Annotated in this window: 75 protein-coding genes and 1 pseudogene (2 of these 76 cut by a window edge); 53 read left to right on the forward strand and 23 right to left on the reverse strand. The window is 71.9% G+C overall.

Annotated elements, in window-relative coordinates:
* Positions 1-878 carry the 3' portion of an AraC family transcriptional regulator gene (locus BUE43_RS17020; RefSeq protein WP_073484268.1) on the forward strand. Its footprint begins 73 nt before the window's first position, so only the last 878 of its 951 coding nucleotides appear in the window; the start codon falls outside the window, past its left edge; the stop codon is at positions 876-878.
* On the opposite strand, the gene BUE43_RS17025 is transcribed toward BUE43_RS17020, so the two are convergent.
* Positions 865-1749, reverse strand: a complete 885-nt coding sequence (locus BUE43_RS17025) for an erythromycin esterase family protein (protein ID WP_073484271.1) — start codon at positions 1747-1749, stop codon at positions 865-867. The genes BUE43_RS17020 and BUE43_RS17025 overlap by 14 nt on opposite strands.
* 13 nt (positions 1750-1762) lie before the next feature.
* Positions 1763-2356: an NADPH-dependent FMN reductase gene (locus BUE43_RS17030; protein WP_073484273.1), complete on the reverse strand. Its 594-nt coding sequence runs from the start codon at positions 2354-2356 to the stop codon at positions 1763-1765.
* 97 nt (positions 2357-2453) lie between these two features.
* Here BUE43_RS17030 and soxR point away from each other — a divergent pair, with 97 nt between their 5' ends.
* Together soxR and BUE43_RS17040 are read left to right on the forward strand one after the other, a co-directional pair.
* The gene (soxR, locus tag BUE43_RS17035) at positions 2454-2903 is read left to right on the forward strand and encodes a redox-sensitive transcriptional activator SoxR (RefSeq protein ID WP_073484275.1); all 450 of its coding nucleotides are present in this window, start codon (positions 2454-2456) and stop codon (positions 2901-2903) included.
* Positions 2904-3074: 171 nt separating this feature from the next.
* Positions 3075-3725, forward strand: coding sequence for a formylglycine-generating enzyme family protein (locus BUE43_RS17040; protein ID WP_073484939.1), 651 nt, complete (start codon positions 3075-3077; stop codon positions 3723-3725).
* Here the strand turns inward: BUE43_RS17040 and BUE43_RS17045 are convergent.
* Entirely contained in the window at positions 3717-4601 is an 885-nt protein-coding gene (locus BUE43_RS17045; protein WP_073484277.1) for a helix-turn-helix domain-containing protein, read from the reverse strand. The two genes, BUE43_RS17040 and BUE43_RS17045, sit on opposite strands and share 9 nt — an antisense overlap.
* Before the next feature lie 15 nt (positions 4602-4616).
* Positions 4617-4979, reverse strand: a complete 363-nt coding sequence (locus tag BUE43_RS35975; RefSeq protein ID WP_407697126.1) for a DUF6879 family protein — start codon at positions 4977-4979, stop codon at positions 4617-4619.
* Here BUE43_RS35975 and BUE43_RS17050 point away from each other — a divergent pair.
* On the forward strand, positions 4942-5178 hold the full coding sequence (locus BUE43_RS17050; RefSeq protein ID WP_073484279.1) for a hypothetical protein: 237 nt from the start codon (positions 4942-4944) through the stop codon (positions 5176-5178). The genes BUE43_RS35975 and BUE43_RS17050 overlap by 38 nt on opposite strands.
* Positions 5179-5201: 23 nt before the next feature.
* Positions 5202-5789, forward strand: coding sequence for a hypothetical protein (locus BUE43_RS17055; RefSeq protein ID WP_083959759.1), 588 nt, complete (start codon positions 5202-5204; stop codon positions 5787-5789).
* 153 nt (positions 5790-5942) lie between these two features.
* Here BUE43_RS17055 and BUE43_RS17060 read toward each other — a convergent pair whose 3' ends face one another.
* Both BUE43_RS17060 and BUE43_RS17065 read right to left on the reverse strand, forming a co-directional pair.
* A complete protein-coding gene (locus tag BUE43_RS17060; RefSeq protein ID WP_073484281.1) occupies positions 5943-6662 on the reverse strand; it encodes a PP2C family protein-serine/threonine phosphatase in 720 nt (239 codons plus the stop codon).
* A gap of 311 nt (positions 6663-6973) precedes the next feature.
* Positions 6974-7339 (reverse strand): hypothetical protein, encoded by a 366-nt coding sequence (locus BUE43_RS17065; RefSeq protein ID WP_073484283.1) that lies wholly within the window; start codon positions 7337-7339, stop codon positions 6974-6976.
* 585 nt (positions 7340-7924) lie between these two features.
* Here BUE43_RS17065 and BUE43_RS17070 point away from each other — a divergent pair.
* Both BUE43_RS17070 and BUE43_RS17075 read left to right on the forward strand, forming a co-directional pair.
* Complete coding sequence (locus BUE43_RS17070; protein WP_234995767.1) at positions 7925-8794, forward strand: helix-turn-helix domain-containing protein; 870 nt, start codon at positions 7925-7927, stop codon at positions 8792-8794.
* A 129-nt stretch (positions 8795-8923) separates the two neighbouring features.
* Complete coding sequence (locus tag BUE43_RS17075) at positions 8924-9709, forward strand: phosphotransferase enzyme family protein (protein ID WP_083959761.1); 786 nt, start codon at positions 8924-8926, stop codon at positions 9707-9709.
* 131 nt (positions 9710-9840) lie between these two features.
* Here the strand turns inward: BUE43_RS17075 and BUE43_RS17080 are convergent, their stop codons facing one another.
* The 3 genes from BUE43_RS17080 to BUE43_RS17090 all read right to left on the reverse strand — a co-directional run bounded on the left by BUE43_RS17080 (position 9841) and on the right by BUE43_RS17090 (position 13817).
* Positions 9841-10872 carry a 2Fe-2S iron-sulfur cluster-binding protein gene (locus BUE43_RS17080; RefSeq protein ID WP_073484286.1) on the reverse strand — a complete coding sequence of 344 codons (1032 nt, stop codon included), beginning with the start codon at positions 10870-10872 and terminating at the stop codon, positions 9841-9843.
* Between the two features lie 2 nt (positions 10873-10874).
* Positions 10875-12533 (reverse strand): hydroxylamine reductase, encoded by a 1659-nt coding sequence (hcp, locus tag BUE43_RS17085; protein ID WP_073484288.1) that lies wholly within the window; start codon positions 12531-12533, stop codon positions 10875-10877.
* A gap of 75 nt (positions 12534-12608) precedes the next feature.
* A complete protein-coding gene (locus tag BUE43_RS17090) occupies positions 12609-13817 on the reverse strand; it encodes an MFS transporter (RefSeq protein WP_234995769.1) in 1209 nt (402 codons plus the stop codon).
* 199 nt (positions 13818-14016) lie between these two features.
* Here BUE43_RS17090 and BUE43_RS17095 point away from each other — a divergent pair, with 199 nt between their 5' ends.
* The 10 genes from BUE43_RS17095 to BUE43_RS17140 all read left to right on the forward strand — a co-directional run bounded on the left by BUE43_RS17095 (position 14017) and on the right by BUE43_RS17140 (position 29471).
* Entirely contained in the window at positions 14017-17709 is a 3693-nt protein-coding gene (locus BUE43_RS17095) for a nitrate reductase subunit alpha (protein WP_073484292.1), read from the forward strand.
* Entirely contained in the window at positions 17709-19277 is a 1569-nt protein-coding gene (gene narH / locus BUE43_RS17100) for a nitrate reductase subunit beta (protein ID WP_073484294.1), read from the forward strand. The genes BUE43_RS17095 and narH (BUE43_RS17100) overlap by 1 nt, the downstream gene beginning before the upstream one ends.
* Complete coding sequence (narJ, locus tag BUE43_RS17105; protein ID WP_200797561.1) at positions 19274-19942, forward strand: nitrate reductase molybdenum cofactor assembly chaperone; 669 nt, start codon at positions 19274-19276, stop codon at positions 19940-19942. The genes narH (BUE43_RS17100) and narJ (BUE43_RS17105) overlap by 4 nt, the downstream gene beginning before the upstream one ends.
* Positions 19939-20676 (forward strand): respiratory nitrate reductase subunit gamma, encoded by a 738-nt coding sequence (narI, locus tag BUE43_RS17110; protein ID WP_073484298.1) that lies wholly within the window; start codon positions 19939-19941, stop codon positions 20674-20676. Before narJ (BUE43_RS17105) ends, narI (BUE43_RS17110) begins: the two co-directional genes overlap by 4 nt.
* Before the next feature lie 409 nt (positions 20677-21085).
* Entirely contained in the window at positions 21086-24790 is a 3705-nt protein-coding gene (locus tag BUE43_RS17115) for a nitrate reductase subunit alpha (RefSeq protein ID WP_073484300.1), read from the forward strand.
* A complete protein-coding gene (gene narH, locus BUE43_RS17120; protein WP_073484302.1) occupies positions 24790-26361 on the forward strand; it encodes a nitrate reductase subunit beta in 1572 nt (523 codons plus the stop codon). Before BUE43_RS17115 ends, narH (BUE43_RS17120) begins: the two co-directional genes overlap by 1 nt.
* Complete coding sequence (gene narJ, locus BUE43_RS17125; protein WP_073484304.1) at positions 26358-27023, forward strand: nitrate reductase molybdenum cofactor assembly chaperone; 666 nt, start codon at positions 26358-26360, stop codon at positions 27021-27023. Before narH (BUE43_RS17120) ends, narJ (BUE43_RS17125) begins: the two co-directional genes overlap by 4 nt.
* Entirely contained in the window at positions 27020-27763 is a 744-nt protein-coding gene (narI, locus tag BUE43_RS17130; RefSeq protein WP_073484306.1) for a respiratory nitrate reductase subunit gamma, read from the forward strand. The genes narJ (BUE43_RS17125) and narI (BUE43_RS17130) overlap by 4 nt, the downstream gene beginning before the upstream one ends.
* Entirely contained in the window at positions 27760-28317 is a 558-nt protein-coding gene (locus BUE43_RS17135) for an HPP family protein (RefSeq protein WP_234995770.1), read from the forward strand. Before narI (BUE43_RS17130) ends, BUE43_RS17135 begins: the two co-directional genes overlap by 4 nt.
* A gap of 98 nt (positions 28318-28415) precedes the next feature.
* The gene (locus tag BUE43_RS17140) at positions 28416-29471 is read left to right on the forward strand and encodes a glucose 1-dehydrogenase (RefSeq protein WP_073484308.1); all 1056 of its coding nucleotides are present in this window, start codon (positions 28416-28418) and stop codon (positions 29469-29471) included.
* A 19-nt stretch (positions 29472-29490) separates the two neighbouring features.
* On the opposite strand, the gene BUE43_RS17145 is transcribed toward BUE43_RS17140, so the two are convergent.
* The gene (locus tag BUE43_RS17145; protein ID WP_073484310.1) at positions 29491-30852 is read right to left on the reverse strand and encodes an FAD-binding protein; all 1362 of its coding nucleotides are present in this window, start codon (positions 30850-30852) and stop codon (positions 29491-29493) included.
* 59 nt (positions 30853-30911) lie between these two features.
* Positions 30912-31754 (reverse strand): SAM-dependent methyltransferase, encoded by an 843-nt coding sequence (locus tag BUE43_RS17150; protein ID WP_234995771.1) that lies wholly within the window; start codon positions 31752-31754, stop codon positions 30912-30914.
* Positions 31755-32203: 449 nt separating this feature from the next.
* Between BUE43_RS17150 and BUE43_RS17155 the strand changes: the two genes are divergently transcribed.
* From BUE43_RS17155 to tlmB, 28 genes and pseudogenes are all read left to right on the forward strand, one after another.
* Entirely contained in the window at positions 32204-34003 is a 1800-nt protein-coding gene (locus BUE43_RS17155; protein WP_073484311.1) for an ABC transporter ATP-binding protein, read from the forward strand.
* Between the two features lie 1978 nt (positions 34004-35981).
* The gene (locus BUE43_RS17160) at positions 35982-42383 is read left to right on the forward strand and encodes a non-ribosomal peptide synthetase (RefSeq protein ID WP_073484313.1); all 6402 of its coding nucleotides are present in this window, start codon (positions 35982-35984) and stop codon (positions 42381-42383) included.
* Positions 42380-45658, forward strand: a complete 3279-nt coding sequence (locus BUE43_RS17165; RefSeq protein WP_073484315.1) for a non-ribosomal peptide synthetase — start codon at positions 42380-42382, stop codon at positions 45656-45658. Before BUE43_RS17160 ends, BUE43_RS17165 begins: the two co-directional genes overlap by 4 nt.
* On the forward strand, positions 45655-50256 hold the full coding sequence (locus BUE43_RS17170) for a type I polyketide synthase (protein ID WP_073484316.1): 4602 nt from the start codon (positions 45655-45657) through the stop codon (positions 50254-50256). Before BUE43_RS17165 ends, BUE43_RS17170 begins: the two co-directional genes overlap by 4 nt.
* A complete protein-coding gene (locus tag BUE43_RS17175) occupies positions 50253-53678 on the forward strand; it encodes a non-ribosomal peptide synthetase (protein ID WP_073484318.1) in 3426 nt (1141 codons plus the stop codon). Before BUE43_RS17170 ends, BUE43_RS17175 begins: the two co-directional genes overlap by 4 nt.
* Positions 53675-61903: a non-ribosomal peptide synthetase gene (locus BUE43_RS17180; protein WP_073484320.1), complete on the forward strand. Its 8229-nt coding sequence runs from the start codon at positions 53675-53677 to the stop codon at positions 61901-61903. The genes BUE43_RS17175 and BUE43_RS17180 overlap by 4 nt, the downstream gene beginning before the upstream one ends.
* On the forward strand, positions 61896-63716 hold the full coding sequence (locus BUE43_RS17185) for a condensation domain-containing protein (protein ID WP_073484322.1): 1821 nt from the start codon (positions 61896-61898) through the stop codon (positions 63714-63716). The genes BUE43_RS17180 and BUE43_RS17185 overlap by 8 nt, the downstream gene beginning before the upstream one ends.
* Positions 63716-64708: an NAD-dependent epimerase/dehydratase family protein gene (locus BUE43_RS17190; RefSeq protein ID WP_073484324.1), complete on the forward strand. Its 993-nt coding sequence runs from the start codon at positions 63716-63718 to the stop codon at positions 64706-64708. Before BUE43_RS17185 ends, BUE43_RS17190 begins: the two co-directional genes overlap by 1 nt.
* On the forward strand, positions 64701-66602 hold the full coding sequence (locus BUE43_RS17195; protein WP_073484326.1) for an aspartyl/asparaginyl beta-hydroxylase domain-containing protein: 1902 nt from the start codon (positions 64701-64703) through the stop codon (positions 66600-66602). Before BUE43_RS17190 ends, BUE43_RS17195 begins: the two co-directional genes overlap by 8 nt.
* Positions 66603-66605: 3 nt before the next feature.
* Positions 66606-68492 carry an asparagine synthase (glutamine-hydrolyzing) gene (gene asnB / locus BUE43_RS17200; RefSeq protein ID WP_073484328.1) on the forward strand — a complete coding sequence of 629 codons (1887 nt, stop codon included), beginning with the start codon at positions 66606-66608 and terminating at the stop codon, positions 68490-68492.
* On the forward strand, positions 68489-76351 hold the full coding sequence (locus BUE43_RS17205) for a non-ribosomal peptide synthetase (protein ID WP_073484330.1): 7863 nt from the start codon (positions 68489-68491) through the stop codon (positions 76349-76351). The genes asnB and BUE43_RS17205 overlap by 4 nt, the downstream gene beginning before the upstream one ends.
* On the forward strand, positions 76348-79002 hold the full coding sequence (locus tag BUE43_RS17210; protein ID WP_073484332.1) for an AMP-binding protein: 2655 nt from the start codon (positions 76348-76350) through the stop codon (positions 79000-79002). The genes BUE43_RS17205 and BUE43_RS17210 overlap by 4 nt, the downstream gene beginning before the upstream one ends.
* Positions 78999-80045 (forward strand): TauD/TfdA family dioxygenase, encoded by a 1047-nt coding sequence (locus BUE43_RS17215; protein ID WP_073484334.1) that lies wholly within the window; start codon positions 78999-79001, stop codon positions 80043-80045. The genes BUE43_RS17210 and BUE43_RS17215 overlap by 4 nt, the downstream gene beginning before the upstream one ends.
* Complete coding sequence (locus BUE43_RS17220) at positions 80042-81532, forward strand: condensation domain-containing protein (RefSeq protein WP_073484336.1); 1491 nt, start codon at positions 80042-80044, stop codon at positions 81530-81532. Before BUE43_RS17215 ends, BUE43_RS17220 begins: the two co-directional genes overlap by 4 nt.
* Before the next feature lie 3 nt (positions 81533-81535).
* Positions 81536-81742, forward strand: a pseudogene (locus BUE43_RS35195) (MbtH family protein); the annotation flags it as partial.
* A 398-nt stretch (positions 81743-82140) separates the two neighbouring features.
* Entirely contained in the window at positions 82141-83289 is a 1149-nt protein-coding gene (locus tag BUE43_RS17230) for a glycosyltransferase family 9 protein (RefSeq protein ID WP_073484339.1), read from the forward strand.
* The gene (locus BUE43_RS17235; protein WP_073484948.1) at positions 83286-84902 is read left to right on the forward strand and encodes a carbamoyltransferase C-terminal domain-containing protein; all 1617 of its coding nucleotides are present in this window, start codon (positions 83286-83288) and stop codon (positions 84900-84902) included. Before BUE43_RS17230 ends, BUE43_RS17235 begins: the two co-directional genes overlap by 4 nt.
* Positions 84902-85171 (forward strand): phosphopantetheine-binding protein, encoded by a 270-nt coding sequence (locus BUE43_RS17240; protein WP_143174214.1) that lies wholly within the window; start codon positions 84902-84904, stop codon positions 85169-85171. The genes BUE43_RS17235 and BUE43_RS17240 overlap by 1 nt, the downstream gene beginning before the upstream one ends.
* Complete coding sequence (gene rfaE2 / locus BUE43_RS17245) at positions 85168-86664, forward strand: D-glycero-beta-D-manno-heptose 1-phosphate adenylyltransferase (RefSeq protein ID WP_073484343.1); 1497 nt, start codon at positions 85168-85170, stop codon at positions 86662-86664. The genes BUE43_RS17240 and rfaE2 overlap by 4 nt, the downstream gene beginning before the upstream one ends.
* Positions 86661-87935, forward strand: a complete 1275-nt coding sequence (locus BUE43_RS17250) for a coproporphyrinogen-III oxidase family protein (protein ID WP_073484345.1) — start codon at positions 86661-86663, stop codon at positions 87933-87935. Before rfaE2 ends, BUE43_RS17250 begins: the two co-directional genes overlap by 4 nt.
* Before the next feature lie 59 nt (positions 87936-87994).
* On the forward strand, positions 87995-88885 hold the full coding sequence (locus BUE43_RS17255; protein ID WP_234995772.1) for an aspartyl/asparaginyl beta-hydroxylase domain-containing protein: 891 nt from the start codon (positions 87995-87997) through the stop codon (positions 88883-88885).
* 60 nt (positions 88886-88945) lie between these two features.
* Complete coding sequence (ble-Sh, locus tag BUE43_RS17260) at positions 88946-89320, forward strand: phleomycin/bleomycin binding protein Ble-Sh (protein WP_063842998.1); 375 nt, start codon at positions 88946-88948, stop codon at positions 89318-89320.
* Between the two features lie 101 nt (positions 89321-89421).
* Positions 89422-89982, forward strand: a complete 561-nt coding sequence (locus BUE43_RS17265; RefSeq protein WP_073484349.1) for an ankyrin repeat domain-containing protein — start codon at positions 89422-89424, stop codon at positions 89980-89982.
* A complete protein-coding gene (locus BUE43_RS17270; protein ID WP_073484351.1) occupies positions 89979-90368 on the forward strand; it encodes a DUF5990 family protein in 390 nt (129 codons plus the stop codon). The genes BUE43_RS17265 and BUE43_RS17270 overlap by 4 nt, the downstream gene beginning before the upstream one ends.
* Before the next feature lie 454 nt (positions 90369-90822).
* A complete protein-coding gene (locus BUE43_RS17275; RefSeq protein ID WP_143174215.1) occupies positions 90823-91797 on the forward strand; it encodes an aspartyl/asparaginyl beta-hydroxylase domain-containing protein in 975 nt (324 codons plus the stop codon).
* A 27-nt stretch (positions 91798-91824) separates the two neighbouring features.
* Entirely contained in the window at positions 91825-93024 is a 1200-nt protein-coding gene (locus BUE43_RS17280) for a DegT/DnrJ/EryC1/StrS family aminotransferase (RefSeq protein WP_073484352.1), read from the forward strand.
* Between the two features lie 31 nt (positions 93025-93055).
* Complete coding sequence (locus BUE43_RS17285; protein ID WP_073484354.1) at positions 93056-94618, forward strand: VOC family protein; 1563 nt, start codon at positions 93056-93058, stop codon at positions 94616-94618.
* A gap of 49 nt (positions 94619-94667) precedes the next feature.
* Positions 94668-95546 carry a bleomycin family antibiotic N-acetyltransferase TlmB gene (gene tlmB / locus BUE43_RS17290; RefSeq protein WP_063856490.1) on the forward strand — a complete coding sequence of 293 codons (879 nt, stop codon included), beginning with the start codon at positions 94668-94670 and terminating at the stop codon, positions 95544-95546.
* 105 nt (positions 95547-95651) lie between these two features.
* Here tlmB and BUE43_RS17295 read toward each other — a convergent pair whose 3' ends face one another.
* A complete protein-coding gene (locus BUE43_RS17295) occupies positions 95652-96890 on the reverse strand; it encodes a helix-turn-helix domain-containing protein (RefSeq protein WP_234995773.1) in 1239 nt (412 codons plus the stop codon).
* Between the two features lie 1120 nt (positions 96891-98010).
* Between BUE43_RS17295 and aspS the strand changes: the two genes are divergently transcribed.
* A complete protein-coding gene (gene aspS / locus BUE43_RS17300) occupies positions 98011-99312 on the forward strand; it encodes an aspartate--tRNA(Asn) ligase (protein ID WP_073484355.1) in 1302 nt (433 codons plus the stop codon).
* A gap of 136 nt (positions 99313-99448) precedes the next feature.
* Here the strand turns inward: aspS and BUE43_RS17305 are convergent, their stop codons facing one another.
* On the reverse strand, positions 99449-99799 hold the full coding sequence (locus BUE43_RS17305; RefSeq protein ID WP_073484357.1) for a ferrous iron transport protein A: 351 nt from the start codon (positions 99797-99799) through the stop codon (positions 99449-99451).
* An 88-nt stretch (positions 99800-99887) separates the two neighbouring features.
* On the opposite strand from BUE43_RS17305, the gene BUE43_RS17310 reads away from it, so the two are divergent.
* Positions 99888-100511 carry a hypothetical protein gene (locus BUE43_RS17310; protein WP_073484359.1) on the forward strand — a complete coding sequence of 208 codons (624 nt, stop codon included), beginning with the start codon at positions 99888-99890 and terminating at the stop codon, positions 100509-100511.
* A gap of 46 nt (positions 100512-100557) precedes the next feature.
* Here the strand turns inward: BUE43_RS17310 and BUE43_RS17315 are convergent, their stop codons facing one another.
* Entirely contained in the window at positions 100558-100908 is a 351-nt protein-coding gene (locus tag BUE43_RS17315; protein ID WP_073484361.1) for a DoxX family protein, read from the reverse strand.
* Positions 100909-101018: 110 nt separating this feature from the next.
* Here BUE43_RS17315 and BUE43_RS17320 point away from each other — a divergent pair, with 110 nt between their 5' ends.
* The gene (locus tag BUE43_RS17320; RefSeq protein ID WP_073484363.1) at positions 101019-101963 is read left to right on the forward strand and encodes a LysR family transcriptional regulator; all 945 of its coding nucleotides are present in this window, start codon (positions 101019-101021) and stop codon (positions 101961-101963) included.
* Entirely contained in the window at positions 101956-102480 is a 525-nt protein-coding gene (locus BUE43_RS17325) for a hypothetical protein (RefSeq protein WP_073484365.1), read from the forward strand. Before BUE43_RS17320 ends, BUE43_RS17325 begins: the two co-directional genes overlap by 8 nt.
* A 70-nt stretch (positions 102481-102550) precedes the next feature.
* On the opposite strand, the gene BUE43_RS17330 is transcribed toward BUE43_RS17325, so the two are convergent.
* Positions 102551-103465, reverse strand: coding sequence for an SDR family oxidoreductase (locus BUE43_RS17330; protein WP_073484367.1), 915 nt, complete (start codon positions 103463-103465; stop codon positions 102551-102553).
* A gap of 673 nt (positions 103466-104138) precedes the next feature.
* Positions 104139-104534: a MerR family transcriptional regulator gene (locus tag BUE43_RS17340; protein WP_073484370.1), complete on the reverse strand. Its 396-nt coding sequence runs from the start codon at positions 104532-104534 to the stop codon at positions 104139-104141.
* 59 nt (positions 104535-104593) lie between these two features.
* Between BUE43_RS17340 and BUE43_RS17345 the strand changes: the two genes are divergently transcribed.
* The gene (locus BUE43_RS17345; protein WP_073484372.1) at positions 104594-105502 is read left to right on the forward strand and encodes an NAD(P)-dependent oxidoreductase; all 909 of its coding nucleotides are present in this window, start codon (positions 104594-104596) and stop codon (positions 105500-105502) included.
* Positions 105503-105756: 254 nt separating this feature from the next.
* Here the strand turns inward: BUE43_RS17345 and BUE43_RS17350 are convergent, their stop codons facing one another.
* The 4 genes from BUE43_RS17350 to BUE43_RS17365 form a co-directional block, all read right to left on the reverse strand.
* Entirely contained in the window at positions 105757-106173 is a 417-nt protein-coding gene (locus BUE43_RS17350; RefSeq protein WP_268844433.1) for a winged helix-turn-helix transcriptional regulator, read from the reverse strand.
* A 90-nt stretch (positions 106174-106263) separates the two neighbouring features.
* Complete coding sequence (locus tag BUE43_RS17355) at positions 106264-107829, reverse strand: FAD-dependent monooxygenase (protein ID WP_143174217.1); 1566 nt, start codon at positions 107827-107829, stop codon at positions 106264-106266.
* A gap of 90 nt (positions 107830-107919) precedes the next feature.
* Complete coding sequence (locus BUE43_RS17360; RefSeq protein ID WP_073484374.1) at positions 107920-108546, reverse strand: TetR/AcrR family transcriptional regulator; 627 nt, start codon at positions 108544-108546, stop codon at positions 107920-107922.
* 97 nt (positions 108547-108643) lie between these two features.
* Positions 108644-109402: a class I SAM-dependent methyltransferase gene (locus BUE43_RS17365; RefSeq protein ID WP_073484376.1), complete on the reverse strand. Its 759-nt coding sequence runs from the start codon at positions 109400-109402 to the stop codon at positions 108644-108646.
* 295 nt (positions 109403-109697) lie between these two features.
* Here BUE43_RS17365 and argS point away from each other — a divergent pair, with 295 nt between their 5' ends.
* The 3 genes from argS (at position 109698) to BUE43_RS17380 (ending at position 113645) form a co-directional block, all read left to right on the forward strand.
* Positions 109698-111473, forward strand: coding sequence for an arginine--tRNA ligase (gene argS / locus BUE43_RS17370; protein ID WP_073484378.1), 1776 nt, complete (start codon positions 109698-109700; stop codon positions 111471-111473).
* 122 nt (positions 111474-111595) lie between these two features.
* Positions 111596-112483 carry an RNA polymerase sigma factor SigJ gene (gene sigJ / locus BUE43_RS17375; RefSeq protein WP_073484958.1) on the forward strand — a complete coding sequence of 296 codons (888 nt, stop codon included), beginning with the start codon at positions 111596-111598 and terminating at the stop codon, positions 112481-112483.
* A 121-nt stretch (positions 112484-112604) separates the two neighbouring features.
* Positions 112605-113645, forward strand: coding sequence for a phosphotransferase enzyme family protein (locus BUE43_RS17380; protein WP_234995774.1), 1041 nt, complete (start codon positions 112605-112607; stop codon positions 113643-113645).
* Between the two features lie 15 nt (positions 113646-113660).
* On the opposite strand, the gene BUE43_RS17385 is transcribed toward BUE43_RS17380, so the two are convergent.
* From BUE43_RS17385 to BUE43_RS17395, 3 genes are all read right to left on the reverse strand, one after another.
* Positions 113661-114035, reverse strand: a complete 375-nt coding sequence (locus tag BUE43_RS17385; RefSeq protein WP_073484380.1) for a hypothetical protein — start codon at positions 114033-114035, stop codon at positions 113661-113663.
* A gap of 94 nt (positions 114036-114129) precedes the next feature.
* Positions 114130-115161 (reverse strand): LuxR C-terminal-related transcriptional regulator, encoded by a 1032-nt coding sequence (locus BUE43_RS17390; protein ID WP_073484382.1) that lies wholly within the window; start codon positions 115159-115161, stop codon positions 114130-114132.
* 165 nt (positions 115162-115326) lie between these two features.
* Positions 115327-115343, reverse strand: the 3' end of a protein-coding gene (locus BUE43_RS17395) for a hypothetical protein (RefSeq protein ID WP_143174218.1). The gene runs 511 nt beyond the window's last position; only the last 17 of its 528 coding nucleotides appear in the window; the start codon falls outside the window, past its right edge; the stop codon is at positions 115327-115329.

Consider the following 115343-nt stretch of genomic DNA (forward strand, 5'->3'; position numbering starts at 1 on the left):
CGCCGTGGTCGCTCCGCGTCCGGGACGAAGCGCCGCTGACGCTCATGGCGATGACCGAGGGCGAGGCGTGGGTGACGTTCGACGGCGGCGAGCCGGCGCACGTGGCCGCCGGCGATGTCGCGATCATGCGCGGCCCCGGGCACTACACCGTCGCCGACGACCCGGCGACACCGCCGCAGGTGATCATCCACCCCGGACAGATCTGCACCACAGTGGACGGTGATCCCCTGGCGGAGGCGATGAGCCTCGGCGTCCGGACCTGGGGCAACAACCTCCGGGGATCAGCGGTGATGGTCACCGGGACCTACGGGATGCGGGGGGCGATGAGCCAACGGATGTTGGGCGCGCTCCCGGAGTTGGTGGTGTTGCCCGGCAGCGCGTGGGACTCCCCGCTGCTGGACCTGCTCGCCGCCGAGGTCGTCAAGGACGAACCCGGTCAGGAGGTCGTGCTCGACCGGCTGCTGGACCTGCTCCTCATCGCCGCGCTCCGGGCCTGGTTCGCCCGGCCGGAGGCCGACGCCCCGGCCTGGTACCGGGCCAGCGGCGACCCCGTGGTCGGCCCGGCGTTGCGGCTCCTGCAGAACAACCCGGCGCACCCGTGGACGGTGGCCGCGCTGGCGGCCGAGGTCGGGGTCTCCCGTGCCCTGCTGGCTCGGCGGTTCACCGAACTGGTCGGTGAACCGCCGATGACCTTCCTGACCGGATGGCGCATCGCCGTGGCCGCCGACCTGCTGCGCGAACCCGACGCGACCATCGGCGCCGTCGCCCGCCAGGTGGGGTACGGCAGCTCGTTCGCACTGAGCGCCGCGTTCAAGCGAGAACGCGGCGTCAGTCCGCAGCGACACCGGGCCAACAACGCCCGCCTCAACCGGCGATGAGGTGAGCGGGGGTCACGTGCCGGTGGTGTCCGACGACGTCGAACCAGTCGCCGAACGCACCGTCGGACAGGTGCTCCAGCGGGTCCTGGGTCGGCCCGATCATCCGGGTCTTGGTCGGGGCCTCCAGCCAGGCCCGGACCGCTTCGGGGCGCGCGACGCGCAGGTCCAGCAGGAACGTGTCGAGATCCGTGGCGCTCAGCGGGGTTTCGGCGAAGTCGGCGGGCGGGGCGGTGATCGGCCAGGGCAGCGCACCGTCCTCAAAGGTCAGTCCGACGGACAGGTACCCGCTTCCGAAGCGCTCACGCAGGTGTCCGCCGAGGCTGCCGGGAGCCACCGCCGTGTGGGCGATGCCACCCCAGTAGACGATCTTGTCGCCGGTGTGCTCGTGCCACCAGAGCACGTCGTCCGCGAGCTGCCTCTCCAGCTCGCGGCGGGTCGTGGGCTCCAGCCTGGCCCCCTCGGGCAGTCGGGCGAAGCGGACCTGGTCGTGCGGGTGGCGCTCGTTGTGCTCCCGCATCCACGTGACGACGTCGAGGATCTCCCCGGTCCGGAGGAACGGTCGTGCCTCGGCGAGCATCGCGAGGGGGTCGCCGTCACCGGTGCGCACGTACTCGTCGAGCCCGAGCCGCTCCGGGTCGTCGCCTTCGAGGGCGAGAGTGCGAAATCCCTTCTCCTCGACCAGGAAGCGGAGAGCCCGGTGGGCGGTGGTCGACAGCTCGTGGGTCTGCCGCGTGGAGCACCCCAGGGCCACGAGAGGGGCGTCGCCCACGATGTCGCCCCACGGGGACTGGTCATCGAGCGGAGCCCAGGCGTCCTGTGTGGACAGAGGGTGCGCGTGCCGTTTGATCCACTCGGTGACGGTGTCGGTCATGGCGATCCCCCTCTCAGACGGTGTACGGCCGGGCTGTGCGGCCGTCGCGCAGCGTCCGCGCCCACCAGGCGAGCTGGTCGAGCATGGTCTTGGCGGCGGCCGCGCAGGCCGTCGGATCGGTCGGTTGTCCGTCGGCCGTGAACCGGTCCCATACCTGGTGGAAGCTGACGGTGTCGCGGATCGTGACGGCGTGGAGCTCGGCGAAGACCAGCCGGAGCTGCTCGACCGCGCGCAGGCCACCCGAGATGGCGCCGTAGCTGACGAAGGCGACCGGCTTGGCGTGCCACTGCCGGTTGTGCCAGTCGATGGCGTTCTTCAGCGAGGCGGGAAAACTGTGGTTGTACTCCGGGGTGACCACGACGAACGCGTCGGCGCGGTCCAGGCCGGGCGTCAACACCGAGAGGGCGCGGGCCGCCTCGGGCGTCAGCTCGGAGCCGTGCGGCCGCAGCGACATCGGCAGGTCGATCTCGGCCAGGTCGATGACCTCGACCTCCCAGTCGGCACGACCGCGAGCCTGGTCGGTGATCCAGTTCGCGACGGTCGGGCCGAACCGGCCCTCCCGCACGCTGCCGACGATGACGGCGAGTCGGAGTGGATTCGTTGCCATGGAAGACCCTTCGCTGCACACAGGGCGGCGACGTCCGGCGCCCTCGGGAACCAGGCTCATAGGTCAACCAAGGTTCAGGTCAAGCTAGGTTGGTCCCGTGTCACATTCCGAGACGCTCGCTCCCGAGCTGACGATCGGCGAACTGTCCGCGCGCAGCGGTGTGCCCACCTCCGCCCTGCGCTTCTACGAGCGCAAGGGGTTGATCAGCAGCCGCCGCACCAGCGGCAACCAACGCCGCTACCACCGCAGCGTGCTGCGCAGGCTCGCCTTCGTCCGCGCCTCGCAGAGCGTGGGCATCCCGCTCTCGGTGATCGAGGGCGTGTTGCAGTTCGTGCCGCAGGACGCCGCGCCCAGCCGGGAGGTGTGGCTCAGGGCCTCCGAGTGCTGGAGCACGGCGATCAACGAGCGCATCGCCAAGCTGGAGCGCATGCGCGACCGGTTCACGGAGTGCATCGGGTGCGGGTGCCTGTCGTTCGACCAGTGCCACCTGGTCAACCCCGGGGACAAGCTCGCAGCCGAGGGAACCCACCCGCTCCTCGAACCCTGACCTCCTGTCCGCTGCGCTCACCGCCCCCTCCCTATTATTCCTCATTCGGTCTATCATGGGGACAGATAGGGTGCGAAGCATGCGTGCGTGTGCCCGCTCCCGGTGCCGCACCCAGGGGAGGACTTCGCGGTGAACCAGGAAAGGCCCCTGTTCCAGGCGGTCGCCGAACACATGGTCACGCTGCCGGCCGGTGATATCACCCTCCGCGACGAGGGCAAGAAGACGAACTGGATGGTGGAGGTCGCGGCCTTCCAACTGGCGCGGTATCCGGTGACCCGCGAACTGTTCCGCGCTGTCCGCGGCGAGGAGCTGGAAAGCCTGGCTGGACCGCGTGTTCCGGTCACAGGGGTTTCCTGGAAGGACGCCGTCCAGTTCTGCGACCTGCTCTCGCGGTCGGCGGGACTCAAACCCTGCTACACCACGGGCGACGACCCGGACGCACTGGACGTCACCTGCGACTGGACCGCCGACGGCTACCGCCTTCCGTCGGAGGCGGAGTGGGAGTACGCCTGCCGCGCGGGCACTTCTGACGTCCGCTACGGAGAGCTGGACGAGATCGCCTGGCACCGGGCCAACTCCGGCGGCGAGGCGCACGACGTCGCGACCAGGACGCCGAACCCCTGGGGCCTCCACGACATGATCGGCAACGTCTGGGAGTGGTGCTGGGATCTCTACGACCCCCGGGTCTACGGCCCGTACCGGGTGTTCCGAGGCGGCGGCTGGAACGACGTCCCCCGCAGCTGCCGGGCCTCGTGCCGCCGCAAGAGCCACCCGACCTTCCACATCGACGACCTCGGCTTCCGCCTCGCCCGCTCACTCTGAGGTCTGCTCCCCGTGCCCGCGGGGACGGGCGCTGTGTGCTTCTGCGATGGACGCCGCGCATTTGACCAAAATGCGTCGCGCGTCATCACCTTCGGCTGCAACTGACCACAGCATGTCGGCAAGCTTGTGGTACGTTGCCAGACTGGCGGGAGAGTCTGTGTTGATTTCGGTATCCGCGGTTTCGATGAGAACCCGGTTTCCCACGATCCAGAAGCCAGTGGTGGGAACTGCGGGCAGCCTCGTGTCGAGCGGGATGATCCCGAACCTGACCGTGGGCAGGCTGAGCAGCGCCAGAATCCGGTCGATCTGTGCGACCATGACCTCTGGCGGGCAGACGAAGTAGCGGAGAGCCGACTCGCACATCAACAGCTCGATTCGCTTCTCGCTGTCGTACAGTGCTCGTTGTCGTTCCAGTCGGACGCGCACCGCTTCGTCTGTGTCGTGCGGTGTTTCCTGAAACTCTGCCGAAGAGGTGAAGACGTGACGTGCGTACTCGGCTATCTGAACCAACCCGGGAACGACTACGAGCTCGAACGCCCGGATGGTCGAGGCTGAGTTTTCGATTTTGCCGCTGTAGCGCTGTCGTTTGCCGTGGCCGGATCGGAGTTGCACTTTCCACGAGTTCGCCGCGATTCGGATCTGACGCAGTTCGTCGCGCATGCGCGCGATCACGGCCTCCGGCGCCCCGACAGCTCCGAGCCATGCCGAGACGTCGGAGTCCGTAGGGTTCTGGCTGCCGTTCTCGATCTTCGACACCTTGGACGGGTGCCAGTGGGCCTTGCCCGCGAGCTGCTTGCCGGACAGGCCGGCTTCGAGGCGGAGGCGTCGAAGCTCGTCGGCGAATTCGAGCCGACGGTTGTCGGGGCTGGTGCTCACGGGCTCCTCTTGGTGCTATGGCTGCATGTAGTCGTTGAACGCGACTGCGTGTCGCCACGCCGTGTCGCGCCACGATCGGTATGGCGCCACGGTAGCTGGGTCCGTGAGCAACTCGGCTCCGTTCAGGGGCGACCTCGCCCCGCGGAGCGTGGTCAACGAAGCCACGTTACTGGGCTTCGCCTGCCGGTCCCCGCAGTTCCTCGACGCCGGGCTCTGGCCTGTCTCACCGTTATGCTCGCCGCGGCTGATCCGGTTCGGAGAGCAGCTCCCGATCGAGTGGCGACGGAACAAGCGGATCTGCCGGGACCGACTTGCCCGTCTCGGCTTCTCCTGAGACGTCGTGCATCCACCGCTGCGGGAGAACTTCCGGCACATCATGGAGTACGGCCTGCGTGAGTACGGAGTGCCTTTGCTCGGTCGGCTGATCAAGGACTCGGTTCTGGTTGACCTTGGCTATGTTGCTGGCGAACAACTGCGGGCCGCACACGAGCGGTACACGATGGGGACGAGTCCAGTTGACCTTCTGCTGTTCCCGTTCCTGGCGACCGAGTTGGGGCTGCGGGCGCTCACGCAGTGACAGTCGGAGGTGGGGGAGAACCCATGTACTACGCGATGCGCCCTGCGGTCCCCGCCGACCGTGACGATGTGGTCGCCATGGTGCGGGCGCGCGCCGAGTGGATGCGCGTTCACGGGCACGGCCGTTGGGTGAGCTGGCACGGCATGGCTGACGTGCTCGGCGGCCAGATCGGCAACGGGTGGCCGGTGTGGGTCCTCACCGCCGGGCGGTCGGTGCTCGGTTGCACCACGGCGACCGAGGAAACCCCGGAGTTGGGGTGGACCGAGCAGGAGCGAACCGAGCCGGCGCTGTGGTTGCAGTCGACGGCGACCTTTCCCAACCACGACGGCCGTCATCCGGTCGGGACGCTGATCGCGTTCTGGGCGCTGGACCGGGCCGCCCGCCTCGGGGCCGCGTGGGTGCGACGTGGGGTGCTGACCAACGGTGCGGGCGACAACGTCGGCTTGGTCCGGTACTACCGGTGGCAGGGGTGGCGGGTCGTGCGTGCGTGCCGTCACCCCCGCAAGGAGGGGGTGATGGTGTGGTCACTGGCTCGCCCCGCCGAGCCGCAACCCGAACTGTCCGGCATTCTCCGGGAGGTCGGCGCCATGCTCCCCAACCACGCGCGGTGAGGCGCGAAACCGGGTCTGGGTGTCCACAATGGACGGAGGTCCCGGCGTCGGGGCCTCCGTTGTGATCACTTCTTGACGGGCGTGATCGGCTGCGTCTTCTCGTTGTCACCCCCGTAGTCGTTGGTGTTACCGTCGTTGCCGCCGCTCATGTGGTCACCCCCTCTCGGTTTTCGGATGCGGGTGTGGCACCACCAGGACGGTGATGTCGTCTCGGCTCTTCTCCCGTCCGGCCTTCACGATCTGCTGAGCGCACATTTCCGGATCGCCGGAGTGTTCCCGCACGATGTCGGTCAGCTCGGAGTCGGTGAGCCGGTGGATTCCGTCCGACGCGAGAATGAGCAGGGGCCTGTGGGTCACGAAGCTTTCCACTCCGTGGTACGACGCGCGAGCCAGGCTGTTGGTGATGACGTTGTCGTACTTCCGGGCCTCCTCGTCGGAAAGCCCCTCCTCTCGGAGCATCTGCCCCTGAGTGTGCGGCGTCGTCAGCCGCGTGACCTCCTGTTTCTCCGGGTCGTAGCCGTAGGCCGCCGCGTCCCCCGCCCACGCGACGAGGGATTCGCCGTTGGGGAGCATGGTGGCGACGACGATGGTTCCGCTCGGCGCCGGGTGTTCCACTGCCGGGTCCTCGCAGAGCTCCGCCGCGATCATCACGCCCCGCACTGGCGTGCGGCGCGCGGCGATCCTCACCGCGGTGGCGGCGGCGAGCTGCGCGAACTCCGCGACCTCCGGAGTGGAACCGGTGCCGTCGACGATCGCGACGGCGAGCCGGTCGTGGAACTGGTGATGGGCGTGGGCGTCGGCGTTGAGCGGGCGCTTCGGGCCCTTCTCCGTCGCGACGCCGATGACAGGGCCAGAGGTGTTCGTTTCGGCCATGGCTGCACTTTCTACGGGATGTGGTGGCCTGGTCAGAATCCTGTGTCGCCGGCAGTCAAACAATCCTTCTTTCGGGTGGGGGCTGAGTAAATGGGCGAAAACTCATGCCGTTACCCGCCAGGCGTGGCGACCCTGGCGGGTAACGGTGGGTACGGTAATCGGGTGCGGTCGTAGAGCGTTCGATAAACCTCCCTGTGGTCGTTGTTGAATGCAGGCGGTACCCCTGGTGGTGTTCGCCCTCGTACTCGGTGGACTCGCGGTCTCGTTCGAAACCAGGCCGTCGTGGCCTTTTCCGGGAAGGCGGCGGGGTGTCAGACGAGTGGGCGCGGTGGTGTCCACAGCGCCGGCGCGGTAGCTCTGGTCAGGTTGGGCGTGAGTCGATCTCCCGGTGGTGGCAGGGTCAACAGCCACTGGACCACCTCGATCAGGCTGCTGGTCTTCTCCCAGACCAGGCTCGGCGGGTCGTCGCCGGTCATCCGCAGCCCGAGCACCTCGCTGGAAAAGCGCACGCCGATCACGTCCCGGTGGCCGTCCGGCCACTCCCAGAACCCGTCCACCTCCACCGGCTGCCCGTTCCGCACCAGCGGAGGAAGGAACCGCCACCCCAGGTTCCGCAACGCGATCAGGTGCCCCAACTCCGGAAACGCCTCCACCGCCCGCTGGTCCGCGACGTTCACCGGCCACCCCGCAGAGCCCTCATACGAAGCTCGTACGCCAGGATGACGAGAGGGTCAGCGGGCAGCCTGACCCGCACCCGCCGCCGCACAACCGCTCGCCTCGGTGCCACGTACCTCATCAGCTTGCTCGCGAACTCAAGCAACAGCGCCTCCCGACAGTCCACTGTGGTCACTTGCTGTGAAGTTGGCCGGCGACGGGGACGCGGGCCCGTCAGTGTCGCGCCCCCGTCGCCGAGGCCCCGCCGCCCTGTGGCGGGACCCGACCGTCCACCGATCCGCGCGGAGCCTGGGGAAGCCCCGGTTCGGACCGGTGGACGGTGGCTATCTGAGGCCGGGCAGCAGCATCACGGCGACCAGGCCGAGGAGAGCCTGTAGGGGTAGCGATGACAGAGTTGTCATCTGTTCGCCTCCCAACGTCGTGGGGCCGGTGTGCTCCCGTTCGCTTCCGGAGGGAATTCTTTCGATCACGAGCGGCGGCAGGAACTGGTCGGCCGTCTGCGGGAGTCTGCAAAACTGGTGCGTATGGCCGACATGGGCTCGGTTCTCAGAGCTGCACGCACTACGGCCGGTGTCAGCCTGGCTGGCATGGCGGAACGGACGAACTACAGCAAGCCCTACCTGGGGCAGCTCGAAACAGGGAAGCGCGCGGTCCTGCCCCAGCACGTGGCGGCCTACGAACGAGCCCTGGGGGTGGACCTCGATCGCATCGCGTTCGCGGCGTCCGCCCCTCGCAGGGTCGACGGTGCCAGTCTCGCCAGCTTGGCCACCATCCTCAGCTCGACACGACGGCTGGAAGACGTCGTGGGTGTTGGGGGAGTGCTCGACACAGTGCGCGGAGTGCACCAACTCAGCCAGGTGCTCGCGCGAGAAGCGCGAGCTGCTCTCGAAGCGCCAGCCGTGCGCCTGGCCAGCGAGATCAGCCAGTACCGGGGGTGGCTCGAACTCGCCGCTGGCGACCAGTCCAGGGCAGCGCGCTGCCTGGGCACTGCGGTCGAACTGGCGCGACAGGCCGACGACCCCGACCGGTTGGCGCACGGGCTCAGCTTCACGGCGTACTCGGCGTTGGAGGCGGGGCGGGTCAAGGATGCCGCCGCACTGATCGACGAGGCGCTGCGGGATGGCCGTGTCCACCCGCTCATCCGCATGTACGACCGCTACCAACTCGCACGGGTGCATGCAGCGGCTGGGGAGTCCTACGCCGCTCAACGCGCCCTCATCGTGGCGGACAAGGCCGCCGAGGAGGCGGTGGCCGAGGAGCCGCCCGATGCGGGCTACTGGTACACGGATGGACTCTGGGGGTTGTATCGGGGCAGGGTGCTCTGGCTCCTCGGGCAACAGAACAGCGCAAGACAAGAAGTTCAGGCCGGGCTCGCGGCCATGCCGCGGGAGCACCGTGAAGCGGGGTGGGCCGCGAAATGGGTGAGAGCCGTACAGGGCGGCGACGTCCCGCACTGAGCGTGTCCTGGGAAAGTCATGCCGTGGTACGCGACGACCAGGGCGAGGCCGTGGTTCTTGGTCGCCGCGGGAGGTGGTGGAGCTGGATCGTGAGTTGACTGCCCTTCTGCGCGAGGGCTGACACTATCGATGCATGGCTTCCGTGGCGTCGGCCCTTCCACCGACCTGGTGTTGCACGCCGGGCTGGTGGCTGGTGTTGAAGTTCGTGACGTTGAGCTGATCCGGAACGGATCAAACGCCCTGTACCGCGTTGCGGGTGGTGCCGTGGCCCGGGTGGGGCGGCCTGGCCGTCTGGACCAGGCCGCCAAGGAGGTCGAGGTTTCGCGGTGGCTGCGCACACAGGGCGTCTCGGCAGTCGAAGCTGTCGCGGGTATCCATCAGCTTGTGATGGTGGATCGGCGGCCAGTGACCTTCTGGGTCGAGCTGCCCCAACATCGGGCGGCTACCCCGGCTGAGCTGGGGGCCGTTCTGCGGGCGTTGCACGCTGCTCCTCGCCCGTCGGGCGAGGGCCTGCCCGAGCTCGACCCGCTCGCTCGATGTGCCGAGACCGTCGAGACGGCCCGCTTTCTCACCCTTGCGGAGCGGAGGTTTCTGCGCGAGCGCTTGGCAGACCTGTCCCAGCGATGGCAGGAGCTGCCGCCGGAGCTTCCTCCGAGCGTTGTTCACGGCGATGCCTGGCAGGGTAACGCGGCTGTCTCTGGGAGCCGTGCACCTGTACTGCTCGACCTCGAAGCGGTCTCGGTCGGTCCGCCGGAGTGGGATCTGGTGCCGCTCGCTGCGGACGCGGTGCGGTTCAAGGGGATCGAGCGCCAGGACTACCGAACCTTCGTCGCGGCCTACGGGCACGACGTGACGGACTGGGCGGGCTTCGACACGTTCGCTGATCTGTGTGAGCTGCGTGGACTCTCTTCGTGACGCGTATGGGAGACGAAAATCCGGCGGCGTTGCGGGAGGCTCGGTACCGGCTCTCGTGTCTGAGGGGAGAGGTGGCACGCCCCAGGCACTGGTCGGCGTTCTGACGAGGGGGTTTCCGTGTGGGTGGGGTGTCAGTTGGGGAGGTAGCGCTCGAAGAAGATGTGGTTCTCGGCGATGCCGCATGCGGTTGCCGTTTCGATGATGGAGTCGACCAGGGGCGGTGGTCCGCAGACGTAGATGTCCGGTGGGGCTGGGGTCGTGCGCAGGTCGTTTCGCACGATCTCGGCGGGGGTGCCGTGTCGGCCGGCCCAGGTTGGGGTTGGGTGCCAGACGCAGATGTCGTATGCGAAATCGGGGAGCTGGTCGCGGATGGCGTCGAGGTCGGCCGTGCCGAAGACGTCGGACTCCTCGTTCACACCCAGCAGTAGCCGGGCCGGTTGGGGGTCCTGCCACTCGGCCATGCGGCGGGCCATCGACAGCAGTGGGCCCAGGCCTGTGCCGCCGGCGATGAACCAGCGGGGGTTCAGTCCGGTTTCGTGGAGGCCGAAGGCGCCCTGGGGGCCGTGGACGACCAGCGGGTGACCTGCGCGTGCCTCGTCGCGCAGGTAGGAGGAGAACGCGCCGCCGGGGCGGAGTCGGATGAGGAACTCCAGGCGGCCGTCCCAGTTGCCGGTGTTGCACATCGAGTAGGAGCGCTTCACGTCGCGGTTGGGGATCTCCAGCTGGACGAACTGGCCGGCGTCGAACTGGCTTCCGGGGGTGCCCTCTGCGCTGGGATCGAGGTGGAGGACCAGTCGGACGACGTCGCGCGTGACCGGGCTCAGCTCCGTGATCTTTCCACTGTGGACGCGGATACCGTCGAGCAGGATTCGATCGTGGCTGTAGGGCAGATCGATCGTGATGGGTCCACGTGGGACAGTTCGGCACAGGAGGACGTCACGGTTGTTGCCCGGTGGGAGCGCGTCGGGATTGTGCGTTCCCAGTTCGTACTCGCCCGACTTCACCGTGCCACGACACGATCCGCAGGTTCCCTGACGGCACAGCGACGGCAGCCAGAGCCCGGAGTCCGCCGCGGCGTCCACCACCGTCTGGTCGTTCCCGCACGTGATGTCCAGGGTTTCTCCGTCAGCGGTGGTCAGGGACACCGGCCAGGTTTCCTCCATGGCTACTGCCGCTCCAGTGCCCGTGCGACGTCCGTGGTGGCCTCACCGGTGGTGCGGAGCCCGAACTGGTCGACGATTCGCGCGGCGAGGCTCGGCGTGAGGAACCCTGGCAGCTCGGGCCCCAGGTGGATGTTGCGGATTCCCAGTGCCAGCAAGGTGAGGAGCACCGCGATCGCCTTCTGCTCCATCCAGGACAACACGAGCGTCATCGGCAGCTCGTTGACGCCGCAGCCGAACTCCTCCGCCAGGCGCAGTGCGATGGTGATCGCGGAGTAGGTGTCGTTGCACTGGCCGAGGTCGAGGAGGCGGGGAATACCGCCGATGTCCCCGAAGTCCTTGTGGTTGAAGCGGTACTTGGCGCACCCCAGGGTCAGGACGAGTGAGTCCTGTGGCACGTTCTCGGCGAACTCGCCGTAGTAGTCCCGACCTGGCGTCGGCCCGTCGCATCCGCCGACGAGGAAGAAGTGGCGGACGGCGCCAGAGCGCACCGCCTCGACGATGCGGTCGACCACGGACAGCACGGCGTCCCGGGCGAATCCGACGGTGACGACCTTCTCCGGCTCGGTCGTGGTGAAGCCGGGCATCGCCTTGGCTGCCTGGATCACCGGCTCGAAGTCCTCGGTGAGGTGCCGGACGCCGGCCCAGCCCACCGGTCCGGTGGTGAAGATCCGGTGCCGGTAGCTGAGATGCGGTTCGATGATGCAGTTGGAGGTCATCAGGATCGGCCCCGGGAAGCGGGCGAACTCGTGTTGCTGCTCGTGCCATGCGCCGCCGTAGTTGCCGACCAGGTGCGGGTGCGCCCGGAGCGCGGGGTAGGCGTGCGCGGGCAGCATCTCGCCGTGGGTGTAGACGTTGATCCCGGTTCCGGCCGTCTGCTCCAGCAGGACGGCCAGATCCTTCAGGTCGTGTCCGCTGACCAGAATCGCCTTGCCCACCACGGGGGTCGTGCGGACGGCGGTGGGCTCGGGGCTGCCGTAGGAGCCGGTGTTGGCCGCGTCGAGCAGTCGCATGACGTCGAGGTTGAGCATGCCGACGCGCGTCGCCCGGCTCAGCAACTCGTCGGGATCGGTCGGGTCGTCGGCGAGGAACGAGAGGATGTCCTCGACTTCCGCGTAGACCTTCTGATCGCGCAACCCGAGCACCGTGGCGTGGTGCGCGTAGGCGCACACCCCCTTCATCCCGTACAGGCACAGTGCCCGGAGGCCGACGACGTCCGCGCCCACCACGTCCAGTCCAGATCGGACACCCACCTCGGCGGCCTGCCGGAGCAGACCGTCCAGGTCTGGCTGCGCCTTCCACGTGGCAGGTCCGGTCAGCGTCTCCGGCTGCTGCCCCCGGGCGCGGGCGGCCTCCTCGTAGCGGTCCCGCACACGGTCGCGGACGGCCTTCGCCTCGCGCAGCAGGGCGACGAACCGGGTGGGGGTGAAGTTGACGTTGGTCAGGGTGGTGAACATCGCGAAGAGGACGAACCGGGCGGCGTCGTCGTCGGCCGCGCCGAGGGCCCGCGCCCTGCTCGCGTACTGGGCGATGCCCTTCACGGCGTGCACCAGGAGGTCCTGGAGATCCGCCGTGGGCTGGGTCTTGCCGCAGTTCCCCCGGGTGCCCGAACACCCGGGAGACGATCCGGTCCGATCGGTTTGCTCGCACTGGAAGCAGAACACGGTTGATCCTCCTCAAAGGACAGTCGACAGGAACTTCCCCGGCGCTCCGGCGAGATCTACCCGGCCGCGTGGGGTTCAGGCGGTGGCGGTGGCGCGGTGGGAGAAGAAGGTGGTGAACAGGGTGGCCACGCCGGCGGACACCGCGAGCAGCGCCAGGCCGGGGCCGTAGTCCTGGAGCGAGCCGTAGAACGCGCCCATGAGCAGCGGGGGCAGGAAACCGCCGAGGCCGCCCGCCGCGCCGACCACGCCCGTCACCGCTCCGACCTGCTCGATCGGCGTGACCAGGGCGACGAGGGCGAACACGGCGCCGCTGGCCGCGCCCAGCGCCGTCGCCATGGTGAGGAAGGCGATCGTCCCGACCGGCACCAGGTCCGGGGTGAAGGCCTGCACGGCGGCGGCGACCACGACGACGGCCAACGTGCCGCCGAGCACCCGGGTGGGGTGCAGCCGGTCGGACAGCCAGCCGCCCAGCGGGCGGGCGAGGACGGCGAGGACCACGAACCCGGCCATCCGGTTCGCCGCGTCGGCCTGCGAGAGGGTGTAGGCGGTGCGGAGATAGGTCGGCAGGTAGACGGAGAAGGCGACGTAGCCGCCGAACGCGAGCGCGTAGAGCGCGGACGCCTGCCAGGTGATCGGCAGCCGCAGCGCGCCCGTCAACCGGCGCAGGACGGACGTGGTGATGCGCGGCCGTCCCGGTGCGTCCCGCAACAGCACCGCGGCGAGCACCGCGTAGGCGGCCAGTACCGCGGCGGTGATCAGGAACGGCGCGGTCAGGTCGACCGCCTTCACCAGGGGAACCGTGGTGAGCGCGCTGATCGCGGTGCCGCCCATGCCCACGCCGAACACGCCGAGCGCGAGCCCGCGTTGGCGGGGCGGAAACCACGCGTTGACCACGGGCACACCGACGGCGAAGGCGGTGCCGCCGATGCCCAGGAAGAACCCGCCGCACAGCAGGGCGGCGAGCGAGCCGTGCCCGAACAACCCGACGAACAGCACCGGGACGATCGTGGCCGCCGACACCAGCGGGAACATCACCCGCCCGCCGAACCGGTCGGTGAGCGCGCCGACCGGGATCCGGCCCAGCGACCCGACGATGACCGGCACGGCGAGCAGCAGCGCCTGCTGGAGGGAACTGAGCCGCAGCTCGTCCTGGAACAGCGGGCCCAGCGGGCTGAGCAGGGCCCACGCCCAGAAGTTCACGGCGAATCCGAGGGTGGCCAGCACGAGGACGAGCCACCTCTGGCCCGCCCCCGCCGGCGGTGGTTGCGCGGTCTCTCCTGTCACACCACACACACTCATCCACCGCGGTCTCGGCCAGAAGAGTGGTTGGTCATCGGCCCGACGGTCGGATGTCCGCGTCCGAAGAGGACTTTCGACCCTGCGCGGACTGGGCCGATCCGGTGACGCTGGGGACGTCCTGACCCCAGCGACGATCACTGGAGGTTCTCCGGTGGACCCCGAACCCGGCCGTCCCGCACCGCGGATGTCCGCACCACCCGGCCCCCTGCTCGCGGCGCGCCGCTTCTTCACCGGGGAGGAGCACTCCGCGGACGGCCGCGTCCTGCACCAGGTCGACAGTGGACAGTGGGAGCGGTTCTACCGCGACCGCTGGGCGCACGACAGGGTCGTCCGCTCCACCCACGGCGTCAACTGCACGGGGTCCTGCTCCTGGCAGGTCTTCGTCAAGGACGGGCTGATCACCTGGGAGCACCAGGCCACCGACTACCCGTCGATCGGCCCGGAGTCCCCGGAGTACGAGCCGCGCGGCTGTCCGCGCGGGGCCTCGTTCTCCTGGTACACCTACTCGCCCTCGCGGGTCCGCTACCCCTACGTGCGCGGGGTCCTGCTGGAGATGTGGCGGGAGGCCAGAACCCGGCTGGGCGATCCGGTCGCCGCGTGGGCGGAGATCACCGGAGATCCGGAGCGATCCCGGGCGTACAAGCGGGCGCGCGGCACGGGCGGCTTCGTGCGGTCCACATGGGACGAGGTCACCGAGCTCGTCGCGGCGGCGCACGTGCACACCGCGAAGGCGTACGGCCCGGACCGGGTGGTCGGCTTCTCGCCGATCCCGGCGATGTCGATGGCCTCCTTCGCCGCCGGCACCCGCTACCACTCGCTGATCGGCGGCACGTTGCTGTCCTTCTACGACTGGTACGCCGACCTGCCCGTGGCCTCGCCGCAGGTGTGGGGCGACCAGACCGACGTGCCGGAGTCCGCGGACTGGTGGAACTCCAGCTACCTGGTGATGTGGGGGTCCAACATCCCGGTCACCCGCACCCCGGATGCCCACTTCCTCACCGAGAGCCGGTACCGGGGCACCAAGGTGGTGGCGGTCAGCCCGGACTACGCCGACAACGTCAAGTTCGCCGACGACTGGCTGGCCCCGCACCCCGGCACCGACGGGGCGTTGGCGATGGCGATGGGCCACGTCGTGCTGAGCGAGTTCTTCCGGGACCGCGAGGTCGCCTACTTCGCCGACTACGTCCGCCGCTACACCGACCTGCCGTTCCTGGTGACGCTGGAGGAGCGGGGCACGGCGACGGTGCCCGGCAAGTTCCTGACGGCAGCCGACCTCGGGGTCGACTCCGGTACCGACTCCGGGGTCGACTGCGAGGCGGACAACGCCGAGTTCAAGACGGTGCTGCTGGACGAGGTCACCGGGAAACCGGTGGTGCCCAACGGTTCCCTCGGCTTCCGCTGGGGCGACTCCGGGTTGGGCCGGTGGAACCTCGACCTGGGCGGCGTGCGGCCGGTCCTCACCCTGCTCGGGCGGCACGACGAGACCGTCACCGTCGACCTGCCCCGGTTCGACGTGGGGGAGACCGAAGGCGGTAGCTCCCTGCGTCGGGGCGTGCCCGTCACGCGGATCGGCGGGCGGCTCGTCACCACCGTCTTCGACCTGCTGATGGCTCAGTACGGAGTGCGGCGCGACGAGCTCCCCGGCGAGTGGCCAACGTCCTATGAGGACGGTTCCCAGCCGTACACGCCGGCGTGGGCCGAGCAGGTCACCTCCGTGCCGGCGGCCACGATCGCGCGGATCGCCAGGGAGTTCGCCCGCAACGCCGAACGCACCCGGGGTCGGTCGATGATCGCCATGGGCGCGGGGACGAACCACTGGTTCCACTCCGACACGATCTACCGCGCGCTGCTGTCCCTGGTGCTGCTCACCGGTTGCCAGGGCCGCAACGGCGGTGGTTGGGCGCACTACGTCGGTCAGGAGAAAGCCCGGCCGGTGACCGGAATGCAGCACCTGGCCTTCGCCTTCGACTGGCAGCGCCCCACACGGCACATGGCCGGCACCGCCTTCTGGTACCTCGCCACCGACCAGTGGCGCTACGAGGGCTTCCTGGCCGACGAACTGGCCAGCCCGCTGGGCGCGGGCACCTTGTCCGGCAAGGCGTTCGCCGACTGCAACGCGCAGGCGGCCCGGCTGGGCTGGCTGCCGTCCCACCCCACCTTCGACCGCAACCCGCTGGACCTCGCCGACGAGGCGAGCGCGGCCGGGCGACCGGTGGCCGAGCACGTGGTGTCCGAGCTGACGGCGGGCCGGCTGCGGTTCGCCGCCGAGGACCCCGACAACCCGGCGAACTTCCCCCGTGCGCTCACGGTGTGGCGGGCCAACCTGCTCGGCTCCTCCGGCAAGGGGAACGAGTACTTCCTGCGCCACCTGCTGGGCGTCGACGCGGACGTGCGCAGCGCGGAGTCGCCGCCGGAACTGCGGCCCACCGAGGTGGAATGGCGGGCGGAGGCTCCCGAGGGCAAGCTCGACCTGCTCACCGCGATCGACTTCCGGATGACTTCGACCGGTCTGTTCGCGGATGTCGTGCTGCCGGCGGCGACCTGGTACGAGAAGCACGACCTGTCCAGCACCGACATGCACCCCTTCCTGCACGCCTTCAACCCCGCCATCGCCCCGCCGTGGCAGGCCCGGTCGGACTACGACGTCTTCCGCGGCCTGGCCGACAGGTTCGGCGAGCTGGCCCGGGAACACCTCGGTGTGCGCACCGACGTGCTGGCCGTGCCCCTGGCCCACGACACCCCCGACGAGCTGGCCCAGCCCGGGGGCCGGGTCCGGGACTGGAAGGCCGGGGAGTGCGCGCCGGAACCGGGGCGCACCATGCCGAAACTCGTCACGGTGGAACGGGACTACGGCGCGGTCGGCGAGAAGATGCGCGCCGTCGGGCCGCTGCTCGACGAGCTGGGCCTCACCACCAAGGGCATCACGTACCGGGTGGAGCCGGAGATCGCCCACCTCCGCGCCCAGAACGGGGTGATCACGAGCGGAGTGGCCGCCGGTCGGCCGTCGCTGGCCACCGCCGACCGGATGTGCGATGCCATCCTGGCGCTGTCCGCCACCAGCAACGGACGCCTGGCGACCGAGGGTTTTCGGGTGCTGGAGCGGCGAACCGGAATCCGGTTGGCGGATCTGGCCGAGGAGAACGAGGGCCGCCGCATCACGTTCGCCGACACGCGGAGTCGGCCGCAACCGGTGCTCACCTCGCCGGAGTGGTCCGGCAGCGAGACCGGCGGGCGACGCTACTCGGCGTTCGTCATCAACGTGGAGCGCGACAAGCCCTGGCACACGGTGACCGGGCGGCAGCACTTCTTCGTGGACCACGACTGGATGGCCGAGCTGGGCGAGCAGTTGCCGGTGTTCCGGCCGCCGCTCGACATGCACCGCCACTTCGGGCGGCAGGGCGTCGCCGAGGACGGGCGGCCCGAGATCACCGTGCGGTACCTGACGCCGCACTCGAAGTGGTCGGTCCACTCGGAGTACCAGGACAACGCGCACATGCTGGCCCTGTCCCGGGGCGGACCGACGATCTGGATGTCCACTGTGGACGCCGAAGCGATCGGGGTCAGGGACAACGACTGGGTGGAGGCGTACAACCGCAACGGTGTGGTGGCGGCCAGGGCCATCGTGTCGCACCGGATGCCCGCCGGGACCGTCTACATGTACCACGCGAAGGACCGCAACGTGAACGTCCCGCGCACCGAGCTCAGCGGGCGGCGCGGGGGAACGCACAACTCCCTGACTCGACTGCTGCTCAAACCCACCCACCTCATCGGCGGCTACGCGCAGTTCACCTACGCCTTCAACTACTACGGCCCGACGGGGAACCAGCGCGACGAGGTCACCGTGATCCGCCGTCGCGCGCAGGAGGTGACCTACTGATGCGGGTGATGGCCCAGGTCGCGATGGTGATGAACCTGGACAAGTGCATCGGCTGCCACACCTGCTCCGTGACGTGCAAGCAGACGTGGACCAACCGGGAGGGCACCGAGTACGTCTGGTTCAACAACGTCGAGACCAAGCCGGGCGTCGGCTACCCGAAGCGGTACGAGGACCAGGACCGCTGGCGCGGGGGCTGGGAGCTGGACCGGCGGGGCCGGCTCAAACTGCGCTCCGGCGGGCGGGTCCGCCGGCTGCTCAACCTGTTCGCCAACCCGGACCTGCCCGCGCTGGACGACTACTACGAGCCGGCCAGCTACGACTACGACACCCTGATCACCGCGCCGGCCGGGACGCACACCCCGGTCGCCCGGCCGAAGTCGGCGATCACCGGCGAGGACATGGCCATCACCTGGGGCGCCAACTGGGAGGACGACCTCGGCGGCGCGCCGGAGCACGCCCCCGCCGACCCCAACCTCGCCGCGATGACCGAGAAGGTGCGGTTTGAGTTCGAGCGCACCTTCATGTTCCACCTGCCCCGGATCTGCGAGCACTGCCTGAACCCGGCCTGCGTGTCGGCCTGTCCGTCCGGCGCGATGTACAAACGGGCCGAGGACGGCGTGGTCCTGGTGGACCAGAACCGGTGCCGGGGCTGGCGGATGTGCGTCTCGGCCTGCCCCTACAAGAAGGTCTACGTCAACCACCGCACCGGCAAGGCCGAGAAGTGCACGTTCTGCTTCCCCCGGCTGGAGGCCGGCCAGCCCACGGTGTGCGCGGAGACCTGCCCGGGACGATTGCGCTACCTCGGCTTGGTGCTCTACGACGCGGACGCCGTGCTGGCCGCCGCGAGCACGCCGGACCCCACCGATCTGCTGGACGCGCAGCGCGCGGCCTTTCTGGACCCGGACGATCCAGACGTGCGCGCCGCCGCGCTCGCCGAGGGGATTCCCGAGGACTGGTTGGACGCGGCGCGCCGATCGCCGGTGCACCGGCTGATCTCCCACTACCAGGTGGCGCTGCCCCTGCACCCGGAGTACCGCACACTGCCCATGGTCTGGTACATCCCGCCGCTGTCGCCGGTGCTGGACGCGGTGTCCGAACAGGACGGTGACCCGGCCGACCCCGACGACGTGTTCCACGCGATCCGCGGTCTGCGCATTCCCCTGGAGTACCTGGCGAATCTCTTCACCGCCGGCGACACCGAGGTCGTGGCCGGAGTGCTGATGAAGCTGGCCGCGATGCGCGGCTACATGCGGGCACGCTCGCTGGACGGCTCCGTCTCCACCGAGTTGTTGACCGCCACCGGCATGTCCGCCGCGGAGATGGAGGAGATGTACCGCCTGCTGGCCATCGCGAAGTACGAGGACCGCTACGTGATCCCGGCGGCACACCGGGAGAACGCCGCCGCGCTGTCGAGCCAGGGGATGGGATGCGGCCTCGACAGTGATGGCGGGCCGGGAATGGGTGGCGAGGACCTCCAGGGCTTCCAGGACTTCCACCTCACCGGAGCCCGCTCCGACGGCCGCATCGGACTGTCACTGTTCGTCAAGCCTCGGGGGAGGACATCGTGAGCGGTCGCTCCACTCGCGCGACTCCCGTCGAGAGCACTGCGGAACGCGCCACCCTGTTCCGGCTCATCTCCTTGCTCTCGCAGTACCCGGACGCGGAACTGCTCGCCGGCCGTGCCGAACTGGCCGAGGCCGTCGCCGGGCTCTCCGCGTCACCGGCGAGCAGGGCACTGTCCCGGTTCATGACGTGGTACGTCGACCAGCCGCCGATGGCCCTGGCCCGACACTACGTCGAGACCTTCGACCTGCGCCGGCGCTCCAGCCTGTACCTCACCTACTACCTGCACGGCGACACGCGCCGACGTGGAATGGCATTGCTGGTGCTCAAACAACGCTACCGCGCCGCCGGCCTGAACCCGCCCGACGACGAACTGCCGGACTACCTGCCGGTGGTCTGCGAGTTCGCCGCGCTGGCCGGACCGCGCACGGGAGAGGCACCGCTGCGGCAGCACCGAGCGGGGGTGGAGATGATTCGCCGCGCGTTGCGGGAGAGCGGATCACCCTACGTGGACCTGATCGACGCGTTGTCAGCGCTCCTCCCAGGACTGTCCACTGTGGAGGAGTCAACGGTGGTCAGGCTGGTCGCCGAGGGGCCGCCCGCGGAACCGGTGGGGCTGACGCCGTTCACCCCACCCGAACACCTGACCGGAACGGGGGCGCGGGGATGAACGCGGTCGACGTCGTGCTGTGGGTCGTGCTGCCGTACGTGGCGCTGACCGTCTTCGTGCTGGGGCACGTCTGGCGCTGGCGGACCGACCAGTTCGGGTGGACCACGCACACCACCCAACTGCTGGAGAGCCGCTGGCTGCGCCTGGGCGCGCCGCTGTTCCACCTCGGTCTGCTCCTGGCCATCGGCGGTCACGCGATCGGCCTGCTGGTGCCCAAGGCGTGGACCGAGGCGCTGGGCGTCTCCGAGCACACCTACCACATCGTGGCGCTCGGCGGCGGTGTGCTGGCGGCCGTGCTGGTGGTGAGCGGTCTGGTGCTGTTGCTCGCCCGACGACTGGTGAACGGGCGCGTGCGCCGCACCACGACCCGGATGGACAAGGTGCTCTACCTCGTGCTGTCAGCGGTGATCGCGTTCGGCACGGGCGGGACGGTGGGGCGCAACCTGCTCGGCTGCGGGTACGACTACCGGGAGACCATCGCCGTGTGGTTCCGCGGGATCTTCTGGTTCCACCCCGAACCGCGGCTCATGGTCGACGTCCCCCTGGTGTTCCAACTGCACGCGCTGAGCGCGCTCGTGCTGTTCGGGCTGTGGCCGTTCACCAGGCTCGTCCACGTCTGGTCGGTGCCCGTCGCCTACCTCTGGCGCCCCTACGTCCTCTACCGGCACCGGAGGCCTCGGCTCTCGGCGTCGGCGCGACCGGGCGCGGTCGGTGACGGGCGGCGAGGAGCGTGAGGCCACCCGCGAGTTCGGGGACCTGGTTTTCCTTGCCCCAGGAGCGGGTAAAGAAGAGAAAAGCGTCCTGGTCGGTCCGCTTGATCCCGTTTGTCCCTACCTTGCGCCAGCCTGCCCAAGGGGAGTCTGCGCCGAGCGGTCGGCGGCCACTGGGGCGACGTTTCGCCTGTGGGGCAACGAAAACAGCACAAACCAGCACATAAAGAATATTCATAACACATGCCGCGAAGTGAGTGATCACGCAGCTTCGCGGTGAATCGCTTCGGCCAACCCGGTGATTCTCCGATCGTCTTCTGATCGCCCAGGGCGCGTTTCGCGGAGAGGCGCGTAGCTTCCGTGGTGCAACGCGTTGCGCACGTTGGTGGACCTCCGCCGCGGTCCGCTTCAGACTGGGGAGACGAGGATCGGGATGTGCGCCCTGCGCAAGTCGTTCGACCCGAGCGGTGTTGAGGATTCGGCCAGTGCGGCCCTGCTGCGCCTGAGCCGCCTGCTCACCCGCTCCGACACCTCACCCGACCTCCGCGCCGTGCACCGGCGCGGGGGTCGCGCGGGGGAGTCCTACTACCGGGATCGTTGGAGCCACGACAAAGTCGTCCCGTCCACCCACGGCGTCAACTGCACCGGCTCATGCCGGTGGAAGGTCTACGTCAAGGACGGGATTATCACCTGGGAGACGCAGGACACCGACTACCCCTCCGTCGGGCCCGACCGCCCGGAGTACGAGCCCCGCGGTTGTCCCCGGGGCGCTTCCTTCTCCTGGTACACCTACTCGCCCCTGCGCGTCCGCTACCCCTACGCGCGCGGCGTCCTGGTCGAGATGTACCGCGTGGCCAAGGAGAAACACGGTGATCCCGTCCGCGCGTGGAAGTCCATCATGGACGATCCGGTCAAGCGCGGCGTGTACCACCGGGCCCGGGGACGTGGCGGGCTGGTGCGGATCGACTGGGACGAGGCGGCCGAACTGGTCGCGGCCGCGCACGTGCACACCATCGCCGAGCACGGCCCGGACCGCGTCGCCGGATTCTCGCCCATCCCGGCCATGTCGATGGTCTCGCACGCCGTCGGGTCCCGGTTCATGGCCCTGCTGGGCGCTCCGATGCTGTCCTTCTACGACTGGTACGCGGACCTTCCCGTGGCCTCGCCCCAGGTGTTCGGCGACCAGACCGACGTGCCCGAGTCGGCGGACTGGTGGGACGCCGCCTACCTGCTGATGTGGGGCTCGAACGTCCCGGTGACCCGCACGCCCGACGCGCACTTCATGACCGAGGCCCGGTACCGGGGCCAGAAGGTCGTGGTGGTCTCCCCGGACTTCGCCGACAACACGAGGTTCGCGGACGAGTGGATGGCGCCGCACCCCGGCACCGACGCCGCGCTGGCGTTGGCGATGGGGCACGTGGTGTTGCGCGAGTTCTTCGTGGACAACGCCACACCGGCGTTCACGGACTACGTCCGCCGCTACACCGACCTGCCGTTCCTGGTCACCCTGCTGGAGCGCGACGGGCACCTGGTCCCGGGCAGGTTCGTCACGGCCGCCGATCTCGGCCGCGTGGAGGAGCACGCCGAGTGGAAACCCGCCCTGCTCGACGACGTCACCGGAAAACCCGTGGTGCCCAACGGATCGCTCGGCTTTCGCTGGTCCGCCGAGCCCGGCAGGTGGAACCTGGACCTGGCCGGCGTGGAACCGGCGCTCTCCCTGCACGGCCACGCGGACGCGGAGCCGGTGGGCGTGGCGCTTCCCCGGTTCGACCAGCCGGACGGAACCGGCGAGGTGCTGCGCCGGGGTGTGCCCGCCGTTCGACTGGGTGCGGAGAAGCGTTGGGTCACCACGGTTTTCGACCTGCTGCTCGCCCAGTACGGCGTCGCGCGGGAAGGTCTGCCCGGCGAGTGGCCGACGGGCTACGACGACGCCGAGGAACCGGCGACTCCGGCGTGGCAGGAGACGATCACCGGGGTCCCGGCGGCGCAGGTGGTGCGCGTCGCGCGCGAGTTCGCCGACACCGCCGTGCGGTCGAAGGGCCGCTGCATGATCATCATGGGGTCGGGGGCGAACCACTGGTTCCACGCGGACCTGATCTACCGGTCCATGCTGGCACTGCTCCAGCTCACCGGGTGCCAGGGCCGCAACGGCGGGGGATGGGCGCACTACGTCGGACAGGAGAAGGTCCGACCGCTGACCGGGTGGGCCACGATGGCCGGCGCGCTGGACTGGTGCCGCCCGCCGCGCCAGATGATCGGGACCGCCTACTGGTACACCCACACCGACCAGTGGCGCTACGACGCGCTCGGCGCCGACGCGCTGTCCTGGCCGCTGGGCGGCGGCCACCTCGCCGGCGCAACCGTCGCCGACCTGCTGGCCCGCTCGGCGCGGATGGGCTGGATGCCCTCGTACCCCACGTTCGACCGCAACCCGCTGGACCTGGTGGCCGAGGCCGACGCCGCCGGCGCCGATCCCGTCGCGCACGTCGTCGAGGAACTGCGGGCCGGGCGGCTGAAGTTCGCGTGCGAGGACCCGGACGCGCCGGAGAACTGGCCGCGCGTGCTCACGGTGTGGCGGGCCAACCTGATCGGCTCCTCGGCGAAGGGCAACGAGTACTTCCTGCGGCACCTGCTCGGCGCCGACACCGAGGTCCGCGCGCAGGAGACGCCCTCGGCGCGCCGGCCGCGTGAGGTGCGCTGGCGTGAGCAGGCGCCACAAGGCAAGCTCGATCTCCTGCTGGCACTGGACTTCCGGATGACCAGCACCACTCTGTACGCCGACGTCGTGCTGCCCGCGGCGACCTGGTACGAGAAGCACGACCTGTCCAGCACGGATATGCACCCGTTCGTCCACTCGTTCAACGCGGCCGTGGACCCGCCGTGGCAGTGCCGCACGGACTTCGACATCTTCCACGGGATCGCCCGCGCCTTCAGCGAACTGGCCGCCACCCACCTCGGCGTGCGTCGCGATCTCGTGGTCACCGCGTTGCAGCACGACACCCCCGGCGAGATCGCCCAGCCCGGCGGGACCGCGCGGGACTGGCGTGCCGGGGAGTGCGAACCGATGCCCGGCGCGACGATGCCCGTGTTCACCGTGGTCGAGCGCGACTACCCGGCCGTGGCCGCGCGACTGGCCGCACTGGGCCCGGTCGTGGAGAAAGCGGGCGTCACCACGAAGGGCGTGACCGTGGACGTGGCACGGGAACTGGCCTGGCTGGCCGAGGCCAACGGCACCGCCCCGGCCGGTCCGACCGCTGGTCGGCCCCGGGTCGACACCGACCGCCGGTTCGCTGACGCGATCCTCGCGTTGTCCGGCACCACCAACGGGCGGGTCGCCACCGAGGGGTTCCGCGTGTTGCAGGAGCGGGTTGGCCGCCCGCTGACCCAGTTGTCGGCCGAGTCCGCGCACCACCGGGTCACCTTCGCCGACACGCGCTCCCGCCCGGCCCCGGTGGTGACGAGCTACGAGTGGTCGGGCGACGAGTCGGGCGGGCGGCGGTACTCCCCGTTCACGATCAACGTGGAGCAGCTCAAGCCCTGGCACACGCTGACCGGCCGGCAGCACTTCTTCCTCGACCACGAGTGGCTGGCCGAACTCGGGGAGCAGCTCCCCGTCTACCGGCCGCCGTTGGACATGCACCGCCTCTACGACGAACCGCCGCTGGGGCCCGACGGTCAGCGCCAGGTGGTCGTCCGCTACCTGACGCCGCACTCGAAGTGGTCGATCCACTCGGAGTACCAGGACAACCCGCTGATGCTCACGTTGTCCCGGGGTGGGCCCACGTTCTGGATGAGCCCGGCGGACGCCGACGCGATCGGCGTGCGGGACAACGACTGGGTCGAGGCCGTGAACCGCAACGGCGTCGTGGTGGCGCGAGCCGTCGTGTCCCACCGCATGCCGACCGGCACCGTGTTCATGTACCACGCGCAGGAACGCACGGTGAACGTGCCGCGGAGCGAGACCACCGGCCGGCGGGGCGGGGTCCACAACTCCCTGACCCGCCTGCAGATCAAGCCGACGCACCTGGTCGGCGGCTACGCCCAGCTCTCCTTCGGCTTCAACTACCTGGGGCCGACCGGGAACCAGCGCGACGAGGTCACCGTGATCCGCCGGCGCGGCCAGGAGGTGACCTACTGATGCGGGTCATGGCGCAACTGGCGATGGTGATGAACCTGGACAAGTGCATCGGATGCCACACCTGCTCGGTCACCTGCAAGCAGACCTGGACCAACCGCGAGGGTGTGGAGTACGTCTGGTTCAACAACGTCGAGACCCGGCCCGGGCAGGGCTATCCCCGGCAGTACGAGGACCAGCGGCGCTGGCGCGGCGGGTGGGAGCTGTCCCGGCGCGGACGACTGCGGCTGCGCGGCGGAAGCCGTCTGCGCCGCCTCGGTTCGCTGTTCGCCAACCCCGAGCTCCCCGCGCTCACCGACTACTACGAGCCCTGGACCTACGACTACCGCACGCTCACCACCGCGCCGCTCGGCGACGACAGCCCGGTCGCCCGCCCCGTCTCGGCGGTCACCGGCGCGCCCACAACCATCCACAGTGGACCGAACTGGGACGACAGCCTCGGCGGCGGACCGGAGAACGGCGCGCTGGACCCGGTGGTGGCCAAGCTGCGGGACGAGCTGGGGCACCAGGTGCGGTTCGAGTTCGAGCAGACGTTCATGTTCTACCTGCCCCGCATCTGCGAGCACTGCCTCAATCCGTCCTGTGTGGCCAGTTGCCCCTCGGGAGCCATGTACAAGCGGGTCGAGGACGGCATCGTGCTGGTCGACCAGGACCGGTGCCGAGGCTGGCGGATGTGCGTCAGCGGGTGCCCGTACAAGAAGGTGTACTTCAACCACCGCACCGGCAAGGCCGAGAAGTGCACCTTCTGCTACCCCCGCATGGAGGTCGGCCAACCCACGGTGTGCGCCGAGACCTGCGTGGGCCGGCTGCGCTACATCGGGGTGCTGCTCTACGACGTCGACCGCGTGACCGAGGCGGCGAGCGTCCAGGACGAGAAGGGCCTCTACCCCGCGCAGCTCGACCTGTTCCTCGACCCGGAGGACCCCGAGGTCGTGGCGGCCGCCGAACGCTCCGGCGTGCCGCACGAGTGGATCCAGGCGGCGCGGCGCTCCCCGGTGCGCGACCTCATCTGCACCTACCGACTGGCGCTCCCGTTGCACCCGGAGTACCGGACGATGCCCATGGTCTGGTACATCCCGCCGCTGTCGCCGGTGGTGGACGCGTTGGCGAAGACCGGTTTCGACGGGGAGGACGCCGGAAACCTGTTCGGGGCCATCGAGGCGCTGCGGATTCCCGTGGAGTACCTGGCCGAGCTGTTCACCGCCGGCGACCCCGAGCCGGTTCGGGCCTCGATGCGCCGGTTGGCCGCCATGCGGTCGTTCATGCGGTCGGTGAACCTCGGGGAAGTGCCCGACCAGAACCTGTTGAGCGGCGTCGGGTTGACCGAGGACCAGGTTCGGGCGATGTACCGGCTGCTCGCGGTGGCGAAGTACGACGAGCGTTACGTCATCCCGACCGCCGGTGTCGGTCAGGCCCACGAGTTGGAGGCCGTCGCCACGAAGTGCAGCCTGGACACCGAGGGCGGGCCGGGCATGGGTGGCGGTGGCGGGTCTCGGGGCGGCCCGGTCGAGTTGGTCGTGTGGAACGCGCAGAGCCGCCCGGAAGGGCTCTTCCCCCGGCGAGAGCGGTCATGAGACCGTGGCGCCGCCGCGCTCCGCGACCGGACGAGCACGGGACGTCCGTGATCAGGCAGGCCGCCGCCTGGTGCCTGCACTACCCGGATGTTGAGCTGCGGCAACGAGTTCCGCTCCTGCGGTCGGCGTTGGGTGAACTGGCCACCGCTCCGGCCTCGCTGCTGCTCGACGTCGTGGAGTACCTCGCGACCACCCCGGTGGTGGAAGCCGCGCGGCACTACGTCGAGGTCTTCGACAGCCGGCCCCGGCTCTGCCTCTACCTGAGCTGGTACACCGACGGGGACACCCGGCGTCGCGGCACCTCCCTGGCCGAGTTCAAACAGCTCTACCGCGACCACGGTTTCCTCCCCGGTCGGGGAGAGCTCCCGGACTACCTGCCGATGTTGTTGGAGTTCACGGCCACTGGCGGCCCCCAGGCCCGCGCGGCCGGCGAGGAGATGTTGACCAGGTACCGCCCGGCGCTGGAACTGCTCGCCGGCGGACTGGACCGCTGTGGCACACCGTATGTCCACTGTGTACGAGCCGTGTTGGCCTCCCTGCCACCGGCCCCGCCCACGACGAAGGGCGAACACGCCGCCAGCACCACACCTCCCCACGAACTCGTCGGCCTGGGCCTGCCCGGTTTCGGCCGACCGGAGAGCGAGCCGGAAGGCGCCCGATGACCAGCCCACTCGACCTGCTGCTCTGGGCCGTGCTGCCCTACGTGACGATCGCCGTCCTGGTGGGCGGCACGCTGTGGCGGTTCCGCTACGACCGGTTCGGTCTGAGCACGCGCAGCTCCCAGCTCCACGAGTCCCGGTTGCTGCGCACCGCGAGCCCGCTGTTCCACTTCGGACTGTTGTTCGTGGCCGCCGGGCACGTCTTCGGGCTGCTCGTGCCCAAGAGCCTCACGAGCTTTCTCGGCGTGAGCGAGGAGATGTACCACCTCGGGGCGTTGGTGATGGGAGCCCTCGCCGGCTGCGCCACCGTCGCGGGATTGGCCATCCTGATGTGGCGTCGCTGGCGCACGCCGGCCGTCCGGGGCGCCACCACGCGAAACGACCGCCTGACCTACGTCCTGCTCGGCGTGGTGCTGTTGGCCGGCATGTCCACCACCGTCCTCACCAACGGGGTGATGGGGGAGTACGACTACCGCGAGACCATCTCACCGTGGTTCCGCGGAATCCTTCTGCTGCAACCTGATCCGGCGCTGATGGAGTCGGTTCCGCTCACCTACAAGGCGCACATCCTGGGCGCGATGGCGTTGTTCTGCCTGTGGCCCTTCAGCCGGCTGGTCCACGCCTTCACTGCTCCGGTTCAGTACCTGCTGCGGCCCTACGTGGTCTACCGCAGCCGGGGCGAGGGACTGGGCACCCGGGAGCTGGGCGCCCGGGAACGGCGGCGGGAGAGGCAGGGCCTGTGAGCCGACCGAGCCCGCGCGTCGGCGGCGTGCTCCGGGAGCGCCCTCGGTCCCGACCACGCAGGGCCGCCTACTCCGCGATCAACTCCTTCCTCTCGCTGGCCCTCATCGGCGTCGCCGCCCTGCTCTCCGGGGAGCCGCTGCTGTTCCCCTCGCTCGGCCCCACGGCGTTCCTGCTGTTCGCCGCGCCGCTCACCCCGGCCGCGTGCCCGCGCAACACGCTCGTCGGCCACCTCGTCGGCGTGCTCTCCGGCGCGTTCGCGTTGCTCGTCACCGGCCTGCACGACCAACCCCCGGACCTCAACCACGTCACGGGCGCCCGGATGGCCGCCGCCGCCATCGCCCTGGGACTCACCTGCGGCCTGATGCCGTTGCTGGACCGGGCGCACCCGCCGGCGGGCGCGACGACGTTGATCGTGGCCCTGGGATTGCTGCGCACGCCCGAACAACTGGTCATGGTGATGGTCGGCGTCATCCTGATCACCGCGCAGGGCGTGGTGATCAACCGGCTCGCCGGCATTCGGTACCCGTGGTGGAGCCCGGCCCCCGCGCCGTGACTCCCGGTGACCGTCGCTGCTCTGTCTCGGCGTAACCGTTACCGGTGGTCGTCGTCGGTGACGGGGGTAGGCGGGAGCGAAACGGGTAGGCCGTAGTCATGCGTGCCTTGACGGTGGACCCTCGGCAGGCCGGGTCGTTGCGCGTGGCCGAGGTCCCCGACCCGGAGCCCGCGCCGGGCGAGCTGCTGGTCGACGGGCTGGCGCTCGGGGTCTGCGGCACCGACCGGGAGATCGCGCGTGCCGAGTACGGCTGGTCGCCGCCGGGCAGGCCCTGGCTGGTGCTGGGGCACGAGTCGCTGGGCCGGGTGCGCCAGGCGTCGCCGGGCAGCGGCTTCACGCCCGGTGACCTGGTGGTCGGCGTCGTGCGCCGGCCCGACCCGGTGCCGTGTGGGGCGTGCGCGCGCGGTGAGTTCGACATGTGCCGCAACGGCCAGTACACCGAGCGCGGCATCAAGGAGATCGACGGGTACGGCAGCCAGGTCTGGTGCGTGGAGCCCGACTACGCGGTGACGCTCGACCCGCGACTGGAGCGCGTCGGCATGTTGATGGAGCCGACGACCGTGGTGGCCAAGGCGTGGGACCAGGTGCGGCGCGTGGGCGAGCGAGCGTGGTTCGAGCCGAGGCGCGTGCTGGTCACGGGCGCCGGCCCGATCGGCCTGCTCGCCGCGCTGCTCGGCGCGCAACGCGGCCTGGACGTGCACGTCCTGGACCGGGTCACCGACGGCCCCAAACCCCGCCTGGTCCGGGACCTGGGCGCGACCTACCACAGCGATCCGATCGACACCGTGGCGTCCCGACTCCAACCCGACGTCGTCATCGAGGCCACCGGCGTGGGCAGTGTCGTCTTCGGCGCGATCGAGCACACCGCGCCGTACGGCATCGTCTGCCTGACCGGCGTGTCACCCTCGGGCCGTGCGCTGCCGATCGACGCGGGCGCGCTCAACCGGTCGCTGGTGCTGGAGAACGACGTCATCATCGGCTCGGTCAACGCCAACCTCGACCACTACCGCCAGGCGGCCGAGGCGTTGGCGAGGGCGGACCTGGACTGGCTGGACCGCGTGATCACCCGCCGCGTCCCGCTCACCCGGTTCGCCGAGGCGTTCGCCGCCGAACCCGACGACGTCAAGGTCGTCATCACCCTCGACGAGGCATGAGCGCCCCCGGCCCAACGGGTCAGAAGATTCCCTGGCCGGGTGTGAGGACGTGGTGCGGGTCGTACCGTTCCTTGGCTTCGTGCAACGAGGGCCACGCGGTGCCGAAGTGCCGCACCCAGTCGGCACGGTCGAACGGCACCGTCCCGACGGGGTACCGGGTTCCGCCGGCGGCACGAACCTGCTCGTACAGGGCGCGGTTGAGACGGATGATCTCCTCTACCGCCGTCGGCTGGTCCGGGGGAGCGGTGCGCAGGATCGCGAAGAGGAAGACGACAGGATCGTCAGGGGTGCGCACGAGCGGTGTGGTCAGGCGTCGCCGCGTGAAGGGGTAGAGGAGCAACGCACCGCCCGCGCCGATGTCGTCGGGCGTGACTCGGGCGGCGACCTCCTCGACCAGGTCGTCCACAGTGGAGCCGGGGAGGAACGCGTTCCACCACGGGTGGGGGTGGAACCACTCGCCCGTGGCGCGCAGGTCGGCCTCGCTGGACGTCAGCCTGTCCACGAAGTCCACATAGGACAGATCTTCGATTTCCTCGCTTCCGCGCTCGTGTCCCAGATCGTCCAACAGCGACTCGTCGAGGGGGAGCTCCGGCGGCGAGAAGAAGGAAGCGGCTTCCAACCTCGGCCGCCATCCGCTCGCGTCGGGCTTCAGCTGTCCTTCGAGGTAGGGGAAGCGGTCGGAGGCCAGGAGGCGGCGCTGGTCGGCGGTGAGCCTGCGCGGTGTGGCGTAGTACAGCTTGTAGCGGCGGACGCGGGCAGGAGCCGGAACGAGGCGAAGTCTGGCGCGGGTGATGACACCGCACTGGCCCAGCCCGCCGAGAACCGCGTGGAACAACGTGCTCTCGGTGTGCGCGGAGCAGGTTCGCGCCACGCCGTCGCCGGTGACGACGTCGAGTCGCAGGACGTTGTCGGTCTGCATGCCGTGCCGGTGGGTCACGCCACCGACGCCGCCCACCGAGAGCGTGCCGCCCACGGACAGCCCGAGGTAGTCGGTGAGCACCGGGGGAGTCAGCCCGCGGGGCACCGTCGCGAGCACGACGGACCGCCAGGAGGCGCCCGCGTCCACGTCCACGAAGTCCGGGCCGACCTCGTGGACCGCGCGCAGACCGCTCAGGTCGAGGACGATCCCGTCGGCGGCCTGGGCCTGTCCGAAGGTCGAGTGCCCCCGACCCCGGGGCGCCACCGCGCGTCGCTGAGCGGCCGCGAACCGGACGAGGGCGCTGACGTCCTCGGCGGACTCCGGCCGGAACACCGCCCACGGCTCCTGTCGGACGACGCGCCCGAAGTCCTGGCCGGCGGCAGACCTGCTGGCCTTGTCGTGAGCCAGCCGACCCCGGACGGACAGGCGTCCCTCGGGGAACTCCGCCGGCCGCCCTGTCATCCTTCCTCCCCACACCGGTCCAGCGCCGCTCGCGTCGTCCCGCCCTCGCGGCGTGCCGGCTAACGGGAGGGGAGGCGGCCGAGGCCGGCGACGGCTCGGCTGCTGATCGCGTCCTGCTGGTGGATCGGCCGGTCCGGCCGCCAGGCCGCGGTGAAGACGACGCCGGGCTCGACCAGCTCGTACCCCTCGAACAGCGCCGCCACCTGCTCGGGGGTGCGCAGGTGCAGGGGGTGGGTGCTCGACCGGTACAGCTCGATGGCCTGGTCGACGTTGCCCGGCCAGAACTCCGGCGTGAGGCTGTGCGCCAGGGCCAGATAGCTGCCGGGCACGCAGGCCGCCCGGTAGGCGGCGACGATGCCCCTGGGGTTGTCGGCCTCGGGGACGAAGGGCAGCACCTGGAGCATCAGCACGGCGAGCGGCCGGTCGAAGTCCAGCAGCCGGCGGGTGTCCGGGTGGGACAGCACCGTCGCGGCGTCGCGGACGTCGGCCTGGATGACGGCCGCGTTGTCGTTGCCCTCCAACAGCTTGCGCGAGTGGGCCACGGCGACGGGCTCGTGGTCGACGTAGACCACGCGGCAGGCGGGGTTCACGTCCTGGGCGATCTCGTGCACGTTGCCCACGGTCGGGATGCCCGAGCCCAGGTCGAGGAACTGGACGATGCCGGCCTCGGCGGCGAGGTGGCGCACCACGCGGCGGAGGAACGCCCGGTTGCGCAGGGCGAAGTCGCGGGTCTCGGGCAGGATCGACAGCACGTCGGCCGCGGCCCTGCGGTCGACCGCGAAGTTGTGCACCCCGCCGAGGTAGTAGTCGTACATGCGGGCCGGGTTCGGCCGGCTGAGATCCACTCCGCCCTCCCGCGCCGTCGTCACCCCGGAGCCGGGGTCACCGTCCTGATCCCGCACCCGCTGTGCCTCCTCCCTCACCGACAGTTCGCACCGACGTTATCCGAACGCGGCGCGCCCGCTCGACCGCGACTCGGCTGACCCCCGATCCACCCCGGTGGTCCGTTCGGTGGGGGTTTCCGCCGCCCATGGGCCGACATACAATGCGGCGACGGCTTGATCAACTCTGTCGTCCGGCCCCGACCGCGGCCGGGGCGGCGGACGCGCGTGGCGCGAGGCGGCCTCCGCCGCCGAGGGCGACCACGCGGCGACGAGCGCGCCCGCGCCCCACCCACGGCTGGCGTGATCCCTGTTCGACCCGGAGCGGACCCCACGACCCTCGGCCGGAGCCGCGGCGACGGCGTGGTCCCGCCTCGCGCGGCCCCTTCGCCCGAACCGGCCCCGCGCCGCTTCCGGATGATCGGCGGCGGGGCGGAACGCACGTCGGGACGGAAGACAGGAGCGACGAGGTGAACGACCAACGCGGCCGGACCGGGGCCACGAGGGTGCTGTGGTCCTACACCCACGACATGCGCGCCGCGCTGATGTGGTTGTTACTCCTGGAGCTGGTGTCCAACGGAGCCGCGCTGGCCCAGCCGCTGGTGGTGCGCGCCGTGGTCGACCGGTTGGGGGCGGGGGAGAGCCTGGTCGGGCCGGTGGTGCTGCTCGTGGTGATCGCGGCCACCGGCCTGGTGCTCACCTGGTTGTCCACCTACCTGATGGAACGGTTCGGCCAACGCATCGTGCTGACCGTGCGGCAACGGCTGGTGCGCCGCATCCTCGGGGCTTCGGTGTCCACAGTGGAGGAACGACCGGTCGGGGACTTCCTGTCGCGGGTCAGCGGCGACACGACGGTGCTGCGGCACACGGTCACCGGGATGCTGGTGCACGGCGCGGCGGCGCCGCTGACCATCGCGGCCGCGGTGGTGGTCATGGCCAGCATCGACCTGGTCCTGCTGGCGATCGTGGTCGCGATGTTCGGCCTGTCGATGGTGGCCGCCAAGTGGGCGCTGGACCGGGTGGGCCGGGCCAGCGAGGAGGCCCAGGGCCACCTCGGTGGGCTCACCAGCGTGCTCCAGCGCGCGTTGGTGGCCTTCCGCACCGTCAAGGCGTCGGGCACCGAGGAGTGGGAGCGCCGACTGGCCGACGAGGCGGCCGGCTCCTCCTACCGGGCCGCCGTCCGCGCGGGCCGGGCCGAGGCGACGGTGGACGTCATCGCGGTGACCGGCATCGAGTTGTCCTTCATCGTGGTGCTGGTGGTCGGCGCGGCCAGGGCCACCTCCGGCGCCCTCACGCTGAGCGACCTGATCGCCTTCCTGCTCTACGTGGTCTACCTGCGCGGACCGGTGGGGACGCTGGCCATGGTCGGGTCCTCCTTCGCCGAGGGCCTGGCGGCGGTGCGCCGGGTGCGGGAACTGGAGCTCCTCCCCGCCGAGGCCGGGGACCGGCCGGCGACCACCGCCCCGCGCGCCGAGCAGAACGGCGGGCGGAACGGGGAGCCGTCGCTCCGGCTGGACGACGTGTGGTTCGGCTACCAGGGTCAGCCCCTCCTGCGCGGGGTCACCCTGGACGTGCCGCGCGGGCTGACGGTGCTGGTCGGCCCGTCGGGCACGGGGAAGACGACGGTGCTCAGCCTGGTCGAGCGCTTCGCCGACGTGGACCGCGGGCGCATCCTGCTGGACGGGGTGGACCTGCGGGAGATCGACCGGGGCGCGCTCCGGCGGAGGCTGGGCTACGTCCAGCAGGACGCCCCGCTGCTGGGCGACACCATCGGGGCGGCCGTGCGCTACGGCGTGCCCGACCCGGACGGGGCGGACGTGGTTGAGGCGTTGCGCACGGTCGGGCTGTGGTCGTGGGTCAGCGGCCTTCCGTCCGGTGTGGACACTCCGGTCGGGGAGCGCGGGGTGGCGATCTCGGGCGGGCAGCGGCAACGGCTGGCGGTCGCCAGGGCCCTGCTCCGCGACCCCGCGGTGTTGTTGCTGGACGAGGCGACCAGCCAGCTCGACGCCCGCAGCGAGCGCGTCCTGATGCGCGCGGTCGTCGAGCAGGCCGCGCACCGGGTCGTGCTCGCGGTCACCCACCGGGGCGTGGTGGCCGGCCTCGCCGACCAGGTGGCGTTGCTGGACGGGGGTCGGGTGCGCGCCGTGGGTCGGCACGAGGAGTTGTTGTCCTCCGACACGCTCTACCGGGAGCTGCTGGCGGTTCCCGAGTTCCCGTCCGCACCGGAGCGCGGGAAGCGAGAAGAAAGATCGGTAATCTCCGCGGATTAGGCCGTTCGGGGCGCGCGCTGTTCCTTGTGGACCTGTCGAAACGAGGTGGGGAACGGTTGTCCGGTGGACATCGGGAACGCCCGAACGGAGTAAATGTGGATCGGGCGGCGGGGGAGAGGACGCGGCCCTGACCGACATGTTCGGGACAGGGAGTGGTGCTGTCGACCGTCGGGTTGTGCGAGGTCGGTCCTTTCCGTTCGGCGCGGGGCTGGACGGGCTTCCCGGTGTCGCCGATGCCCGGCGCGGCCGGCTCCACCTGCGGTGGAGAGGTCGGGGCCTCGGCGAAGGGCCGGCGGTGCCGAAGCGTCGGCACACGAATCTCTGTCATCAATGTTTCCGATGTCTTTTCGTACTTCCGCACGGAACCTGGCGGAGGGCAAACAGTTCTGGCGGACGGATCGGGGCCGTTCGGTGCGGGGGTGCCGGCGAACAGCCCAAAAGGATCATTGCGGTGCCCCGGCCCGCGCGGCTAACGTCGGCCCCGCGATGCCATTCCCCGCGGGACTTCCCGCTTTGGCGCTCGTGGCTGGCGAACCAGGAGGAGGGAGGTTCGGATGCGTCGTCCCGACCGGTCCGCCGTGCTCCCGGCGGCCACCGCCGTCTCGGCGGCCGTGGTTGACGCGCCGGACCCGTCCGCCCTGGACCCGGACCGCGACGAGGCGTCCGAGAACGCCTCCGCCATCTCCACCAGCTCCGTCGTCTCCGGGCCTCGCCCGGTGACCCCGCGCGGCCGCACCGGGCCGCGTCGGGGCGCGTCCCGCCTCGCGCGGCGCGCGCACCCTCGGGGGCCTGTTCGTCCACAGTGGCGCGAGCGTCCTCCGGACCGGGGGGCTCGTCAGCCGCAGTCTCGCTCCTAGTCGATCCGCCGCCCGTTCCACCAACCAGGCTTGCCCCAGCCGCAGTACTCACGATCTTCTTCCGTTGACCGTCGTAGGCGGTCGCCCGCTCCTCGGAGCGCGCGACCGCGGTGACCGCACGCTGTCCGCTCGTCAGCGTGTCGCGGCCATGCCCTGCTCGTCGGGGCGTCCGAGACAGGATTGGGGGTGAGCACGTTGGCCGGAACCTTTCGCAGCGGTGCGGTTCGCCGCTCCGAGGCGGGGGCGGAGGCGGGGCGCGTCCCCGTTGTCCGGAAACCGGATTCGGCGACGCCGCCCCCGTCTGGCGTCGGGTCACCGCCCTCGCCACGCTGTCCACGATGGACACGGAATCGGTTCCGACGGTGGGGGGCCGGGCAGGTCCGTTCCGTCGGCTCCACCAAAGGATCTTGGTGCGACGAGGGGAACGCACCCCGGCCGCCGGCCTCGCTCCCACGAATGTCCACAGTGGACCGGCGAGGGCGTTCGGTCGCCGATGGGGTGTTCACACTCCCGTTCACGCTCGGCCACCTGGCGGAAGTGCGAGTGGCAGCCGAGAGGTTCCGCCCGGACCTGGCGCGAACGGGAACGCGATGTCAGCCCGGACCGCGGTGCAGATCCCTTACGTCGCAAGGCACTCCTGACCTCGCCGGACGCGTGACCCGCGATGGCCGCCTCCCCGACCCGACGCCGGTCGGGGAGACGCCGGCCCCTCGTCCCGCCGGCTCCTCCCGGTTCTGGCCCCTCCTCCTCGGCACGACCGCACCCGGCGCCCGGCCTGTTGGAACCCGTTTCCGCGCCGCGTCGGGATCGCCCGAACCGGCCGAGTCAACCGACCGTTTCGCCCATAGACCGTCCCGGAGTTCCGCTGATAACGTCGAGCGCGCGACCGCGCGTTTCCCCGTGTCAGCGCCGGAACCTGTCGCGGGACTGACAGTTCTCCGCCGTGGGGAGCCGATTCTTTCGGCCCCGTCCGGTCGCCCGAGTTGTGGGCAAAGCCGCCCGGCAACTGTTCTGTCAACAGCTCCGCCAACAGATCCGTCCCGCACCGACCGACACCGTTGGACCGACAATTTCGCAGGCGTGAGGGCCTTTAGTGGGCCTCTGTGCTGGGGAGGCAGATAGTGTCCGAAACGGCGAATGCTGGCTACCGCGTTTCCCCGCTCCAGCGCCATAGGTGGGCCCGGCGGCTCGACGGCCGCGAGCAGCCGTACGCGCAGCTGGGAGTCCGGCTGGAGGGACCGGTCGACGCCGAGCGACTCGCCGCCGCGACCGCCGCCGTCGTGGCCAGGCACGAGTCGCTGCGCACCAGCTTCGTCGGACTGGCCGGCCGCGCCGCGCCGCTCCAGGTCGTCGGCGAGCCGGGGCCGTCGCCGTTACGGGTCGTCGAGGCGCCCGACGCCACGGTCGAGGCGCTGTGCCGCGACGAGCGCGCCGGCCTCGACCCCGTCGACGGGCCGACCTTCCGGGCCGTCCTGACCAGGGTGGCCCCGGACCGGGCGCTGTTCGTGCTGACCGCGCACGCCCTGGTCGGCGACCGGGGCTCGCTGCGGACCGTGCTCGCCGAGATCGCCGCCGCGTACCGGGGCGACGCCGCGTCGTCGGAGCTCCCGATGCAGTACGCGGACTTCGCCGCCTGGCACGACGAGCTGCTCACCGGTGAGGACGGGGCGGCGGAGCGCGCGGCGTGGGCCGGGCAGCTCACCGCCGAGCTGTTCGAGCCGGTGCTGGGCTTGGCGCGGCGCGCCGACGGCGCTGCCAGTGCTGCCAGTGCCGCCAGTGCTGGCAGCGCTGACGGGGCCGGCGGGTGGCGGACGCACCGGACCGAGGTGGACGCCGAGCTGACCCGCCGGGTCGCCGAGTTCGCCGCCGCCGCGTCCGGCACGCCGGCAGACGTGCTCGCCGCCCTGTTCGAGGTCCTGGTCTGGCGGTTCTGCGGGGAGCGGGACGTCCTGGTCGCCGAGGTCGCCCCCGGGCGGTCCTACGACAGCCTGCGCGGCGCGGTCGGCGCGTTCGAGCGCGAGGTCCCGGTCGCCTGCCGGCTCAGCGCCGACACCCCGTTCCGCGAGCTGGTCGCCGAGAGCGCGCGGCGTCGCGCGGAGTGGGTGGACCGCGTCGACCACCTCGATCCGGAGAAGGTGGTGGACCACGCCGGAAAACCCGCGGCCCCGTTCTTCGCCTTCCACTTCGCCGACGCGTCGGAATCGCTGGTCGCCGACCAGGTCACCTTCGTTCCGGTGCTTGAGGCCGCGACGTCGGACGCCGCGTTCCGGCTCACCTGCGCCGAGCGCGACAACCGACTCGTCGTCGAGATCGGATACGACGAGGAACGCGTCGACCCGGCCCAGCCCGAGCGTGTCGCGGAATGCTTCGCCGTCCTGCTGCGGAATGCCATGGCGAATCCCGCGACCCCGGTCGGGGAAATCGACATGCTGTCCGACGCCGAGCGCGAGCGCGTGGTGGCGCTCAGCCGGGGGCCGGTCGTCGACTCCCCGGTCGTCCCGGTGCACCAGGCGTTCGCGGCGCAGGCGCGGCGCACGCCCGACGCGGTGGCCGCCGTCGCCGACGGCGTCGAGATCACCTACGCCGCGCTCGACGCCCGCGCCGGACGGCTGGCCCAACGGCTCGTCCAGCTCGGCGTGCGCCAGGGCGACCCGGTCGTCATCTCCGTGGGCCGGTCGGTGGAACTGCTCGTCGGCGTCCTGGGGGTGCTGAAGGCCGGGGCGGCGTTCGTGCCGGTCGACGTCGCCTACCCGTTGCGCCGCCTGGAGTTCGTGCTGGAGGAGACGGCGGCGCCGGTGCTCCTGGGCACCAGTGAGTTGCGCGACCGGTTGGGCGAGTGCCGGGCGATTCTCCTGGCGCTGGACGAGGACGAAGACGACGACGAGCTGGTCGTCGGCAAAGAGTCCACTGTGGACGCTGAGTCGACCGACCTGGCCTACGTCATGTACACCTCCGGCACCACCGGCTCCCCCAACGGCGTTCGGGTGACCCACGGCGGTCTGGCCAACTACCTGCACTGGGCCGCCGAGGCGTACCAGCTGCGGGAGGGCACCGGCGCGGTGGTCCACTCCTCGATCAGCTTCGACCTCACGCTGACCGCGCTGCTCGCGCCGCTGCTGGTCGGGCAGCGGGTCGTCCTGCTGTCCGAGACGGCCGGCGTGACCGGTCTGGTCGCCACGCTGCGCACCAGCCGCGACCTCAGCCTGGTCAAGCTGACCCCGACCCACCTGGACGTGGTCAACCAGCTGCTGGAGCCCGAGCAGGTCGCCGGCAGCGTCCGCACCCTGGTCGTGGGCGGCGAGGCGCTGCACGCGCGCAGCGTCGAGCCCTTCCGCGCGGCCGGCACGCGGATCGTGAACGAGTACGGCCCGACCGAGACCGTCGTCGGCAGCGTCGCCCACGTCGTCGACGAGAGCACCCCGCACGCGGGACCGGTCCCCATCGGCGTGCCGATCGCCAACACGCAGGCGTACCTGCTCGACCCGAGGCGCCAGCCGGTGGCCGACGGGGTCGTCGGCGAGGTCTACCTCGGTGGCGCCGGCGTCGCACTCGGCTACCTGAACCGCCCCGAGCTGACCGAGCAGCGGTTCCTGCCCAACCCCTTCGGTGACGGGCGGCTGTACCGCACCGGCGACCTCGCCCGCCGCCGGGCCGACGGCACCCTGGAGTACCTGGGCCGGGCCGACGAGCAGGTGAAGATCCGCGGTGTCCGGATCGAGCCGGCCGAGATCGAGAACGTGTTGCTGCGGCACGGTTCCGTGGGCCAGGTCGCGGTCGTGGCCCGGCGGGACGAGGACCCCGGCCGGTCCTCCCCGCTGGTCGCCGAGCTGACGCTCGTGGCCTACGTCGTGCCCGCCGACCAGGCGGCCGCGCCCGGCGTCGCCGACCTCGCCGAGCACTGCCGGGCGCACCTGCCCGAGCACCTGGTGCCGGCCGCGTTCGTGGTCATGGACGCGCTGCCGGTGACCGCCAACGGCAAGCTGGACCGCGCCGCGCTGCCCCGGCCCGCCGGCCACACGCCGGTCGTCGCCGACTACGTGCCGCCCAGGACCGGCACCGAGGAGATCCTGGCCGCCGCGATCGCGACCGTGCTCGGCGTGAGCCGGGTCGGCATCGACGACAACTACTTCGCGCTCGGCGGCGACTCCATCCGCAGCGTCATGATCGCCAGCCGGGCCCAGGCCAGCGGCGTGGAGGTCTCCGTCGCCGACCTCCACCGGCTGCCCACGGTCCGCCAGTGCGCCGCGCACCTGGACGCCCGCGAGGAGCCGGCGGAGCCGCCGCGCACCGAGCCGTTCGCCCTGGTGCGCGAGGAGGACCGGCCGCTGATCCCGGCCGAGGTGGAGGACGCCTTCCCGCTGAACCTGTTGCAGGAGGGCATGATCTTCCACCGCGACTTCGCGGCGAAGTCGGCGGTGTACCACGCGATCGCGTCGGTGCGGCTGCGCGCGCCGTTCGACCTGGACGTGATGCGCATGGTGGTGCGCCAGCTCCTGGAGCGGCACCCGATGCTGCGCACCTCGTTCGACATGGGCACCTTCAGCCAGCCGCTGCAGCTCGTGCACACCGAGTACGAGACCCCGCTGTACCACGAGGACCTGCGGGGGCTGCCGGCCGAGGAGCAGGACTCCCGGGTCGAGGCGTGGATCGAGCACGAGAAGGAGCGCGGCTTCGAGCTGCACGAGTACCCGCTGATCCGGTTCATGGTCCACCGGATCGCCGACGACGTCTTCCAGTTCACCTACGGCTTCCACCACGAGATCGTGGACGGCTGGAGCGAGGCGCTGATGATCGCCGAGCTGTTCAGCCACTACTTCTCGGTGGTCTACGACGAGCCGATCGCGATCCGGCCGCCCACCTCGACCATGCGGGACGCGGTCGCGCTGGAGCTGGAGGCGTTGGAGGACCGGCGCAACTACGAGTTCTGGGACTCCTACCTGGCCGACGCCACGCTCATGCGGCTGCCCAGGCTGGGCTCGGGGCCCCGGGCCGACAAGGGCGACCGGGAGATCGTGCGGATCGCCGTCCCGGTCTCGGTCGAGTTGTCCGACCGGCTCAAGGAACTGGCCCTGGCCAACGCCGTTCCGCTCAAGACCGTGCTGATGGCCGCGCACATGGCGGTGATGTCCACCTACGGCGGGCACACCGACACGCTGACCTACACCGTCACCAACGGTCGTCCCGAGACCGCGGACGGCAGCACGGCGATCGGCCTGTTCGTCAACAGCCTGGCGCTGCGGGTGCGGATGGCCGGCGGGACCTGGCGGGACCTCATCCTGGCCACGCTGGAGTCCGAGCGGGCCTCCCTGCCGTACCGGCGGCTGCCGATGGCGGAGCTCAAGCGGCACCAGGGCAACGAGCCGCTGGCCGAGGCGCTGTTCTTCTTCACCAACTACCACGTCTTCGGCGTGCTGGACCGGTGGAAGGACCGCGGCGTCGAGCACGTCGCCAACGAGCTGTACGGCGAGTCCACCTTCCCGTTCTGCGGCATCTTCCGGCTGAACCGGGAAACCGGTCACCTGGAGGTGCGGATGGAGTACGACAGCCTCCAGTTCTCCGCCGAGCTGATGGACAGCATCCGGGACTGCTACGCGCGGGTCATGGAGACGATGGTCGCCGACCCGCGGGGCCGCTACGACACCCGGGCGTTCCTGTCCGACCGCGACCGGGAGCTGTTGGCCTCGTACGTCTCCGGCCCCACCGCGCACCACGACGACCTGTGCCTGCACGAGCTGATCGAGGACCGCGCCAGCGAGCGGCCGGACGCCGTGGCGGTGCAGCTCGACGACGCGGTGCTGACCTACCGGGAGCTGAACCGCAGGGCGAACCGGTTGGCCCACGTGCTCCGCCGGCACGGCGTCGGTCCGGAGTGGACGGTCGGCGTGCTGGCCGAGCGCTCCGTCGAGCAGATCGTGTCGCTGCTCGCGGTGCTCAAGGCCGGCGGCGCCTACCTGCCGCTGGACCCCAGCCAGCCGGACGAGCGGATCAACGCCCTGGTGCGCGCCAGCGGGGTCACGGTGGTGCTCGCGCAGGAGCACCTCGTCTCCCGGGTTCCGGCCGGCCCCACGACGATCGGGGTGAACCCGAGCGCCGGGGCGGGCGAGGACGCGCCCGACACCAACCCGGTCAGCGGGGTCGTGCCCGCGAACCCGGCCTACGTCATGTTCACCTCCGGGTCCACCGGACAGCCCAAGGGCGTGGTCGTCGAGCACCGCAACGTCGTGGCCTCGCTCGCCGCGCGGGCGGCGGCCTACGAGGGCGAGGTCGAGCGGTTCCTGCTGCTGTCGTCGTTCGCCTTCGACAGCTCGGTCGCCGGCATCTTCTGGACCCTCACGCAGGGCGGCACCCTGGTGCTTCCCCGCGAGGGCCAGCAGATGGAGCCCGCGGGCCTGGTCGAGACCATCGCCCGCCAGCGGCCCACCCACACCCTGGGCATCCCGTCGCTGCTCGCGCCAGTGGTGGAACAGGCCAACCCCCCGGGCGAGCTCTCCTCGCTGCGCCTGATGGTCGCGGCCGGCGAGCCCTGCCCCACCGCGCTGGCGCGGGCCTGCGCGACGGCCGTCCCGGAGTGCGTGCTGGCCAACGAGTACGGGCCGACCGAGGCGACGGTGTGGGCCACGATGTGGTCCGCCGCCGAGGCCCCGGACCGACCGCAGTTGCCGATCGGCTCGCCGGTGGCCAACACGCGGGTGGAGGTGCTCAACCCGCACGGCCTGCCGGTGCCGATCGGGGTCTCCGGCGAGCTGCACCTCGGCGGCGCCGGCGTCGCCCGGGGCTACCTGGGCCGGCCGGCCGAGACCGCGGCCAGCTTCCGGCCGGACCCGGCGTCGCCGGGCCGCCGCCGCTACGCCAGCGGCGACCTCGGCCGCTACCTGGCCGACGGCGAGCTGGAGTTCCTGGGCCGGGCCGACCACCAGGTGAAGGTGCGCGGGTTCCGGGTCGAGCCGGGCGAGGTCGAGGCGGTCCTGGAGACCCACCCGGACCTCCAGCGGGTGATCGTCGTGGCCAGGGGGGAGAACGCCGCGGACAAGGTGCTCGTGGCGTACGTGCTCCCCGTGCCGGGGCAACGGCCCGACCCCGCCGACCTCCAGCAGTACGTGCGGGACCGGCTGCCGAAGTACATGGTGCCCAGCGCGTGCGTCGTGCTCGACGCCGTGCCGCTCACCGCGACCGGGAAGGTGGACCGGGCGTCGCTGCCGGAGCCGACCCGCGCCGAGCTGACCGGCGGTCGCGGCTACCAGCCGCCGCGCACCGAGACCGAGCAGGCCCTCGCCGCGATCTGGGCCGACGTGCTCAAGCTGGACCGGGTCGGGATCGCCGACCGGTTCTTCGACCTGGGCGGCGAGTCGTTGCGCGCCATGCAGGTCACCGCCGCGACCAACCGGATGTTCGGCATCAAGCTGTCGGTGCGGCGGCTGTTCGACGCGCCGACCATCGCCGAGTTCGCCCTCGGGGTGGACGAGGCGCGGCTGGCGCGGGAAGGGGCCGGCGCGGCCACCGGGGACGGGGCTGGCCGCGCATGACGACGACGGCGTGCGGTGGGACCGGGGTCGGGGGCGCTGGCGCGCCCCTGGCCTCGGCCCAGCGCCGGCTGTGGTTCCTGCACCAGCTCGCACCCGGCAGCGCGGCGTACAACATCTGCACCGCCATCGAGCTGACCGGCCGGCTGGACCTGGCCGCGCTGCGGGACGCCGTCCTGCGGCTCGGCCGGCGGCACGAGGTCCTGCGGGCCACCTTCGGCGTGGTGGACGACGAACCGCGGCAGTGGTTCGACTCGCCGGCGGTGGCGCCGACCCTGGTCGATCTGTCCGAAGTGGACGGTGGCGGCTGGTCGGAGGTCGAGCGGCGGATGCGGGAGGTCGCCGCTCGGCCGTTCGACCTGGCGGCCGGCCCGCCGGTCGCCTGGCTGCTGTTCCGCCTCACGCCCGAGCGGCACGTCCTGGTGTTCTCCGTGCACCACATCGTGTTCGACGGCGGGTCCCTCGCCGTGGTCTGCGCCGAGCTGGAGGCCGCCTACCGCGCGAGCCGTGAGGGGCGTCCGGACGGTCTGCCCGACGGGATTCCGGGCTACAGCGACCTGATCGGCCTGGAGAGCACGCTGGCCGACGAGGACAGTGTGGACTTCTGGCGCGAGACGTTGCGGGACGCGCCGGCCCGCAGCGCGGTGTTCGGAACCCACCGTGCTCCTGCCGCTGCGCCGGCGCAGCTCGTGGACCGCCGCGCGGTCACCGACTGGGACGCCTTCGACGCGCTGTGCCGGCGCGAGGGCGTCACCCACTACGTGACGTTGTTGGCCGCCCTGGGCTGCCTGGTCGCCCGCTACTCCGGTCAGCGGGACGTCGTTCTCGGCTCCCCGGTGGCCCTGCGCGGGCACGAGGCACTGTCCTCTGTGGTCGGAATGCTGACCAACACGCTGCCGTTGCGGCTCCGGCTCGACGGCGACCCCACGTTCCGCCAGGTGCTGGCGCGCGCCAGGGACAGCGTGATGGACGCGCTCGAACACCAGCTCACGCCGTTCGAGGAGATCGTGGACGCGCTGGAGGTGGCGCGCGATCCCCAGGTGAGCCCGCTGTTCCAGGTGTTGTTCGCCTACCAGCGGCGACCGGAGGCCCCCGCCCTGCCCGAGGTCGCCAGCCGACTCGTGCCGGTGCCCACGGCGGCGGCCAAGTACGAGCTGACGGTCACCGCCACCGAGTTTGCCACCAGGTCCAGCACCGGGTCCGACACCGGGTCCGCCACTGGATCCGGTACCGGGTCCGTCTCCGGGCTCGAACTGGCCTTCGAGGCCGACCCCGGCCACTGCGGGGACGCGGATCTGCGGGCGTTCTCCCGGCACTTCCGCACCCTGCTCGACGCGGCGGTGCGGAAACCGGACACCCCGCTGAGCGCGCTGCCACTGCTGTCCGAAGTGGAGCGTCAGCGCCTGGCCCCGCTGACCCGACCGCGCGAGCGCACGCCGGCGGCGCGTCCGGTGCACCACCTGGTGGAGCGGGTGGCGCGGGAGCGACCGGACGCGATCGCGTTGGTGTGCGGGCAGGAGCACGTCAGCTACCGCGAGCTGAACCGCCGAGCCAACCGACTGGCCAGGGAACTGCGCCACCGGGGCTGCGGCCAGGACGAGATCGTGGCCGTCCGGATGCGCCGCCGGCCCGACCTCGTGGTCGCGATCCTCGCGGTGCTCAAGGCGGGCGCCGCCTACCTCCCGATCGACCTCGCGCATCCCGTCGAGCGCGTTCGCGGAACACTGCGCGACGCGGTCGCCCGTCTCGTGATCACCGAGTCGGAGCTGCGCTCCGACCTCGACGGCACGGCCGTCCCGGCCGTCCTGCCGGACGACCCCGACCTGGCCCGGCACTCCGACGGCGACCTCGGCGTGCCCGTCGCCCCGACGGCCCTGGCCTACGTGCTCTCCACGTCCGGCTCGACCGGCCGGCCGAAGGGCGTGGCCATCCAGCACGACAGCGCCGCCGCCTTCCTCGGGTGGGTCGCGGACGCCTTCCCCGGCGACGACCTCGCCGCCGTCCTGGCGACGACGTCCGTCGGGTTCGACCTGTCGGTCTTCGAGCTGTTCGGGCCGCTCACCACCGGGGGTTCCGTGGTGCTGGCCGACAGCGCCCTCCAGGTGCCGGAACTCGCGGCGGCGCGCGCCGCGACCCTGCTCAACACCGTGCCCTCGGCCGCCGAGGCGCTGCTCGACGTCGACGGGTTGCCCACGTCGTTGCGCGCGGTCAACCTGGCCGGCGAGCCGTTGCACCGCGACCTCGTCCGCCGCATCCAGGACCGGCTGCCGGGCGTGGTCGTCCGCAACCTCTACGGCCCCTCGGAGGCCACCACCTACGCCACCGCGACGGCACTGTCCACAGAGGACGACCAGCAGCCCACCATCGGAACCGCCATCTCCCCGGCGGCCGCCTGGGTGGCGGGGGAGGCCGGAGAGCCGGAACCCGCCCACGTCGTCGGCGAACTGGTCATCGGCGGCCCCACCGTGGCGCGCGGGTACCTCGGGCGACCGGGGCTGACCGCCGCGAGCTTCCGGCCCGACCCGCGCGGCGGTGGGAGCCGGATCTACCGCACCGGCGACCTGGCGCGCCGGCGTGGCGACGGCCACCTGGTGTTCCTGGGCCGAACCGACGACCAGGTCAAGGTGCGGGGTGTCCGGATCGAGCTGGGCGAGGTGGAGGCCGTGCTGCGCGAGATCGCCGGTGTCCGGGCGGCCGTGGCCGTCCCGACCGGTCGCGGCGCCGCCGACCGCCAGCTCGTCGGCTTCGTGACGCCCGAGCCCGGCGCGGCGATCGTGCCGGAGGAGGTGCTGTCGACGCTGCGGACCCGACTGCCCGCCGTGATGGTGCCCACCCGGTTGACCGTGCTGGAGGCGTTGCCGCTCAACGACAACGGCAAGATCGACCGGGGCGCGCTCGTCCGGATGGCCGAGCTGGCGCGACCACAGGCCACCCCCCCGGTTCCGCCCCGCACCACGCTGGAGCGGCTCATCGCCGAGGTGTGGCGCGAGGTGCTGGGCCTGGACCAGGTCGGGGTGCACGACGGCTTCTTCGAGGCCGGCGGCACGTCGCTGACGCTGCTCCGGCTGCACAGCGCGCTGTCCAGGAAGGTGCGGCCGGCGCCGAGCCTGGTGGACCTGTTCCGGTTCCCCACCATCGCCGCGCTCGCGGTCTTCCTGACGCAGCGGGACACCGCGCCGGACGCGGCCCACAACGAGCTGTCCGCGCGGGCGCGGGAGCGGGGCGCGCGCCGCCGCGCCGTCGCCGCGCGCCGACCGGCGGGGGAGGTGGACGCGTGAGCGACGACGCGCCCGAGCCGATCGCCATCGTCTCCCTGGCGGGACGTTTCCCCGGTGCGGACGACGTGCCGACCTTCTGGGAGAACCTGCGCGCCGGCGAGGAGAGCATCCGCCGGTACACGCGCGAGGAACTCCTGGCGCTGGGCCGGGATCCCGCGCTGGTCGACCACCCCCGCTTCGTCGGGGCGGAGGGCGTGCTCGGCGACATCGCGGGCTTCGACGCCGACTTCTTCGGCTACTCCCCGCGCGAGGCCGAGATCATGGACCCGCAGCACCGGCTCTGCCTGGAGACGGCCTGGGCGGCGTTCGACTCGGCCGGCTACGACCCGGCGGCGCTGACCGAGCCGGTCGGGGTGTTCCTCGCGACCAGCCTCAGCTCGTACCTGGTGCGCAACCTCCTGTCCGATCCCGGTCTGGCGCGCGGGATCGGCGGATTTCCCCTGCTGATCCACAACGACAAGGACTTCGCCGCCACCACCGTCTCGCACAAGCTGGGCCTGACCGGCCCCAGCTACGCCGTCGGCTCCGCCTGCTCCTCGTCGCTGGTCGCGGTCCACCTCGCCTGCCAGAGCCTCCAGTCGCACGAGTGCGACATGGCGTTGGCCGGCGGGGTCTCCCTCCAGGTGCCGCAGGGTCAGGGCTACGTGTACGCCGAGGACGGCATCTACTCGCCGGACGGCCGGTGCGCGGCCTTCGACGCCTCCGCCGGCGGCACGGTCGGCGGCAGCGGCGTGGGACTGGTGCTGCTCAAGCGACTGTCCGACGCCGTCCGCGACCGGGACCAGGTGCACGCGCTGGTTCTCGGCACCGCGGTCAACAACGACGGCGCGAACAAGGTCGGCTACACCGCGCCCAGTGTGGACGGACAGAGCGCGGTGATCGTCGAGGCGCACGCCGTTGCCGGGATCAGCGCGGACACCGTCGGCTACGTCGAGGCGCACGGAACCGGCACCAGCCTGGGCGATCCGATCGAGGTCACCGCGCTGACCCAGGCCTTCCGCGCCAGCACCGACCGGACCGGGTTCTGCGCGCTGGGCTCGGTGAAGACCAACATCGGGCACCTGGACGCCGCCGCCGGGATCGCCGGCCTGGTGAAGGCCGCGCTCGCCGTGCGCGACGGGATCATCCCCGCCAGCCTGAACTTCCGCGAGCCGAACCCGCGCATCAACTTCGCCGCCACGCCGTTCCACGTCGCGGACACGACGCGGCCGTGGCGGGCTGAGGGCGCGCCGCGCCGGGCCGGCGTCAGCTCGTTCGGGATCGGCGGCACGAACGTCCACGTGGTGCTCGAACAACCGCCGGCGCCCCCGCTCCGGGCCAAGCGTCGTCGGGTGGCGCAACCGCTGGTGTTGTCGGCTCGCACCGGGGAGGCGCTGGCCGAGGCCACCCGCGATCTCGCCGAGCGACTTCGTCGGGACCCCGGGGTCGATCTGGCCGACGTGGCCGCCACCCTGGCCAGCCGTCGGGCCTTCCCCCACCGGAAGACCGTGGTGTGCCGCGATGTCAGCAGTGCGATCAGTGCTCTCGACCTGTCGAACGCGCCCGCACGAGTCGCGGACGCCGAGCGCCCCGTGGTGTTCCTGTTCCCCGGGCAGGGAGCCGCCTACCCGGGGATGGCCCGGGAGCTGGCCCGCGAGGACGTCACGTTCCGGGCGCATCTCGACGAGTGCGCCGACCTCCTGGCGGGACTGGGCGTCGAGCTGGACGCGGCGTTGGACTGTCCACCCGGGACTGTCGAGGCGACCCGGCTCGGCCAGCCGGCGCTGTTCGCGGTCGAGTACGCCCTGGCCCGCGCGCTCCAGGACTGGGGGCTCACGCCGACCGCGATGCTCGGGCACAGCCTGGGCGAGTACGTGGCCGCGACCCTGGCCGGTGTTCTCTCCCTGCCGGACGCCCTGCGGCTGGTGACGGCCCGGGGACGGGTGCAGGCCGCGATGGCACCGGGTCGGATGCTCGCCGTGTCCCTGCCCGAGGACCGCCTCCGCCCACTGCTGGCCGGCGGGTTGTCCGTGTCGGCCGTGAACGCGTCGGACCGGTGCGTGGTCGGCGGAGAGCCCTCAGCGGTGGCCGACCTGGCGAAAGCCCTTGGTGGGCAGGGAATTCCCACTCAGATGCTTCCCACGGCGCACGCCTTCCACTCCACCGCCGTGGAACCGGTGCTGGACCGGTTCCGCGAGGTGTTGGCCGAGGTCGAGTTCCGCGCGCCGTCGGCGCGGTACGCGTCGAACCTGACCGGGAACTGGGTGCGCCCCGAAGAGGCGTGCGACCCGGACTACTGGTTGGCCCACATGCGTCAGCCGGTGCGGTTCGGGGACGGCCTCGCCCGTTGCCTGGAGCTGGGGCCGGTGTCCCTGGTCGAGGTCGGCCCGTCCGCCGGTCTCACCGGCCTGGTCCGCCGGCATCCGCTCGCGAGCGGGGACCACCGCGCGGTGCGGACCATTCCCGGGGCGCGCGACTCGGGCGAAAAGTCCGAAGTGGACAGTGTGGTGACGGCGGTGGCGGAGCTGTGGGCCGAGGGCTGCGCCGTCCGCTGGGACGCGTTCCACCGCCAGCAGGAGCCGCGCCGGGTGGCCGTTCCCGCGTACCCCTTCCAACGCGAGCGGTACTGGGTCGAGCCGCCTGCGACGACGAGTGGCGGGAGCGACCTCGCCGCGCCGGTCGCGTCCCGCCCGGAGGACACCGGTGATCGGGACTGGCCGGAGAAGCGGCCCGACATCGCGAGCTGGGGGTACCGACCCGGCTGGCGGCACGCGCCGACGCCGGTTCCCGACCGCGAGGCCGTGGCCGGGCGGTGTCTCCTGTTCTCCTCCGGCCCGTTGGGACACGCCGTCGAACGCCGGCTGGTGGCCGCTGGGGTGGATGTGGAACGGGTTCCCGCCGACCCCGCGATCTGCTTCGACCCCGACCGCCCCGAGCACTACCGCGAGCTGGTCGCGGGGCGCGGCGGCGCGCCGCGACTCGTCGTGCACCTCTGGGCGTTGGAGGACGCGCTCGCCCGGGGTGGCGCCGCGCCCTCCGGCCTGATGCCCGAGGTCCAGCGGCGGGGACTGCACAGCCTCCTCCACCTGGCCAGGGCGCTCGGCGCGGCCGAGAACGGCGGTCCGACGCGGCTCGTGGCCGTCACCGGAGGGGCACAGGAGGTGCTCGGCGACGACCTGCGCCACCCGGAGCACGCCACCGCGCTCGCCGCCGTCAAGATCATTCCTCGGGAGTACCCGGGGATGGCCTGCACCGCGGTGGACCTCGACCTCACGCGGCTGGACCGGGACCTGGACTGGTTGGCCGAGCGCGTGGTCGACGAGCTCCTGGCCGCCAGGGAGTCCACTGTGGTCGCCTACCGCGGTCGACGTCGGTTCCGGCTCGACCACGCGCCCTGCCCGCTGGAGCCGGGCGATCCGGCCGCGGGACCACGCCCTGGCGGGGTGTACCTGGTCTGCGGCGGGCTCGGCGGGATCGGCCTGAACCTCGCCGAGGACCTCGGCCGACTCCCGGCGAAGGTGGTCCTGACCCACCGGCGTCCGTTCCCGGCCGCCGAGGACTGGGCCGACCACCTCGCCACCCACCCGGCGGACGACGCCACCAGCGTCGCGATCAACCGCCTGCGGGGGATCACCGAGGCCGGCGGCGAGGTCCTCGTGGCACCGGCCGACCTCACCGATTCGGACGCGGTCCGCGCGGTGGTGGCCGAGGCGGAGCGCCGTTTCGGTCCGCTCACCGGAGTGGTGCACGCCGCCGGTGTGCCTGACACCGCCGGGGTGATCCACCGCCGCACCACCGCCGACACCGAGGCCGCCATCGCGGCCAAGGTGCACGGCACCGCGGTGCTCGACGAGGTGCTGGGTGACCGGCCGCTCGACTTCTTCGTGCTGTGCTCGTCCATCGGCTCGGTGCTGCACAAGCTGAAGTTCGGCGAGGTCGGCTACGTCGCCGGGAACGACTACCTGAACGCCTACGCCGCCTATCGCGCGGCCCGCCGGCCGGGGATCACGACCGCGATCGCGTGGACGGACTGGCTGGAGTCCGGGATGTCGGCCGTCGCCCAGGAACGGCTCGTCGACCGCTACGACACGGGTGGCACACAGTCCACAGTAGACAGTGCGTCGGTCGGGCCGGCGGGCGACCTGCTCGGCGCGCTGACCCGGGACGAGGGCGTCGAGGTGTTCCGGCGCGTGCTGCGCGCCGGTCTCGGCCCCCAGGTGCTGGTGTCCACACAGGACCTGGACGCCCTGCTCGCCCGGCACGACGCCTACACCACGGGCGACCACCTCGCGGTGGTGAGCGGGCTGAGCGCACACGGCGGCCGGTCCCGGGCGCGGTTGAGCACCGCGTACGCGGCCCCGCGGTCCGACCTCGAACGCACGCTCGCCGGCTGGTACGCCGAACTGCTCGGCTACGACCAGATCGGCCGCGACGACGACTTCTTCGAACTGGGCGGCGACTCGCTGCTGGCGCTGCGGCTGCGGTCGATGGTGCGCTCCGGATACGGCGTGGAGGTGTCGGTGGCGCAACTGTTCGACGCGCCCACCGTCACCGGACTCGCCACCCTCGTCGGACACGCGGTCGGCGGCGACCCCGACCGGCAGGAGGTGGTGTTGTGACCATCGCCGGATTCCTCGCGGACCTGCGGGCCCGTCAGGTCCTGGTCACCGCGGACGGGGACCAGCTCCGGTGCAGCGCGCCGGCGGGCGTCCTCACCGACGACCTGCTCGACGCGATCCGCGGCCGCAAGGCGGAGATCCTGCGCCACCTGGGCCGCCAGGCGTTCATCCCCCGGCACGAGGGGACGCCTCCGCTGTCCTACGCGCAGGAGCGGTTCTGGCTGCTGCACCAGCTCCACCCCGACGACAACGCCTACAACATCCCGCTGGCGATCCGGCTGCGCGGCGAACTGGACCCGGCCGCGCTGCGTCAGGCGATCGGACAGGTGATCCGCCGCCACGACGTGCTGCGCACCCGGTACGTCACGCGCCACGGTCGCCCGGAACCGGTCGTCGACCCGGCCGCCGCGCCGGATCTTCCCCTGGTGGACCTCACCGGCCTGCCCGAGGCGGAGCGCGAGGCGACGCGCCGTGAGCTCACGGAAGCCGAGGCGCGACGGCCCTTCAACCTCGCCAGCGGGCCCGTCCTGCGCTCGTGGTTGTTGCGTGAGAGCCGCGACGAGCACGTCCTCCTGTTGACCCGGCACCACATCGCCAGCGACGGCTGGTCGTTGGGGCCGCTGCTCACGGAGCTGGGCGCGCTGTACGAGGCGTGCCGCGGTGGGCAGGCCTGCCCGTTGCCGGAACTCCCCGTCCGCTACGGAGATTTCGCGGCGTGGCAACGCGCCGCCGACCATACCCGTGATCTCGACCGGTGGCGGCACCTGGCCGACGCTCCGCCCACTGTGGACCTGTTGACGAGCGTGGACGCCGACGCGCCGCAGCGTCCGGTCGAGGTCCGGCGCGCGGTGCTGGAACCCGCGCTGGTCGATCGGCTGCGGGAGTGGGCCGGGCGTGAGCGCGTGACCCTCTTCTCGGTGCTGCTCACCGGCTACGCGCTGGTGTTGTCCAGCCTGTCCGGGCAGCGGGAACTGGTGATCGGCAGCCCGGTCGCCGGCCGCACCCGCCCGGAACTGGACGGACTGATCGGCTGTTTCGTGAACATGCTGCCGCTGCGCCTGGACCTCTCCGGCCACGGCACCGCGAGCGAGCTGGTGCGACGGGCCAACGCGGTGGTGCGGGACGGGCTCGCCGGTCAGGACGTGCCCTTCGAGAAGCTCGTGGAGGCGTTCCGACCGGAGCGCGACCTGACCGAGAACCCGTTGTTCCAGGCCGCCTTCGCCTTCCAGAACACGCCATCCGCCGACGTGCGGCTGTCCGATGTGGAGGCCTCGGTCGAGCCGTCGGCGTCGGTCGCGCCGAAGTTCCCGCTCACCCTCACCGCCACCGACCGGGCAGGGGCGCTCGACCTGGACCTGGAGTTCGACCCCCGCCGGCTGGTGCCCGACCTCGCCGGGGAGATCCTGCGGCGGCTGCGGGAAGTTCTGCTGGCGGGCGCCGCGGAACCGGACATCACGGCGGCCCGACTGCGGCACCGGCTCGCCCTCGGCGAGGACGCCGCTCCGGCGGTGGCTGTCGAGGAGACCACCCTTCCCCGGCTCGTCGCGGAGATCACCGCTGCCCGACCGGACGCGATCGCGGTGTCCCACAACGGCCACCACCTGACCTACCGCGCTCTCCAGGAGCGGGCGGACCGGGTGGCGGCCGCGCTGCGCGCCCGTGGCGTCGGGCCGGACACCCTGGTCGGCCTGTGCGTCGAGCCCGGCGTGGACCTCGTCGTGGGAGCACTGGGAATTCTCCGGTCCGGCGGCGCCTACCTCCCCCTGGACCCGACCGATCCGGTGGACCGGATGCGTGCCGTGGCCGAGGACGCGGGCCTGCGCCTGGTCGTGACTCGCGGGGACGTGCCCGCGCCGCCGGTCGAGCGGATCGATCTCGGCGATCTCGGTGATCTCGACGACGCCGGTGGTCTCGGCGCGCCGGCGCACCCCGGGCTGGCCCAACCCGTTCCGGCCAACCTCGCCTACGTCATCTACACCTCGGGCTCCACCGGGCGGCCCAAGGGAGTCGCGGTCAGCCACGGCAACGTCACCGGGTTGCTGGCGGCCTGCCGCCGGGCGCTGCCGGTGACCGACGAACCCCAGGTGTGGGCGCTGACCCACTCCGCGGCCTTCGACTTCTCGGTGTGGGAGATGTGGGGCGCGCTGACCTCGGGCGGCCGCCTGGTGATCGTGCCGCCGGACGTCCTCCGCAAGCCCGACGAGCTGTGGGAGCTGCTGCGCGCCGAGCGGGTGGCCGTCCTCGGCCAGACGCCGAGCGCGTGCCGGCACCTCCTGCCCGCCGCGCTGGCCGACGACCCGCGGCGCGCCGCGCTCGCGCTGGTGGTGCTGGGCGGCGAGTCCTGCGAGGTCGCCACGCTGGGGCCCTGGTTCGAGGCGATGGACCACAGTGGACCAGAGCTGGTGAACATGTACGGGATCACCGAGACCTGCGTGCACGTGACGGTGCGGCCGCTGCGCGCGGCGGACGTCGACGGCGCGGCGCGCAGCCCCATCGGCGGACCTCTGCCGGGACAGCGGATCGCGGTGATCGACCAGAACGGCGTCCGGGTTCCCGTGGGCGGCCAGGGCGAGTTGTTCGTGGGCGGCGTCGGCGTCGCCCGCGGCTACCTCGGCCAGCCGGCCCTGACCGCCGACCGGTTCCGGCCGGACCCGGCTCGCCCCGGCGCGCGCGGCTACCGGTCCGGCGACCTGGCCAGGGCGCTGCCCGACGGTGAGCTGGACTACCGGGGACGCCTGGACAAACAGGTCAAACTCCGCGGTTACCGCATCGAACCCGGCGAGGTGGAGGCGGCGGCGATGGCCCATCCCTCGGTCCGCGCGGGCGTGGTCGTGCCGCGCACCGACGGCGGGCGGACGTACCTGGCCGCCTATCTGGTGCTGGCGGACGGAACCCGGGACCAGCACGCGGCGGCGGACGCGGCGCGGGCAGAACTGCGCGCGTTCCTCGCCGAGCGCCTTCCCCGGCACATGGTCCCGGCGGCCTTCGTGTTCGTCGACCGGATTCCGCTCACCCGCAACGGAAAGCTCGACGAGGCCGCGCTGCCCGAGCCGTCGGCCGGCCACCGCCCGGCGAGCCGACCTCCCCAGACGCCCACCGAGTGGCGGATCGCCGGCATCCTGGCCGAGGTGCTCGGCCTCGGCGGCCCGGAGAACGTGGGCGCGCAGGACAACTTCTTCGACCTGGGCGGCGACTCGCTGCTGCTCATCCAGTTCCACTCCAGGGTGGTCGCGGCGTTCGACATCGACCTCCCGGTCCGGCAGGTCTACCAGGTGCTCGACGTCGCCACCCTCGCCAGCACCGTGGAGACCTTCCGCGCCCGCGCGGACGAGGAGGCCCTCCGCGCCGCGCTCGCCGTGGTGGAGGCCGCGGAGCTCCCCGGAGATCCGACCGCACCGGAGTCAGTGGAGGGAGACCAGTGACGTCGACCCGAGCGCGCTCCGCCCGCACCATCGTGGACGTGGCCCGGCACCACGCCGAGACCACGCCGTCCCGTCCCGCCTACGTGTTCCTGCCGGACGGCGAGACCGAGTCCGAGCGGTTCGACTTCGCCGGCATCGACCTGCGTGCCCGCGCGATCGCCGTGGCCCTGCGGGAGCGGGGCATGGTCGGGGAACGCGTCCTGATCGCCTACCCGTCGGGCTCCGCCTACGTCCAGGCGATCCTGGGATGCCTGTACGCGGGCGCGATCGCCGTGCCGTGCGACGCTCCCGAGCGAGCGTCCAGTGTGGAGCGACTGACGGCAGTGGCCGGGGACGCCGCTCCCGCGCTGACGCTGGCGGCGGCCGACGGGCCGTTGGCCGGGCGGATGCCGCTGTTCGACATCACGACGGTGTCCGACGAGGCGGCCGAGAGCTGGAGCGCGCCAGCGCTCGACGTCGACGCTCCGGCCTTCCTCCAGTACACCTCGGGATCGACCCGCACCCCGCGCGGCGTCATGGTCAGCCACGCCAACCTCCTGGCGAACGAGGAGGCGATCCGCCGGACCTGCGGCCACGACCAGGACTCGACGTTCGTGGGCTGGCTGCCGCTGTTCCACGACATGGGCCTGGTGGCGAACGTCCTCCAGCCGCTGTTCCTCGGATCGCTGTCGGTGCTGATGCCGCCGTCCGCCGTCCTGCGGCATCCCATCCGCTGGTTGCGCGCGGTCACCCGGTACCGCGCGCACACCAGCGGTGGACCGAACTTCGGCTACGAGCTGTGCGTGGAGCGGACGAGCCCGGAGGAGCGCGCCGAGCTGGACCTGTCCTCGTGGCTGGTCGCCTACAACGGCGCGGAACCGGTGCGGGCGGCCACCCTCCGGCGGTTCGCCGAGGTCTTCACGCCGCACGGTTTCGCCTCCACCGCGCACTTCCCGTGCTACGGCTTGGCGGAGGCCACCCTCCTGGTTTCCGGCACCCCCAAGGCGGAGGCACCGTTGGTGCTCACCGTCGACCCGGCGGAGCTGCGGCAGGGTCGGGTGACGCCGGCCGTGGAACCGGCCCCGGGCACGGGGTCGGTGGGCACCGGATCGTTGGGCACCGGATCGTTGGGCACTGAGTTGGTGAGCTGCGGGAAGGTCGCCGTGGACACCGAGGTCCGGGTGGTCGACCCGGAGACGGCGCGTCCGGTGGCCGACGGCCAGGTGGGCGAGGTGTGGGTCCGCGGACCCGGCGTGTCCGGTGGTTACTGGCGCGATCCGGACGAGTCGGACACGGTGATGCACGCCCGGCTCGGCGAGGAGGGGCCGTACCTCCGCACGGGCGACCTCGGCTGTCTGCTGGACGGCCAGCTCTACCTGACCGGCCGGCGCAAGGACCTGCTCGTCGTGCGGGGGCAGAACCACTACCCGCACGACCTGGAGTGGACGGCCGAACAGGCGCACCCGGCGCTGCGGCCGAGCTGCGGGGCGGCCTTCGCCGTGGACGACGGCGACCGGGAACGGCTGGTGCTCTGCTACGAGCTGCGCGCCCCGGTGTCGGACCTCGCCGACGTGGCCGAGGCCGTGCGCCGGGAACTGTCCCGCCGACACGGGGTCGAGCCGCACGAGCTCGTCTTCCTGGAGCGCGGCGGTGTCCCGAAGACGACGAGCGGCAAGGTCCGCCGCCAGAGCTGCCGACAGTCCTACGTGGACGGAAAGTTGCCGGTGCTGGCCGTGGTCCCGCTGGCCGTCGGGGACGCCCGGTCGGACATGGCCCTGCCCTCGCTGGCGGATCTGGCCGAGCTGGACCCGGCACAGCGGGTTCTGGTTCTCGCGTCCGCGCTCCGCGACGCTCTGATCGCCCGCGCGGGCGTCGCCGGTGCTCCTCCGGCGCTGGACGAGCCGCTCTCCGCGATGGGCGTGGACTCGCTGGCCCTGATGGAACTGGGCCACCACGTCGAGGCGTGCTACGGCGTCGTTCTGGGGCCGGGCGTGTTGTTGGGTGACACCGGAGTCCGCGAGGTGGCACAGCGGATTCTCGATGCCGCCGAGGAAGTCTCGGAGAGCTCCGCGCCCACCCCACCCGTGGCCGACCCGACGTGGCTTCCGCTCACGGGCGGACAGCGCGCGTTGTGGTTCGAGCAGGCGTTGGCGCCCGAGTCCGGGGCCTACCACCTCGCGCGCGCGATGCGGATCGAGGGACGGTTGGACGTCGCCGCGTTCACCCGCGCCTTCGACCGGCTGGTCGCCCGCCACGCCGCGCTGCGGACCCGTTTCGCCGTCCACGACGGCCAACCCGTGTGCCGTGTCGATGACGAGGGACCGCGTCTGGTCATCACCGAGGCGGGACCGGCGGAGGACAGCGCGCTGACCCGGCAACTCGCCACGCTGGCCGACGAGCCGTTCGACCTGCTGGCCGGACCACCGGTGCGGGCCGTGCTGTTCCGACGCGACGCCGAGGCGTCCGTCCTGTTCCTGATGGTGCACCACCTGCTCGCCGACTTCTGGTCGTTCGTCGTGGTGATGCGGGACCTGGCCGCGCTCTACCGCGAGGAGACCGGCGGAGACGCGGCGGACCTCCCGCCCCCGCGGGTGGGGCACGCCGACCTCGTGCGGGCCGAGAACCTGGCCGCGGACTCGCCCTCGGCCGAGCGCCAGATCCGGTTCTGGCGCGAGACTCTCGCGGAGGCGCCGGCCGCCCTCGACCTTCCCACCGAGCGGCCAGAACCGACGCGCCGGACGTTCGAGGGCGCGACCCAGACGTTCCGCGTGCCGGCCGAGCTGACCGACCGCCTCCGGGACCTGGCTCGCGCCGAGCGCTGCACGCTCTTCACCACCCTGCTGACCGGATACCAACTCCTGCTCCACCGGTACGCCGCGCAGCAGGACATCGTGGTGGGCACGTTGCTGGCGCGCAGGGAGCGCGCCGAGCTCGCCAACCTGGTGGGGTACCTGGTCAACCCCCTGCCGATCCGCTCCCGGTTCGAGGCCACCGAGCCGTTCCGGGCGCTGCTGCTGCGCACTCGTCGGTCCATTGTGGACGCGATGGAGCACGCCGACGTCCCGTTCGACCGGTTGGTCGGTGAGGTGGCCCCGGTCCGACTCCCGGGCCGCGCGCCGCTGGTGCAGAGCCTCTTCGTGATGCAGCGGGAGTACGGCCCCGCCGCCGACGGCTTCCGCGCGTTGGCACTCGGGGTTCCCGGGAAGCTCCCGCTGGGCGACCTCGCCGTGGAGACGGTCCCGGTTCCGCGTCGGTGGGCGCAGCTCGACCTGACGCTGTCCATGGCCGAGGTCGATGGCGAACTGGTCGGTGTGTGGGAGTACCGCACGGATGTCCTGGCGGAGCCCGCTGTCTCGGCGATGACCCGGCACTTCCTGCGGCTGCTCTCGGAAGCCGTGGCCGAACCCGACCAGCCCGCCGGGAATCTCGACCTGCTGTCCACAGAGGAGCGTGGTGAAGTCCGGCGCGGCGCGACCGGGCCGGAACGCCCTCGCGACGGTGCTTCCCTGCACGATCTCGTGGCGCGCGCCGCGGCCCAGCGACCCGACGCCGTGGCGGTGATCGCCGACGACGCGAGCGGCGTCCCGGTTCAGATCAGTTACCGGGCGCTCCAGCGCGCGGCGACCCGGATCGCGGCGCGACTGGGGGAGCGGGGTGTCCAGCCCGAGGAGCCGGTGGCGCTGCTGGTGGAGCGGGGTTCCGCCCTTCCCCTCGGATACCTCGGCGTGCTCAACGCGGGCGCCGTCGTGCTCCCGCTCAATCCGGAGGACCCGGACCACCGCCTGTCGACGGTGCTCGCCGACAGTGGTGCGCGCACCGTGCTCACGCAGCGATCGCTGGTGGATCGCGCCGGCGGGCTCGGCGCGCACGCCGTGGCTGTGGAGGATCTGCTGACGGCCGACGGGGACGGCCACACCCGCGGTATCCATCCCGAACAGGCGGCCTACCTGCTCTACACGTCCGGATCGACCGGGAAGCCGAAGGGCGTCCTGGTGCCGCAGCGCGGCATCGTGAACCGGATTCTCTGGATGCAGGAGGAGTACCAGCTCGGTCCGGGCGAGCGGGTCCTGCACAAGACCCCGGTCACCTTCGACGTGTCGTTGTGGGAGCTGTTCTGGCCGCTGGTCGCCGGCGGCTGCCTGGTGATCGCGCGTCCCGGCGGGCACCGCGATCCCGCGTACCTGCACGCGCTCATCGCGCGGCACCAGGTGTCCACCGCGCACTTCGTGCCGTCGATGCTGGGGCCGTTCGTGGCGGAGCGGGCGCGGGGAGAGGCGTTGCCGTCCCTGCGGCGGGTGGTGTGCAGCGGTGAGGTTCTTTCGCCGGAGCTGTGCCGGCGGTTCGCCGCGCTGTTCGACGCGGAGCTGCACAACCTCTATGGGCCAACCGAGGCATCGGTTGACGTCACGGCCTGGCGTTGCTCCGCGCGCGAAACCGGGGCCGTCCCCATCGGACACCCCATCGCCAACACGACATGCGTGGTGCTCGACGAGCGCCTGCGTGTCCTGCCCGCCGGAGTGACGGGCGAACTCCACCTCGGCGGGGTCGGGCTGGCCCGCGGCTACCTGAACCGCCCGGAGCTGACGGCCACGAGCTTCGTGCCCGACCCGGACGGGACCGGGGAACGGCTCTACCGCAGCGGAGACCTCGCCAGGAGCCGGGCCAACGGGGTCCTGGAGTACCGGGGGCGGCGCGACGACCAGACCAAGATCGCCGGCAACCGGGTGGAGCCGGGCGAGGTGGCCGAGGTGCTGCGCGGGCAGCCCGAGATCACCGACGCGGCCGTGGTGGCGCGGGACCAACGCCTCGTCGGCTACGTCGTGGCGGACCGGCCGGTGTCGGCCGAGGCGCTGCGGGCCAGGCTCCGGGATCTCCTGCCCGCCTTCCTGGTTCCCGCCGCCATCGTCCAACTCGACCAACTTCCGCTCACCAGCAGCGGAAAGCTGGACGCCCGCGCTCTGCCCGTGCCGGTGGAGCGCGCCGCTGACAGCGAGCCACCCCGTGGCGACACCGAGCACCGCCTGGCGGAGATCTGGCGGGAGCAGCTCGGTGTGAGCGGCCTGGGCGTCACCGACGACTACTTCACCCTCGGCGGCGACTCCATCCGCGCCATTCGGGTCGTCTCCGCCGCCAGGGACGCCGGTCTCGACCTGACGGTCACGGATCTGCTGCACCACCGCACGGTCCGGGACCTGGCGCATTACCTCGACCGTCGCGCCGAGCCACGTCCGGACACAGTGGACGCTTCGGAGGTGGTCCCACCCTTCGCGCTGTGTCCGGCCGCCGCCGGCAGGGAAGGTGTGGCGGACGCCTACCCGATCTCGATGGCCCAACGCGCGCTGTTGTTCCACAGAGAGAACAACCCCGGGTACGAGGTCTATGTCACCAGCGTCGCCGTGCACGGCCCGCTCGACCGGGAGCGGATGGCCGAAGCCGTCGCCGGGGTGATGCGGCGACACGCCTATCTCCGCTCCTTCTTCGACCTCACCAGCTACGACGAGCCCGTTCAGCTCGTCATGGCGGACGTGCCCACCCCACTGCACGTCATCGATGTCCGCGACCTTCCGGCGACGGAGCGGCAGACCGCGTTCCAGCGCTGGTTGCACGCCGAGCGCCAGCGCCACTTCGACGTCGACCACGGGCCGCTGGTCCGGTTCACCGCCCACGACGCCGGAACGGAGTTCCGCCTGACCGTCAGCAGCTTCGGCCTGGACGGCTGGTGCGTGGCGATCGTGCTCACCGAGCTGCTCCGCCACCACCGCGAAGGCGCGGCGGGACACGCGACCCACGAGGCCGAGCACGTGGGCTACGCGGACTTCGTCGCGCTGGAACGCCAGGCCATGTCCTCTGAGGAACATCGACGCTTCTGGACGACGGAGTTGTCAGGGGCGGAGGAGTGCCTCCTGCCGCGTTCCCCCGGTTTTCCGCGGAAGCGGACAGCGGAAGCCCGCCAGCACCGGCACGTCGTCGAGGTGGACGCCGACGTGCACGCGAAGCTGACCGACCTCGCGGCGACGCTGGGCGTCGGGCTGAAACACGTCCTGCTCGCCGCCCACCTCCGCGTGGTCCGGACCTGGACGGGTCACAGCGACACCGTGACCGGCCTGGAGTGCAACGGTCGGCCGGAGCGGCGAGGCGGTGACCGCGTCGTCGGGGTGTTCAACAACATCGTTCCGCTGCGGCTCAACACGAGCGAACCGCGGAGCTGGGCGGAGTTGGCCAGGGCCGCGCACGCCGCCGAGGTTCGCCTCTCCCCGTTCCGCCGCTACCCGCTGGCCCAACTGCACCGCGAGCACGGAGCGGGGCGGCTCTTCGACACGCTGTTCGTCTTCACCCACTTCCACCTCTACGAGGAACTGGCCGAGGCGGGCGTGTCGGATCTCCAGGCCCCGGACCAGACCTACGTGCCGCTGACCGCGCACTTCAACCTCGACGCCTGGTCGGGGCGGTTGCGCCTGTTGCTCGACTTCGACCCGGCCGAACTGGCCGAGGACCAGATCGCCGCCCTGGCCGACAGTTACTCGCGCGCGGTCGAGGCGATGGCCACCGAGCCCGAGCGGCACCCCGCCGCGACCGCCCTGGCCGAGGCCAGTGCTGACGCCGACGGTGGATCGGGATTCGCGTGGCCGGACAGCGTCGCGGACCTTGTGCACGACACCGTGCGACGGACTCCGGACCACGTCGCGCTCTCGGAGGGCAGCCGTCACCTGAGCTATGCCGGTCTCTGGTCCCGCGCCGGCGCACTGGCCGCCGCGCTGCGTTCCGTCGGTGTCGGACCGGAGTCGGTGGTCGGACTGTTCGCCCCGCGCCGGCTCGACACCGTCGTGGCGATGGTGGCGATCCTGCGGGCGGGCGGCGCCTATCTGCCCCTGGACCCCACGTCTCCGCCGCACCGGCTGCGCCAACTGCTCACGGAGTCCGGAGCTTCCGTGGTGGTGCTGCCACCGTCGACGGCTCAGCAGGCCCAGCCGGAGTGGGCGGAGGGAATGACGGTCGTCCACGCCGACGCGAGGACGGAAACCCGGTCGCCCGTCCGGAGAACCCACCGGGACGCGCTCGCCTGCGTCATGCCGACCTCCGGGTCCACGGGCGTCCCGAAACTGGTCGGCGTCCCGCACCGGGGGATGGTCAACTACCTGCGCTGGGCCGTGGAGCGGTACGGCATCGACGCGCGGACCGTCGCGCCGGTGGCCTCCTCCCCGGCGTTCGACCTCACCGTCACCTCCCTGCTCGCCCCGCTCGTCGGCGGGGGAACAGCCGAGCTGCTTCCTGCCGACGCGCCAACCACTCTCGGCGACGCGCTGGCACGGGGCCGCCACACCCTGGTCAAGCTCACCCCGGCTCATCTGGCGGCGGTGGCCGAGCAACTCGCCGCGCACGGCGGGCGGTCGAGCCTGCGCACAGTGGTGGTGGGCGGTGAGCAACTCCACGCCGGACACGTCCGTGCACTGTGGACAGTGGCTCCGGAGGCGGTCGTGGTGAACGAGTACGGGCCGACCGAAACCGTGGTCGGTTGCAGTGTCCACCAGGTCACCGACCTTCCCTCGGAGGGCCCGGTTCCGATCGGGCGGGCGATCTCGGGCGCCAGCGTTCGGGCCGTCGACGAGTACGCATCTGGTTTTGGTGCGACGGAAGCCGCCCCCGGTGTCCTCGGCGAACTGCACGTGGGCGGAGCGGGCGTCACGCGCGGATACCTCGGCCGTCCCGCCGACACCGCCGCGGCCTTCGTCCCCGACCCCCATCGGGAGGGCGCACGGCGGTACCGGACGGGAGACCTCGCGCGCCGCCTTCCCCACGGTGAACTGGTCTTCGTCGGCCGCGCCGACCGCCAGGTGAAGATCCGGGGCCACCGGGTCGAACTCGGGGAGCTGGAGCACACCCTGGCCGCGCACCCCGCCGTGCGCCAGGTCGCGGCGGTGACCCGCCCGGGGCCGGGCGGCCGGCTCCGCCTCACGGCCTACTGGGTGTCCGCACCCGGGACCGAGGCCGCCACGGCCGAACTCCAGGACTGGCTGGCCCACCGGCTGCCCGCCCACCTCGTCCCGGACGCCCTGGTGCGGATGCCGGCCCTGCCGATGACCGCCAACGGCAAGGTAGACCAGAGCCGACTGCCGGACGGCGCGGACCGCGTCGCGGCGGTGCTGGAGCGGATCGAGGAACTGTCGGACGCCGAGGTGGAACGGTTGCTGGCCAACGCCCGCACGGCCGCAGGGCCGTCCCCGACCGAAGGAGGCGCGCGTGGCTGAGGAGCGATCCGAGGACCGCGTCGGCCGGCTTTCCGCCGCCCGCAGGGAGTTGCTGGCCCTGTGGCTGGCCGAGGAGCCGTCGGAGGCCACCGGGAGCACACCGCACGCCGACCCCGCGACGGCGGAGGAGCACGTGCTCGCCCGGGTGTGGCGGGAGGTCCTGGAGGTCGAGCGGATCGGCGTCGACGACGACTACTTCGCGCTCGGCGGGGACTCCATCCACGCGATCGTGATCGTGGCCCGGGCCAGGGAGGCCGGCCTGCACCTGACGGCCCAGGACCTGTTCGAGCAGCGGACAGTCCGCGCCCTCGCCCGGCTGGCCGTTCCCGTCGAGGAAACCGAGCTCCCGGAAGCAGAAGCGCCCGACAGGGCGGATCTTCCGCTGGGGCCCATGCAGCAGGGCATGCTCTACCACTCGGTGGGCGGCAGCTCTGCCGGCGCCTACGTGGTCCAGGTGACCTGCCGGCTCGTCGGAGACCTGGACCGCGACGCCTTCCGGGCGGCGTGGCAGGAGGTGGTGACCGCCACTCCCGCGCTGCGCGCCTGTTTCCGGTTCGCCGAGGGCGACGAGCCGCGCCAGGTCGTCGTGCCGGACGTCGTGGTGCCGATGGTCTTCACCGACTGGCGCCCTCTGTCCACAGAGGAGCGGACGGCCCGGTTGGAGGAGCACCTCGACGCTGACCGCGAGCGGGGGTTCGCGCTCTCGGAGGCGCCCCTGTCGCGGCTCGCGGTGTTCCAGGAGGCCGACGACCGGCACGTGTGCGTGTGGACGCACCACCACCTGATCCTCGACGGCTGGTCCCAGCAACACGTTCTCCGGGACGTGCTCGACCGGTACGACGCGCTGGTTCGGGGCGAGCGGACCACCCCGCCGTCCCGACCGTCCTTCGCCGCGTACCTCGACTGGCTCGCCGACCAGGACCCGGCCGCCGACGAGACGTACTGGCGCGACCGCCTCGCCGGATTCGGCGCGCCGACGCGCGTCGCCGGCCCCGGCTGTGTCGACGGACAGGTCGTCGCGGCGCGACGCCGGGAGGCGACGCTCCGGATTTCCGAGCAGGCCACGGAGAAACTGGGCGCGTTCTGCCGAGAGCACGGAGTCACGGCGGGCAGCGTGCTCACCGCGGGGTGGGGTTTGCTGTTGGCCGGCCACCACTCCGTCGACGACGTGCTGTTCGGGGTCACCGTCTCCGGTCGACCGGCGGAACTCCCCGGCGCGACCGAGATGGTCGGCCTGTTCATCAACACGTTGCCCCTGCGCCTGAGCTGCCCGGCCGACACGACCGCGACGCGGTGGCTGGCGAACACCCAGCACACCATGGCCGAACTCCGGGAGCACCAGCACCTCCCGCTCAGCCGGGTCGAACGGGCGGCCGGGCGGGGCCGTTCCGGCGGCCTGTTCGACAGCATCGTCGTGGTCGAGAACTTCCCCACGTGGGTCGGCGACGGCTCCGGTTCGGCGCGGTTGCGCGTCGAGGAACCCGCCGTCCTCATCGACGAGGGCTACCCCCTGGTCCTGGAGATCACCCCGGGCGCGACCGTGCTGCTGCGCGCCCGCTACGACCCGAACCGGCTCGACCACGCGCGGGTCCACGCGGCCCTGGTGGCGCTGGAAACCTACGTCGACGCCCTGGTGTCCGACCCGACGACCACCCTCGCGGTCCTGCGGACCCGGATGGTCGAGCGGTGGCAGGAGCACGTCGACGAAGGTCGCCGCAGCAGCCGGGAGCGCGGGGAGCAGCGGTTGCGCGCGGCGCGCCGTCGGGCGGAAACCGTGACCGAACCCGAGACGACCTCAGGAGGAGATCGGTGATGCGGACCGTGGTCACCGGGGCCGGTGGGTTCATCGGAGCCCACCTGGTGCGCTTCCTCGCACAGCAGGGCTGCCACGTGCGCGGCGTCGACCTGCGGCACCCGGAGTTCGCCCCCTCGGCGGCCGACGAGTTCGTCACGGCCGACCTCCGCGACCCGGCCGCCGCGGCGGACGCGGTCGCCGGCGCCGACGTGGTCTTCGCCCTGGCGGCCAACATGGGCGGCATCGGCTGGACGCACGCCGCCCCGGCCGAGATCCTGCGGGACAACCTGCTGATCTCCACCAACACCGTGGAGGCGTGCCGTGCGGCCGCTGTGGGCAAGGTGGTCTACACGTCCTCCGCGTGCGTGTACCCCGGGTACCTCCAGCGGAACCCGGACGACCCGCCGTTGCGGGAGGACCGGGTTTTCCCCGCCGAGCCCGACATGGAGTACGGCTGGGAGAAGCTGACCACCGAGATCCTGTGCGCCACCTACCGCCGGACCTACCGGATGGACGTCAAGGTCGCCCGGCTGCACGCGATCTACGGCCCCTGGGGTAGCTACGAGGGCTTGCGGGCCAAGTCGCTGTCCATGCTGTGCGGCAAGGTGGCGAGACTCCCCGGCCCGGCGGGGGAGATCGAGGTGTGGGGGGACGGGACCCAGACCCGCTCCTACTGCTACGTCGACGACTGCGTCGAGGGGCTCTGGCGGCTGTCCAAGTCCGCTGTGGACACTCCGGTCAACCTCGGGTCCGAGGAGCGGGTGACGATCGCCGAGCTGGTCGACCGGATCGCGGTGGTCGCGGGGAAGACGGTGACCTCCCGCTACCTGACGGACAAACCGGTCGGTCCCCGTGGCCGCAGCTCGGACAACACCCTGTGCCGCGAGCTGTTGGGGTGGGCGCCGGAGACGAGCCTGGACGAGGGCCTGCGCCGCACCTACGCCTGGATCGAACAGCACCTGGCGGCAGGGGATTCGACGGCCGATGTCGTGAGGAGCACCGATGGCTGAGCGCAGGATCTCCAGCGCCGCCAGGGATCTGGCACGGCTGCTTCTCGGCCACTCCTCCCGGTACCGGGACGGCCGTCTCCAGGACGTGGCCACCGAGGCCCTGCGGGAGGACGCCGACGGCCGGGGATGGGTTGTCCGCGTCGTGAACGCGAGCCTGCGGGCTCGACAGCGCCTCGACTACGCCGTGCGCCTGGAACCCCGCCGGGTGCTCTCCCGCCTGAGCTATCCCCTGCGCGGCCACGCAAGCGGAGACGGCCCGCCACGGTCGCTGTCCCTGCTGTGCCCCACGCGCGGGCGGGTCGACAACGTCCGGGACTTCCTCACCAGCGTCTGCCGCACGACCGCCGCACCGGGGCGGATCGAGGCACTGTTCTACGTGGACTCCGACGACCCCGATCTCCCCGCCTACCGGGAGCTGTTCCGCCGCTCGCGGTGGTTGTTCGGCGACATCGGCCGGTGCGCGCTGCACGTGGGCGACCCGGTCGGGGTGCCGGCCGCGTGGAACCAGCTCGCCGAGGCGGCCACCGGCGACCTGCTGATGATGGCCAACGACGACCAGCTCTACGTCGACTACGGCTGGGACGCGGCGCTGGACTCGCGGGTGGCGGAGCTGACCCGGCTGCACCCGGACGGCGTGCTGTGCCTGTACTTCGACGCCGGCCAGTACCCCGAGGGCGGGTGCGACTTCCCGATCCTCAGCCGCGCCTGGTACGAGACGGTCGGCTACTTCACGCCGACGATCTTCCAGCAGTGGGAGGTGGAGCGCTGGCTGTTCGACATCGCCGACCGGCTGGGCCGCCTCCACCCCGTGCCCGGCGTCCTGGTGGAGCACCGCCACTACCAGGACTACAAGGCGCCGTTCGACGCCACCTACCAGCGGCACCGGATGACCAGGGAGAAGTCCTTCTCCGACCACGCCCTGTTCCTGCGTACCGAGAAGCTGCGCGAAGCCGAGGTCCGCAAGCTCCAGGCGGTCATCGACCGCGGCGGGGCAGTGGCTTCCCCTGCGGGGGAAGGGACGTCCGCGCTGTCCGGGCAGGCGCTTCCTGAGGCGGCGCTGTCCGAGGAGGCGCTGTCCAAGAAGGCGCTGCCGGAGGAGGTGCTGCCCGTCGCCCGACGCCACTACGCCGGGCTCGTGGACGACCTGCACGCGGCCGGCCAGACCGAGCAGGCGGTCGCCTGCGCCGAGTTGGCGGTCAGCCAGGGAGTCTGGGCGCACCCGCTGCACCGCCCGGCCGTCTACCGCCCGGACCTGCCGTTGCGGGAGTACGACCCCGGGACGTTCTGGTTCGACGCCTACCTCGCTGAGAACCACGCGAAGCTGTTGGCCGAGCTCGACCGGTTCACCGGAACGGTCCGGCTCGACGCCGTCGACACCGTCGACGCGGCCGACTCGTCCGCCCGGGTCGGCACCGTGGGGCAGCAGTGGGACCGGCTCGTCCTGTTCGCCGACGGCGAGTGGACCGCGGCGGCCGCCCGTTCGCTTCCGGTCACCATGACCGTGCTGTCCGCGATCCCGGAGGCCACCCTCCTGCCGGACAGCTCCGTCGAGCTCGCCCTGCTCCCGTCGGGCGGCCGGGTCGCCGCGCGCTGCGGCCGGAGCAACACCGCGCTGCGCGTCGAGTTCGGCCTCCAGGTGGGCGAGGGCGTCGGAACGCGGATCGGCGGACGACCGGTGCCGTGGCCGCGTGGTCGGTGCCTGGTCTTCGACGACGGCTGGGAACGCGAGGTCTGGAACGAGAGCGCGTCCGCGCACGTCGTGCTGTCCTTCACCGTTCCCCACCCCGACCTCGACCCGGCGGCGCTGCGCCGGGCCGGCAGAGTGTCCACTGTGTCCGTTTCGGATGTGTCCATTTCGGACAACGGCGCGGTGTCGCCGAAGCCGGGGGCGTAGACCATGTGCGGAATCGTCGCGATCCACGCGCCGGACGGCGGGCTCGCCGAGGCGGACGCGCTGCCGGGCATGGCGGCGCTGCGCGCCCGCGGGCCCGACGGGTCCGGCGTGTGGTGCTCGCCCACCGGACGGGCGGTCCTCGGCCACACCCGGCTCGCGGTGATCGACCCGGACGGCGGGCGCCAGCCGATCGCCGACGAGGAGGGACACCGCCACCTCGTGGCCAACGGCGAGTTCTACGACTACCGCCGGATTCGCCGGGAGCTCGCCGACGCCGGACACGTGTTCCGGACGCGAGGTGACAGCGAGATCGCGCTGCACCTGCACGCCAGGGAGGGCCACCACGCGCTCGACCGGCTCCGGGGCGAGTTCGCTTTCGTCATCTGGGACGAACGCACGGGTGAGCTGTTCGCGGCGCGCGACCGCTTCGGCGTCAAACCCCTGTACTACGCCCGGCACCAGGGCCGTCTGCTGATCGCCTCGGAGATCAAGGCGTTGTTGGCCTGCGGGGTGCCCGCCCGCTGGGACACCGCCGCGTTCGCCGCCCACCTCCAGGTCGCGCCACCCCCGGACCGCACCCTCTTCGCCGGGATTTCCCAGCTCCCGCCCGGCTGTTACCTCGTCGCCGGGCCGCGGGGCGTCGCCGTCCGCCGCTACTGGGACCTCGACTACCCGTTGGCGGCGGATCTGGAGCAGGGGGACGAGCACTGGGAGAGCCACGTCGAGGAGGTGCGCGCCGCGATCGAGGAGGCGGTCCGGGTCCGGATGATCGCCGACGTCCCGGTCGCCTACCACCTCAGCGGCGGGCTCGACTCGACCAGCGTGGTCGCCACCGCGGCGCGCCACGACACCGTCACCGCCTTCACCGTCCGGTTCGACGACCCCGCGTACGACGAGAGCGAGGTCGCCGAGCGCACCGCCCATCGACTTGGAGTCCGGCACCACCAGATCGACTCCCACCGCGCCGACTTCGCCCACCACCTGCGGGAAACGGTGTGGGCGGGGGAGAGCGTCCAGGAGAACGCCCACGGGATCGCGCGGTACCTGCACAGCAGGGCGATCCGGGGACACGGCTTCAAGGTCGTGCTGGGCGGCGAGGGCGGCGACGAGATCTTCGCCGGATATCCCCAGTTCCAGAAGGACCTGGCGCTCGGGCTGTCTCCGGACCTGTTCGCGGAGACGCGCCGCGGCTACCGCAAGCTCGTGGCCGCCGGCGCACCCCAGCACCTGCGCACCCTGTTGGACGAACTGGGGTTCGTGCCGAGCTGGGTGCTCGACCGGTACCTGTCGGTCACCTCGCCGGTGATGCCGTTGCTGCGCCCGGAGTTCGCCGCCGAGGTGTCGGTCACCGACGCCTGCGCGCCGCTGCTGGCCGCGACCGGGGACCAGCTCGCCGGCCGCGCGACGTTGCACCAGTCCACGTACCTGTTCGCGAAGAGCTGGCTGCCCCACTACATCCTCGCGTCGGAGCGGTTGGACGCCGCCCAGGCTGTGGAGGCCAGGCTGCCGTTCTTCGACCATCACCTGTTCGCCGTCGCCCGCCGGACCCCGTTGCACTGGTACACCCGTGCTGGCGCCACGAAGTACCCCCTGCGCGCCGCGATGGCCGACCGGCTGCCGGCCGAGGTCAGCGCGGGGCGCAAGCGCGGGTTCTTCGCGCCACCGGTGGTCGGCGACGACGGGATGGTCGCCGCGGTGCGGGACCTGGCCCGCGGATCGGCGTTGCGGGACAACCCGTTCTTCCGGCCGGAGGCGGTCGTGCGGCTCGTCGACCGGCTGGCCGACCGCCCGCCCGCCCAACGGGCGACCGCGGAGCGCCTGGTCCAACTGGTGGGCTCGGTCGGCGCGCTGGCGGAGGAGTTCGGCCTGACGGGAGGGGGAACGCCGTGAACGGAGAACAGCGCGGTTCCAACGAACTCGCCCGCAGGATCGCCGCACTGCCGCCGGAGCGGCGGGCGATGCTGGAGGAGGTGCTGCGCCGGCAGTCCGGCGCCCGCACCGGAATCCCCCGGCTCGGCCCCGATGAGCCGGCCCCGCTGTCGTTCGCCCAGCAACGGATGTGGGTCCTCCAGGGCCTCACCCCCGCCGCCTGCAACTACGCCTCCGCCATCCGGCTGCGCGGCCCGCTCAACACGACCGCGTTGCGCGCCGCGCTGCGCCAGGTCGTCCAGCGGCACGAGGTGTTGCGCACCAGCTTCGTCCTGGATGGCGACGAGATCCGCAACACCGTCCACTCCTGCGCCGAGCCGCCCTTCCGGCTCGTCGACCTGAGTGGGGTGGGCGCGTCGGAGGACGCCCTCGCGGCGCTGCTGCGGGAGGAGTCCCGTCGTCCGTTCGACCTCACCGCCGCCGCGCCGACGATGCGGGTCACCGTGTTCCGGCTCGCGGCCGACAACCACCTGGTGCTGCTGGTCTTCCACCACATCGCCATCGACGGCTGGTCCAACGGCGTTCTGGTCCAGGAGCTCTCCGCGCTCTACCAGGACCAGGTGCTCGGCCAACCGTGCGCACTGCCCGCGCCGCCGGTCCAGTACGGCGACTACGCGGCATGGCAACGAAACCGGCTCAGCGGCCCGGAACTGGAGGCCCTGACCGAGTTCTGGGCCGAGCAGGTGCGGGATCTGCCCCGGCTGGACCTGCCCACCGACCGGCCGCGCGCGGACGCACCGCGAGGTGAGGGCGCGAACCACCACTTCGTCCTGTCACCGGAGGCCACCCGCCGACTCGGCGAGGTGCGGCAGCGCGAGGGCGGTTCGCTGTTCATGCTCGTGCTGGCCGCTTTCGTGGCGGTGCTGCGAACCGTGACCGACCAGCGAGACGTCGTCCTCGGCACTCTCGTGGCCGGGCGGAACCGCGCGGAACTGGAACGGCTCGTCGGCTACTTCGTCAACGTCGTCCTGCTCCGGTTCACAGTGGACGACCAGGCCGACTTCCGGGAGCTGTGGCGTCACGTGCGGGACCGCGTCCTGGCCGCGCACGCCCACCAGGAACTGCCGTACGAGAAGCTGGTCGAGCTGCTGCGCGCGAACGGCCACGCGGACAACGAACCGCCGATCAGGGTCGTGTGCGTGGCGCACCAGACCCCGCCGCCGGTCGACCTCGCCGGGCTCGCGGCCGAGGTGGCGGACGTCGACCTCGGCACCACCCAGTTCGACCTCGTGGTCGAGGTGCGGGAGAAACCGGAGGGGTTGCAGGTCGCCTTCCAGTACGACGTCGACCTCTTCGCCCCCGCCACGGTGCGGCTTCTCGCCGACCACCTCCGCACCGCCCTGGAACGCGTCGGAGAGTCCCCCGACCGGCACCCCGCCGAGCTGCTCCGGGCCGCGCCCGTGGCGGTCGCGGAGACGGCGGTGGAGCACGACACCACCCTGCACGGGCTGTTCGAGGACCGCGTCACGCGGACGCCGGACTCCGTGGCGCTCCTGGCGGCGGGGCACCAGATCACCTACCGGCAGCTCAACGCGCGGGCGAACCAGCTCGCCCGCCGGTTGCGCGCGCGAGGAGTGCGGGCAGAGGACCGGGTCGCCCTGTTCCTGCCCCGGTCTTCGGACTCGGTGACCGCGATGCTCGGGATTCTCAAGGCCGGTGGGGCGTACGTCCCGCTGGACCCCGACCACCCGAGCACCAGGCTGTCCGCGGTGATCGCCGACGCCGCCCCAACGCTTCTGGTCACCACCAAGGAGATCCAGGACCGCTGCCCGGAGTACCGGGGACCGGTGCTGCTGCTGGACAGCGAGCGCGACGCACTGTCCACAGAGGACACCGCCGACCTGCGTCTGCCGGTCCGGGCCGACAACCTTGCGTACGTGCTGCACACCTCGGGCTCCACCGGACGACCCAAGGGCGTGCTCGGTCTGCACCGCGGCGCGGTCAACCGCGCGGCGTGGTGGGAGAAGGTCTACCCGTTCCAGCCGGGCGAGGTCTGCGCGGCCCGCACCGCGTTGGGCTTCGTCGACTCGGTGTGGGAAACCTTCGGGCCGTTGATCGCCGGCGTGCCGTTGCTCGTGTTGTCCCCGGACGAGGTCGCCGATCCGGTGCGGTTGGTGGACCGGCTGGCCGCGCACCGGGTGACGCGCCTGGTCGGGGTGCCGTCGCTGGCCACCCTGTTGCTGGACGAGCTGCCGGACCTGGACCAGCGGTTGCCGGAGCTGAGGTTCTGGGTGCTCAGCGGGGAGTCCCTGTCCGGCGGTCTGGCCCGCCGCTTCCACGAGCGGCTGCCCGGCCGGACCCTGTTGAACCTGTACGGCTCCTCGGAAGCGTCGGCCGACGCCACCGCCGCCGAGATTCCGCACAGCGCGACGGAGTCCCGAGTGCCGATCGGCCGGCCGATCAGCGGCGTCGCGGTCCAGGTGCGCGATTCGGCGCTGCGCGCCCTGCCGGCGCTCGCGCCGGGCGAACTGCACGTGGGCGGCGAGTGCCTGGCCCGGGGATACCACCGGCGCCCGGCCGAGACCGCGGCGGTGTTCCTGCCCGCGCCGGACGGGCCGCCGGGATCTCGGGCGTTCCGCACCGGAGACGCCGCGCGGTGGCGCCCGGACGGCCAACTCGACTACCTGGGCCGGCTCGACGGACAGGTCCAGGTGCGCGGCCACCGCGTGGAACCCGGTGAGGTCGAGCAAGCGCTGTCGGGCCACCCCGAGGTGCGCGCCGCCGCCGTCGTCGCCCGCCCCGACTCCACGGGATCCACCGCCCTGGTCGGATATCTCGTGGCGGACCGCAACCTGGATCTCGCCCAGGTCCGCGACTTCCTGCGTCAGCGCCTCCCGGGCTACCTGGTGCCGAGCCTGCTCACCCAGGTGCCGGCCCTGCCGATGACGCCGAGCGGCAAGGTGGACCGACTGCGCCTTCCGGAGCCGAGCGCCACGGCAGGCGAAGGGATCGAGCGGGTCGTCTCGCCACGCACGCGGACGGAGACCGTGGTCGCCGAGGTCTTCGCCGAGCTGCTGCCGGGACAGCGCCAACCCGGCCCGCACGACGACTTCTTCGTCCTGGGTGGACACTCCGTCCTGGCCGCGCGGGTGGCGGCCCGGCTGCGCGAGCGGTGCGGCGTCGACATCGGACTGCGCGACCTGTTCGCGGCCCCCACGGTGGCCGGCCTGGCCGCGCGGGTCGACGAGCGCGACCCGTCCCGGCAGACCCGGCCGGGCCGGCTGGTGCCCGCGCCCGAGTCGCTGACCGAACCGTTCCCGCTGACCGACGTGCAGCAGGCGTACTACGTCGGACGGGACGACAGTCTCGACCTCGGCGAGGTCTCCACCCACGCCTACCTGGAACTGTCGGCGCCCGAGCTGGACCTCGACCGGTTCCAGACCGCCCTGCGCGGCGTCATCGAGCGGCATCCCATGCTGCGCGCGCTGGTGCGGCCCGACGGGCGGCAGCAGGTGCTGGCGTCCGTTCCGCCGTACCAGGTCGCCGTGCAGGACCTGCGGGACGTCTCCGAGGCCACCGAGCGGCGGCGACTGCTGGCGGTGCGGGAGGAGATGTCGCACCAGGTGCTGCCCGCCGACGTGTGGCCGCTCTTCGAGGTGCGCGTCTCCCTGCTGCGGGACGGGGGAGCGCTCGTCCACGTCAGCGTCGACGCCCTGATCTGCGACGCCTACAGCTTCGGCATGGTGTTGTCCGAACTGGGCCTGCGCTACCAGGACCCCGCGCGGGAGCTGCCACCGCTGGAGGTCAGCTTCCGCGACTACGTCCTCGCCGACCGGGAGCGCCGAGCCTCCGACGAGTACGCCGCCGCGCTGGACTACTGGCGCGAGCGGATCGCCGACCTGCCGCCGGGACCTGACCTGCCGCTCGCGGTGACACCCGAGTCGCTGGGCAAACCCCGGTTCGAGCGCCGCTCCGGCCGGATCGCCGCTCCGGAGTGGACAGTCCTGAAGGGACTCGCCGCGTCGGTCGGACTCACCCCGTCCGGCCTGCTGCTGGCGGTCTTCGCCGAGACGTTGACGACATGGAGCCGTCGGCCGCACTACTCCCTGATGCTGACGGTGTTCCAGCGGGAGCCCGTGCACCCCCAGGTCGGCGAGATCGTCGGCGACTTCACCTCGCTGACCGTGCTGGAGGTGGACCACACCCGCGCCGGCGGTTTCGTCGACCGCGCGCGTGCGCTGCAACAACGGCTGTGGGACGACCTGGACCGGTCCGTCGTCAGCGGCGTGACCGTGATGCGGGAGTGGGTCGCGCGGCACGGCGGCCGACCCCGACTGGTCACGCCCGTGGTGTTCACCTCCAACCTGCCGTTGGCCGACAACGCGACCAGCGCCGACGCCGCCGAGGAGTGGGCACTGGGCTCCACGACCTACGGCATCACCCAGACTCCGCAGGTCCACCTGGACCACCAGGTCAGCGAGCAGCAGGGCGAGCTGGTGTTCAACTGGGACGCGGTGGGCGAGCTGTTCGAGCCCGGCGTGCTGGACGACATGTTCGCCGCCTACCAGGACTTCCTGGCCCGACTCGCGGCGCAGCCCCACGCCTGGCAGCAGCCGATCCGTGTTCCATTGCCCGACGCGCAACGAAACCGCCGCGCCGAGGTCAACAGCACAGCCGTGCCCCTGCCCGACCGCTGCCTGCACGAGACCGTTTTCGAGGCGGCGCAACGTTTCCCGGAGCACACCGCTGTGGTCGACGGGGACGTGCGCGTGACCTACCGCGAGCTGGCCGCGCGCTCCCACCGGGTCGCCCGCGCCCTCCGCCGGCTCGGGGCCAAGCCGGGCGAACTCGTCGCGATCGTGGCCCGCAAGGGATGGCAGCAGGTCGTGGCCGCGCTCGGTGTCCTGGAGTCCGGGGCGGCGTTCGTGCCGGTGGACCCGGACCTTCCGGCGGCCCGCCTGACCCACCTCCTTCACAGGGCCGAGGCGCGGATCGCGCTCACCCACCTCGCCGTCGCCGAGGAGGTCCCGTTCCCGGACGACCTGAGCGTCCTGGCCGTCGACGACGACAGCGCCCTCCAGGACAACAGCGCCCTCCAGGACAACAGCGCCCTCGACGCCTCCGACGAACCGCTGGACCGCGCCCAGGGGATGGATGACCTCGCCTACGTCATCTTCACGTCCGGCTCGACCGGCGAGCCGAAGGGCGTGATGATCGACCACCGGGGCGCGGCCAACACGATCCGGTGCGTCAACCAGCACTTCGCCGTCGGCCCGCACGACCGGGTGCTGGCGGTCTCCTCGCTGAGCTTCGACCTCGCGATCTACGACCTGTTCGGCGTGCTCGCCGCCGGCGGCACCGTCGTGCTGCCACGGCACTCCCGACGCCGCGACCCCGCGCACTGGGCGGAGCTCGTCGCCACCGAGCGGATCACGTTGTGGAACTCGGTCCCAGCGCTCGCGGAGGTCCTGGTCGGCTACGCCGAGGCGTTGGCGCCCCAGGCGTTGCGCTCCCTGCGCGTGGTCATGCTCAGCGGCGACTGGATTCCCGTCGCGCTGCCGGACCGCCTCCGGCGGCTCGCGCCGGAGACGCACGTCCGCAGCCTCGGCGGCGCGACCGAGGGGTCGATCTGGTCGGTGTGGTACCCGATCGGCGAGGTCGACCCGTCCTGGCGCAGCATCCCCTACGGGATGCCGATGGACAACCAGAGCATGCACGTCCTGGACCGCGGGCTGTCCCCGCGGCCGGACTGGGTCGCGGACGAGCTGTACATCGGCGGCACCGGCGTGGCCCTGGGCTACTGGCGCGACCCGGAGCGGACGGCGAGCAGCTTCCTGACCCACCCCGACACCGGGGAACGCCTCTACCGGACCGGGGACATCGCCCGCTACCTGCCGGACGGGAACCTGGAGTTCCTGGGCAGGGAGGACAACCAGGTCAAGATCAGTGGCTTCCGGGTGGAGCTCGGCGAGATCGAGTCCACTCTGGAGCGTCTGCCCGGGGTGCGGACCGCCGCCGTGGTCGCGGTCGGCGATCCCCGGGGGGAGAAGCGGTTGGCCGGTTACGTGGCGCGCGAACCGGGGGAGCAGGTCGACCCGACCGCGCTGCGCCGTCGCCTCGCGGAGCTGCTGCCCAGCCACTTGGTGCCGCCGACGCTCCACGTCCTGGACCAGCTTCCCCTGACCAACAACGGAAAAGTCGACCGCGCGGAGCTCCGCTCCCGAGCGGAGAAGCGGCCCGCCGTCCGTCAGGAACCACGCGACCGGGACCCGGGGCGCGCGCACGCGCTCGTGCCCGAGATCGTGGCGTTGTGGCGTGAAGTGCTGGAGGTCGACGAGATCGACCCCGACGACGGGTTCTTCGCCCTGGGCGGCACGTCGTTGCAGGCCATCCGGCTGCTCACCCTCATCCAACGCGACCGGGGAATCCGCATCCCGTTGGCGCGCCTGCTCGACGCGCCAACCGTCCTCGCCCTCGCCGAGGCGATCGCCGACGCCGAGAGCGGCCCGGCCGGCCCCGCCGCCGCGCCGGACGAACTGCCCGTGTTGCGGCCCGACCCGGAGCGGCGGCACGATCCCTTCCCCCTCACCGACATCCAGCAGGCGTACTGGCTGGGCAGGCGGACCGCCGCCGGCCTGGGCGGCGTCGCCACCCACAGCTACGTGGAACTGGACGTCGAGGACCTGGACCCGGCCCGGCTGGAGATCGCGGTGCGCCGGCTCGTCGACCGACACGACGCGCTGCGCACCGTCTTCCGGCCCGACGGCCAGCAACAGGTGCTGTCCGAGGTGCCGGCCTTCGAAGTGTCCTCTGTGGACCTTCGAGGGCTGTCGGAGGACGAGGCGGACGCGCGGCTGGCCGCGGTGCGCGAGGAGATGTCCCACGAGGTGCGCGACGCCGCTCGGTGGCCGCTGTTCGAGATGCGCACCCACCGGCTCGACGAGGTCCGCACCCGGTTCCACCTCAGCCTCGACCTGTTGATCGCCGACGCCCACAGCACCCGGGTCCTCACCGGCGAACTGCTGGCCCTGTACCACGACCCCGACACGGCCCTGCCGGAGCTGACCTGTTCCTTCCGCGACTACGTGCTCGCGATGGCGGCGTTCCGCGACAGCGCGACGCACGGCAGGGCGCGGCGGTACTGGGAACAACTCCTGCCCGAGCTGCCTCCAGCGCCGGCCCTGCCCCTTCTCGCCCGACCCGAGGAGCTGGTCCAGCCCCGGTTCGAGCGGCTGGCGACCACAGTGGACGCCGAGGACTGGGCCGCGCTGCGGGCATGGGCCGCCGCCGAGGGGCTCACCCCGTCCGCGGTCGTCTGCGCCGCCTTCGCCCACGTGCTCGGGGCGTGGAGCGCCTCGCCGAGGTTCACCCTCAACCTCACGACGTTCAACCGCTTCCCGCTGCACCCCCAGGTCGACGCGCTCGTCGGGGACTTCACCGCCACGACGCTGCTCGCCGTGGACGCCACCGCGCCCTCGGTGCCGGAGCTGGCCCGCCAGGTGCAGGCCCGGATCTGGCGGGACCTGGAGCACCGGACGGTCAGCGGCGTCGAGGTGCTGCGGATGCTGCGCCGAGATCCCCGCCGCCGCGACGAGGCGCTGATGCCGGTCGTCTTCACCAGCACCCTGCTGCCCGACGGCGTGGCACCACCGGCGCCGCCGAGCCAGTGGCGCGCGCGAGCGGTCTTCGCGGTCAGCCAGACCCCGCAGGTGTTGTTGGACCACCAGGTCGGCGAGGACGCCGGCCGCCTGGTGTGCACGTGGGACCACGTGCCGGCGGCGTTCCCGCCGGGTCTGGTCCCCGCCATGTTCGGCGCCTTCGAGCACGCGCTCGCCGCTCTCGTGGCGGGGGCCAAGCAAACGAAAGGTGGTCAGCCTTGACGGCCAGGTCCACAGCGTCGCTGCTTCCCGCCGACCAACAGGAGCTGCTGCGCGCAATCAACGACCAGACCGCGCCGATTCCGGCCGGCCGGCTAGACGAGCTGGTGGCGGCCGGGACCGACGCGGTCCGGGCGGACGCCCCGGCCGTGGTCTCCCCGCGCCGCGTCCTCGACCGCGCCGACCTGCTCGCCCGCGTGGACGCCCTCGCGGCGCGGCTGCTCGCGGCCGGCGTCGCTCCTGGCGACCGCGTGGTGTGCTCGGTCGAGCCCGGCTGGGAACAGGTCGTCGCGCTGCTCGGCGTCCTGCGGGCCGGCGGCGTCCACCTCCCGGTGCCGCCCGGCCTCGGCCAGGTCGCCCGGTGGCAGCGCGTCACGCGTTCCGAGGCGGCGGTCGTGCTCACCCAGTCCTGGCTGGGCGAACGACTGTCCTGGCCGGACTCGGCCACCGTGATCGCCGTGGACGAGGTGGAGCCGGGACCGACTCCGGCCACTGTGGACAGAGCACCGGAGGCCGCGGCCTGCCTGGTGCCCGGCGAGGACGGCCGCGACCACGTCGCCGTGAGCCACCGCGCGATCGTCACCACGCTCACCGAGCTGAACGCCCGCTTCCGCGTCGGGCCGGAGGACCGGGTGCTGGCCCTGTCCTCGCCCGAGTCCGGGTTCGCGCTCTACGAGACGGTCGGCGCGCTGCTGGCCGGGGCGACCGTGGTGTTCGGCGACGATCTCGACGCCCGCGACCCCGCGGCGTGGACGGCGTTGCTGCGGCGGGAGAGGATCACCGTCTGGCACTCGCCGCCCACCCTGCTCGGCATGCTCGTCGACCACCTGGAGGCCAGCGGCGACCGGCTTCCGGCCGAACTCCGGCTGGCGCTCGTCGGTGGCGAGCGGTTCCCCGCCGACCTGGTTCGCCGGCTTCGCGGCGTTGCGGACCCGGCTCCGGTGGTGGCCGCCCTCGGCGCCGCGACCGTCCCCGGGCTCTGGACGACCTGCGCCGAGATCGACGAGATCCCCACCGAGTGGCGTTCGGTGCCGATCGGGCGGCCGTTGCCGAACCACCGCGTCTTCGTGCTGTCGGAGACGATGACGCAGTGTCCGGTCTGGGTGACCGGCCGGCTGCACTTCGGCGGTGTGGCCGCCGAACCCTGCTCCGACAGCGACACCGAGAGCGAGTCCGGGGCGCGGGTGCCGCATCCCGAGACCGGTGAGCCGCTGACGCCCACCGGCCGGTTCGGGCGGGTGCTGCCCGACGGCGTGGTGGAGGTCGTCGGCGACGAGGCCGCCCAGGTGACGGTGCACGGCCGGGCGTTGAACATGCAGGACACCGAGGTGGCGTTGGCCGGCCACGAGGCCGTGCGGGACGCGGTGGTGGTGCCGGTGACCGAGGGCGAGTCGGTGGCGCACGTCCGCCTCGCGCCCGGCGCGCAGGTCGACGGCCCGGCGTTGCTGGACTTCCTGCGCCGCAAGGTCTCGCCCTACCTGCTGCCCACGCGGGTCGAGGTGGTGACCGAGTTCCCCCTCACCTCCGACGGCCGGGTCGACCGCGCCGCGCTGGCCAGCGCCGCGTCTCCGTCCACTGTGGACGAGCAGTCCGCGGCGTCGACCGCTCCCGCCGACGACGAGCTGATCCAGCAGGTGACCAGGATCGCCTGCGGCGTGCTCGGGGTCAGCGACATCGAGCCGAACATGAACCTGCTCGACGTGGGCGCCACCTCGATCGAACTGGTCCGCCTGGCCACCCTGGTCGAGGAGGAGCTGGGCATCACCGTCGACGTCGAGGAGCTGCTGCGCTTCCCGTCGATCGCGGTGCTGGTCAGCCGGCAGCTCGGCGAGACCGAGACCATCCCGTCGGCCGCCCCGGACACGGTGTCCGCCACCGGGTCCGGCACCGAGTCCGACACCCCGCCCGTGGCCGCGTCGTCCGTGCCGGCGACGCCGACTGCGGCGGCCGCCCCGCAGGAGGAGAGCACCTCGGCCAGCACGCCGCTGCTCGTCGGAATCCTGGAACGGCAGGCCTTCAAGGACGCCGCGCACGGAATCCGCCACGAGTACGACGACACCGAGGGCGTCGAGATCACCGGCTCCGCGCCCGAGCGGCTGGTGAACCGCCGCACGCACCGCGGCTTCGACTCCCGCCCGGTGGAGTTCGCCGCGATCTCCGAACTCCTCTCCGCGATGCGGCAGACCCGCCACGGCGGCGAACCGAAGCGCTGGTACCCGTCGGCGGGCAGCGCCTACCCCGTGCAGGCCTACCTGGTCGTGGAGCCGGGCCGGGTCAGGGAACTGCCGTCGGGCAGCTACTACCACCACCCGGCGCGCAACTGCCTGGTGCCCGTGGTTCCCGGCGCCCGCGTCGACGCCTCGGCGCACGCCGAGATCAACCGCAGGAGCCTGCGCGAGTCCGCCTTCTCGCTCTACCTCGTCGCGCGGATGGACGCGATCACCCCGCTGTACGGGAACCTCGCCGCGGACTTCGCGATGTTCGAGGCGGGCGCGATGACCCAACTGCTGATGGAGGTCGCCACCGAGCTGGGACTCGGGCTGTGCCCGGTCGGGGCGATGGAGACCGCGCCGCTGCGCGACGTCCTCCGACTCGGCGAGAGCGACCGCTTCCTGCACGTGTTGCTCGGCGGCTACCCCGGGGACCGGCGATGAGTGTCCACAGGGGACCGGTCAGTGGCCAGCGCCGCGCCATCGCGCTGGCCACGACCGACTGGGTGCGTCCGGGGGGAACGCCGCCGGGACGGGAACTCCCGCTGGTGCTGCGGCCCAGCCACGACGACGTCGACCTCGCCGCGTGGGCGGGCACCCACGGCGGCCGGGTCCGCTCCTGGCTGCACCGGTACGGGGCGCTGCTGTTCCGCGACTTCCACGTGGCGCAGGAGGACTTCGGCGAGGTGGTGCGCGCCCTCGCCGGGGAGCCGCTCGCGTACGTGGAGCGCTCCTCGCCCCGCACCGAGATCGGCGACCACATCTACACCGCCACCGACCACCCGGCCGACCAGCCCATCGCGCTGCACAACGAGAACTCCTACCAACGGGAGTTCCCGGCCACCCTGGCGTTCTGCTGCGCGGTCGCGGCCGAGAGCGGCGGGGCGACCCCGGTCGCGGACACCCGCCGGATCCTGGCCCGTCTCGATCCCGGGGTGGTGCGCGACTTCGCGCGCGTCGGCGTGCGGTACGTCCGCAACTACGGGGAGGGCGTCGGCCTGCCGTGGCCGGAGGTGTTCCAGACCGACAACCGGGACGAGGTGGCCGCGTACTGCCAGGAGCGGGGCATCGACCTGGAGTGGAAACCCGACGGCGGGCTGCGCACCAGCCATGTCCGGCCGGCGCTCGCCGAACACCCCGTGACCGGTGAGCGGGTCTGGTTCAATCACGCCATTTTCTTTCATGTCACGAGTTTGCTGCCCGAGGTGCGCGACGCTGTGCTCCGGCAGTTCGCGGAGGAGGACCTGCCGAGCAACACCTACTACGGCGACGGCCGGCCGATCGAACCGGATGTGCTCGACCACCTCCGGGACGCCTACCGGTCGGAGCTGGTCGCGCTGCCCTGGGAGCCCGGTGACGTGATGGTCGTGGACAACCTCCTCTCCGCCCACGGGCGGGAGCCGTTCACCGGGGCGCGTCGCGTCCTGGTGGGCATGGCGGGGACGGTGCGCTGGGACGACGTGCGGGTCACGGGGGAGACACCATGACATCGCTCTCCTCGCGACCGGGACTGCGCCGGGCCTCGTTCCTCCAGCGAGGGGCGTGGCGGTGGCTGCGGGAGGCTCCGCCCGCGGCCGCCTTCGCCGCGCGCGGTCTGCTGGGCAGCGGGCGGATCGATGACGACCGGCTCGCGGCGGCGGCGGACGAGGTGCTGGACGCCTTTCCCCTGCTCCGCGTGAACTTCGTGGACGACGACGGCCTGTGGATGCGCACCAGGGAGAACGCCGACGCGCTCGTGCGGTCCGACCTGCGCGGCCACCCTGATCCGCAGGCGCGGTGCGTCGAGTTGTTGCGGGCGGACCGGGACCGGCCCACGGACCCGGAGCGCGATCCGCTGGTCCGCCTGCACCTGGTCCGCCTCTCCGAGACGGACGTGGTGCTCGGCGTCGTCGCCCACCAGATGCTCCTCGACGCCCGGTCCCGCTACATGGTGCTGGGCGCGGTGTGGCAGGCCTACTACGGCCGGTTCCGCCCCGCCCAGTACCGGGACTTCGCCGAGGTCGCGGACTTCCACCCGCTGGACAGGGAGACCGTGCGGGCGGCCCGGCACCGCTGGTGGTCCCGCCGGTTGCCGGCACTGCCGGTGCGGGGCGGGGACGGCAATCCGGCCGGGCCACCGGCGACCTCGCGGTTGCGGGTGCCCGGGTCGCGCTGGCAGGCGCTGACCGAGCCGGGCGGACCGTTGGGCGGCAACGGATCGCTGGCCATGGCCGCGCTGACCGCGTGGTGGTTGTGGACACAGGGCACCGGCACGGAAACGGATACCGGCACTGGCGCTGGCACCGGCACTGGCACTGGCACTGGGAAGGACAGCCTGTACCTGAGCACGGAGGTCGACCTGCGGGACCACCTCCAGCTCGGCTCGGTGGTCGGCCCGCTGACCGACCGCGTCGTGTTCGGCGTCGACCTGACCGGCCTGCGCGAGCCGTCGTTCCGCGACCTGATGTCGCGGACCCAGGCGGGTTTCCTCGACGCGGTCGTGCACTACCTGCCCTACCACGACGTCGTCGACCTCGCGGTGGACCTGGGCGTGGTGACGCCGCCCCGGGTCGCCGCGCGGTGGGACGTGGCCGTGCACCTGTGCCGCAACGCGCCCAGCAGCTCGCTGACCCGGGGCGAGCGGACGCTGGCCGAGCTCGGGGTCTCCATCGAGCTGTTCCGGGAGGCGGACCTCATCGGCGGCGACACCAGGTCCGCCACCGACACCTGGGATGGCACCGACACCTGGGACGGCACCACGACGGACCTCAGCGTCGGCGAACTGGGCGAGGACATGGTGATCGTGCTCGACCAGCGCCGAACCCACCCGGCCGGCGGGGGCTCCGCCCTGCTCGACGGGCTCGACGCCGCCATGGCGCAGGCCGTCGCCGACCCGTCGGCCCCACTGCCGCACTCGGCCGTCGACACCACCACACAGTCCACTGTGGACAAGGACACTGTGGACAGGAACACCGCGCACGAGAACGAGGAGTGACCCGTGACCGAGACGACCCAGGCGACCGAGCCCACCTACCACGTGGTGGTCAACGACGAGGAGCAGTACTCGATCTGGCCCACCGAGCAGGACATCCCGCTCGGCTGGAAGGCCGTGGGCCGCACCGGCACCAAGGAGGAGTGCCTGGCCCACATCGAGGAGGTCTGGACGGACATGCGGCCGCGCAGCCTGCGCGAGCACATGGCCGCCACCGCCGACGCCGAGCCGGAGGAGGTGCCGGCCGACCCGACCCCGAGCCTGGTCGAGCGGCTCAGCGCCGCCGAGCAGCCGATCGAGGCCAGCCTGCGGCCCGAGCGCACCGCCTCGGCGCTGCGCGCGGCGATCGACGAGGGCTACGTGATCGTCCGCTTCACCGAGACCCGCGGCGGCACCGAGCTGGGCATCCAGCTCGACCAGGGCGCGACCGACCTCGCCGGCGCGGACTTCGCGGCCGGCAGCGGCGAGGTGAAGCTCGTGGGCACCCTCACGCTCGACTTCGAGCCGGTGCGCTGCGTCGCCCGGATCGACCTGGCGACGCTGGCCGGCCAGGGCCGCCTGGAGCGGGTGGCCTGAGGCGACCGGGGCGGACGGCGGCGAGGGGAGGTGGCATGACCGACAACCCGGCGATCCGGCGGATCGCGGTGTTCGCCCGGCTCCGGGGACCCGGCCTCGGTGACCTCGTCCAGCGGAACATCCTGCTGTCGTTGCTGCGCAGGGCCCACCCGCTGGCCGAGGTCAGCGTCGTGGCCGGGTCGGAGTTGGTCGACCGCTTCTCCGAACTGCTGACCGGCCACAGCTACGCCACGGACGTGCTGCGCTGCCCCGCCGTCGGGGACACCGATCCCGGGCGGTGGCGGGAGTTCCGGCGCGTTCTGGCCGAGCGGGGCTTCCAGATGTGCGTGGTGGACCCGGACAGCAGGGACCTCGACGCGCGGGAGGCGCGCGCCGCGGGGATCCCGGTCCGGGTCGCCCTGCCCACCGGAGGCCCGGGGGACACCGCGATCACGCACCCGATCCGGCTGCCACCCTCGTTGCGCGGACGGCCCGACCTGTACGACTACGCCCGCGGCGCCGCCGCCGCGCTCGGCCTGCCCGCGCCCCGCTCCGGCGAGGTCGTTCCGGTGCTGCCGAAACGTCCGGAGTGGACACCGGAGCTGGACGCCCCGGCGCCCAGGATCGCGGTGCACCCCGGCGGCGCGCGGCTCTGGAACCGCCGGTGGCCGTTGCGGCACTTCGCGCGGTTGTGCGTCCGGCTGGTCGACGAGCTCGACGCGAGCCTCTACCTGCTCGGGGCCGAGCAGGAACGGGCGGAACTGGCCGTGTTGAGCCGGGACGTGCTCGCCCAGCGGCCGGACGCGCGCGTCCACGTCGCGGTCGGCGAGTCCCTCAACCGGACGGCCAACCTCCTGGCGGGCGTGGAACTCCTGGTGGGCAACGACTCCGCGCCCGCCCACCTCGCCGCGGCGCTGCGCACGCCGACCGTGGTGCTGTACGGGCCGACGGGAACCGAGTTCCTGTGGGCCAGGGTCTACCCCCGGCACCGCGGGGTGTCCCTGCGGTACCCCTGCCAGGACATCCGGCACGCGGCCGAGGACGTCGCCACCCGGCGGTGCGAGCACGCCTGCCCGGTGGCCTACGAGTCGCCGGAGGGTCCGTACCCGAGATGCCTGACCGACCTTCCGGTGGACGAGGTGTGGCGAGCGGTGACCCGGCAGCTCCCCGCCACCTCCGCACGACCGAACGGGAGCCCGAGATGAGCGTGGAACGCGTCCGCACCATCCTGTCCGTCAACTTCAACCACGACGGCTCTGCGGTGGTGCTGTCCGAGGGGCGCATCCGGGGCTACGTCAACACCGAACGGTTCTCCAGGATCAAGAAGCACCCCGGCCTGCGCGCGGCCGACCTGGCCGAGGTGCTCGACCAGGCCGGCGTGGAACTGGCCGACGTCGACCACGTCCTGCTGTGCAACCTCCACAACATGGACTCGCCGGACGTGGTCCGGTTGCACGGCTCGGACCTCAAGGACACGTGGTTCGAGTTCTGGCTCAACCAGCGCAACACCGAGGTGCGGATCGACGGGCGGCGCATCCCGTGCACCGTCAACCCCGACCACCACCTGATCCACGCGGCCACCGCCTACTTCACCTCGCCGTTCGAGTCGGGGGCGGCGCTGGCCATCGACCCCACGGGCTGCCGGGCGTTCCTGGGCAGGGACAACAAGCTCTTCCCGTTGCGCCGCGACTACGACAAGTGGTTCAACGCCAACTTCGGCTACTGCTCGGTGTCCGAGCTGATGTTCGGCTCCAGCATCGTCGGCGCGGGCAAGGTCATGGGCCTGTCGCCCTACGGTCGCCCCACCGGCGAGGTCGAGCCGCCACCGGACAGCATGGTCGACTTCGAGGAGCTCGTCCGGTTCGCCGACCGCGACCCGGTGCCCGTCCAGGTCGGGGACCGCACCCTCAACGCCGCCCTGGCCTACTACATCCAGCTCGGCCTGGAACGCCAGATGGTGCGGCTGTTCACCGACCTCGCCCCGCTCTGCCGGCGCAACGGGATCAACCCGGACATCTGCCTGTCCGGCGGCACGGCCCTCAACGCCATCGCCACCCAGCTCGCCTTCGCCGGGTCGGGCTTCGAGCGCATCCACTTCCACCCGGCCTGCGGGGACGACGGCACCGCCATCGGCGCGGCGCTGTGGTACTGGCACCACGTGCTCGGCAATCCCCGCCTGCCGCACGACAACGCGGGGCTGATGTACTCGGTCCGCACCTACGACCAGCGGGCCGTGGACCGGGCGTTGACCGCGCACGCCGACCGGCTGGTGGTCGAGTCGGTGCCGGACTACGTGGGCAAGACCGCCGAACTGCTGGCCGGCGGGGCGGTCGTGGGCTGGTGGGACGGCGCCAGCGAGGTCGGCCCGCGCGCGCTGGGCCACCGCAGCATCCTCGCCGACCCCAGGGACCCGACCATGCGCGACCGGCTCAACTCGCGCGTGAAGTTCCGGGAGCACTTCCGGCCGTTCGCGCCGTCGGTGCTCAACGAGCGGGCCACGGAGTGGTTCGGCCTGTGCGACAGCCCGTTCATGCTGCGCGCGGCTCCGGTCCAGCGGGCGTCGGAGGTCCCCGCGATCACCCACATCGACGGGACCTCGCGGCTCCAGACGGTGTCCCGAGTGGACAATCCCGCCTTCTACGACCTCATCGCGGCGTTCGAGGACCGCACCGGCATCCCGATGGTGCTCAACACCAGCCTCAACACCAAGGGCGAGCCGATCGTGGAGACCCCGGACGACGCCGTGCGCACCCTGCTGGGTTGCGAGCTGGACTACCTGGTGCTGCCGCACACGCTGGTCAGCCGGCGGGGGGCGTGATGGTCAGGGGCTGGCTGCGCTCCCGGCGGCAGCGCCGGCTGCTGGACGAGGTCACCGCGATCTGGTGCGAGGTGCTGGGCCGCGAGCACGTGGGGCCGCACGAGGACTTCCTGGAGCTGGGCGGGGACTCGGTGGCCGCCATCCAGATCATCAGCAGGGCCGAGGAGCTGACCGGCGCCGAGCTGTCGATCCAGTTGCTGATGGAGAACCGCACGGTGGCCGCGATGGCCGGGGAGCTGGAGCGCGTGCTGGCGGGGGAGGCGACGTGAACACCGACCTGGTCGGTCTGCTGGACGCGGTCGCCGGACTCCGGGTGCTCGTGGTCGGCGACGCCATCCTCGACCGGTACACCTACGGCCGGTCGGAGCGGATGTGCCGGGAGGCCCCGGTGCCGGCCATCGCGGTGGAGTCCGACGTGGACCAGGCGGGGGGCGCGGCGAACGCGGCGGTCAACGCCCGCGCCCTCGGCGCGCGGGCCACGCTGCTGTCGGTGCTGGGCCGGGACGTCGAGGCGGACCGGCTGTCGTCGGTGCTGACGGCCTCCGGGGTCGAGATCTCCGGCCTGTCGCGCGAGCGGGACCGGACGACGCCGGTGCGGCAGCGCGTGTTGGCCGACGGGCAGATGCTGCTGCGGGTCGACCGGGGCGAGGCCAGGCCGATCTCGGACGCCAGCGCGCGCGAGCTGGTCCGACGCCTCGACGAGAATCTGTCCACAGTGGACGTCCTGGTCGTCTCCGACAACGCGGCGGGGGTGGTGACCCCCGGCCTGATCGCCGAGCTGGCCGCCCGCCGGGGGCGGGGACCGTCCACAGTGGTGGTGGATGCCCGCGACCCGATGGCGTTCCGCGACCTGCGGGCGAGCGCGATCAAACCGAACTACGCCGAGGCGTTGCGGGTGGTCGGCGCTCCGGACCGGCCGGCGGGCGACCGCACCCGGCACTTCCACGACCTCGGCGACGAGCTGCTCGCCCGCACCGGGGCCGGCCTGGTCGCGTTGACCCTGGACGCCGAGGGCGCCCTGGTGTTCCAGCCCGGCCGGCCGCCCGTCCGCACCTACGCCAGGGGCGGCACGGCGACCTCGACGGTCGGGGCCGGCGACACGTTCGCCGTCGCGCTGGCGCTGGCGCTGGCCGCCGAGGCCGACGGCGGCGCGGCGGCGGAGTTCGCCTCGGCCGCGGCCGGAGCCGCCGTCGCCAGCACCGGAACGGCCGTCTGCGACGCCGACGAGCTCCGCCGCGGGCTCACCGGGACGATCAAGATCGGCAGCCGCGACGGGCTGGCCGACTGGCGCGCCGAGGCCACCCGCCGCCGACGGCGGGTGGTGTTCACCAACGGCTGCTTCGACATCCTGCACGGCGGCCACGTCTCGCTCCTCAGCCGCGCCAAGGAACTCGGCGACGTGCTGGTCGTGGGCGTCAACTCCGACGAGAGCGTGCGCCGCCTCAAGGGGCCCACCCGGCCGGTGAACGCCCTGGCCGACCGCCTGCGCGTGCTGGCCGCGCTGAGCTGCGTGGACCTCGTCGTCCCCTTCACCGGCGACAGCCCGACCGACCTGATGGAGCTCCTGCGACCGGACGTCTACGTCAAGGGCGCGGACTACACCCTCCAGACGTTGCCCGAGGCGCCGCTGGTGGAGCGGTGGGGCGGCGCGGTGCGCCTGCTCCCGCTCGTCGACGACGCGTCCACCACCCGCATCATCCGGCGCATCCACGACCTGGCCGCGGCCGGACCCGTCGAGCCGACACCGGGAGGCAGCCGGTGAACCACCCCATCAGTCCCCAACAACTGCTCACCGCGATCTCCGAGGTGGTCAGGAACCACCCGAACAAGAAGCTCGCGGTGTACGTGCACATCCCGTTCTGCTCGTCGAAGTGCCACTTCTGCGACTGGGTCACCGACATCCCGGTGCGGCGGCTGCGCAGCGGCCCCGAGGGCAGGGCGTCCTATGTGGACGCCCTGTGCGACCAGATCCGCTTCTACGGCCCGCAGTTGACCCGCTTCGGCTACCGGCCGAAGGTGATGTACTGGGGCGGCGGCACCCCGACCCGGTTGGCTCCGGAGGAGATGCGGGCCATCAGGGCCGCGCTGGACGACTCGTTCGACTTCTCCGACCTCGTCCAGTGGACGGTGGAGACCACGCCCAACGACCTCGACGCGGAGAAGCTCGCGGCGATGCGGGAGATCGGCGTCGACCGGGTCAGCGTGGGCGTGCAGTCGCTCAACCCCTACCAGCTCCGCAAGGCCGGTCGCGCGCACAGCAGGGAGCAGGCGCTGGCCGCCTTCCCCCTGTTGCGGCAGGCCGGGATCACCAACTTCAACGTGGACCTGATCTCCAGTTTCCCCGGCGAGGACCAGGAGTCCTTCCGCCGCACGGTGGAGGACATCCTCGCGCTGGACCCGCCGCACGTCTCCGTCTACCCCTACCGCGCCACGCCGAAGACGGTGATGGCCATGCAGCTCGACCGCGAGTTCCTCGAAGCCCACCAACAACACGACATGGTCGCCACCTACGAGATGGCGATGGAGATGTTGGGGCAGGCGGGGTACCACGAGTACTGCCACGGGTACTGGGTGCGCGACGCCGCCCACGAGGACCACGACGGCAACTTCAAGTACGACCTCGAAGGCGACAAGATCGGCTTCGGCAGCGGCGCCGAGTCCATCATCGGGCACCACCTGCTGTGGAGCGAGAACACCAAGTACGAGGAGTACCTCGACGACCCGCGCACCTTCTCCATGGCGCACCGGTTCACCCTCGACGACCCGGAACGGCTCACCGCTCCCGTGGGCGGCGCGCTGATGACCAGGGAGGGCGTGGACTTCGCCCGGTTCCACCGGCTGACCGGGGTGTCCTTCGCCGACCTGCGCGCCACGCCCTACTTCACCCGCTGGTTCCAGGTCCTGGAGGAGTGCGGCGCGCGGTTCCTGGAGAGCGACACCAACTTCCGCATGGACCCGACCGTGATCCACAAGGCCTACATCACCCATCTCGCCCACTCCACGGCCAACGGCCTGGCCCCGCAACGGGCGTGATCCGGACAGAAGGGAGTCTCCCGATGGGAGCGGACCCGACACGGCGTCGATCCGACGACGTGCGTCGACACTATTCCGAGCTCGTCAACGCCCTGCGGGCGGACGGTGACGCGGAGGCCGCGCGCCAGGTCGCCGACCTGGCGGTGGACCACGGGGTGTGGCGACACCCGCTCCAGCGCCCCACGCACTACGTGCCCTCCTTCGACCCGGTGCCGGTGCACGACCCCGCGGACTTCTGGTTCACCAGCTACCTGGAGGAGAACTACGAGAAGATCCGCGCCGAGCTGGACGCGGTGACCCGGCCGACCGAGCAGGGTTTCCTGCCGGTGGAGGAGCCGCTGCTCGGCCGGGGTCGCTGGGAGCAGGTCACGTTCTACGAGACCGGCGTCCGGTTTGACGACGCCTGCGCCCGGTTCCCGGTCACCGCCAGCGTCATCGACGGCATTCCCGAGGCCGCCGCGGCCGGCCCGGGCGTGGTGACCCTGTCCTGGCTGTACCCGGGAACGCACATCGTCCCGCACTGCGGCGGGTCCAACGCGCGGCTGCGGGTCCACCTCGGCCTGCGGGTGCCCGACGGCCCCCGCATCCGCGTGGGGGACGAGGTGCTGACCTGGCGTGAGGGCGGCTGCATGGTGTTCGACGACTCGTTCGAGCACGAGGTGTGGCACGACGGCGACGAGCCGAGGATCATCCTCCTGCTGGACGTCTGCCACCCGGCGCTGGACGCGGGGACCCGCGAGTGGATGTTGTCCGGCCGCGCTTCCTTCGACGACCGGATGACCGCCTACATGCGGGATCGGGGTATCGAACGGGTGGAAATCCACGGGGACGAGGTCACTCTTTCGCCGAATACCGGCGCGGTGAGCCTGGTGCGTCGCCACCTTCGGGAAGTGGGCGCGACCGCGGTGGAACTCCGCGATGGTAGGTTGCGGTACGAGAAGATCAACTGATCCGGATTCCCGTCCGGCCCCGTGTCGCACGGGAGTTCCCTGGACGACGAGGAAGCCGCCATGGCCAAGTTGACCAGTGCCGTTCCGGTGCTCACCGCGCGCGACGTCGCCGGAGCGGTCGAGTTCTGGACCGACCGGCTCGGGTTCTCCCGGGACTTCGTGGAGGACGACTTCGCCGGTGTGGTCCGGGACGACGTGACCCTGTTCATCAGCGCGGTCCAGGACCAGGTGGTGCCGGACAACACCCTGGCCTGGGTGTGGGTGCGCGGCCTGGACGAGCTGTACGCCGAGTGGTCGGAGGTCGTGTCCACGAACTTCCGGGACGCCTCCGGGCCGGCCATGACCGAGATCGGCGAGCAGCCGTGGGGGCGGGAGTTCGCCCTGCGCGACCCGGCCGGCAACTGCGTGCACTTCGTGGCCGAGGAGCAGGACTGACCGACGCCGACCAACACCGCCGGTCCGACGCGGCCCGACGGGTCCGAGGCCTCGGAGATCTCCGGTGGGTGTGCCCGCCACAGACGACACAGGAGGAGAGGATGACGAGGACACCGAGTCTCGTCGCCGCCGTGCGCGACGGCGACGCGGAAGCCCTCCGCGCCGCCCTGGGCCGGGGCGAGGACCCGGCCGAGCGCGACGAGCGGGGCTGGGCCGCGTTGGACTGGGCGGCCGGGCGCGGTGACGTCCCGGCGGTGCGGGCGCTGCTGGACGCCGGGGCCGACCCGCGGGCGCGCGGTCCCGAGGGCCGCTCGCCCTACGAGATCGCCGTGGCAGCCGGGAAGGTCGACGCCGCCAGGGTGTTGCGGGAGGTCACCGGGGAGGGCGCGGACGGCTGGCGCCCGTACTGCAAGGCCTATCTCGTGGCCGCTCTCAGGGCGTTCCCCGACTGGTCCACTGTGGACGGTGAGGGTCTGACCGCCGAGACCGTGGTCTACCTCCACCACGACCTCACGGTGACGCGTTCCATCTGGCACGGCGAGGACGTGCTGTGGTCCCACTCCTCGCCGGAGTGGGCGGAGTTCTGCCGGGAGGACCTGGGATTCAGGGTGCCGGACGACCTGGAGCTGGTCCCCGGCGGGAGCGGAACGGGGCGGCGATGACGACGGACGAGCGGACCGTGCGGGTCGAGGTGGTCTGGCGCGAGCCGGTGGACGAGGGGGAGGTCGGCCTCCAGGACAAGTCGGGCGAGCTCGTCGCGGGCACGCCCCAGTCGGACGGGTCGGTGCGGTACGAGGTCGACGTCCCGGTGCGCCCGCGCCGGGGTGGCGGCGGGCTCGACTTCGCCGGCCCCCACGTGCACGGCTCGGCCGGCGAGCGGTTCCTGTACCTGAGCTTCCGGCGGCCGGGCGAGGCCGCCTGGTTCCGCCGCAGCAAGATCCTGCTCCCGGAGTCCGCGCCGGAGTCGGCCGCCACGCTGCGGGCCACCGTGGTGGACGTCTCCGGCAGTCGGGCCGGTCTGGACCCGGCCGGCTGGGTCGAGGCGTAGCGGCGCCGCTCCGGGCGCCGATCCGGAAACCACCGGCGGGAAATTCCGGGCGGGCGCGTCCCGACGGGCGCGCCGCGCTTTGTCGTGCCATTCACGAAATCCGACCGCGCTCGGGCGCCGAAGCGACGACGCCTGGGCGGTCGGCGGTCCGGTGCTGTCCGAATCCAATTCTGGCGAGTGCGCCCGGTTATCGGAGTGAGCGGCACTGGCAGGGGCTGACAGGCTGAAAGACACTGACAGGCGCTGAAAGACACTGACAGACACTGCCCGAATGGCCCTGTTGACACCGTGTGCGCCGGGTTATCTGATGGGGATCGGGACCGCGTCGGTTCACCAGCACGCGCCGTCGGGAATGTGTGTGCGATTGTCGGAATGTCCACGAATCGAGTCGCACGCCCTTCTCGTCGTTGTCGTCCGCCACGCGGTGGGCGCCGCACCAGGAGGAAGGAACGCCATGGCCGGGGAGCAGGGGAACGGTGCGAGCGAGGGCGTCGGAACGCGCGCGTACCTCATGCAGATGGTGCGCCGGTACTACGGCAACCTGATCGACGCCTGGCACTACTCCGGGCAGCCGGAGCGGGCGTGGGAATGCGCCGAGCAGGCCGTGCGGCAGGGCGTGTGGGAGCAGCCGATGCAGCGGGCGCGGGAGCACATTCCCGGCCTCGCCGCGCAGCCGGTGCACGACCCGTCCCAGTTCTGGTTCATCTCCTACCTGGAGGAGAACTACGCCCGCATCCGGGCCGAGGTCGAGCAGGTGCTCGACCAGCCGCTGGACCCCGTGCGCCCGACGGTCGAGGACCGCGCGCTCATCCGCAAAGGCTCCTGGAAGCAGGCCCACCTCTTCCGCGACGGGCGGTGGCGGGACGAGGTGTGCGCCCGGTTCCCCGTGACCGCCAGCATCCTGGAGCAGGTGCCCGAGGTGACCACGCTCAGCCCGGGCGTGATCACCATGTCCCGGGTGTCGCCGGGGACGCACATCATGCCGCACTGCGGACCGACGAACGCCGTGCTGCGCATCCACCTCCCGCTGATCATCCCGGCCGGGCTGACGCTGCGGGTCGCCGGTCAGGACCTGCGGTGGGTGGAGGGGAAGTGCCTGATCTTCGACGACTCGTTCGAGCACGAGGTCCGGCACGACGGGACCGAGGACCGCGTCGTGCTGATCCTCGACATGCTGCACCCCGACCTCGGCGGTGACCAGCGGGAGCGGTTGTTGCAGCGGCGGCTGACCTTCGAGGAGCAGATGGTCGACTTCCTCAAGGAGCACGGCATGGACCGGATGGAGACCCGGGACGACGGGGTCGTCTTCCGGCCGAACCCGACCGTGCGGGACGAGCTGGCCTACTACATGGCCGTCACCGGGGTCACCGGCGCCGAGCTGCGGGGCAACGAGGTGGTCTGGCACCGGTCGGAGGAGCGGCCCGCCTGACGCGGGCGGCGACGCGGAGGCGGCGGCATGGGCATGATCAACGTCTTCCAACCCACGCTCGGCGAGGCGGAACTGGCCGCCGTTCGCGAGGTGTTCGCGAGCGGCTGGCTCGGTCGCGGCCCGCGGACGAAGGTGTTCGAGGCGGACTTCGCCGAGCACCTGGGCGTCGGCGCGGAGCAGGTCGTCTCGGTGAGCTGCTGCACCGAGGGGCTCTTCCTGTCCATGGAGCTGCTGGGAGTCGGCCCCGGCGACGAGGTCGTGCTCCCCTCGATCTCCTTCGTCGGCGCGGCGAACGCGATCGCCGCGCGCGGCGCCCGACCCGTGTTCTGCGACGTGGACCCGGCGACCCTGAACCCCACCGCCGACCACGTCGCGGAGAAGCTTGGCCCGCGCACGAAAGCCGTGGTGGTGCTGCACTACGGCGGCTACCCCGGCGACCTGGTGGCCATCGCGGACCTGTGCCGGGAGCGCGGTGTGCCGCTGGTGGAGGACAGCGCGTGCGCTGTCGCGTCCCAAGTGGACGGTCGGGCCTGCGGAACCCTCGGCGACGTCGGGGTGTGGAGCTTCGACGCGATGAAGATCCTGGTCACCGGGGACGGCGGGATGCTGTGCTTCCGGGACCCGGAGCTCGCGGAGCGGGCGCGGAAGCTCGCGTCCCTGGGAATGGCGCAGAGCAGCGGGTTCGCCAACGCCACCGCCGACGCGGAGGCGCGCTGGTGGGAGTTCGAGGTCACCGCGTTCGGCCGTCGCTCCATCAGCAACGACGTCGCGGCCAGCATCGGCAGCGTGCAGCTCCGCCGACTCCCGGAGTTCGTGCGACGCCGCCGCGAGATCGCCGAGCGCTACGACCAAGGTCTGTCCACTGTGGATGGTCTTCGGTGCCCGCCCCCGCTGCCCGCCGGGCACACGTCCTCCTACTACTTCTACTGGGTGCGGATGGACGCGTCGGTGCGGGACGCGATGGCTCGGCGGCTGTACGACCGCGGTGTCTACACGACGTTCCGGTACGCGCCACTGCACCTCGTGTCGGCCTACGGGCACGAAGGATCTCTGCCCGGCGCGGAACGCGCCGCGGAGGAGACGCTGTGCCTGCCGCTGCACCAGGCGTTGAGCGACAGCGACGTCGAGACCGTCATCGGCGAGGTGCGCGCCGGGCTCGCCGCGCTGACAGCGCCGTCTGGGTCGTCGGTGCCGACTGTTTCGTCCTTTCCGGCCTCGCGGCCCTGATCCCGCCCCCCACAACGGAAGGAAGCCGCCGATGGGCCAGTCCTGGTGGTCGTTGAGCGGGGCCATGGGCGTGCCCTGCCTCCTCGTGGGCGACCTGCGCCGCGCCGCCGAGTACTACCGGGAGGTCCTCGGCTTCGACGTCGTCGAGCCGCTGGGCGACCCGACCACCGCGGTCCTCGCCCGCCGGGCGGAGGGGGCCGTGCTGCTCCAGCTCGCGCCGGACGACGAGGAGGGCTTCTCCCACCGGGAGTTCGCCGACCGGGCATGGGACGCGTTGTTCCTGGTCGACGACATCGGCCGCGTCGCGTCGCAGTTGCGCTCCCGCCGGGCCAACATCGAGTTCGGCATCGGGATCACCGAGGTCTCCGACCGGACGTTGGAGGTGCGGGACGAGTGGGGCAACATCCTCGCCTTCGCCGCCACGTATGACGGTCTGCGTCCGGCGGTGCGCCAGCTCGTGGAGCGAACCGTGCCGGGCAGCGTGCGCACCGCGTGGCGCAACCACCGCTTCGCCCGCGAGGAGCGACCGGAACTCGCCGCGTTCCAACGCTTCTACCAGCGGTTGGAGAGCAAGCGCGCCCCCGTGTACATGTACTTCACCACCGGCCTGCTGCACTGGGTGATCGCCGCGGAGCGGCACGTTCCCGCCGACGTCAACCTGGTGCTGATCGGCTCCGGCCTGTCCGCGGTGGAGCAGCGGTGGATCAGGGAGAACCTGGCCCGCCCGTTCCACAACATCGCGCTGGAGGTCGACGACAACACGGTGTGGGAGTTCCTCTTCGCCACCAACCAGTTCGACTTCGCCTACATGGACATCGACTGCTTCGTGCTGGAACCCGCCGTGTTCGCCGACATGATGCGGTTCCCGCGCGACGCCGCGGTGAACGCGATCTGGACCTACGAGGCCGCGCCGGGAACTCCCATCGGCTGCACGCACTTCGTGGCCATCAACGTCGAGGCCGCGCGCGATCTGCGCCGCCGCGGCCGCTACATGAGCCCCACCAACTACGACTGGGACGGCTCGATGGTGCACACCCTGCACCACCGGACCTACTGCCGGGTCCCGACGCCCCGGCAGACCCGGCTGCTGCTCCAGGTGCTGCCCGCCGACGAGCGGGGGCGGCCGCTGCCGCCCGGCGACTCGCCGTTCTTCGACACCCTCGTCGCCTACCAGATCGCGGCGGCGACCGCCGGCTACCGGACGAACCCGGTCCGCCCGATGGCCCACCGGACCCAGGCCACGTTCGCGGAGCAGAACGCGTCCGACGAGCGGGTGTGGCAGCAGGACATGACCGACGAGCTGTTGCACGTGGGCGGCATCTCCTACTACGGCCGCGTGTTCCACGCCTCCGACCTGCGCCGGCTCTACCTGTCCGCCGAGCACACCCTGCTGAGCGGCTCGGTGGACCGGCTGCCCACGCCCTACGCCGACCGGCTCCGGACGATCTCGCGCCGGCTGGAGCACCTGGGGGTGGACCCCGGGGACGCGGCCAAGCTGATCTTCCACCACCTCGTGTCGGACCGCGGGCTGGCCGTGCGGACCGCCGAACGGGTGCTCGCCCAGCCCGCACCCGATCTCCCCGCCGGGGCCTGAGCCGGGAAGTGGTAGAAAGGGCGCCATCCCGCTCCGGAGGGGACTCCCGGTGGAACTGAGGACGCCCAGGCTGCGCCTGATCCCGTTGGACCCGGACCGCGACGCGTCCGGCCTGCACGCCGCGTTCGGCGATCCCGAGGTCATGCGCTGGTGGAACCACGTGGTGTGCGCCGACGTGGCGGAGACCCGCGAACGCCTGCGGGAGAGCGTCGACCGCGACGGCGCACACCTCTGGGTGATCCGCCGGGGCGAGGCGTGCGAGCCGGCGGGGATGGTCGGGTTGCTGGGCGAGGTCGACGTCCCCGGCCTGACCTGGTTGCTGTGCAAGGACGCCTGGGGGAGGGGCCTGGCGACCGAGGCGGCCGGAGCGGTGGTGGAGCACGCGCTCGGCCCGTTGGACCTGCCCCGCGTGGAGGCGTGGGTGGAGGCCACCAACGAGCGCTCCCTGGCGGTGGCCCGCCGCGTCGGCCTCACCGAACGCGGCCGCCTGGCGCAGCGGTACCCGCACCGCGAACGCCCCCACGAGATGGTCGTGCTCGGCAGGGCGCGGGACCACGAGCCCACCCCGATGCTCAACGCCGAGGTCGCCCTGCCCGTGCGCGACGTCGCGGCCACCCTCACCCTCCTCAGGGAGGCCCTGGGCGGCCGGACGCTGTTCAGCGTCGGCGACCCGCCCGAGGTGGCGGGCGTGAGCTTCGGGCCGTGGAGCGTCGGACCCCGGCTCCAGCTCGTCTCGACGCGCCGCTGGCGCATCGCCCGGGTCACCCTCTACCTCGACGTCGGCGTCGAGCTGGAGGCGCTGCACGACCGCGCGGTCGACGCGGGCGCGGACGTCGTCCAACGGCCGACCGAACAACCCTGGGGCATGCGCGAGTGCGTCGTGCAACTCCCCGAAGGCCACCACATCGTGCTGACCGCCCCCGCCTGACCGTCCACTCCGGACCGTCCACTCCGGACAGTCCTCACCCGGGGGTTCGCGGTCCCCACGCGCCGGTGGTGCAGGCTGGTTTCCCGCACCGGGTACGGGAAGTTGTCAGCTCGTGAGCCCGAGCCAGGTGGCGTAGCGGCTCAGCTCGGGAACCGCGCGCCGGTGCAGGCTGACCAGGACCGCGGTGGTCTCCCGGACCATCGGGTGGAGGCGGGTCTGCTGCGGAGCGATCCTCTTGGCCTCCCGCAAAGCCATCAGTGCGCCGGCGCGGTCACCGACGGCGAGGTGGGCGCGGGCGAGGTCGATGTGGTGGTGTCCCCGACGGGTGCGCGGCATTCCCTGTGGTGGGGCCCAGGTCCGGGCGGCCTCCAGCGCGGCGGGGGCGTCGCCGAGTTCGACGTGCGCGGCGACTTCGTGGGTCAGGGTGTTGGCAGGGCCGAAGGTGAGTCCGTGGTGCACCTGGTCGCTGTTGCCGAGTTGGGTGGCGAGATCCCGGGCGGCCCGCAGGTGGGCGTGGGTGGTGTCGGCGTCCCCGGCGCGGGAGGCGAGGGTGACCGCCCGCAGGTGCAGGCTGCCGTAGACGGTCAACACCTCCGGGGACGGCTGGCCGCGGAGTTCGTCATCCAGCTCGGCGCGGGCGGTGTCCATCAGTCGCAGCCCGTGGGTGTAGTCGCCGGCGGCCTGGAAGGCGGTGCAGCGCGCCCAGGCCGTCACCGCGTGGGCCAGCGGGTCGCTGGCGCGCTGGGCGGCCCAGTCGAGCCGGTCCTGGCTGACCTCGGCCAGGTCGCCGTGACCGAGGCGGTGCAGCAGGTTGTGGGTGACGAAGTAGCCCTGGCACAGCAGCCGCCACGGCTCGGAGGCGTCGGGTTGGTGGTGGGCGGCGGTGGTGAGCTCGTCCAGCAGGGCGGGCAGACGCACCACGAGGCGGTTGTAGTCGGCGTCGCGGCGCAGCCGGGAGATCTCGGCGACGTCGGTGGCCAGGTCGGCCACCGGGCGGACGGGGGAGTCGGCGGGAAGGTCGTAGCGGCGCAGGACGGCGCGGAGGGCGTCGACGTGGCGGCGGCTGGCCTCGTCGCCCTGGTGGTCGGTGTAGGGCTGGCCGGTCAGCTTCTCGGGCGGGAGGTGCAGGGCGCGGGCGACGCCGGCGATGGTGGAGTGGTTGGCGGCCCGGTCGCCGACCTCGACCTTCTGGAGCAGGCTCAGGGAGATGTTGGCGCGAGCGGCGAGTTGGTGTTGGTTGAGGCCGGCCGCCTTGCGGAACCTGGCGATGGCGCGGCCGATGTGCGTGTCGTCGTCCAGCGGCATGTGGTTCTCCTCGGTGCTGGTTCGCCTCGCGATGCCCACTCCTTCCAGGATGTCCCTGGGGTGGACGCCTCGGGAGATCGAGCTGTGAACGGTGTGCGACCTCCCGATCGGGAGCGGTCACACGTCTCCGGTCGTCACCCCCCGCGTCAGGTGCGACGCGGCCAGGTCCACATCCGCGAACTGGTGACCGACCACCGCTCCACCCTGCCAAGCAGCCGTCCCGGCAGGGCAGCCCACGGGGACGGCTTTCACCCGTCCAGCGCACCCCCGTGCCTCGTCGTCCAAGGGACAGTGTTTTCCGCCATGACGAGGGAAGTGCGAAGGCGCAGATGTCTCCCAGGTCAGGGAGTCGATCCGCCGCCGCGAACACCTCGGCCTCCCGCTCGATCCTCTCGGCGGCCTCTTCGGGGGTGGTCTTCCACGGCACGAAGTCCGGGTCGTCCCGGCCGTAGCGCCCCGCGATGACGACGCCCCGACGCACGAGGTCCGCGACGACGGTGGCGGTGTGTCGCACCAGCTCGGCATCGTTCGGCCTGGCCTCGCCTGTGTCCTCCATGGCCACACTGTCCTCAATGGACAGCACCAACAAGGCCACGAGCTCCTTGAAGTACAGGACCTCGTCCTTGAGCTCGTTGACGATGTCAGCGGGGTACTCGTGTTCCCTCACGGCTCTCCGTCGACGGTCCGGGCCGGGATCTCCTTCCGTCTGCGCGGTGGTCGACCGTAGCCACGTGTGTGCTGGCGACTGGCCTTCTCGGTTGTTGATCAAGCGATCGGGAGTCGCCTCCGCTGGGGCGAGCGTGGTTGGTGTGGGGGAGCGGGGGTGGGAAATCGGCGCGCGCGTGTTGGCGTTGGGTGCTTATGCTCCTGGGCAACGCGTTGACGGAGACAAGTAGCCCAGGACCACGCGAGTCGGAGAGAGCCGCCGGCAGCTGGGAAGGCGGCCTCGCGCCCTGCGGTGAAGACCCTCCCGAGTGCGGGGAGGAACGGACGCCACCGCCAGTGGCGCTCCCCATGCCCCGCCGGCTCGCCCCCGTGACCGGGCGCCAACGAGGCTGTCACCGGCTCCGGCCGGTGGTGGCGCAAGTGCGGTGGCACCGCGAGTCCCCCTTCTCGCCCGCACTCCCAAGGGATCGATCACATCCGTCAGGGAGTCGTGATGGTCTCTCGTGTTCTGGCCGCCAACCTGTCCCGGCACACCGGCGCCGTCGTGCGCGTCGCCGGGTGGGTGCACCGACGGCGGCGTCTCAAGTCCGTCACCTTCGTCATCGTCCGGGACCGGTCCGGGCTGGCGCAGGTCGTGCTGCCCGCGACGGCGGAACCCGCCGTGGCGGAGCTGCCCGAGGAAACCGTGGTCGAGGTCCGCGGCCGCGTGACCGCCAACCCGCAGGCCCCGGGGGGAGCCGAGATCACCGAACCCGTGATCTCGGCGCTCTCCGAACCGGCGGCCGCGCCGCCGTTCGACCCCTACCGGCCGGCGGTGACCGCGACACTGCCCACGATCCTGGACCACGCGCCCGTCACGCTGCGGCACCCGCGGCTGCGGGCGGGGTTCGAGGTCGCCTCGGCCAGCGTCGCCGGGTTCCGGGCCGCCCTGGACGACCTCGGCTTCACCGAGGTGCGCACCCCGAAGATCGTCAGTTCGGTGACCGAGTCCGGCGCGAACGTCTTCGGCATCGACTACTTCGGCCGCCGGGCCTACCTCGCGCAGTCCCCGCAACTGTTCAAGCAGGCCCTGGTCGGGGTGTTCGAGCGGGTCTACGAGGTCGGGCCGGTGTTCCGCGCCGAGCCGCACGACACCACCCGCCACCTCGCGCAGTACACCAGCCTGGACGCCGAGCTCGGCTTCGTCGCCGACCACCACGACGTCATGGCGGTGCTGCGGGACGTGGTGGCGCGGATGGTCGACGCGGTCGCCGAGCGGGCGGTCGGGGCCGTCGACCTGCTGGGGTTCCGCCTGCCCCGGGTCCCGCACGCGATCCCGGTGATCCACTTCGCCGAGGCCCAGGAGCTGCTGGCCCGCCACACGGCGGAGGACCCCCGGGGCGAACCCGACCTGGCGCCGGCCCACGAGCGGTGGCTGTCGGAGTGGGCCCAGCGCACGCACGACTCGGAGTTCCTGTTCGTCACCGGGTACCCGATGGTGAAACGCCCCTTCTACACTCACCCCGACCCGGAACGCCCCGGGTACTCCAACAGCTTCGACCTGCTCTTCCGCGGGCTGGAGCTGGTGACCGGAGGCCAACGGCTGCACCGGAGGGCCGACTACCTCGCCGCGCTCGCGGAACGCGGCGAGAGCCCCGAGCCGTACCAGTCCTATGTGGACGTCTTCGCGCACGGAATGCCGCCGCACGGCGGTTTCGCGATCGGGCTCGAACGGTGGACCGCCCGCCTGCTCGGGGTGTCCAACATCCGCGAGGTGACCCTGTTCCCCAGGGACCTGCACCGCCTCGAACCCTGAGTGAGTCGTTGCGGCGGAAAAGCACCCCCTGACAGGGGAGTGGACGGTGGGCTCGCCGGTGTCCCCGGCAAGCCAACCGTCCACACAGGTCAGATCTTCAGATGGCGTGCTGGATCAGCGCTTCGTGGTCTGGCGCTTACGAGGACGGGACGGGCTTCAGGTACCTGCCCCAGATCTGGGCCTTGCGGTAGGGGCCGTCACCGTCGGCGTCGCGCTGGGGCTCGTCGAAGGCGACCCAGTACGCGAACTCGTTCGGTTGGGCAAGGCGGTGCCGCACCGGCTCGGGGACGCCCGTCCGGTCGACCACGCCGAGGAACTCCTCGGCCCACGGACCGTCCCACTCCGGGTCCTGGACCACCAGCACCCGGGTGCCCGGCGGGAGCGCTGCCGCCGGCCAGGGGTCGTCGGGCAACGGACGACCCAGAACGTGTTCGATCGCCTCCCGATCCCTCTGCTCCGCCGAATCCGGCTCGGAACTCAGTGACATGGGAACATCATGAACGAGCTCCGGATGGCGCCCAATTCATTTCCGAAAACGTCGGGCGTCGGGATATAACTCGTTCCTGGAGGTCCTCGTGAGCTTCACCAACCACGCCCGCAGGGTTCGCGACTCCTCCCTGCCGCACCGGCGCCGGGTCTCGTCGCTGGCCTCGTGCGTGCAGCTCTACCGGCCGATCGGTTTCGAAGCCAGCCTGAGCTTCCTGCGGGACCAGGCGGGGCCGTTCGAGCGGGACGAGGCCGCGTTGCTGCGCGCCCTCGCCCTGATCGAGCGCAGCCGGGCGATCTGGCACGCCGAGATCGAGCGGTACGCCGCCACCCGCCGGCGGGCGAAGCGGCTGGGGCAGCGCAGCCCCCGCCCCACCGAGCCCAACCCCCACCGGCCCGACCGGTGGTACGGCGCTGCCCGTCAGGCCGCGGTGCACGCCCTCGGGTTCTGGCGTCGTCACCGCCTGCCGGCCCTGCTCGTCCCCGGCGATGGGACCGCAGCGGACCTGGACCACTGCGTTACCGCTTCGCTTGCCGCCGGCGGTCGGCTCACGCCCGAGCAGCGCGAGCTGCTCGACGCCTGTGTTCAGGTGCTTGAGCAACGCTGGCGCTCCAGCGACGGAGCGGAGTGGTTGCGCACCAAGGATTTGCTCGAAGTCGCCCGCTTGGCGGAGATGGCAGCCGACGCGGATGAGGACAGCGCGCGGGCGTAGCGCCGCGCGACGCGGGGCGGGCGTGTCCCGCGTCTGGTGGTCGAGGTCAGACGGCGGCGAGCCCGAGAACGAGCGTGGCAGCGGCCATCAGGAGGAACGGGCTCGGGTAGGGCAGGTGGGAGTAGCAGCGGGCGCGCAGGACCGTGGCGACGGCGCCGACGAAGTACAGCAGGAGAGCGGCCGCGAACACGATCCCGACCACCGGGAACGCGAGGCCGGTCAGGAGGCCGACCGCGCCCACGGCTTTCGCCACGCCCAACGGGTTGATCCACGAGTGCGGAACGCCGTATTTGGTCATGTTGCCCAGAACCCATTCGGCGAAGACGAAGTCGATGACGGCCGCCACGATGTTGCTCGCGGCGGTCACGACGACCATGACGACGTAGGCGGTGAACACGGGATTTCCTTTCGCGCGGGTTCGCGGGGGAACACCCTCGCCAACCGGATGTCCCCAGCCTCGCCACACCCCGGCTTGTTGTCCAATACCTGCGTCTATAACCTGTTGGAATGGATGTCGACACGCGGCTGGTGCGGTACTTCGTCGCGGTGGCCGACGAGGGCAGCCTCACCCGCGCCGCCCAGCGCCTCTTCGTGTCCCAGCCGGCGCTGACCAAGCAGATCCGGCACCTGGAGACGCTGCTCGGCGTGCGCCTGTTCACGCGGTCGCGCCTGGGGATGACCCTCACCGAGGCGGGCAGGGCGCTGGCGGACCGCGCGCCCGCGTTGCTCGCCGACTGCGACCGCGTGCTCCGCGAGACGAAGAGCGCGGCCAGTCGCGCGGCCCGCGTGCTGCGGGTCGGCTTCCTCGCCAGCGCCGCCAACGAGGCGACGCAGGACATCATCGCGATGTTCGGCCGGCTCCGGCCGGGATGGCGGGTGGACATGCGGCAGGCGGCCTGGTCCAACCCGACGGCCGGGCTGGCGGACGGGGAGGTGGACGCGGCACTGCTCCGGCTGCCGTTCCCCGGTCAGGACGCGTTCCGGGTGGAGGTCCTGCTCACCGAGCCGCGCTGGGTCGCGCTGCCCTCCGCCCACCCGCTCGCCACGCGGGACGTGATCCCGTTCCGGGACCTGTGGGACGAGCCGTTCGTCGCCGCTCCGGACGAGACCGGTTGGTGGCGCGACTACTGGCTGGCGACCGACGACCGGGACGGCCGCCCGCCCCGGATCGGCGCGACCACCGACCACCCCGACGACTGGCTCCAGGCCATCGCCAACGGCTACGGGATCGCCCTCGCCCCCCAGTCCTCCGCCCGGTTCTACGCGCGTCCCGGCGTCACCTACCGGCCGGTCACCGGCGTCAGCCCCAGCCAGGTCGGGATCGCCTGGCCACCGGAGGCCGGCGCCAACCCCGTCGTCCAGGACTTCGTCCGCTGCTGCCTGGAAATCCGCGCCGAACCGCTCCCGCCGGCCGACCCGGACCGAGCGGACGGGGAAACACTTGATGAATGATCATCTCCCCGGCGCGGGATCGTCTCCGCTTTCCCATCAGGCCAACATCTTCGTCAACTTCCGGAACGGGACCTACCAGTGGGTCCACATCAAGCTGTTCCGCGTCCCTGACCCGTCTCCGGCTGACCGCGTCCTGCTGGAGCTGCTGCTCTCCCACCCCCGCTATCGGGACGCCTACCTCGGTGCTGGGGACGGCGAGGAGGCCGGACCAATCCACGGCCCCTACTCGTTGCCCGCCATCTCGCCGGACTCGTTCGCCCGCGTCGAGGCGGCCCCGGCGGAAGCGCTGCTTCGAGGGTGGGCCGAGGAACACGCGCCGCTGCCCGCCGCGGTCAGCGAGAGCCTGGACCGCGACCTCTATCCCCGCATCCGGAACGGCACGAGCCGCTACCAGCTCCGGAACCTCGGTGCGGAAGCGTTCCACGAGGTCGGCTGGATTCTGGGCGAGTTCCACGAACTCGTCGTCATCGACCGGGTTGGCGGAACGCTGGCGCTGGTCGTCGCCAGCGCCGACTGACCGGGTCTGGCCGGGGCGACGCGCGCCGCCCCGGCCAGTCGTCACCGCTGTCTGTCCTCAGTGGACGGAATCAGCGGTAGCCCGTCACGTCGGCGGGCTTGCCGGCGTCCTGGACCTCCACGATGTAGCGCCACGCGTCGGGCTGGCTGCCGTCGACGTCGGTGTAGCCGTAGACCTTGGCGAGTTGCCCGCTGGACAGCGACTCGCCGTTCCAGCGGCTCACCTCCGGGTCGGCGGCCAGCGCCGCGACCGCCCGCCCCACGTACGCGGGCGACTCGGAGATGGCGAAGTGCGGCTCCCGCTCCAGGGCGTCGCGCCAGTTCTCCTCGGTGACGCCGTAGACCTCCAGCATGATCTCCGAGCGCATCCAGCCCGGGGTCAGCGCCACCGCCGTCGCGCCGCGCGGTCCCAGCTCCGTGGCCTGGGCGAACGCCATCCGACCCACGGCAGCCTTGGCCAGGTCGTAGAAGAAGGTGGCCCGGTAGTTCCGGGCGTTGTACTCGGCCGTGCCGTCGGTCATCTCGACGACGAGCCCGCCGGGGTTCCTGAGCAGGAGGGGCAGGGCGTGGTGGCTGGTGATGATGTGGGTGTCGACGGCCAGCCGGAGGATGCGCAGGCCCTTGTCCAGGTCGTGCTCCCACAGGGTCGCGTCCCAGCTGAACAGCAGCTCGCCGCCCCAGATGTTGTTGACCAGCACGTCGAGCCGGCCGTGCTCCCGGTCGACGCGCTCCACGAGCGCGCGCACCTGGTCGGACTCCAGGTGGTCCACCTGGACCGCGATCCCCTGACCGCCGGCGGCGGTGACCAGCTCCGCGGTCTCCTCGATGGTCTCCGGCCGGTCCATCTCGGACCGCTGCTCCCGGGTGGTCCGCCCCGTCACGTAGACCGTCGCTCCCTCGGCCCCCATCTCCACCGCGATGGCCCGACCCGCGCCCCGGGTCGCTCCCGCGACCAACGCGATCTTCCCCTTCAACGCTTCGCCCATGCGGGCAGGAAACCACGAGGCACCGACAGGAACGGATCAGGGAAGGAGGCCCGGACAGATCCTCGCTGTTCGTGGCCGCGGGACCGCGCGTCCGAAGCGGCGTTCGGCGGCGTGCGGATCACCCGGTTGCCGCCTCGTGTTCGTCGAGGCCAGCGGAGATCCTCCTGACATGCGTTCGGGTGGGACAGAGCGACGGCGGCGACGGGCGCGGTGGCTCACGGCTGCCCGGGCCGGTCAGGTCCACTGGCTTCTGGGGAACCTCTACGAAGCCGTGGTGGACATGCCGCAGCTCCTCGGGCAGGCACGTCCGCGCCGAGAACCACGTCTGCTGGGACCCGGAAGTCCGCTCCGCTACTACGCGCCCGCCGCGCCCCTGACTCTCACGGCAACCGCGGTGGCGCTGGTCAGGAGCTGGCGCTCCGGGGGCGACCGACGCACGATCACGGTCGCGGCGGCCGGCACCGCGTCGGCTGTCGCCCTGAGCGCCCACCTGGTGCGCAACGTCAATCGGCGGCTACTGCTGGGTGAAAGGACTCTGAGCACGTCCGATCTCCGAGAGCTGCGCAGGACGTGGCACCGGGGGAACCTGCTGCGTCTGCTGGCCCTCGCTGTCGCCCTGGCGGCCCTCCGAGGCGTCAGCGAAGTCGGGGATGACGTGAGGGAGGGAGCGTCGTCACCAGGAGCTCGCGCGGCAGGCGTCGGCTCCGTTTCCTGAGGTGGGGGCGGTGGCGTCGATGATGGAGTCCAGCACGTCCCGCGCGGCCAGGAGCTCGGCCACCGCGTCGTTGATCCGCTCGCGTTCGCGGTTGAGGTCGGGGAGCAGGCCCGAACAGGCGGCGGCCAGCACCTGCCCGTCGTCGACCATGCAGGGCAGCAACTCGGCGATGGTGCCGGTGCCGAGTCCGGCCGCGAGCATCACGCGGATGGCGCGCACCGTCCTGATGTCGTCCTCGCGGTACTCGCGGTACCCGCTCGGTCGGCGGACCGGTGTCAGCAGGCCCGTTTCCTCGTAGTAGCGCAGCGATCGCACGCTGACGCCGGTTCTCTGTGCCAGCTCTCCGATGCGCATGTGACGGCCCTCACCGCAGGTTGACTCTCACGTCGACGTGAGAGTTCACGATAACCCGCGTGATCGAACAGCAGTCAGCAGACCAGAAGCGCCCGCCCGTGACCGTCGTCGGACTGGGGCCGATGGGCGCGGCCCTGGCCAACGCCTTCCTCGACCAGGGCCACCCCACCACCGTCTGGAACCGTTCTCCCGGCAGGGCCGACAGCCTCGTCGCCAGGGGCGCCCACCTGGCGGGCACCATCGCCGAGGCCGTGTCGGCGAGCCCGGTTGTCGTCGTCTGCGTCAAGGACTACGACGCCGTGTACGGGGTTCTCGCCCCCGCGGCCGACGCCCTGTCCGGTCGGGTGGTGGTGAACCACAGCTCCGGCACGCCGAAGCAGGCCCGCGAGGCGGTCGACTGGGCGGACCGGCACGGTGTCGAGTACCTCGACGGTGCGATCATGGTTCCGCCCTTCGCGGTGGGGAAGCCCGACTCCGTGTTCCTCTACAGTGGACCGCGAGCGGTCTTCGACGCCCACCGCGTGACGTTGGAGACCATGGGCGGCCCCCGGTACCTGGGTGCGGACCCGGGCCTGGCGGTGCTGTACAACACGGCGCTGCTCGGCCTGATGTACGCGTCGATGAACGGTTTCCTGCACGCCGCCGCCCTCGTCGGCACAGCGGGTGTCGGGGCGGAGACGTTCTCCGAGATCGCCCTGGACTGGTTCGCCCCCGACGTGGTGGTCCGGTACCTCAGGGCGCAGGCTTCCGAGATCGACAAGCGGAACTTCCCCGGCACGCTGGGCACGATGGAGATGAACCTGACCGCGCTGGAGCACATCGTGCACACCAGCGCGGAGCAGGGCGTCGACGCCGAGCTGCCCGCCCTGCTGCGGGCGCACGCCCAGCGGGCGATCGCCGAGGGCTACGCGGGCAACAACTACCTGGCCATGTTCGAGGTTCTCAGCAAGGCGGGGCCACGGCCCTGAGCAGGGCACCACGGGTAGGTCAACGGTCCCGGCGCGGAAAGCTCCACTGATCCCCGGGTGAACCCTGGGCGAGCGCCGGTGGTGGCACCGGGCCGCCCGGGCGGCCGAGGCAGGTGTGATGGCCACACCTGACCTCGGCCTCCGGGCTCGACTTCGCGACGGACAAGAACGACCATCGCGCACAGAACCGTCGCAAGGGGACTGTCGCGCAACGACTGTCCACTCTCGACTGATCAGGTTGTTCGCGTCCGACCTCAGGGCGAAACGGGCTCCAGCTCGCCGCTGGCGCGGTTGTCGAAGTCCCGACGTGCGGCCAGGATCTCGTCAGCGTGCGCGGCCGACCACTCGCCGACGGCGTGGGCGATCTCGCCGGCCTCCCGGCCGAGCGGGGTCAGCTCGTACTCTACCTGCGGTGGCGCCGTCGGGTGGACGGTGCGACACACCAGACCGTCGCGTTCCAGCATGCGCAGGGTCTGCGTCAGCATCTTCTGCGTGATGCCGGGCAGGCTCCGGCGGAGCTGGTTGAACCGCATCGGGGCGCCGTGGTGGCGGAGCATGCCCATCACGTACATGACCCACTTGTTGGCCAGCACCTCGACGACGGTGCGCGCGGGGCAGACCTCCGGCGGGATGGCCCAGACCGTGCCGGGGTCGTCCTTGCCAGTACCCACGAGGTACCTACCTGTCGTCGGGGTGCCTACTTCCGGTCGAATACTACTGATCAGAAGAACCCGGCCCGACGGGAAAGCGGGTCGCGGGGTCTAGCTGGCCGGGCCGAACCACCGGGTCAGGGCCGTGCGGAGGGTCTTTCGGTCGTTCTGGTCGGGATGTGCGGAGGAGGTGGCCCAGGCGACGTAGCAGTCCGGGCGGAGCAGGAGCGCGCTCGCGGGGGCCGGGGTGTTCCCGGTGTCCTGGGCGGTCCCGGCGACGGCGTCGACCCGGTCGTCCCACCCGGACAGCTCCCCGACGAGCGAGGCGTCCCCGGTCAGGTCCACCAGCAACGGGCGGGCGGTCCTGGTCAGCTCGGCGAGCCGGGTCGGACCGTCCACAGTGGTCAGTTCCAGGTCGGGAGCCCACCGGCCGACGAGCGGATGCGCCCCGTTGACGCCCATGTCGTAACAGAGGTCGGCCCCGGACATCATGGCCGCGATGTGCTGGACGTTCCGCTGGTCGGTGAGCAGCTCTCCGAACAGCTCGCGCAGCGCGGTCACGTCCGGGCCCGGAGCGGTCAGGGCGGCCTGCGCCTGGGTGTGCGTGACGACCCTTCGCGCGGCCGGGCGTCGTTCGGCCTCGTAGCTGTCGAGCAGCCCGGGTGGAGCCCACCCGTGGATCTCGGCGGCGAGCTTCCAGCCCAGGTTCACCGCGTCCTGGAGGCCGAGGTTGAGCCCGGGCCCGCCGATCGCCGCGTGCACGTGGGCCGCGTCGCCGAGCAACAGGACCCGGCGGTCGCGGAACCTCTCGGCCAGGCGGGTGTTGCCGCCGGTCAGGCGGCGCAGCAGGTGCGGCCCCGGCCCCTCGGGCGGCCCGAGGGACAGGTCGACCCCGAGGACCCGGCGCACGCTCTCCCGGAGCTCGTCGAAGGTCAGCGGCGTCTGGCTGTCGGTCGTGGGGGAGTCCCATTCGGTTGTGTTGACCAGCGGCGCCCGGGAGGGGAGTGGGGCGAAGGCGAACAGCCCGCGGTCGGTGCGGTGGTGGAGGAACGGCGGGATGACGTCCTGGCCGGGGAGTCGCAGTCCACCGGTCTCCGGATCGACGACTCCGGCGGGCACGGAGACGTGTGCGGAGCGCGAGACCGAATTGTCCCTTGTGACGCCGGGAAAACCGATGCCGGACAGCTTGCGCGTGACGCTGTGCCCGCCGTCGGCCCCCACGAGGTAGCGGGCGCGCAACTGGTAGGGGCCGTCGGGCCCGAGGACGGTGACGGTGACCGAGTCGGTGTCCTGCGACAGCGCGGTGAGTTCGTGCCCTCGGCGGATCTCGGCCCCGAGCGCGACAGCGCGCTCCTCCAACACCTCCTCGACCCGGTGTTGCGGCACCGGCAGGGCGTAGAGCGGATTGTCGGCCAGGGAGCCCAGATCCAGTGGCAGCGCGCCGAACACGAAGAACGGGGCCGGCTGCGGCGGCCGCCTGTCGCCGGCGAGCGCCTCGTACACGCCCCGGCGGTCCAACATGCGCACCACCTGGCCGACCAGGCCGTTCGCCCGGCTCTCCCCGGTGCGTCCCGGCAGGCGCTCCAGTAACAGCGGGCGCACTCCGGCCAGGCACAGCTCGCCGGCCAGCATCAGCCCGTTCGGGCCGGCACCGACGATGACGACGTCACAACGCACGTGTTTCTCCTTACGTGGAGCGGAAAACGGGCAGAGTGAACCGACCCGGCGTCGCCGGGTTGGTCAGATCAGGTCCGCCGGGCGGCGGGATCAGGGAACGGGCAGCCCCGCGGCGAGCTGGCGGAGCGCGTCACGCACCAGCGGCGCGATCGGAACCGGCGGGTCGGCGCGCAACCACTGCTCGGAGGCCGCGCGCAGGGCGGCTCCGACGGCGCCGGCGACCAGTCGGGGGTAGAGGTCCCGCTCGGGGTCGGTGCCCGTGCGCTCGGCGATCGCCGCGGCGAACTCGTCCTCGGCGGCGGCGCTGGCCTTCAGGAACTCGCCCTGCAACGCCGGCTCGCTGATCATCAGCCGGACACCGGCGGTCCACGCCTGGTCGGGCGGGGCGGCTCCGGCGGCCTCCCGCCCGAACGCGAACTGCGTCAGCGCCGCGGTGGTGATGGCCTCCCACAGCGGTTCGGACGCCGGACGGGCCCGCAGCTCCGCGGCGATCAGCCGGGCGCGGTCGAGGTGGCGGGCGGCGATCGCCTCGGCCTTGCTGGAGAAGTAGTTGTTGAAGGTGCGCGGCGACACGCCGACCTCGGCGGCGATGTCCTCGCTCCGCACGTTGTCCAGGCCGCGCTCCACGGCCAGCCGCACGGCGGCCCAGCTCAGCGCGACGCGCGTCTCCCGCTTCTTGCGTTCTCGCAGCCCCAGTGACTCGTCGTCGGTGCCCACCTGGCCACCATACCTTGCCTGCCGCGCAAAATTGCGCCCCAAGCAAGATTTTTCCCTCGGGCTCCGACCGCGGCGGTCACGCGCCCGGGAGCGGCGGTCAGGCCGGCTTGTGGGCCTCGATCAGGGTCCGCGAGGAGTGGGCGACGAAGCGGCCTTCGCGCTCGATCAGCTCGTGCAGCTCGCGGAGCCGGTCGCGGTAGCGGTCGACGGTGAACCCGGGCACGGTCCAGATCACCTTGCGCAGGAAGTAGACGACCGCGCCGACGTCGAAGAACTCCATCCGCAGCCGCTCCGCGCGCACGTCCACCACGGTCAGGCCGGCGGTACCGGCCTCGGCGGCCTCGTCGTCGGGGTGGCGCCGGCGGCGCGCCTCGGGCTGCGGCCCGAGGAAGTACTCGACCAGCTCGAACACGGTGGCCGGCCCGACGTGCTGCGCGAGGTAGGTCCCCCCGGGCCGGAGCACCCGCGCGATCTCCGCCCACCAGACCGACGCCGGATGACGGCTGGTCACGAGGTCGAAGGCCGCGTCGGCGAACGGCAGCGGCGGCTCGTCCGGGTCCGCGACGACCACGACGCCCCGCGGGTGCAACAGCCTGGTGGCGCGGTCGACGTTCGGCGGCCAGGACTCGGTGGCGACCATGGTGGGCGGGAACTTCGCGGCGCCGGCCAGGACCTCGCCACCACCGGTCTGGATGTCCAGCGCGGCGGAGGCGGCGGCCAGTCGCTCACCCATCAGCCGCTGGTACCCCCACGACGGCCGCTCCTCGGTGGCCCGCCCCTCCAACCAGGAGAAGTCCCAGCCGTCGACGGACACCGAGCCGGCCTCCGCCACCAGCTCCTCGAACGTTCGCGCCATGTGGAAATCATCACGTCGACCCGCACGTTCCGCCACGCGGTTTCCCTCGCGACCACCAGCCATCCCGGAGTTGCCGGCGCCTTCGCGATTCATTCGATCGTGTGGTCACCCGGGATAGGAGCCCTGACATGCCATCCCTGATCCACGCGCTCCCCGGAGCTCCCGGCGCCATGTTTGTCCATAGTGGACGAATGGTGCGGACGGCTCCGGCGCGAGCCGGAAAAGTCCGTCGTGGCCGGCAAGCGGGACTGGAACAATGCCGGCGACGGCATTGCTCCGGCATGGGGGAAGCGCAGTGAACGACCACGAGGTCCTGCCGCTGCTCGACCAGATCGGCCACGTCGTGTCCGAGGCGATCACCCGAGCGCGTCCCGAACTCGCCGGCTCCGACCCCGTGGTCCGCCGATCCGACCGCGCCGACTTCCAGTCCAACGCCGCCCTCGCCCTCGCCCGCCGGCTCCGCGTCCAGCCGGCGGACCTCGCCGCTGATCTTGTCGCTGATCTCGCCCCGGCGCTCGACCCGGCTCGTGGACCCGTCGCCGCCGTGGAGCGCTCCGGGCCGGGCTTCCTGAACATCACGCTCGCCGAGCACGCGGTCTGGGCGCAGGTCGCGGCGCGACTGGCCAGCCCCCGGCTGGGCGTCGGGACGCCGGAGCGGGGGCGCCGCACCGTCATCGACTACTCCGCGCCCAACATCGCCAAGGAGATGCACGTCGGCCACCTGCGCACGACCGTCATCGGCGACAGCCTCGCCCGCGTGCTTGACCTCCTCGGGGCCGAGGTCGTCCGGCAGAACCACCTCGGCGACTGGGGAACGCAGTTCGGGATGCTCATCCAGTACCTGGACGAGCACCCGGAGATCTCCTGGCGGCAGGCCGACCTCGCCGGCGACGTCTCGGCGGTGTCCGCGCTGGACCAGCTCTACCGGAGCGCGCGGGCGGCGTTCGACGCCGACCCCGCCTTCGCCGACCGGTCCCGCGCCCGGGTCGTCGCGCTCCAGTCCGGCGAGCCGGCCACCCTCGCGCGGTGGGCGGAGATCGTGGCCGAGTCGGAGAAGGCGTTCCGGGCCGTCTACGACCGGCTCGGCGTGCTCCTCACCCCGGAGGACTCCGTGGGGGAGTCCTCCTACAACCCGGTGCTCGCCGCCACCGCGTCCGAACTCGTCGACGCGGGCATCGCCGTGGACAGCGCCGGGGCGCTGGTGATCTTCTCCGAGGAGGTCACCGGCCCCGAGGGCGCGCCGGTTCCGCTGATGCTGCGCAAGCGCGACGGCGGCTACGGCTACGACACCACCGACCTGGCGACGATCCGCCACCGCCTGCGCGACCTCAAGGCCCACCGCCTGCTCTACGTCACCGACGCCCGCCAGGCCCTGCACTTCCGCCTGGTCTTCGAGGCGGCCCGCCGAGCCGGGTGGCTCACCGACGACGCCGAGGCCACCCACGTCGCCTACGGCACCGTCCTCGACCGCGACGGACGTCCGTTCCGGACCCGGGCCGGCGGCGCCGTCCGGCTCACGGACCTCCTCGACGCGGCCGTGGCCCGCGCCAGGGCCGTGGTCGCGGACCGGGACCACGGCCTGAGCCCCGCCGAGCTGGACCAGATCGCCGAACGGGCCGGCATCGGCGCCGTCAAGTACGCCGACCTGTCGACGTCCCGGGTCAGGGACTACGTCTTCGACCTGGACCGCATGGTCTCCTTCACCGGCAACACCGGCGTGTACCTCCAGTACGCCCACACGCGGATCCGCTCCATCCTCCGCCGGGCCGGCGACAGCCATCCCGAGGTCGACCCCGAACTGCCCATGGAGCGGGAGGAGCGCGCGCTCGCGTTGGCCCTCGACGGGTTCGGCGCCACGCTCATCGAGGTCTCCCGAACCCTGGAGCCGCACCGGCTGTGCGGCTACCTCTACGACCTCGCCCGCGCGTTCACCGCGTTCTACGAGGTGTGTCCGGTGCTCGGCTCCGCGGAACCGGTCCGGGGCAATCGGCTGGCGCTGTGTCAGCTCACCGCGCGGACCCTGAGTCGGGGGCTCGGCCTTCTCGGCATCGCCGCGCCGGAACGCATGTGATCGCCCACGGGGCCGGGCGGCGTGTGTCCTGGCCCACTTCGTGGCGATGACCAGGGGCTTGTCACATCGGTCGTGTTGGATTCGTCAACGATTCGACGGATCGTGACGAGGGGGATGTGACCGTGGCCGGACACGAGTTCCTGGTGGACCAGTTCGAGGCGCACCGGGGCCACCTGAGGGCGGTGGCCTACCGGATGCTCGGCTCGCTCAGCGAGGCCGACGACGCCGTCCAGGAGACCTGGCTGCGGCTCAGCCGTGCCGACGCCGACGACGTGGCGAACCTCGGTGGCTGGTTGACCACGGTCGTGGGGCGGGTCTGCCTCGACATGCTGCGCTCACGCGCCGCCCGTCGGGAGGACACTGTGGACACTCTGCCGGACCCGGTCGTCAGTCCGGTGGACGGGACGGACCCGGAGCACGAGGCGCTGGTGGCCGACTCCGTGGGGTTGGCCCTGCTGGTCGTGCTCCAGTCCCTCGCGCCCGCCGAGCGGTTGGCGTTCGTGCTGCACGACATGTTCGCCGTGCCCTTCGAGGAGATCGCCGTGATCGTCGGGCGCACTCCGGCCGCGGCCCGGCAGCTCGCCAGCCGCGCCCGTCGCCGGGTGCGCGGCGCCGCCCCGGCGCCCGATCCCGACCTGGCACGGCAGCGCGAGGTGGTCGACGCGTTCCTGGCCGCGGCGCGGGGCGGCGACTTCGAGGCCCTGGTCTCCGTGCTGGACCCCGACGTGGTGCTGCGCGTCGACACCGGCGCCGGGGAGCCGGGTGGGCTGCGGGTCCTGCGCGGCGCGGCGGCGGTGGCGAGCCAGGCGATGACCTACCAGCGGTTCGCGACCTCGAACACGGGACACCCGGCGTGGGTCAACGGAGCCGCCGGAGTGGTCAGCACGGCGGACGGGGTCCCGGTCTCGGTGCTGGGCTTCACGATCGTGGACGGGCGGGTCGTCGCGCTCGACATCCTCGCCGATCCGGCCCGGCTCGGTCAGCTCGACCTGGTGGTCCTGCCCGACTGACCGGGCGCGCAGGTCACCGCCTCCGCTGCGGCATGATCGTCCGAGGTGGGCCCGTCCCCGGAGGCGCTGGCACTCCGGGGACCGGGCCGCCACCTGTTGTCGCACAGGGAAAGGGGATCTCGTGGTCGTGCGCCATGCCGATCCGGACGACCGCCTGGACGACCGCCTGCGCGCGTGGGTGTGGGAGGACTTCGGCGTCGAGCTGGTCGCCGTCACCGGAGTCGACCGGGGAGCCGACGTCGCGGCGGAGGTGTGGCGCGGCGTGGCCGACGGCGGCGCCCAGTACGCGATCAAGCGGAGTGGGGGTGGATCACCTGCGGGGCTCCTCGTGCCGGCCTGGCTGGGGGAACGCGGCGTGCCGGGAGTCGTCGCCCCGGTGCCGACCCGCTCCGGGAACCTGTGGAGCGAACGGGAAGGCCGACGTCTGTCCCTGGTGCCGTGGGTGTCGGGAAGCGGGGCGCTGGACGGCGGGATGACCGCTTGCCACTGGGTGTCCTACGGCACGCTGTTGGCGCGGGTCCACGCCCTCACGCCGGGTGATCCGGTCGCGGAGGTCCTGCCCCGCGAGGAGCGCGCCCACAGGCGTTGGACATCTCTCGTGTCCGATGTGGACAAACAGGTGCGCGCGGCCGCCGAGTCGGCTGACCAGCTTGTCCGCGCGCTGACTGAGGAGTGGGCGGCGGTGGCCGAGCTCGTCGCGGTGCTTCTCGGCGCGGCAGAGGATCTGAGCTCTGATCACCGTGTTCGGCGGGCTGCCCGTGTGGTCTGCCACGGCGACGCCCACCTGGGAAACGTGGTGGTGGGGGAGGGCGGGCGCGTGTGGCTGATCGACTGGGACGACGCGGTGCTGGCCCCCAGGGAACAGGATCTCCTGTTCGTGCTCGGCGGGGTGCTTCCCTTCGCACAGGTCAGTTCGCAGGAGCAGGCGTGGTTCTTCGATGGGTACGGCCCGGTGGACGTCGACCCCGCGCGCCTGGCCTACCACCAGTGCGTGCGCGCCCTGGAGGATTTCGCCGTCCCCGCCGCCCAGGTCCTCGCCGTCGGCCGTGAACCGGAGCCGGAACGCGCTGACGCGCTGGCCATCTTCCGCAGCGTGTTCTCGCCCACCGGCCTCGCGACCCTGGCGTTGTCCTCGCTGCGGGATCTCGGCCTCACCCGGTGACGGGAAAGCCCGGCTTCACCACACCAGAACCCCGCCGCCGACGTCCTCGGCGCGCTCGGCCGCGTCCGTGATGTTCGCGAGGCGGAAGGAAATCCCGTCCACCAAGCGCTCGTGGGACCATCCCGGTTCCGGCGGAGGCGCGATCGCGTCGAGGTTGGCCGCGAGCAGGGCGCACTCCCGGCGGAAGTCCCGCACCTGTTCCGGCGCGACGAGGTCGCCATCAGCCAGGACCGGGAAGTACCGCGCGCCCAGCGCACGGACGCGCTCCGAACCCCACACCAGGGTGCGCCAGTCCTCGAACCCGGCGAGGTCCGAGCAGGCGGGCGGGAGGTCCAGCAACCGCATCTCGTCGTTCTCATCAAGGACGAACACGTCGACAGTGAGACTCATACCGCTAGCTGATCACGCGTCGGGAGCCGCAGGCCACCCAGTTATGTCCTTTGTGGACAGACCTTGGCTGGTGTGGGTGGACGGGTGGAGCGGTTCAGCCGGAGATGCCGGCGAGGAGTTCGTCGCGGCTGTTCACCCCGGTCTTGCGGTAGGTGGCCCGGAGGTGGTCGTTCACGGTGTGCGGCGAGAGCTGGAGCCGGCGGGCGATCAGTTTGGCGGGCAGGCCCCGGACGACCTCGGCGAGGACGGCGTGCTCGCGGGTGGTGAGGCCGTACCAGGCGGCGATCGCGGGCAGGAGCAGCGCGGTGGGCGCGGTCTGGATCGTGATCGCCACCGCGTCGGTCGCGGGCGGGTGGAGCGGTTCCGCGTGCAGCGCCACCCAGCCGTTCGGGGTGGGAATCCGCGTGGTCACGGCGTCGTCGGCCCGCCGGGCCATGTTCGCGCTGTTCCACAGCAGACCCGCGAGCTCGTCGTCGACGGTGGCGCAGTCGCGGGCCAGCTCGTCCAGCCAGCGGCGGCCGGAGTCGGTCGCCGAGGTGATCGTGTCGTCGGCGCCGACGATGACCACACCCGGTGGCAGCGCGAGCCGGCCGGGCCGCAGGGCCTTCCCGCCCACGAAGCGCCGCAGCGCCGAGGCGAGGGGGCGCACGAGGTCCTGGGCCAGTGCGGCCTCGTCCGGGGAGAAGGGCCGCCGGCCCCGTTCCCTGATGAGCACGAGGGCGCCCCACGCCGTGCCGTCCACCGCCAACGCCATGCGGAGCTCGCTGCTGAAGCCCTCGGCGATGACGATCTCGTGCAGCCGGGGGCTGTGCCGGTGCTCGGGCGATCCCTCGCTGAGCACCCCGACCTGGCGCGGTCCCCGAATCAGCCGGAAGAACGGGTCGACGTCGTTGTCCAGGGCGTCCGTCCGCTCCATCCAGCGGGCGGCGGCGGTGCTGTACGCGTGTTCCTTCGTGTGGAAGCAACCCACGCCGGTGAGGGGGTCGAGCCCGACGGCCAGGTAGCCGTCGTGCGGCACGACCAGCCCCACCTGGCGGGAGATCTCGGCCCCGAGCTCGGACACGGACAGCGCGACCCTGGCCGCCTCCGGCAGGTTGCGGCGAACGGATCCCGTGTCAGCGGCCATGGAGGGAGTATGGCCCCATCCGTCCTGCCGCGGCAGGTGATCGACAGGTGTCGTGGGGCACGGTGGGCGACCGCACAGCATTGTCCACAGAGGACTTGCGATTGCCAGGGGCGGGCTGACGCCCCTGACGCTGTCGTGGGGTGCGCTCGGGGATGAGGTGGACGCTCAGCTCCTGTGCGCCC

Source organism: Streptoalloteichus hindustanus (genome assembly GCF_900129375.1).
In the GTDB taxonomy this organism is placed as follows: Bacteria; Actinomycetota; Actinomycetes; order Mycobacteriales; family Pseudonocardiaceae; genus Streptoalloteichus; species Streptoalloteichus hindustanus.

What these genes read in the sequence shown, in the direction of transcription:
- BUE43_RS17025 (WP_073484271.1), bottom strand. Translation starts at nt 1,749, where the DNA reads ATGACCGACACCGTCACCGAGTGGATCAAACGGCACGCGCACCCTCTG.
- BUE43_RS17030 (WP_073484273.1), bottom strand. Translation starts at nt 2,356, where the DNA reads ATGGCAACGAATCCACTCCGACTCGCCGTCATCGTCGGCAGCGTGCGG.
- BUE43_RS17040 (WP_073484939.1), top strand. Translation starts at nt 3,075, where the DNA reads ATGGTCACGCTGCCGGCCGGTGATATCACCCTCCGCGACGAGGGCAAG.
- BUE43_RS35975 (WP_407697126.1), bottom strand. Translation starts at nt 4,979, where the DNA reads ATGATGTGCCGGAAGTTCTCCCGCAGCGGTGGATGCACGACGTCTCAG.
- BUE43_RS17055 (WP_083959759.1), top strand. Translation starts at nt 5,202, where the DNA reads ATGTACTACGCGATGCGCCCTGCGGTCCCCGCCGACCGTGACGATGTG.
- BUE43_RS17060 (WP_073484281.1), bottom strand. Translation starts at nt 6,662, where the DNA reads ATGGCCGAAACGAACACCTCTGGCCCTGTCATCGGCGTCGCGACGGAG.
- BUE43_RS17070 (WP_234995767.1), top strand. Translation starts at nt 7,925, where the DNA reads ATGGCGGAACGGACGAACTACAGCAAGCCCTACCTGGGGCAGCTCGAA.
- BUE43_RS17075 (WP_083959761.1), top strand. Translation starts at nt 8,924, where the DNA reads ATGCATGGCTTCCGTGGCGTCGGCCCTTCCACCGACCTGGTGTTGCAC.
- BUE43_RS17080 (WP_073484286.1), bottom strand. Translation starts at nt 10,872, where the DNA reads ATGGAGGAAACCTGGCCGGTGTCCCTGACCACCGCTGACGGAGAAACC.
- BUE43_RS17095 (WP_073484292.1), top strand. Translation starts at nt 14,017, where the DNA reads ATGTCCGCACCACCCGGCCCCCTGCTCGCGGCGCGCCGCTTCTTCACC.
- narH (WP_073484294.1), top strand. Translation starts at nt 17,709, where the DNA reads ATGCGGGTGATGGCCCAGGTCGCGATGGTGATGAACCTGGACAAGTGC.
- narI (WP_073484298.1), top strand. Translation starts at nt 19,939, where the DNA reads ATGAACGCGGTCGACGTCGTGCTGTGGGTCGTGCTGCCGTACGTGGCG.
- BUE43_RS17115 (WP_073484300.1), top strand. Translation starts at nt 21,086, where the DNA reads ATGTGCGCCCTGCGCAAGTCGTTCGACCCGAGCGGTGTTGAGGATTCG.
- narH (WP_073484302.1), top strand. Translation starts at nt 24,790, where the DNA reads ATGCGGGTCATGGCGCAACTGGCGATGGTGATGAACCTGGACAAGTGC.
- narJ (WP_073484304.1), top strand. Translation starts at nt 26,358, where the DNA reads ATGAGACCGTGGCGCCGCCGCGCTCCGCGACCGGACGAGCACGGGACG.
- narI (WP_073484306.1), top strand. Translation starts at nt 27,020, where the DNA reads ATGACCAGCCCACTCGACCTGCTGCTCTGGGCCGTGCTGCCCTACGTG.
- BUE43_RS17140 (WP_073484308.1), top strand. Translation starts at nt 28,416, where the DNA reads ATGCGTGCCTTGACGGTGGACCCTCGGCAGGCCGGGTCGTTGCGCGTG.
- BUE43_RS17145 (WP_073484310.1), bottom strand. Translation starts at nt 30,852, where the DNA reads ATGACAGGGCGGCCGGCGGAGTTCCCCGAGGGACGCCTGTCCGTCCGG.
- BUE43_RS17165 (WP_073484315.1), top strand. Translation starts at nt 42,380, where the DNA reads ATGACGACGACGGCGTGCGGTGGGACCGGGGTCGGGGGCGCTGGCGCG.
- BUE43_RS17190 (WP_073484324.1), top strand. Translation starts at nt 63,716, where the DNA reads ATGCGGACCGTGGTCACCGGGGCCGGTGGGTTCATCGGAGCCCACCTG.
- BUE43_RS17195 (WP_073484326.1), top strand. Translation starts at nt 64,701, where the DNA reads ATGGCTGAGCGCAGGATCTCCAGCGCCGCCAGGGATCTGGCACGGCTG.
- asnB (WP_073484328.1), top strand. Translation starts at nt 66,606, where the DNA reads ATGTGCGGAATCGTCGCGATCCACGCGCCGGACGGCGGGCTCGCCGAG.
- BUE43_RS17215 (WP_073484334.1), top strand. Translation starts at nt 78,999, where the DNA reads ATGAGTGTCCACAGGGGACCGGTCAGTGGCCAGCGCCGCGCCATCGCG.
- BUE43_RS17220 (WP_073484336.1), top strand. Translation starts at nt 80,042, where the DNA reads ATGACATCGCTCTCCTCGCGACCGGGACTGCGCCGGGCCTCGTTCCTC.
- BUE43_RS17230 (WP_073484339.1), top strand. Translation starts at nt 82,141, where the DNA reads ATGACCGACAACCCGGCGATCCGGCGGATCGCGGTGTTCGCCCGGCTC.
- BUE43_RS17235 (WP_073484948.1), top strand. Translation starts at nt 83,286, where the DNA reads ATGAGCGTGGAACGCGTCCGCACCATCCTGTCCGTCAACTTCAACCAC.
- BUE43_RS17240 (WP_143174214.1), top strand. Translation starts at nt 84,902, where the DNA reads ATGGTCAGGGGCTGGCTGCGCTCCCGGCGGCAGCGCCGGCTGCTGGAC.
- ble-Sh (WP_063842998.1), top strand. Translation starts at nt 88,946, where the DNA reads ATGGCCAAGTTGACCAGTGCCGTTCCGGTGCTCACCGCGCGCGACGTC.
- BUE43_RS17265 (WP_073484349.1), top strand. Translation starts at nt 89,422, where the DNA reads ATGACGAGGACACCGAGTCTCGTCGCCGCCGTGCGCGACGGCGACGCG.
- BUE43_RS17270 (WP_073484351.1), top strand. Translation starts at nt 89,979, where the DNA reads ATGACGACGGACGAGCGGACCGTGCGGGTCGAGGTGGTCTGGCGCGAG.
- BUE43_RS17275 (WP_143174215.1), top strand. Translation starts at nt 90,823, where the DNA reads ATGGCCGGGGAGCAGGGGAACGGTGCGAGCGAGGGCGTCGGAACGCGC.
- BUE43_RS17280 (WP_073484352.1), top strand. Translation starts at nt 91,825, where the DNA reads ATGGGCATGATCAACGTCTTCCAACCCACGCTCGGCGAGGCGGAACTG.
- BUE43_RS17285 (WP_073484354.1), top strand. Translation starts at nt 93,056, where the DNA reads ATGGGCCAGTCCTGGTGGTCGTTGAGCGGGGCCATGGGCGTGCCCTGC.
- aspS (WP_073484355.1), top strand. Translation starts at nt 98,011, where the DNA reads ATGGTCTCTCGTGTTCTGGCCGCCAACCTGTCCCGGCACACCGGCGCC.
- BUE43_RS17305 (WP_073484357.1), bottom strand. Translation starts at nt 99,799, where the DNA reads ATGTCACTGAGTTCCGAGCCGGATTCGGCGGAGCAGAGGGATCGGGAG.
- BUE43_RS17320 (WP_073484363.1), top strand. Translation starts at nt 101,019, where the DNA reads ATGGATGTCGACACGCGGCTGGTGCGGTACTTCGTCGCGGTGGCCGAC.
- BUE43_RS17325 (WP_073484365.1), top strand. Translation starts at nt 101,956, where the DNA reads ATGAATGATCATCTCCCCGGCGCGGGATCGTCTCCGCTTTCCCATCAG.
- BUE43_RS17330 (WP_073484367.1), bottom strand. Translation starts at nt 103,465, where the DNA reads ATGGGCGAAGCGTTGAAGGGGAAGATCGCGTTGGTCGCGGGAGCGACC.
- BUE43_RS17340 (WP_073484370.1), bottom strand. Translation starts at nt 104,534, where the DNA reads ATGCGCATCGGAGAGCTGGCACAGAGAACCGGCGTCAGCGTGCGATCG.
- BUE43_RS17365 (WP_073484376.1), bottom strand. Translation starts at nt 109,402, where the DNA reads ATGGCGCGAACGTTCGAGGAGCTGGTGGCGGAGGCCGGCTCGGTGTCC.
- BUE43_RS17385 (WP_073484380.1), bottom strand. Translation starts at nt 114,035, where the DNA reads ATGAGTCTCACTGTCGACGTGTTCGTCCTTGATGAGAACGACGAGATG.
- BUE43_RS17390 (WP_073484382.1), bottom strand. Translation starts at nt 115,161, where the DNA reads ATGGCCGCTGACACGGGATCCGTTCGCCGCAACCTGCCGGAGGCGGCC.